The sequence below is a fragment of the Enterococcus sp. DIV0008 genome (assembly GCF_050542615.1).
Taxonomy (GTDB): Bacteria; Bacillota; Bacilli; order Lactobacillales; family Enterococcaceae; genus Enterococcus_D; species Enterococcus_D innesii.
In genome coordinates this window covers 1,998,509-2,113,851 of sequence record NZ_CP172937.1, presented here as the reverse complement: position 1 = coordinate 2,113,851, position 115,343 = coordinate 1,998,509, and the positions used below count along the sequence as shown (strand labels likewise).

111 protein-coding genes, 1 tRNA gene and 3 other annotated features (2 of these 115 running past the window's edge) are annotated in these 115,343 nt (G+C 43.1%); of the genes, 75 read left to right on the top strand and 37 right to left on the bottom strand.

Annotated elements, in window-relative coordinates; translation table 11 throughout:
* On the top strand, window positions 1-1,370 hold the 3' portion of the coding sequence (locus tag IGI84_RS10100) for a DUF4118 domain-containing protein (protein ID WP_430600270.1). Its footprint begins 1,231 nt before the window's first position; 1,370 of the gene's 2,601 nt are visible here — the last part of the coding sequence; the start codon falls outside the window, past its left edge; the stop codon is at window positions 1,368-1,370.
* A gap of 11 nt (window positions 1,371-1,381) precedes the next feature.
* Window positions 1,382-2,083, top strand: coding sequence for a response regulator transcription factor (locus tag IGI84_RS10095; RefSeq protein ID WP_077454585.1), 702 nt, complete (start codon window positions 1,382-1,384; stop codon window positions 2,081-2,083).
* Window positions 2,084-2,379: 296 nt separating this feature from the next.
* On the opposite strand, the gene IGI84_RS10090 is transcribed toward IGI84_RS10095, so the two are convergent.
* Window positions 2,380-2,811, bottom strand: coding sequence for a GNAT family N-acetyltransferase (locus IGI84_RS10090; protein ID WP_430600269.1), 432 nt, complete (start codon window positions 2,809-2,811; stop codon window positions 2,380-2,382).
* A 282-nt stretch (window positions 2,812-3,093) separates the two neighbouring features.
* Here IGI84_RS10090 and IGI84_RS10085 point away from each other — a divergent pair, with 282 nt between their 5' ends.
* Window positions 3,094-4,434 (top strand): peptidoglycan DD-metalloendopeptidase family protein, encoded by a 1,341-nt coding sequence (locus tag IGI84_RS10085; protein ID WP_430600268.1) that lies wholly within the window; start codon window positions 3,094-3,096, stop codon window positions 4,432-4,434.
* A 76-nt stretch (window positions 4,435-4,510) separates the two neighbouring features.
* Here IGI84_RS10085 and IGI84_RS10080 read toward each other — a convergent pair whose 3' ends face one another.
* Entirely contained in the window at window positions 4,511-4,879 is a 369-nt protein-coding gene (locus IGI84_RS10080) for an iron chaperone (RefSeq protein ID WP_430600267.1), read from the bottom strand.
* A 419-nt stretch (window positions 4,880-5,298) separates the two neighbouring features.
* On the opposite strand from IGI84_RS10080, the gene IGI84_RS10075 reads away from it, so the two are divergent.
* The 4 genes from IGI84_RS10075 (at window position 5,299) to IGI84_RS10060 (ending at window position 8,852) form a co-directional block, all read left to right on the top strand.
* Entirely contained in the window at window positions 5,299-5,811 is a 513-nt protein-coding gene (locus tag IGI84_RS10075; RefSeq protein WP_140964991.1) for a hypothetical protein, read from the top strand.
* Window positions 5,795-7,150: a PTS cellobiose transporter subunit IIC gene (gene celB, locus IGI84_RS10070; protein ID WP_081119318.1), complete on the top strand. Its 1,356-nt coding sequence runs from the start codon at window positions 5,795-5,797 to the stop codon at window positions 7,148-7,150. The genes IGI84_RS10075 and celB overlap by 17 nt, the downstream gene beginning before the upstream one ends.
* A gap of 100 nt (window positions 7,151-7,250) precedes the next feature.
* The gene (locus IGI84_RS10065) at window positions 7,251-7,979 is read left to right on the top strand and encodes a GntR family transcriptional regulator (RefSeq protein ID WP_220427059.1); all 729 of its coding nucleotides are present in this window, start codon (window positions 7,251-7,253) and stop codon (window positions 7,977-7,979) included.
* Between the two features lie 159 nt (window positions 7,980-8,138).
* A complete protein-coding gene (locus IGI84_RS10060) occupies window positions 8,139-8,852 on the top strand; it encodes a demethylmenaquinone methyltransferase (RefSeq protein WP_081119316.1) in 714 nt (237 codons plus the stop codon).
* A gap of 97 nt (window positions 8,853-8,949) precedes the next feature.
* Here the strand turns inward: IGI84_RS10060 and IGI84_RS10055 are convergent, their stop codons facing one another.
* The 5 genes from IGI84_RS10055 to IGI84_RS10035 form a co-directional block, all read right to left on the bottom strand.
* Window positions 8,950-10,755: an FtsX-like permease family protein gene (locus IGI84_RS10055; RefSeq protein WP_220427058.1), complete on the bottom strand. Its 1,806-nt coding sequence runs from the start codon at window positions 10,753-10,755 to the stop codon at window positions 8,950-8,952.
* 13 nt (window positions 10,756-10,768) lie between these two features.
* The gene (locus IGI84_RS10050; protein ID WP_200124847.1) at window positions 10,769-11,521 is read right to left on the bottom strand and encodes an ABC transporter ATP-binding protein; all 753 of its coding nucleotides are present in this window, start codon (window positions 11,519-11,521) and stop codon (window positions 10,769-10,771) included.
* A gap of 7 nt (window positions 11,522-11,528) precedes the next feature.
* Window positions 11,529-11,891, bottom strand: a complete 363-nt coding sequence (locus tag IGI84_RS10045; RefSeq protein ID WP_077454576.1) for a YxeA family protein — start codon at window positions 11,889-11,891, stop codon at window positions 11,529-11,531.
* Between the two features lie 167 nt (window positions 11,892-12,058).
* Window positions 12,059-12,409 (bottom strand): hypothetical protein, encoded by a 351-nt coding sequence (locus IGI84_RS10040; protein ID WP_077454575.1) that lies wholly within the window; start codon window positions 12,407-12,409, stop codon window positions 12,059-12,061.
* The gene (locus tag IGI84_RS10035; RefSeq protein ID WP_430600264.1) at window positions 12,402-13,706 is read right to left on the bottom strand and encodes a DUF1576 domain-containing protein; all 1,305 of its coding nucleotides are present in this window, start codon (window positions 13,704-13,706) and stop codon (window positions 12,402-12,404) included. Before IGI84_RS10035 ends, IGI84_RS10040 begins: the two co-directional genes overlap by 8 nt.
* 362 nt (window positions 13,707-14,068) lie before the next feature.
* Between IGI84_RS10035 and IGI84_RS10030 the strand changes: the two genes are divergently transcribed.
* Window positions 14,069-15,862 (top strand): oligopeptide ABC transporter substrate-binding protein, encoded by a 1,794-nt coding sequence (locus IGI84_RS10030; protein WP_081117987.1) that lies wholly within the window; start codon window positions 14,069-14,071, stop codon window positions 15,860-15,862.
* 182 nt (window positions 15,863-16,044) lie between these two features.
* On the opposite strand, the gene IGI84_RS10025 is transcribed toward IGI84_RS10030, so the two are convergent.
* Window positions 16,045-16,908, bottom strand: a complete 864-nt coding sequence (locus IGI84_RS10025; RefSeq protein WP_430600263.1) for a helix-turn-helix domain-containing protein — start codon at window positions 16,906-16,908, stop codon at window positions 16,045-16,047.
* A 1,046-nt stretch (window positions 16,909-17,954) separates the two neighbouring features.
* Here IGI84_RS10025 and IGI84_RS10020 point away from each other — a divergent pair.
* The 3 genes from IGI84_RS10020 (at window position 17,955) to IGI84_RS10010 (ending at window position 22,431) form a co-directional block, all read left to right on the top strand.
* Window positions 17,955-18,797 carry a PRD domain-containing protein gene (locus tag IGI84_RS10020; protein ID WP_430600262.1) on the top strand — a complete coding sequence of 281 codons (843 nt, stop codon included), beginning with the start codon at window positions 17,955-17,957 and terminating at the stop codon, window positions 18,795-18,797.
* A gap of 171 nt (window positions 18,798-18,968) precedes the next feature.
* Complete coding sequence (locus IGI84_RS10015) at window positions 18,969-20,870, top strand: beta-glucoside-specific PTS transporter subunit IIABC (RefSeq protein ID WP_288362165.1); 1,902 nt, start codon at window positions 18,969-18,971, stop codon at window positions 20,868-20,870.
* A 91-nt stretch (window positions 20,871-20,961) separates the two neighbouring features.
* Window positions 20,962-22,431 (top strand): glycoside hydrolase family 1 protein, encoded by a 1,470-nt coding sequence (locus IGI84_RS10010; RefSeq protein ID WP_430600261.1) that lies wholly within the window; start codon window positions 20,962-20,964, stop codon window positions 22,429-22,431.
* Between the two features lie 50 nt (window positions 22,432-22,481).
* On the opposite strand, the gene IGI84_RS10005 is transcribed toward IGI84_RS10010, so the two are convergent.
* The 3 genes from IGI84_RS10005 to IGI84_RS09995 form a co-directional block, all read right to left on the bottom strand.
* Window positions 22,482-22,667: a hypothetical protein gene (locus tag IGI84_RS10005; RefSeq protein ID WP_081117991.1), complete on the bottom strand. Its 186-nt coding sequence runs from the start codon at window positions 22,665-22,667 to the stop codon at window positions 22,482-22,484.
* Window positions 22,668-23,009: 342 nt separating this feature from the next.
* On the bottom strand, window positions 23,010-23,267 hold the full coding sequence (locus tag IGI84_RS10000) for a hypothetical protein (protein WP_077454567.1): 258 nt from the start codon (window positions 23,265-23,267) through the stop codon (window positions 23,010-23,012).
* Window positions 23,268-23,373: 106 nt separating this feature from the next.
* On the bottom strand, window positions 23,374-24,549 hold the full coding sequence (locus tag IGI84_RS09995) for an AraC family transcriptional regulator (protein WP_077454566.1): 1,176 nt from the start codon (window positions 24,547-24,549) through the stop codon (window positions 23,374-23,376).
* A gap of 159 nt (window positions 24,550-24,708) precedes the next feature.
* Between IGI84_RS09995 and IGI84_RS09990 the strand changes: the two genes are divergently transcribed.
* The 7 genes from IGI84_RS09990 to IGI84_RS09960 all read left to right on the top strand — a co-directional run bounded on the left by IGI84_RS09990 (window position 24,709) and on the right by IGI84_RS09960 (window position 34,358).
* Window positions 24,709-26,910, top strand: coding sequence for a glycoside hydrolase family 3 N-terminal domain-containing protein (locus tag IGI84_RS09990; protein WP_077454565.1), 2,202 nt, complete (start codon window positions 24,709-24,711; stop codon window positions 26,908-26,910).
* 19 nt (window positions 26,911-26,929) lie between these two features.
* Window positions 26,930-28,282, top strand: coding sequence for a PTS transporter subunit EIIC (locus tag IGI84_RS09985; protein WP_220427053.1), 1,353 nt, complete (start codon window positions 26,930-26,932; stop codon window positions 28,280-28,282).
* Window positions 28,283-28,291: 9 nt separating this feature from the next.
* Complete coding sequence (locus IGI84_RS09980; protein WP_430600260.1) at window positions 28,292-29,197, top strand: ROK family protein; 906 nt, start codon at window positions 28,292-28,294, stop codon at window positions 29,195-29,197.
* Window positions 29,190-30,545, top strand: a complete 1,356-nt coding sequence (locus IGI84_RS09975; protein ID WP_430600259.1) for a glycoside hydrolase family 1 protein — start codon at window positions 29,190-29,192, stop codon at window positions 30,543-30,545. Before IGI84_RS09980 ends, IGI84_RS09975 begins: the two co-directional genes overlap by 8 nt.
* A gap of 12 nt (window positions 30,546-30,557) precedes the next feature.
* Window positions 30,558-31,535 carry an alpha/beta hydrolase gene (locus tag IGI84_RS09970; RefSeq protein ID WP_220427050.1) on the top strand — a complete coding sequence of 326 codons (978 nt, stop codon included), beginning with the start codon at window positions 30,558-30,560 and terminating at the stop codon, window positions 31,533-31,535.
* Complete coding sequence (locus IGI84_RS09965; RefSeq protein WP_220427049.1) at window positions 31,532-33,232, top strand: DUF4091 domain-containing protein; 1,701 nt, start codon at window positions 31,532-31,534, stop codon at window positions 33,230-33,232. The genes IGI84_RS09970 and IGI84_RS09965 overlap by 4 nt, the downstream gene beginning before the upstream one ends.
* A gap of 238 nt (window positions 33,233-33,470) precedes the next feature.
* The gene (locus tag IGI84_RS09960) at window positions 33,471-34,358 is read left to right on the top strand and encodes an SDR family oxidoreductase (RefSeq protein WP_077454560.1); all 888 of its coding nucleotides are present in this window, start codon (window positions 33,471-33,473) and stop codon (window positions 34,356-34,358) included.
* A gap of 86 nt (window positions 34,359-34,444) precedes the next feature.
* Here the strand turns inward: IGI84_RS09960 and IGI84_RS09955 are convergent, their stop codons facing one another.
* Entirely contained in the window at window positions 34,445-35,953 is a 1,509-nt protein-coding gene (locus tag IGI84_RS09955) for a helix-turn-helix domain-containing protein (RefSeq protein ID WP_430600258.1), read from the bottom strand.
* Window positions 35,954-36,133: 180 nt separating this feature from the next.
* On the opposite strand from IGI84_RS09955, the gene IGI84_RS09950 reads away from it, so the two are divergent.
* The 5 genes from IGI84_RS09950 to IGI84_RS09930 all read left to right on the top strand — a co-directional run bounded on the left by IGI84_RS09950 (window position 36,134) and on the right by IGI84_RS09930 (window position 41,641).
* A complete protein-coding gene (locus tag IGI84_RS09950; RefSeq protein ID WP_220427047.1) occupies window positions 36,134-36,709 on the top strand; it encodes a WxL domain-containing protein in 576 nt (191 codons plus the stop codon).
* A 16-nt stretch (window positions 36,710-36,725) separates the two neighbouring features.
* Window positions 36,726-37,775, top strand: a complete 1,050-nt coding sequence (locus tag IGI84_RS09945) for a DUF916 and DUF3324 domain-containing protein (protein WP_220427046.1) — start codon at window positions 36,726-36,728, stop codon at window positions 37,773-37,775.
* Window positions 37,776-37,793: 18 nt separating this feature from the next.
* Entirely contained in the window at window positions 37,794-39,959 is a 2,166-nt protein-coding gene (locus tag IGI84_RS09940; RefSeq protein WP_220427045.1) for a lectin-like domain-containing protein, read from the top strand.
* A gap of 680 nt (window positions 39,960-40,639) precedes the next feature.
* Window positions 40,640-41,008, top strand: a complete 369-nt coding sequence (locus IGI84_RS09935) for a DUF7006 family protein (protein ID WP_077454484.1) — start codon at window positions 40,640-40,642, stop codon at window positions 41,006-41,008.
* A 270-nt stretch (window positions 41,009-41,278) separates the two neighbouring features.
* Window positions 41,279-41,641 carry a hypothetical protein gene (locus IGI84_RS09930; protein WP_220427044.1) on the top strand — a complete coding sequence of 121 codons (363 nt, stop codon included), beginning with the start codon at window positions 41,279-41,281 and terminating at the stop codon, window positions 41,639-41,641.
* A gap of 50 nt (window positions 41,642-41,691) precedes the next feature.
* Here the strand turns inward: IGI84_RS09930 and IGI84_RS09925 are convergent, their stop codons facing one another.
* Together IGI84_RS09925 and IGI84_RS09920 are read right to left on the bottom strand one after the other, a co-directional pair.
* On the bottom strand, window positions 41,692-42,126 hold the full coding sequence (locus IGI84_RS09925) for a MarR family winged helix-turn-helix transcriptional regulator (protein ID WP_081118006.1): 435 nt from the start codon (window positions 42,124-42,126) through the stop codon (window positions 41,692-41,694).
* Window positions 42,127-42,184: 58 nt separating this feature from the next.
* Window positions 42,185-42,595 (bottom strand): organic hydroperoxide resistance protein, encoded by a 411-nt coding sequence (locus IGI84_RS09920; protein WP_081118133.1) that lies wholly within the window; start codon window positions 42,593-42,595, stop codon window positions 42,185-42,187.
* A 251-nt stretch (window positions 42,596-42,846) separates the two neighbouring features.
* Between IGI84_RS09920 and IGI84_RS09915 the strand changes: the two genes are divergently transcribed.
* Window positions 42,847-43,059 (top strand): hypothetical protein, encoded by a 213-nt coding sequence (locus tag IGI84_RS09915; protein ID WP_005225691.1) that lies wholly within the window; start codon window positions 42,847-42,849, stop codon window positions 43,057-43,059.
* Window positions 43,056-44,015: an SPFH domain-containing protein gene (locus IGI84_RS09910; RefSeq protein WP_010747934.1), complete on the top strand. Its 960-nt coding sequence runs from the start codon at window positions 43,056-43,058 to the stop codon at window positions 44,013-44,015. Before IGI84_RS09915 ends, IGI84_RS09910 begins: the two co-directional genes overlap by 4 nt.
* Before the next feature lie 66 nt (window positions 44,016-44,081).
* Here the strand turns inward: IGI84_RS09910 and mprF are convergent, their stop codons facing one another.
* Together mprF and IGI84_RS09900 are read right to left on the bottom strand one after the other, a co-directional pair.
* Window positions 44,082-46,628, bottom strand: coding sequence for a bifunctional lysylphosphatidylglycerol flippase/synthetase MprF (mprF, locus tag IGI84_RS09905; protein ID WP_195264959.1), 2,547 nt, complete (start codon window positions 46,626-46,628; stop codon window positions 44,082-44,084).
* Window positions 46,629-46,630: 2 nt separating this feature from the next.
* Window positions 46,631-47,356 carry an alpha/beta fold hydrolase gene (locus IGI84_RS09900; RefSeq protein WP_195264961.1) on the bottom strand — a complete coding sequence of 242 codons (726 nt, stop codon included), beginning with the start codon at window positions 47,354-47,356 and terminating at the stop codon, window positions 46,631-46,633.
* Between the two features lie 266 nt (window positions 47,357-47,622).
* Between IGI84_RS09900 and IGI84_RS09895 the strand changes: the two genes are divergently transcribed.
* The 3 genes from IGI84_RS09895 to IGI84_RS09885 all read left to right on the top strand — a co-directional run bounded on the left by IGI84_RS09895 (window position 47,623) and on the right by IGI84_RS09885 (window position 50,024).
* Complete coding sequence (locus IGI84_RS09895) at window positions 47,623-48,648, top strand: NAD(P)/FAD-dependent oxidoreductase (protein ID WP_195264963.1); 1,026 nt, start codon at window positions 47,623-47,625, stop codon at window positions 48,646-48,648.
* Between the two features lie 198 nt (window positions 48,649-48,846).
* Complete coding sequence (locus IGI84_RS09890; protein WP_077454478.1) at window positions 48,847-49,722, top strand: cation diffusion facilitator family transporter; 876 nt, start codon at window positions 48,847-48,849, stop codon at window positions 49,720-49,722.
* 131 nt (window positions 49,723-49,853) lie between these two features.
* Complete coding sequence (locus tag IGI84_RS09885) at window positions 49,854-50,024, top strand: hypothetical protein (RefSeq protein WP_005225698.1); 171 nt, start codon at window positions 49,854-49,856, stop codon at window positions 50,022-50,024.
* A 118-nt stretch (window positions 50,025-50,142) separates the two neighbouring features.
* Here IGI84_RS09885 and IGI84_RS09880 read toward each other — a convergent pair whose 3' ends face one another.
* Window positions 50,143-50,406: a hypothetical protein gene (locus IGI84_RS09880; protein WP_220427042.1), complete on the bottom strand. Its 264-nt coding sequence runs from the start codon at window positions 50,404-50,406 to the stop codon at window positions 50,143-50,145.
* Between the two features lie 171 nt (window positions 50,407-50,577).
* Between IGI84_RS09880 and IGI84_RS09875 the strand changes: the two genes are divergently transcribed.
* The 8 genes from IGI84_RS09875 (at window position 50,578) to IGI84_RS09840 (ending at window position 58,008) form a co-directional block, all read left to right on the top strand.
* Window positions 50,578-51,063 (top strand): GNAT family N-acetyltransferase, encoded by a 486-nt coding sequence (locus tag IGI84_RS09875; RefSeq protein WP_220427041.1) that lies wholly within the window; start codon window positions 50,578-50,580, stop codon window positions 51,061-51,063.
* 304 nt (window positions 51,064-51,367) lie between these two features.
* Window positions 51,368-52,666, top strand: a complete 1,299-nt coding sequence (locus IGI84_RS09870) for a PTS sugar transporter subunit IIC (protein WP_081118013.1) — start codon at window positions 51,368-51,370, stop codon at window positions 52,664-52,666.
* Between the two features lie 27 nt (window positions 52,667-52,693).
* Entirely contained in the window at window positions 52,694-52,945 is a 252-nt protein-coding gene (locus IGI84_RS09865) for a hypothetical protein (protein WP_005235223.1), read from the top strand.
* A 1-nt stretch (window position 52,946) separates the two neighbouring features.
* The gene (locus IGI84_RS09860) at window positions 52,947-54,041 is read left to right on the top strand and encodes a DUF871 domain-containing protein (protein ID WP_430600255.1); all 1,095 of its coding nucleotides are present in this window, start codon (window positions 52,947-52,949) and stop codon (window positions 54,039-54,041) included.
* Window positions 54,042-54,045: 4 nt separating this feature from the next.
* Window positions 54,046-55,158: an amidohydrolase/deacetylase family metallohydrolase gene (locus tag IGI84_RS09855; protein WP_430600253.1), complete on the top strand. Its 1,113-nt coding sequence runs from the start codon at window positions 54,046-54,048 to the stop codon at window positions 55,156-55,158.
* The gene (locus IGI84_RS09850) at window positions 55,142-56,248 is read left to right on the top strand and encodes a DgaE family pyridoxal phosphate-dependent ammonia lyase (RefSeq protein WP_200124813.1); all 1,107 of its coding nucleotides are present in this window, start codon (window positions 55,142-55,144) and stop codon (window positions 56,246-56,248) included. The genes IGI84_RS09855 and IGI84_RS09850 overlap by 17 nt, the downstream gene beginning before the upstream one ends.
* Entirely contained in the window at window positions 56,245-56,994 is a 750-nt protein-coding gene (gene dagF, locus IGI84_RS09845) for a 2-dehydro-3-deoxy-phosphogluconate aldolase (protein WP_220427038.1), read from the top strand. The genes IGI84_RS09850 and dagF overlap by 4 nt, the downstream gene beginning before the upstream one ends.
* Before the next feature lie 9 nt (window positions 56,995-57,003).
* A complete protein-coding gene (locus IGI84_RS09840; protein ID WP_220427037.1) occupies window positions 57,004-58,008 on the top strand; it encodes a sugar kinase in 1,005 nt (334 codons plus the stop codon).
* A gap of 106 nt (window positions 58,009-58,114) precedes the next feature.
* Here IGI84_RS09840 and IGI84_RS09835 read toward each other — a convergent pair whose 3' ends face one another.
* The 8 genes from IGI84_RS09835 to IGI84_RS09800 form a co-directional block, all read right to left on the bottom strand.
* Window positions 58,115-58,693: a TMEM175 family protein gene (locus tag IGI84_RS09835; RefSeq protein WP_170924019.1), complete on the bottom strand. Its 579-nt coding sequence runs from the start codon at window positions 58,691-58,693 to the stop codon at window positions 58,115-58,117.
* 99 nt (window positions 58,694-58,792) lie between these two features.
* Window positions 58,793-59,353: a TetR/AcrR family transcriptional regulator gene (locus IGI84_RS09830; protein WP_220427036.1), complete on the bottom strand. Its 561-nt coding sequence runs from the start codon at window positions 59,351-59,353 to the stop codon at window positions 58,793-58,795.
* Window positions 59,354-59,355: 2 nt separating this feature from the next.
* Window positions 59,356-60,279, bottom strand: a complete 924-nt coding sequence (locus IGI84_RS09825; protein ID WP_077454467.1) for a phytoene/squalene synthase family protein — start codon at window positions 60,277-60,279, stop codon at window positions 59,356-59,358.
* Entirely contained in the window at window positions 60,269-61,756 is a 1,488-nt protein-coding gene (locus IGI84_RS09820; protein ID WP_005235239.1) for a phytoene desaturase family protein, read from the bottom strand. Before IGI84_RS09820 ends, IGI84_RS09825 begins: the two co-directional genes overlap by 11 nt.
* Window positions 61,753-62,469 (bottom strand): ABC transporter ATP-binding protein, encoded by a 717-nt coding sequence (locus tag IGI84_RS09815; RefSeq protein WP_005235241.1) that lies wholly within the window; start codon window positions 62,467-62,469, stop codon window positions 61,753-61,755. Before IGI84_RS09815 ends, IGI84_RS09820 begins: the two co-directional genes overlap by 4 nt.
* 11 nt (window positions 62,470-62,480) lie before the next feature.
* Entirely contained in the window at window positions 62,481-63,545 is a 1,065-nt protein-coding gene (locus IGI84_RS09810) for an ABC transporter permease (RefSeq protein ID WP_005235249.1), read from the bottom strand.
* A gap of 315 nt (window positions 63,546-63,860) precedes the next feature.
* Entirely contained in the window at window positions 63,861-64,520 is a 660-nt protein-coding gene (locus tag IGI84_RS09805) for an HD domain-containing protein (RefSeq protein WP_220427035.1), read from the bottom strand.
* On the bottom strand, window positions 64,510-65,433 hold the full coding sequence (locus IGI84_RS09800) for a dihydrodipicolinate synthase family protein (protein ID WP_220427034.1): 924 nt from the start codon (window positions 65,431-65,433) through the stop codon (window positions 64,510-64,512). Before IGI84_RS09800 ends, IGI84_RS09805 begins: the two co-directional genes overlap by 11 nt.
* Before the next feature lie 335 nt (window positions 65,434-65,768).
* Here IGI84_RS09800 and IGI84_RS09795 point away from each other — a divergent pair, with 335 nt between their 5' ends.
* From IGI84_RS09795 to IGI84_RS09785, 3 genes are read left to right on the top strand one after another with little or no spacing between them, the layout of a single operon-like run.
* Complete coding sequence (locus IGI84_RS09795; protein WP_220427033.1) at window positions 65,769-67,601, top strand: beta-glucoside-specific PTS transporter subunit IIABC; 1,833 nt, start codon at window positions 65,769-65,771, stop codon at window positions 67,599-67,601.
* Between the two features lie 47 nt (window positions 67,602-67,648).
* Window positions 67,649-69,112 carry a glycoside hydrolase family 1 protein gene (locus IGI84_RS09790; RefSeq protein WP_074931723.1) on the top strand — a complete coding sequence of 488 codons (1,464 nt, stop codon included), beginning with the start codon at window positions 67,649-67,651 and terminating at the stop codon, window positions 69,110-69,112.
* 20 nt (window positions 69,113-69,132) lie between these two features.
* Window positions 69,133-69,981: a PRD domain-containing protein gene (locus tag IGI84_RS09785; RefSeq protein ID WP_077454460.1), complete on the top strand. Its 849-nt coding sequence runs from the start codon at window positions 69,133-69,135 to the stop codon at window positions 69,979-69,981.
* 66 nt (window positions 69,982-70,047) lie between these two features.
* Here IGI84_RS09785 and IGI84_RS09780 read toward each other — a convergent pair whose 3' ends face one another.
* A complete protein-coding gene (locus tag IGI84_RS09780; RefSeq protein WP_220427032.1) occupies window positions 70,048-70,413 on the bottom strand; it encodes an HIT family protein in 366 nt (121 codons plus the stop codon).
* 209 nt (window positions 70,414-70,622) lie between these two features.
* Between IGI84_RS09780 and IGI84_RS09775 the strand changes: the two genes are divergently transcribed.
* The 4 genes from IGI84_RS09775 (at window position 70,623) to IGI84_RS09760 (ending at window position 73,500) form a co-directional block, all read left to right on the top strand.
* Window positions 70,623-71,603, top strand: a complete 981-nt coding sequence (locus IGI84_RS09775) for an aldo/keto reductase (protein ID WP_430600252.1) — start codon at window positions 70,623-70,625, stop codon at window positions 71,601-71,603.
* A 74-nt stretch (window positions 71,604-71,677) separates the two neighbouring features.
* Entirely contained in the window at window positions 71,678-72,082 is a 405-nt protein-coding gene (locus tag IGI84_RS09770) for a MerR family transcriptional regulator (RefSeq protein WP_220427030.1), read from the top strand.
* A gap of 67 nt (window positions 72,083-72,149) precedes the next feature.
* Window positions 72,150-72,710: an NAD(P)H-binding protein gene (locus IGI84_RS09765; RefSeq protein WP_220427029.1), complete on the top strand. Its 561-nt coding sequence runs from the start codon at window positions 72,150-72,152 to the stop codon at window positions 72,708-72,710.
* Window positions 72,711-72,876: 166 nt separating this feature from the next.
* Complete coding sequence (locus IGI84_RS09760; protein WP_081118031.1) at window positions 72,877-73,500, top strand: YitT family protein; 624 nt, start codon at window positions 72,877-72,879, stop codon at window positions 73,498-73,500.
* A 46-nt stretch (window positions 73,501-73,546) separates the two neighbouring features.
* Here the strand turns inward: IGI84_RS09760 and IGI84_RS09755 are convergent, their stop codons facing one another.
* The 4 genes from IGI84_RS09755 to IGI84_RS09740 are packed head-to-tail and all read right to left on the bottom strand — an operon-like array spanning window position 73,547 to window position 76,626.
* A complete protein-coding gene (locus IGI84_RS09755; RefSeq protein WP_077454456.1) occupies window positions 73,547-74,311 on the bottom strand; it encodes an ABC transporter permease in 765 nt (254 codons plus the stop codon).
* The gene (locus tag IGI84_RS09750; protein ID WP_096741329.1) at window positions 74,308-75,219 is read right to left on the bottom strand and encodes an ABC transporter ATP-binding protein; all 912 of its coding nucleotides are present in this window, start codon (window positions 75,217-75,219) and stop codon (window positions 74,308-74,310) included. The genes IGI84_RS09755 and IGI84_RS09750 overlap by 4 nt, the downstream gene beginning before the upstream one ends.
* Complete coding sequence (locus IGI84_RS09745) at window positions 75,216-75,443, bottom strand: PLD nuclease N-terminal domain-containing protein (protein WP_430600251.1); 228 nt, start codon at window positions 75,441-75,443, stop codon at window positions 75,216-75,218. Before IGI84_RS09745 ends, IGI84_RS09750 begins: the two co-directional genes overlap by 4 nt.
* Window positions 75,436-76,626: a helix-turn-helix domain-containing protein gene (locus IGI84_RS09740; protein ID WP_220427026.1), complete on the bottom strand. Its 1,191-nt coding sequence runs from the start codon at window positions 76,624-76,626 to the stop codon at window positions 75,436-75,438. Before IGI84_RS09740 ends, IGI84_RS09745 begins: the two co-directional genes overlap by 8 nt.
* Window positions 76,627-76,796: 170 nt before the next feature.
* Here IGI84_RS09740 and IGI84_RS09735 point away from each other — a divergent pair, with 170 nt between their 5' ends.
* A complete protein-coding gene (locus IGI84_RS09735) occupies window positions 76,797-77,948 on the top strand; it encodes a glycerate kinase family protein (RefSeq protein WP_430600250.1) in 1,152 nt (383 codons plus the stop codon).
* 73 nt (window positions 77,949-78,021) lie between these two features.
* On the opposite strand, the gene IGI84_RS09730 is transcribed toward IGI84_RS09735, so the two are convergent.
* On the bottom strand, window positions 78,022-78,360 hold the full coding sequence (locus tag IGI84_RS09730; protein ID WP_220427024.1) for a Rid family hydrolase: 339 nt from the start codon (window positions 78,358-78,360) through the stop codon (window positions 78,022-78,024).
* A gap of 268 nt (window positions 78,361-78,628) precedes the next feature.
* Here IGI84_RS09730 and IGI84_RS09725 point away from each other — a divergent pair, with 268 nt between their 5' ends.
* Entirely contained in the window at window positions 78,629-81,193 is a 2,565-nt protein-coding gene (locus IGI84_RS09725) for an HAD-IC family P-type ATPase (RefSeq protein ID WP_220427023.1), read from the top strand.
* Window positions 81,194-81,209: 16 nt separating this feature from the next.
* Here IGI84_RS09725 and IGI84_RS09720 read toward each other — a convergent pair whose 3' ends face one another.
* Both IGI84_RS09720 and IGI84_RS09715 read right to left on the bottom strand, forming a co-directional pair.
* On the bottom strand, window positions 81,210-82,661 hold the full coding sequence (locus IGI84_RS09720; protein ID WP_140964947.1) for a helix-turn-helix domain-containing protein: 1,452 nt from the start codon (window positions 82,659-82,661) through the stop codon (window positions 81,210-81,212).
* Window positions 82,662-83,054: 393 nt separating this feature from the next.
* Window positions 83,055-83,324, bottom strand: coding sequence for a hypothetical protein (locus IGI84_RS09715; protein ID WP_074931674.1), 270 nt, complete (start codon window positions 83,322-83,324; stop codon window positions 83,055-83,057).
* 269 nt (window positions 83,325-83,593) lie between these two features.
* Window positions 83,594-83,808: a binding site (T-box leader), on the top strand.
* Window positions 83,809-83,874: 66 nt separating this feature from the next.
* Window positions 83,875-84,119 (top strand) — a binding site (T-box leader).
* A gap of 58 nt (window positions 84,120-84,177) precedes the next feature.
* Here IGI84_RS09715 and trpE point away from each other — a divergent pair.
* Genes trpE through trpA form a run of 7 tightly spaced genes read left to right on the top strand, consistent with a single transcriptional unit; the run spans window position 84,178 to window position 90,588 of the window.
* On the top strand, window positions 84,178-85,584 hold the full coding sequence (trpE, locus tag IGI84_RS09710) for an anthranilate synthase component I (protein ID WP_220427022.1): 1,407 nt from the start codon (window positions 84,178-84,180) through the stop codon (window positions 85,582-85,584).
* Window positions 85,565-86,143 carry an aminodeoxychorismate/anthranilate synthase component II gene (locus tag IGI84_RS09705; RefSeq protein ID WP_220427021.1) on the top strand — a complete coding sequence of 193 codons (579 nt, stop codon included), beginning with the start codon at window positions 85,565-85,567 and terminating at the stop codon, window positions 86,141-86,143. Before trpE ends, IGI84_RS09705 begins: the two co-directional genes overlap by 20 nt.
* Window positions 86,144-86,161: 18 nt before the next feature.
* On the top strand, window positions 86,162-87,196 hold the full coding sequence (trpD, locus tag IGI84_RS09700) for an anthranilate phosphoribosyltransferase (protein WP_430600248.1): 1,035 nt from the start codon (window positions 86,162-86,164) through the stop codon (window positions 87,194-87,196).
* A 26-nt stretch (window positions 87,197-87,222) separates the two neighbouring features.
* Window positions 87,223-87,981, top strand: coding sequence for an indole-3-glycerol phosphate synthase TrpC (trpC, locus tag IGI84_RS09695; protein ID WP_220427019.1), 759 nt, complete (start codon window positions 87,223-87,225; stop codon window positions 87,979-87,981).
* Window positions 87,978-88,625 carry a phosphoribosylanthranilate isomerase gene (locus tag IGI84_RS09690; RefSeq protein ID WP_220427018.1) on the top strand — a complete coding sequence of 216 codons (648 nt, stop codon included), beginning with the start codon at window positions 87,978-87,980 and terminating at the stop codon, window positions 88,623-88,625. Before trpC ends, IGI84_RS09690 begins: the two co-directional genes overlap by 4 nt.
* Complete coding sequence (trpB, locus tag IGI84_RS09685; protein WP_081118047.1) at window positions 88,622-89,815, top strand: tryptophan synthase subunit beta; 1,194 nt, start codon at window positions 88,622-88,624, stop codon at window positions 89,813-89,815. The genes IGI84_RS09690 and trpB overlap by 4 nt, the downstream gene beginning before the upstream one ends.
* Complete coding sequence (trpA, locus tag IGI84_RS09680) at window positions 89,812-90,588, top strand: tryptophan synthase subunit alpha (protein WP_220427017.1); 777 nt, start codon at window positions 89,812-89,814, stop codon at window positions 90,586-90,588. Before trpB ends, trpA begins: the two co-directional genes overlap by 4 nt.
* 145 nt (window positions 90,589-90,733) lie before the next feature.
* Here the strand turns inward: trpA and IGI84_RS09675 are convergent, their stop codons facing one another.
* The 3 genes from IGI84_RS09675 to IGI84_RS09665 all read right to left on the bottom strand — a co-directional run bounded on the left by IGI84_RS09675 (window position 90,734) and on the right by IGI84_RS09665 (window position 92,991).
* Window positions 90,734-91,591: a PhzF family phenazine biosynthesis protein gene (locus tag IGI84_RS09675; RefSeq protein WP_081118049.1), complete on the bottom strand. Its 858-nt coding sequence runs from the start codon at window positions 91,589-91,591 to the stop codon at window positions 90,734-90,736.
* 481 nt (window positions 91,592-92,072) lie between these two features.
* A tRNA-Arg gene (locus tag IGI84_RS09670) sits at window positions 92,073-92,146 on the bottom strand.
* A 146-nt stretch (window positions 92,147-92,292) separates the two neighbouring features.
* Window positions 92,293-92,991: an O-methyltransferase gene (locus IGI84_RS09665; protein WP_010747978.1), complete on the bottom strand. Its 699-nt coding sequence runs from the start codon at window positions 92,989-92,991 to the stop codon at window positions 92,293-92,295.
* 574 nt (window positions 92,992-93,565) lie between these two features.
* Here IGI84_RS09665 and IGI84_RS09660 point away from each other — a divergent pair.
* The 4 genes from IGI84_RS09660 to leuD are packed head-to-tail and all read left to right on the top strand — an operon-like array spanning window position 93,566 to window position 98,097.
* Window positions 93,566-95,086 carry a 2-isopropylmalate synthase gene (locus IGI84_RS09660; protein ID WP_220427016.1) on the top strand — a complete coding sequence of 507 codons (1,521 nt, stop codon included), beginning with the start codon at window positions 93,566-93,568 and terminating at the stop codon, window positions 95,084-95,086.
* Complete coding sequence (gene leuB, locus IGI84_RS09655) at window positions 95,083-96,147, top strand: 3-isopropylmalate dehydrogenase (RefSeq protein WP_216681817.1); 1,065 nt, start codon at window positions 95,083-95,085, stop codon at window positions 96,145-96,147. Before IGI84_RS09660 ends, leuB begins: the two co-directional genes overlap by 4 nt.
* Entirely contained in the window at window positions 96,128-97,510 is a 1,383-nt protein-coding gene (gene leuC / locus IGI84_RS09650) for a 3-isopropylmalate dehydratase large subunit (protein ID WP_081118054.1), read from the top strand. Before leuB ends, leuC begins: the two co-directional genes overlap by 20 nt.
* On the top strand, window positions 97,510-98,097 hold the full coding sequence (gene leuD / locus IGI84_RS09645; protein ID WP_220427015.1) for a 3-isopropylmalate dehydratase small subunit: 588 nt from the start codon (window positions 97,510-97,512) through the stop codon (window positions 98,095-98,097). The genes leuC and leuD overlap by 1 nt, the downstream gene beginning before the upstream one ends.
* A gap of 17 nt (window positions 98,098-98,114) precedes the next feature.
* On the opposite strand, the gene IGI84_RS09640 is transcribed toward leuD, so the two are convergent.
* Window positions 98,115-98,768 (bottom strand): uracil-DNA glycosylase, encoded by a 654-nt coding sequence (locus tag IGI84_RS09640; RefSeq protein ID WP_220427014.1) that lies wholly within the window; start codon window positions 98,766-98,768, stop codon window positions 98,115-98,117.
* A 169-nt stretch (window positions 98,769-98,937) separates the two neighbouring features.
* Window positions 98,938-99,008, top strand: a sequence feature (ribosomal protein L21 leader region).
* Between the two features lie 19 nt (window positions 99,009-99,027).
* Between IGI84_RS09640 and rplU the strand changes: the two genes are divergently transcribed.
* The 19 genes from rplU to IGI84_RS09545 form a co-directional block, all read left to right on the top strand.
* Window positions 99,028-99,336: a 50S ribosomal protein L21 gene (gene rplU / locus IGI84_RS09635; RefSeq protein ID WP_005225751.1), complete on the top strand. Its 309-nt coding sequence runs from the start codon at window positions 99,028-99,030 to the stop codon at window positions 99,334-99,336.
* Window positions 99,337-99,362: 26 nt separating this feature from the next.
* The gene (locus tag IGI84_RS09630; RefSeq protein WP_005225752.1) at window positions 99,363-99,707 is read left to right on the top strand and encodes a ribosomal-processing cysteine protease Prp; all 345 of its coding nucleotides are present in this window, start codon (window positions 99,363-99,365) and stop codon (window positions 99,705-99,707) included.
* Between the two features lie 12 nt (window positions 99,708-99,719).
* Entirely contained in the window at window positions 99,720-100,013 is a 294-nt protein-coding gene (gene rpmA / locus IGI84_RS09625) for a 50S ribosomal protein L27 (protein WP_003126181.1), read from the top strand.
* Between the two features lie 109 nt (window positions 100,014-100,122).
* Window positions 100,123-100,587 (top strand): GNAT family N-acetyltransferase, encoded by a 465-nt coding sequence (locus IGI84_RS09620; RefSeq protein ID WP_086292162.1) that lies wholly within the window; start codon window positions 100,123-100,125, stop codon window positions 100,585-100,587.
* Between the two features lie 459 nt (window positions 100,588-101,046).
* Window positions 101,047-101,982, top strand: coding sequence for a phosphate/phosphite/phosphonate ABC transporter substrate-binding protein (phnD, locus tag IGI84_RS09615; protein ID WP_086292163.1), 936 nt, complete (start codon window positions 101,047-101,049; stop codon window positions 101,980-101,982).
* 91 nt (window positions 101,983-102,073) lie between these two features.
* Window positions 102,074-102,862: a phosphonate ABC transporter ATP-binding protein gene (gene phnC / locus IGI84_RS09610; RefSeq protein ID WP_016610305.1), complete on the top strand. Its 789-nt coding sequence runs from the start codon at window positions 102,074-102,076 to the stop codon at window positions 102,860-102,862.
* Window positions 102,859-103,641, top strand: a complete 783-nt coding sequence (phnE, locus tag IGI84_RS09605) for a phosphonate ABC transporter, permease protein PhnE (RefSeq protein ID WP_005235330.1) — start codon at window positions 102,859-102,861, stop codon at window positions 103,639-103,641. The genes phnC and phnE (IGI84_RS09605) overlap by 4 nt, the downstream gene beginning before the upstream one ends.
* Window positions 103,638-104,429, top strand: a complete 792-nt coding sequence (gene phnE, locus IGI84_RS09600; protein WP_142424341.1) for a phosphonate ABC transporter, permease protein PhnE — start codon at window positions 103,638-103,640, stop codon at window positions 104,427-104,429. The genes phnE (IGI84_RS09605) and phnE (IGI84_RS09600) overlap by 4 nt, the downstream gene beginning before the upstream one ends.
* Window positions 104,430-104,573: 144 nt before the next feature.
* Complete coding sequence (locus IGI84_RS09595) at window positions 104,574-105,482, top strand: diacylglycerol/lipid kinase family protein (protein ID WP_142424340.1); 909 nt, start codon at window positions 104,574-104,576, stop codon at window positions 105,480-105,482.
* A 95-nt stretch (window positions 105,483-105,577) separates the two neighbouring features.
* On the top strand, window positions 105,578-106,111 hold the full coding sequence (locus IGI84_RS09590) for an N-acetyltransferase family protein (protein ID WP_430600246.1): 534 nt from the start codon (window positions 105,578-105,580) through the stop codon (window positions 106,109-106,111).
* Window positions 106,112-106,290: 179 nt separating this feature from the next.
* Complete coding sequence (locus IGI84_RS09585) at window positions 106,291-109,113, top strand: sigma-54-dependent transcriptional regulator (protein WP_077454336.1); 2,823 nt, start codon at window positions 106,291-106,293, stop codon at window positions 109,111-109,113.
* A gap of 229 nt (window positions 109,114-109,342) precedes the next feature.
* Window positions 109,343-109,837 (top strand): mannose/fructose/sorbose PTS transporter subunit IIB, encoded by a 495-nt coding sequence (locus IGI84_RS09580; protein ID WP_220427077.1) that lies wholly within the window; start codon window positions 109,343-109,345, stop codon window positions 109,835-109,837.
* Between the two features lie 69 nt (window positions 109,838-109,906).
* On the top strand, window positions 109,907-110,899 hold the full coding sequence (locus IGI84_RS09575; protein ID WP_096741307.1) for a mannose/fructose/sorbose PTS transporter subunit IIA: 993 nt from the start codon (window positions 109,907-109,909) through the stop codon (window positions 110,897-110,899).
* A 30-nt stretch (window positions 110,900-110,929) separates the two neighbouring features.
* Complete coding sequence (locus IGI84_RS09570; protein ID WP_081118064.1) at window positions 110,930-111,733, top strand: PTS mannose/fructose/sorbose transporter subunit IIC; 804 nt, start codon at window positions 110,930-110,932, stop codon at window positions 111,731-111,733.
* A 20-nt stretch (window positions 111,734-111,753) separates the two neighbouring features.
* Window positions 111,754-112,665 (top strand): PTS system mannose/fructose/sorbose family transporter subunit IID, encoded by a 912-nt coding sequence (locus IGI84_RS09565; RefSeq protein WP_005235347.1) that lies wholly within the window; start codon window positions 111,754-111,756, stop codon window positions 112,663-112,665.
* A gap of 117 nt (window positions 112,666-112,782) precedes the next feature.
* Window positions 112,783-113,148 carry a DUF956 family protein gene (locus tag IGI84_RS09560; protein ID WP_005235348.1) on the top strand — a complete coding sequence of 122 codons (366 nt, stop codon included), beginning with the start codon at window positions 112,783-112,785 and terminating at the stop codon, window positions 113,146-113,148.
* Between the two features lie 74 nt (window positions 113,149-113,222).
* Entirely contained in the window at window positions 113,223-113,462 is a 240-nt protein-coding gene (locus IGI84_RS09555) for a GlsB/YeaQ/YmgE family stress response membrane protein (RefSeq protein WP_005225767.1), read from the top strand.
* A 214-nt stretch (window positions 113,463-113,676) separates the two neighbouring features.
* Window positions 113,677-114,741, top strand: coding sequence for a M24 family metallopeptidase (locus IGI84_RS09550; RefSeq protein WP_086292167.1), 1,065 nt, complete (start codon window positions 113,677-113,679; stop codon window positions 114,739-114,741).
* Between the two features lie 209 nt (window positions 114,742-114,950).
* Window positions 114,951-115,343, top strand: the 5' portion of a protein-coding gene (locus IGI84_RS09545; protein ID WP_005225770.1) for an Asp23/Gls24 family envelope stress response protein. Its footprint extends 33 nt past the window's final position; 393 of the gene's 426 nt are visible here — the first part of the coding sequence; the start codon lies at window positions 114,951-114,953; its stop codon lies beyond the right edge, outside the window.

Sequence of the window (115,343 nt, the reverse complement as noted above, 5' to 3'; positions counted from 1 at the left end):
TGGTTTATATCTTTTTTGTTCTCTTAGTGGCACGTTACACGAGTGGCTATCTATGGAGTGCCATGGCATCGATCATTAGTGTCCTTTCTTACAACTGGTTCTTTGTCGAACCTTTGTATTCCTTGACGGTCTATAAAGCAGGCTATCCAATCACATTAGTGATCATGCTGATCGTTGCCTTGATGATCAGTAACTTGATGGTTCGATTGAAGACCCAAGCAGAAAATGCCAAGGAAAAAGAGCATCAAATGGAGATATTGTATGAACTGAACAAACAATACATGGAAACACGGAATGAGCAAGAAATCTATGAAAGTACGACCACCTATTTGGCACGCTTACTCCAGCGAGAAGTGGCGTTATATGACAGAGAAGGTCATTTAAGAAGTCTGCATTCATCAAGAGAAACACTGTCTCAACTGACTGGCAAGGATGAGAAAGCCGTCGCTTTTTGGGTCGTGAAAAATCAAAAAGAAGCCGGTCGCGGTACAGATACGCTGATTGGTGCCAATGGATTTTACTTGCCGATCGTTTTAAACGGTAAACCACTAGGCGCCCTTGGGGTAGAACGCAACGAGGAGCATCAGTTGGCCAATAGTCAGTTGAATTATCTGCGCCTTGTGATCACCCAAATCGCGACCGTGTTGGAGCAAGTCTCATTAGCGAGTGAGAAAGAACAGATCCAATTAGAAAACGAACGGGAAAAAGTCCGCAGCAATCTACTGCGTGCGGTTTCTCATGACTTGCGGACGCCACTGACGACGATTTCCGGTATAGCCGAAACATTGAGTGAAACCGAAGGCGTGATCAAAATGGAAACGAAACAAAAACTGCTAGGGGATATCCAAAGTGAATCCCAGTGGTTGATCCGTATGGTCGAAAACTTACTGTCGGTGACCCGCATCAACTTGACTAATATGGCGGTCAAGCGCAGTGAAGAACCGATTGAAGAAATTATCGAAGCGGTTTTGACGCACCTGAAAAAAGTCTATCCGCAACAAAAAATCATCGTGAAGATGCCCGATCAGCTGATTTTTGTGAAAGTCGATCCCATCTTGATCGAACAAGCCTTGTTTAATTTGATTGAAAATGGGGTTCGCCATGGAACCGCCGATACACCGATTTTCTTGCGAGTTTTTCAGGAGCAAGAAGTAGTCATTGAAATCGAAAACCAAGGGGAGGTCCCCTTAGGGCAATACCAAAAAATCCAGGCGAATTTGACCAATGACACCGAAGTGCCGGTGGATTCCAAAAATGGACTAGGCATAGGATTGAGTATCGTCAAAACCATCATCCATGCCCATGAAGGCAAATTAGCAATCGAAACGAAAGCCGGCAGTACCATCTTTCGTATTTATTTAAAGCAGTAAGGAGGGAGAACATGCACCGACATTTTTTATTGATTGAAGATGATTCGAATATCGTTGATTTTATGGAGGTCGTCTTGCAAAGAGAGCATTACAACTTTACATCAGTCGGCACTGGCATGGAGGCATTGATGCTCTTGCAGGAAGAAACCATCGACTTCATTTTGCTGGATCTGGGCTTACCGGACATTGACGGCATGGAGCTGTTGAAAATCATTCGTAAGCGCATGAACACACCGATCATCGTGATCTCTGCCCGCAAAGATGAACAAGACAAAGTGCAAGCATTAGACCTCGGTGCCGATGATTATGTAACGAAGCCCTTCAGTACCAATGAATTATTTGCCCGTATCCGCACGGCATTACGGCACAAAGAGTCAGCTGCCTTTAGCAGCAGCCCGATTCTCGTAAACAAGGAGTTAACGATCGATTTTGAGAAAAAAATCCTGTACAAGAATCAAAATGAGATCCATTTGACCAAAAACGAATACCGCATCATGGCAGTAATGTTCAAGAATTTAGGCAAAGTCGTCACTTACGATACGCTAACTAGCGAAGTCTGGGGACCTTTTGCAGCGGATGCACAAACCTTGCGAGTCAATATTTCAAATATTCGCAAGAAAATCGAAACCAATACGCTGCAGCCAGAATATTTGATCACTGAAATCGGTGTCGGGTATCGCTTGCGGGAGTATCCAGCAGAACCTTCTGAATAAATTCGTTTCAACTGTAAATAGCCTCTTCCTAAACTTTAGGAGGAGGCTATTTACATGAATCACTTCAATCAGCACAGAGTCTACTGCTTTATGTTATTAGAATAAAAAGGATTGCAGTCGGTGGAAATCTAAGTGGACAAGGGGCTGCATGAAGAGGAAAGCAAGCAATCATGTCACTCATTCAAAATTTGTACATGTGTTCTAAATTTATTATTTGATCGGTAGAATTTTTTTTAAGATGCCAAAGGGTTCGTTAACTGACTGGTAGAAAAAACGGAATAGGAAAAAGAGCAGCATCAACGATGCCACTCCATGGTGTTTTCGATTTCATTGGTATCAGAGTCCAGTTGTTCAGTAACGATGGTAAAGCCATGTTTGAGATAAAACGCAATAGCAGCTGTATTTTTTTGGTAGACATTCAGAGTCAACTTCTCGTGTTCTGCTTGTACTTTTTGTAAAAGCTGCTTGCCAATGCCGTGACTACGATAGTTTTTCAAAACGAAAATACCAGCGATATACTCATCCAACATCCCGATGAAGCCGACGGGCTGATCATCCACCGAATAGGTGTAGATAAGGGCATCGGCAAAGGCTTTTTTCACAAAGTCATAGTTATCTTGCCAATGGGCAGCTGAAATAAAGTCATGGGCATCCAAATTACTTTGCAACCAAATCTGGGCGATGGTTTCTAATTCAGATTCGGTAAATTGGGTCACTTGTTGTATCATGAGAACCTCCGTTTTTTATTCAGTATAGCATAGGTCACCTGTTGTTTGCTGTAAATCGCGGCCCTTTTGTAGGCAGTCGGTCAGGAAACGAGCTATTGATAAGTAACGAAGGTTAAATGACGAAGAAAAGCAATCTTTTTCGTTGAAATATTCTAACAATTTTGTTTCAGCTAGATGTCAATTTCTTTCAGCCAGATGTTATTTCTGTGAAAACAGCCCCAAGAATGAAATCTTTCGGTATGCTAGAGAAAGCGAGAAGACACATCTAGTTAAGGAGAAAAAATGAAAAAGACACTTTTGGTTGCAAGTTCACTTGTTTTGCTGGCGCTGCCTGTCGTGACGGTATCCGCAGACAGCTTTGATCAGAAGATCCAACAGCAAAATGAAAAAATCAATGACATAAAAAATGAATCCACCTCATTAGAATCACTGAAACGATCTACAGAGGCAGAGATTCAATCGATTGAAGGAGAAATCCAAGCAATCCTACAAAAGAAAACGACGACGGAAGAAGAAGTCAATGCCTTGGCACAAGAGATCCAAGTCCTTGAAGAGAAAATCATCAAGCGCACAGAAGTACTGGCGAATCAAGCGCGTGACATTCAAACGTCAGAACCTTCCAATCGTTTGTTCCAAAAAATCGTTGATGCGGAGTCCATCGGAGAAGCTATTCAACGGGCGATCGCTTCAGTAACGATCATGAATGCCAGCAATAGCATTGTCGAACAACAGCAAGAAGATATCGCAACGAGCCAGAAATTGGAAAAAGAGTTGCAGGAACAATTGGTTGCAATCGAAGAGCAGTCAAGCGCATTGCAAGGAAAACAAGCGGAATTAGCTGATGTCAAATTGAATCAAGACGTTGCACTAGCCGACCTTGCCTTGGCGTTGAACACCGAAGAAGAGAAAAAAGACCAATTGGAAGCGGACAAAGCAGAAGCACAACGGCAAAAAGAAGCAGCGTTGAAGCAACTGGCTGAGCAAGAAGCACAAGAAGCACAAGCGCGCAAAGAAGCAGAAGAAGCAGCAAAACGTCAGCAAGCAGCAGAAGACAAGTCAGCTGAAACCGCCGAAAGTCCTGCCGTTCAACAAGCAGCAGTGGCAGCAGCCCAGCCGAAGACGGAAGCCGCAGTGGCGCCAGAAACATCGGTGTCGTCAGAAAAAACTGCAGCTACTCCTGCACCTGTGCAGCAAGCAGCTGAGCCAAAGGAACAAGCAAGCACAGGTGGATGGCAAATGCCAGTCGATTCGGTTCATATTTCGAGTCGTTTTGGGTATCGAACAGATCCAACAGGTGCATCAGGAAATCAACATAATGGCATCGACTTTACTGGGGGGACAGGAACGCCGATCTATGCGATCCAAGCAGGCGAAGTCGTTGAAGCGGGCTATGGTCCGTCAACTGGTAACTATGTGATCATCAAACATGCCAATGGTGTTTACAGCTACTACATGCACTTTAGTACGCTGCCAGCTGTCTCGGTCGGACAAAGCGTCTCAGCTAGACAATATGTTGGCGGTATGGGAACGACTGGGAATTCAACTGGCGTCCATCTACATTTAGGGATGTCAACAAGCTTATGGTCAGGATTCTTTGATCCAGCGCCAGAATTAGGCTTATAAAAGTCAGAAAAACCGCAGAAGCGAACAGGCTTCTGCGGTTTTTTGGTTGCTCTTCTTTTACGAAGTCTAAATTCGCTCAGCGCCAAAAACGGGTCATCTCCGCTTTGTCTTTCAGGTTGAAGGCGATCATGTCCTCAATCAATCCTTGATCGATCGGCTCAGTCCACTTGATGCGAAAAATGTTATCCGTATGGCTGTAGCCAGCGTTTTCGATGGCATCGGCAAACTGTTCAAGACACTTGGTTTCAGGGGAGACAGAAAAATGCGGTTTTGAAACACTGAAACCGATAATAAAGGTCTCATGGGCGGTGAACATCGGCTGATTCCACTTAATGACTGGGACAAGGTCAGGAAATTTCTTGGTAATAGCGGCAAATAAGGCACGCAGTTTTTTTTGCTTTACTGGATCTTCAATGCTGGCTAAGTAAGTTTCTAATACATCCATTGGGAGGATCTCCTTTCGTTTTAAGGAACGAGTATAGGGAATGTCGATTAATAAAAATAACGCATGTTCGAAATCAACTATTTTGTTACTTAGAGTGTACTGTAAAGTTAGCAAGTTGACAAACCTGTTGCCTTGCGTGGGGGATAAAGCCTTCAGAAATAAATGTTTTTTGCAAAAAGTAATGCTAAAAATAACTTTTTTTCTGCTCGAATAAAAGCCAAACATCAGGAACATTCCAGTATTATCCTGCACGGTTCCTTGAGATCGGCTTAACTTTTCAGAAATAACATATGAAAAAGCAGGTTATTTTCAGAGAACACTTTCAAAAAGAAATCGGTTGCATTCAGCAGGAATTCTGCTAGAATATAACTTGTTCGAACAAGTTGTCGAGCGGAAGCAAAACGAAAGGAGAAGGACTTGTGACCAAAAGGAAACCGGTAACCCCAGCAGCCAAGAAAGAATATGCAAACAAAAGTATGCGGTTTAATCGTTTTTTACTTTTTCGTTATATGACTGCGATCTTTTTCTTTGTCAATCTTTATTGGACCCTATTGAGCCTGTCTCAATGGACATGGGCGGGTTTGATTCCCATTGCCTTATTGATCGTTGATGGACTTATACTTATTGAACAAACTCAAAAATATTGGCAGCAATCGAATCGTTTACTGGTGACAAAAATCGGGTATTGGCTCCAATTCGGCGTTAATCTCATTGCAATTTTTGGTATTTTGATCGGACAGCAAGCAACATTGATTCCTTTTATGAATCAATCGGGTAGAGGCATCTTACTTGCCTTGTTTACTGTCGGCATGATGGCGTGCCTGTTCATCCAGCGTAAAGCCTGGTTGATCGAGCATGATCGCGACAAGTATTTCACGTATTTGACTACATTTGAAACACAAGGAGGAACAGTCAATGGATTCAGAAAATAACAAAATGTTTGCCTTCTTGGACCGCTACTTAATGGGTCCAATGGGAAAAATCTCACAGTTACGGATCGTTCGTGGGGTCATGGCAGCCGGGATGGCGTCGATTCCTTTCACTATCGTAGGATCAATGTTCTTGATCGTCAGTGTTTTGCCACAAAGCTTCCCTGCATTAGAAGGTATTTGGAGTGCGTCATTCGATAAGATCCAAAATCTTTACATGTTAGGTAATACCGCAACAATGGGGATTTTAGCACTTTACTTCTGTGTCGTGTTTGGTTACGAGTACACGAAAATCCAAGCGCAAGAAGAAAAAATCGTTCTTAGCCCAGTCAATGGTGCGTTGCTTTCAATGATGGCGTTCTTTATGTGCTTGCCACAACTAGTTTTTGAAGGTGGTATGGCAACACTAGTCAATGTGATTTCTGATGACCAAAAAATCATCGATGGTTGGGAAATGGCTGGCGGGGTGACTCGTTTAGGAACAACTGGGATCTTTACAGCGATCATCATGGCGATCATTGCCGTAAAAATCTACGCATTCTGTGTGAAACGCAATATTGTCATCAAAATGCCTGATACAGTGCCAACAGGAGTATCTTCATCTTTTACAGCATTGATCCCAACGGCACTGACTTCATTAGCTGTAATCGTTATCAATGGTGCATTAGTCGCAATGGGCACAGATATTTTCAAAGTCATTGCGATTCCTTTTAGTTTCGTGACGCAATTGACCAGTACCTGGGTCGGACTACTTGTTATCTACTTCTTCATGCATGCACTTTGGATCGTCGGTATTCATGGGGCAACGATCGTGACCTCATTCTTGACGCCAATCGTATTGTCGAATATGGTGGAAAACCAAAATGGTGCCAACATTGCCTTTGCGGGTGAGTTTAACAATAGTTTTGTTACGATCGGTGGTTCAGGAGCGACATTAGGAATGGTGATCTTTATCGCCTTCTTTGCAAAATCAGCGCAGTTAAGTGCTTTAGGAAAAGCAGCGATCGTGCCGTCCTTCTTCAATATCAATGAACCGATTTTGTTCGGGATGCCAGTGGTATACAACCCGTACACAGCGATTCCATTCTTCTTAGCACCGATGGCTTCAATGTCCGTTGCTTATTTTGGCATCAACCTAGGCTTTGTTAACCCACCGATTGCTCAAGTAGCGTGGCCGACGCCAATTGGCTTATCTGGCTTTATTGGTTCAGGTGGTGACTGGCGTGCCTTTGTTTTAGCAATCATCTGTGCAGTCGTTGCTTTCTTGATTTGGTTCCCATTCATCAAAATGTATGATGGCAAATTATACAAGGACGAACAAGCAAACGCAACGAAGGCATAATCTATCCGTTTTTTGATAAGCCAGCTATGAAAAATAGCTGGCTTTTTTTACGCCGAGGATGATAATAGTAGTAAAGAATCGAATAGAAAGGAGTAGCTAGATGACCAAACTCAGTATTGAAGACTTAGCAGCAGAATTGATCAGAAAGATTGAAGCCGGTGACATTGGAAATGAGCAGGGGAAGATGCCCAGTGAACGAGAGCTTTTGGCGATTTATCCAGTTTCTCGTTATACTTTACGCCAAGCCCTCAATAAATTGAGCAAGATGGGTTGGATCTATCAAATGCAAGGGCGAGGCTCTTATATTCGCTTTCAGAGCAACCAAAAACCCACCGTTGAACAAGGAGATCTTGGCTTCAATGAAGACTTGACGCGAGGTGAGAAAAATATTCGAACAGTCAAAGCCTCAAAACGATTTGTCAAGGCAGCCGATGCGTTGTTTCTCCCTAGTCATAAACAATTTGCGAAAGATCAACACTTTATCGAAGTTCAGCGGTTTCGCACGCTAGATAACAAACCGTATTTAATTGAACGTTCCTATTATATTCCTGAAATAGTAGGGGAGATCTCCGAAACGATGATGGATGGGTCGATGTTCCAAGCTTTGGCAGAAGAAAAACAGCTGACGGTTGCCTTCATCGACAAGTTTATCCAGAGCAAACCATTAACGAAGGAACAAGCTGCCTTCTTTCATTTAGAAGAAGGCATGCCAGCATTGATTGTAAGGGATGATAGTTATTTAAGAAATGGCGAACTATTGGCATTTTCGATGATTCATTATGATTATCGGATGGCAACCCTGTATATGCACAAAAAGATAATACTTTAAGTTATTAACAATGTAAATCGACTAAAAACGATAGCAAGCATGGTCTTTGTTCCCCTCGTTTTTTCGTGCTAGACTAAAATCATCAGCAACTTATAGCAACTGACACCTAAGGGTTGAGAATTTAGCGTCTAAAACGAGGAAAAGAAGGGATGTGCCGTAATGGCAGCAACAGCTAAAGAAACCAAAGTACATGATGTATTTGAATCGATTGCTTCCCGTTATGATCGAATGAACGGTATTATCTCTTTTCAGCTACACAAACGGTGGCGCAAGGATACAATGAAACGAATGGCAGTGCCGCTAGGTGCTGAAATATTAGACCTCTGCTGCGGAACTGGAGACTGGGCATTTGCTTTAAATGAAGCAGTCGGTACGACAGGACAAGTAACAGGTGTTGATTTTAGTGAAGAAATGTTAACGGTTGCCCAAGAAAAAGCACAGAAAAAACAGCAAACGCAAATCCTGTGGCAGACCGGCAATGCGATGGCATTAAGCTTTCCAAACGAGAGTTTTGATTATGTGACCATTGGTTTCGGCTTGCGAAATGTCGCTGATCGTCAACAAGTCTTAGCGGAGATTCACCGGGTCCTGCGCCCAAGCGGGAAAATCGTTTGTTTAGAAACGTCGCAGCCGACGTTGATTGGTTGGCGGCAGTTGTTCACCTTTTATTTTCACTATGTCATGCCCTTTTTTGGCAAACTTTTCGCAAAAAGTTACCAAGAATACTCTTGGCTACAAGAGTCAGCACGGGATTTTCCTGATAAAGAAACGTTAGCAAATGAATTTCAAGCAGCGGGTTTTGGCATACTACAAGTCAAAAGTTATGCAGGGGGAGCAGCAGCGATGCACATGGGGATCAAAACTCAAAACTGAGAACGCTCCTTGATTAAAAAAACACGAGTAAATGAAAGAGACCATCGAACGGATCGATGGTCTCTTTGCGTTGAGCAATTCAGAAAGTTTCTACTAGTTATTTTTTCTTTGGTTCTAACACGATGTTGGTATACAGCCAGATGGTCACCATGTAATAAACGGCATAGAGCGCGATAAAGATGCCAAAAGGTAGCCAGAGGTTATGATATGGATCGATCATCAACGTCGTGAACATTTGGAGACCGAATAAGACATGGATCATGCCTAAAATACCGGGAACTAGGAACAAGACGCCGATTTCTTTACGAATCGATCCTTTCAGCAAGCTAGTTCGTGTACCGATTTTTTTCAACATAGCGTAACGTTGAATGTCACTGTTTGCGCCAGAAAGAATTTTAAACATCAAGCAGCTAGCTAACATCGTTAAGAAGGCGATTCCTAAGAAGAAGCCCATGAACTCAAAGCCGGAAAAAATACCGTTATAAGTATCATAGACAAATACTCGTTGAGTGAAATTCATATCCGGCGTTTCAGAAGAATTTGCTGTTTGATTTTCTTGAGCCAATTCATGCAATGCCTCGTAGTTGGACTGAAAATCTTTGACTTGTATCATGCGTAAACTTGATTCAGGATCACTCAAGCGATCAAAGTCTGCTTGTTCAACAATTTTAATTTCTTTACTACGTTGATCTGGGAGCAAATATTGACGTAACTGATCTTGTTGAGTAGGATCGGTTGCTAATTGTTCACCAGTAACCTTGGTGTAATGAACATCAACACTGAGGTTGTCGTAAACAGAGGTCAATAAGTTCGCATCATCAAATTCTTCTTTTACAAAGTAAATGCTATCACTACTTTCCTTCAACGTATAATTGACATCTGTGGTTGGCTTTAACGCAGTGATCTTTTCATCTGAAACGGCTTGTGCATTGTTTAAATATAAGTCGTAAGGGGCTGCTGTTTTTGCCATGATCGGAATTTGGTTTTTAAAGCCAAGACCTACAGTCAAAGCACCTAAGGCTAAAGCAAAGAGCATTGCCACCATTGAAAGCATCTGAGTATAATCACGAATTCGGAAGCTTAACTGGGAGAGCGTGAAATTGTTTAGTCGTTTTAATGCGATCCCATCCGATTTCTTCAAAAGACCTAAGATCGTGATTATCACTGATCGGAAAACAAGATAGGTACCCAAAACAATCGTTACGAGGGCGATGCCGATGCCAATCAATTGGAATTTTAACAAATCGCTCATCATATAATAGCCAATCGCTAAAGAGCAGATCCCTAACACTGTCTGCAAGAGCAATAAAATAGGCCGTTGTTTTGCCTGAGCAGGCGTGCTTGTTTCACGAAGCAGTGCCAATATGGATTTTTTGGCAATGGCCCGTGCATTGAAAATAGCAGCAATCAGAAAGAGCACGGAGAAGAAAATGACGGTCACTACTAATGCTTGAGGACTAAACGCCGCATAGTGACTGATTTGCAAGTTCAATTGATTCACTAGTAAGGTATTCACGCCACTTGCCAAGCCAATCCCTAACAAAGAACCAACAGCAGTAGCTACGATCCCGACTAAGAAGGTTTCGATAAAAATCATCTGGGCGATTTTACGTCCCTTAGCACCAAGCATCATAAACATTGCATAGTCTTTTTGCCGCATTGCCATCAAAAATGAGTTGGCATACAAAATATAGGCAAAAGTGATGATTCCTAGTAATACAGACCCAAAGCGAAAGACGAAAACCACCATACTAATGATTGAGTTGCTTTTTAAAAAGGCTTCATTGCTGGCCATTGATTCGAACATATAGAAGATGGCTGAGGCCATGACTAAACCAGAAAAGAGGACGATATAATCCTTCAACCGGCCTTTGATTCCGGTAAGTGATAATTTCCAAAGCATGTGTTCTTCCTCCTTATTGTTCCAAGTTTCCTAGAATGACAAGGATCTTGCGGTAAAATTCTTCGCGGCTTTGATCCTCTCGTTTAACTTCTTGATGGATCTTTCCGTCTTTGATAAATAAAATACGTTGGCAATAGCTGGCGGAAAGAGGATCGTGGGTCACCAATAAAATCGATACTTGGTCATTGGTATTCAAATCATCCATCATATTCAATAAATCTTTGGCGCTTTTTGAATCTAAGGCACCTGTGGGTTCGTCGGCAAAAAGAATCGTTGGTTCTGTGATCAAGGCTCGAGCAGCTGCCACCCGTTGTTTTTGCCCACCGGAGATTGCTGCTGGATATTTGTCGAGAATATGGGTGATAGACAAACGTTCTGCAACAAGTTTGATCCGTTGTTGGATCATTTTTGGTTTGACTCCTTGCAATGATAGGGGAACGGCAATGTTTTCTGACGCTGTTAAGTTTTCTAAAAGATTAAAATCTTGGAAGATGAACCCTATCTCGCGGCTGCGAAAATCTGCTAAGGCATCGCCTTTAAGTTTCGTGATATCGTTGTTGTTGATGCGGATCGTACCGTTTGTTGGATGATCCAAGGTTGAGAGGATATTTAGTAGGGTAGATTTTCCTGAACCAGAAGCCCCCATGATTCCGATAAATTCGCCTTTTTCAATATCAAAGCTGATGCCTTTTAAGGCTTCGGTTTGTTTTTCGTTGGCTTTTCCGTAAACTTTGGTCAGTTCATCTGCTTGAATAATTTTTTCCATGATTGAGTTACGCTCCTTTTAATTGAGTTAATGCTTTCGCTGGAATATCTTTTTCTTTGACCTCTTCATAGCTAGTCACGCCTTTTTTCTCATTCCAAGTAAGTTTTAGATAGGCTTCTTTACGCAAAGGACGCTCTTGGAAGCCATTGAAATCAAGGGTTTTGCTTTTCCCATTTTCGTCATATCCAGGCAATTCATAGTGGTATTGGGTAAAGACATTACCGTTGTCATCTTTAGAAGTCGTTTTTTCACCATCTGTCGTGATTTGAACATAATAGCTATCGCCTCCCATGATGACTGATTCAGCAATTTGCAATGCACCGAATCCAACAAGTACGACAACTGCCAGTCCAATCAAAAATTTTTTCATCAATAGGTCACCTCGTTTTTTATTATGATGAAAGTATAACGCTAGTTTTCTGAAAAGTAGTGTGAAAAATCTATCAATAAACTTTCAATTTTGTCACGACGAACGAACAAAAAACGTTTCTGAATTGTGGGGTTCACAAAGCAGAAACGTTTTATGCTAATTGCTCTTCAATTGTATTTTTTGCGAAACAGTTCAACGACTAAGTGTCCCTCATCATACATTATGGCGGCTTCATCGATCATCAAACCCAGTAAATAGTAGTCTTTTTCTTCATGGATCGTTTGGTGACCGCCTAATAATTCAACATAATAGTTTTCTAAAGTACTGTCTCTTGGGGTATTTAGCATTTCGATAAAATGTTCTAAATCAGAGGGCTGTTCTGGGAAAGGACCTTCGACGACTGCTTTGAATCCCTCTGCTTCAAAGGCCATCTCACTTGTTATCTTTTGACAGTCATGGGACAAAAAGTAGGTGACCACTTCATCGACGATTCGTCGTGCCCGTTCTTTTTCAATCATTTTTTCTCCGCCTTCTGATTTGTTGGTATTCATCTAACAATGGTACCATTGCTGCTGCTACAAATCCACTGGAAAAACCATTATTGTATAAGTTCAATCCACCGTGTAAATAGGTGATGTTGGTGACTAGCGCTGCATGGACGATTCCAGCTAAGACACCAGCTATCGGACCATAGTAACCACTGATAGGAGCCAGACTTGTGCCGAAGATCGCTGTTAATAATAAGCTGAACGTCGATATATCAGATGTCAAACCGACTTTGGTTGCTAAAACTACACCGATCATGACAGGTAAACTATTTTTCCAGTGATTCCCAAAGGCACTGAAGCCGATCACGGTCAGCACAGCCCCTAATAGTGGACCAGAAAGTTCACCTTGGAGCAGAAAAATAAAGACTAGCATCAAGAGCCCCATCATTGCCATATTCATCATGGTGACGCCAAGAGAAAAAATCGTGACATAATCAGTCATTAGTTTTCCTGATGTTTTGAAGAGGTCTCTTAAGCCTTTGAGAGATCGGTGGTTTAAAAAATAACCGATAAGAAACAAGGAGAAACAAAGGATGAGCAAGAAAGCCGTCAAGTAATAGTGGTATTCAGTCGTCAATTGTTTGTTTGAATAGACCTCCATGTCGAACAAGCGTAAAAAACTAGTAAAAAACATGGTAATAATTCCAGTGGCAAACCCAATATTGTACAAAGAAAATCCTTGATGGAATTGCAAAAATTGTGCTGCCAGAGGTGGCAATGTTAAGCCAATCGAAACGCCAACCCCATAACCTAGTGCGATTCCTAGAGGCAAAGGTAATCCTAAGCCAAATGCTAAGTAACTAATGACTGGCGAGGCTGCACTGCCAAATAAAGCAACCAGTGAATATTGGGTAGAAGGACGCTGCTGTATGTAAGAATATAAGTAGACACCCAAGGGAATGGGGATCGAGTTAAAGAGGTTTTTTCCGAAAAAAGAAAAGCCGGATATGGTGAAGAAAGCAGCGATCATCGGACCACTAATAATGGTTCCTTGCTTTTTAGCCAATAGGATACTGATCAAGGTCAATAAGCCGCTATTTAAAAAGGCGCTTCCAAGATTGCCGATTGCAAAATAATCTGAAATCAAATTGCTAGGGGCATTCAAAATGGCCAACGATCCTTGCCACAATGCTTGGGGAGGCGAGGCGAATAAGCCAATAAGAATCAAGGCGATGCTATACGCCAAAAGCAAGCGCTGGGTTAAGAGCTGCGAAATGGGTGCGAAAGGTTTCGATTTTGTTTGTAAGAAAATTCGTTTGTCTGACATAATTTCAATGAACGCTCCTTTTTTTCATAGTATCACATCTTTTCTCATCAAAGAAGGGTTTCCTGACAGTTTACGGCAGCCTCATTTTTAAGGAAGATGAGAAGAATAGTTTGAATAGAAGAAAAAATTAAGAATTTTTAGAGAAAAATAATAGCGATTTAGTAAGAATTCTAGCGGTTTTTTCAATATTTTCATTACCTAGTGAAATTATTGACAGAAAGAATTTTGCGAAAATTGTTATAATTTAGTTAATCTCGTTCAGATTTTCTAATAAAAAAGCCATTTTAAGATAAAAAAAACTGTTTGCTTGGTTTTTTTATCAGTGAATCATAAATGAGGGGATTTAAATAAGGAGGAAGAGTATGAAGAAAACGAAGTTTGGCATGATCACTTTATTGGCAGCGCTTGTTTTAGGTGCGTGCGGACAAAGTAATGAAGGTGGAACAGGAGCCACAGATACAGGAGAGTCTTCATCAGACGCGGCAGCATCAGATATCGGCACCTTACCGTTAGCGGTAGTCAATGATGATGAAGTGATTGAAGGTGGCGTTCTAGACGTTGCTGTTGTAATGGACACCCAGTTCCAAGGATTATTCCAATGGGAGTTCTATCAGGATGCCTATGACCGTGACTTTATGTTGCCAAGTCATGAATATCTATTCTTACAAGATGAGGACTTCAAGATTATTGATGGAGGACCTGCAGACTTAGACTTGGATGTCGAAAACAATAAAGCGACGATCACATTACGTGATGAACTAAAATGGTCAGACGGGGTAGATGTCACAGCCGAAGACGTTATTTTCTCTTATGAAGTCATTGGTCATCAAGATTATGATGGCGTTCGTTACGATAATACCTTTACGAATATTGTCGGAATGGAAGAATACCATAGCGGAGAAGCGGATACCATCTCGGGAATTACAGCAGTCAGTGATAAAGTTGTTGAAATTGAATTTAAAGAAATGCATCCTGGTATGCAACAATCTGGTGGAGCAGTCTGGAATTCTGCACTAGCAAAACATACATTTGAAGGTATTGAAGTAGCAGATATGCCTTCTAGTGATCCTGTACGAACGAATCCAGTTGGTTTTGGTCCTTACAAAATGAGTAATATTGTACCTGGTGAAACCGTAGAGTATGTTCCAAATGAACATTATTATGGCGGAACACCAACATTAGAAAAAATTGTGATGCGCAATGTACCATCTGCATCAATCAATGAAGCCCTAAATGCAAAACAATATGATTTAGTTTTGAAAATGCCAACAGATACCTTCGATACGTATCAAGATATGGATGGCTACCAAATGTTAGGTCGTCCAGAACAATCCTATACGTATCTTGGTTTTAATTTAGGAACATGGAATGACGAAACAAATAGTGTTGATTTTGATCCAAACGCAAAAATGGCCAACAAAGCATTGCGTCAAGCAATGGGCTATGCCATCGATAATGATGCGATTGGTGAGCGTTTCTACCATGGCTTGCGTTCAAATGGTACAACATTGATCCCGCCAGTTTATGGTAGTTTGCACGACTCAGAACTGGAAGGCTACCACTTAGATATGGATAAAGCAAATCAACTCTTAGATGATGCTGGCTTTATTGATGTGGATGGCGATGGCTTCCGTGAAGATCCAGATGGCAACAAACTGACCATTAATTTTGCTTCAATGTCGGGTGGAGAAGTGGCGCAACCATTGGCGGACTACTATGTTCAGCAATGGCAAGAAATCGGTTTGGATGTTCAATACTCAACAGGACGTTTGATTGACTTCCAAGCATTTTACGATAAACTGAAAAATGATGATCCAGATATCGATGTTTTCCAAGCTGCTTGGTCTACTGGTTCAGATCCATCACCAACTAGCTTATGGGGACCAAACTCAGCCTTTAACTATACTCGTTACGAGTCTGAACGTAATACAGAGTTGTTAGCTGCTATCGATTCAAATGATTCATTCGATGAAGAAAAACGTAAAGAAGCATTTGACGCATGGCAAGAATATGCATTTGAAGAAGCGTTTGCTATTCCAACCTTGTATCGTAACCAAGTATTGCCGATCTCTGATCGGGTCGCAAACTTCACTTGGGCATATGATCCAGATCATAACCCATGGGCGACTATTGGGGTTACTTCAGAATCTCGTTAGTCGGGAAGCTAAACCATAAGAATAGTCGCAGACTCTGTTTTCTGACAGACGGACCCTTACCAGTACCAGTTAGGCCTACGGGCCTAACTGGTTTTTTGTGTAGAAGTATAGAGTATGCTTGTCTGAAAAAACGTCCCTTAGATGGCAGACAGGTAGTATAGAAAAGCACGAAGCGCTGAAAACTAAATGGAGATGCTCGTCACAGCATAAATCAGATTTTTTAAATCAATGTTATGATTTTGATACCCGGCTTGTTCGATAACGATTAAGCTGTTTCTTAACACTTCTTTGTTTAATTGAAAAGATTGTAAGTACGAATAGATCTCTTGATACAACACTTGATGGATTTTTAAATAAAAATAAAGCGGTGTATTAGGCAAGGGATGAGACAAGAGCAGAAACTTGTTAAGCAAGTAGGAATCCTTATTCTCGCTGGCGAATGCACAGCCGTTTAAGATCACGACACTTAACAGATTTGCATAAAAGGGATCATTGGCATAGCGAAGAATTTTTTTGATTCCATGGTCTAAATAATAGCTGATGGTTTCTTGGTCAAAAATAAATAACAAATTGGAGAACAGATTCAGTTCAAAGCGTCCCCATGTTTCGATATCGAACAAATATTGCTTCACTAATTCAACTTCTTTCGAATACGCTTGCTGATTCTTAAGAAATGATTCTCGATTGAGCAGTAACAGGCCTTGGATATACAAAGAATAATAAAAAAAATTTTGTGTCTCAAAGTAACGTTCTTCTAGGCTCGTCAAGTAATCAAGGGTGAGTGTTCTGTCATAATAACGGGTATAGAAGTCTTGTACGAGCTGTCGTTTTTGATCCGTGGCTTCGCTGTCAAGAAGTAGACTAAACTCATGAACTGTGATATTCATCTTATCTAAATAATCAAACAGGGTTTGTGAAGAGAGGTTTGTTTTACGATTTTCGAAAGAAGAAAGGGTGGTACGAGAGGAAATACCTTCGGCAAGCCTGGCTTGCGAGATTTTGCGATCTGTGCGCAGTTTTTTGATTAAAGAGCCTTGCTGTTTCATGGGGGACCTCCTTAACTGTGACGCATTTCTGAACAATGTGATTTTAATAACATGTTATCAAATATAATAGGGTATAGCAAATAATAAAGGAGGTCGTTTTTCATGGAATTTGAACCATTTGGTCCTTGGGAAATCAACCCATTCAAAAACTAGTACAGGCTTTCATTTAGATACTTGTCATTGAATAATCAGTGACAGATTGATGAATGAAATTTCGTTTAGCTCCTGCTTTTTACGCGGCGAACTGCGAACATTCTAAGCAGGAAAGAGAAGATCTTGAAGAATCGAAAGGTTATTTGCTTGATTCCCCCCCTCAAAGAGACCTTTTCGTTTGTGGAAGTCATGAAACGCATGAATCGTGCAAGGTGGTCAGTCTCATTGAATGTCTGTCATGCACCAGACCTTCCCCAATTTTCTGATTCTTTGTGATTGATCGTCTTTCAAGCATCATACTTCCCGTTATGACCGTAATGCACGAAGATTACGGTTTTTTTGTGATCTTATTGTGCTATACAGTAAACCGTTTATTTCAAGTGAACTAAAAGACCAAAGCTAGACAAGAAGTTCAGTGAGAAAGATAGTGAAAAAAAGTCAAAAACAAAAAAAGAAAAACGTTTGCAAAAAAAGTGTTGACATTTTTTCTCAGAATGAGTACTATTATCTCAACGGAACACGAGAGTGTTCTCATTACTGGATTCGTTACTGTTCGGCAGGCAAGACCAGAGGAAAAAAGTGCGTTGATTACCCAAAATTTTCTTGGGTTGTACACTTTTTTGCTTTGGTCTTCTTTTTTTGCTCAATAATTTCTATTCGCTAAAAAAGAACCGGTTCCAAGGTAAGATCCAGTCATTGATCATCGAAGGAGGGGAGAAGAGGAGCGCCAATGAACTGCCAGCTAGGTTTGAATAATTTTTGCATCATTGTATGGTACAGTTAGTATCCTTATCACTTAGTGGCAATTCAGAGAAAAAAATAAAAGACCTTCTGCATAGAAGACAAGCCATGTATGGTATTGAGCGGGCTATGCTGATCAAGGAGGATCGTTCGTGAAGATTATCAAGAGGATCAACAACAATGTTGTACTTTCAAAAGAAGATGAAGTTGAAGTGATCCTAATGGGAAAAGGGATCGGCTTTCAAACGAAACCGGGTGACCTGATTCCGGCTGAGCGAATCGAAAAAAAATACTACCCAGAAGATGACTTGACAGTGGAACATATGTCGAAAGTCATGACGAAGGCTGACGAAAAACAAATGGCCGTGATTTATGAAATCGTGCGTCTTTTTCGGGAAAGTGTTGGAACCGATTTCAATCCAAATGTTTATTTCACACTGATGGATCATATCTTATTTGCCATCAGTCGTCAAAAGCAAGACATTGTTTTGACCAATCCCATGCACTGGGAAATCAAGAAGATTTACGCCAAAGAATATGCGGTCAGTCTTCAAGCGGTGGAGTTGATCCGCAAAGAGCTGTACCCAGATTTTTCACAAGAAGAAGCTGCTTTTATTACCTTGCATTTCGTCAATGCGCAAATTGAAAAAAGCGCCAATCAAAGTGCCTATGAGCACACCGAGTTGACCAACAATATTTTACGGATCGTTAAGTATAGCATGAACATCGAGTACGATGAGAATTCTTCCTACTTCCAACGGTTTGTGACCCACATTCGCTATTATTTAATTCGACAAAGTCAAGAAAAAGAAGAGCCAGTATTGGCAAATCCGATGATTGCCTTGGCTTTCAGCAGCTATCCGAAAGAAAAAGAAACCGCAGATTCGATCAAAGAATACTTATTTGAACAAAAGGGCTGGCATGTCAACGATATGGAATTGATGTATTTGATTCTGCATATCGGCAACTTAGCCGCTCACTCAAAAATAACTTAAGAATGGAAATGGATTCGTTACAGTTCGGCTGGCAAGACCTGCACTTTCTTACAATACTCGTTGAGGAGACCCGTCTCGTTTTTTTATGGGTGATACTCCTGCTTGTTTATTGTAGAAATGGCCGGTCTTTTTATTTTTATTAAATGATCTATATAAAAAGGAGAAATCAAAATGGCAAAATATACTGAATTAGCACAAGACATTTTGGCCCACGTTGGCGGCAAAGAAAATGTCTCTTCTGTAAAACACTGTGTGACACGCTTGCGGTTCCACTTAAAAGACGAAAGCAAAGCCGATACCGATTACTTACAAAAACGTGACGGTGTTGTAACAGTCGTCAAAGCAGGTGGACAATACCAAGTGGTTATCGGCAATCATGTACCAGACGTCTATGATGAAGTGTTGAAAGTTGGCGGATTAGCCGATGGCGGCAGCCTTGATATTGATGAAGGCGACGAAAAGAAAGGCAGTTTGTTTGATCGCTTTATTGATGTCATCTCAAGTTTGTTCCAACCGTTCCTAGGTCCATTGGCGGCAGCCGGTATCTTAAAAGGAATCACGGCATTACTTGCAGCAACTGGGATGGAAGCAACCAATGGGATCTATGTGGTAATGAATACCCTAGGCGATGGTTTGTTCCAATACTTACCAATGATCTTAGCCGTGACCGCAGCGAAGAAATTCAAGATGAATACCTATACGGCTTTGGCGATCGCAGGGGCGATGGTTTATCCGGGCTTAGCAGAAAGCGTGGCTGAAGCGAGCAAAGTCTTCGGTCTAACCTTGACCTTACCAGCAGGGGGTTACTTTAACAGCGTACTTCCAATTATTTTAGCGATTTTTGTCGCTTCAAAAATTGAGCAGTTTATGCGCAAAGTTACACCTGACGTAGTCAAAATGTTTGTGGTTCCTTTTGTAACGATTTTGATCACTGTGCCGTTGACCTTCTTTGTGGTAGGTCCAGTCGCGAATACAGCATCTAGCTGGATCGGTATTGCTTTCCAAGCGGTTTATGATTTCAGCCCAATCATTTATGGATTTGCTTTAGGGGCATTATGGCAAGTATTGGTAATGTTTGGTCTTCACTGGGGTCTTGTGCCATTGGCGATCATGGATATGGCCCAAAACGGCTCTTCGATTATTTTGACCGCCGCAGTGTTACCATGTTTCACGCAAACGGGTGTGTTAGCAGCGATTTGGTTGAAAACCAAAGAACCAAAAGTCAAACAAGGCGCAATGCCAGCGTTGATCTCATCGATCTTCGGTGTGACTGAACCTGCGATCTACGGGTACACTTTGCCAATGAAAACACCATTTATCGTTTCTTGTTTAGTTTCAGGTTTCGTTGGTATCTACTTGTCAATCTTTAACGTCACTGGTTACGCAATGGGCGGTATGGGCATCTTCTTGTATCCTGCATATATCGATCCAGCAACAGGCAGCTTCCATAGCGTGATCCACTTAGCCATCGGTACAGTTATTGCAATCGTAGCATCATTTATCATCATGATGTTATTGAAAGTACCAACTTTGTATACAACTGTTGATTCACCAGTCGACGGTCAAGCAACACCAGCAGCACCAGCACCAGCAGCAAAAACCGTTTCTGCCAGCGTCAAAGATGAAACAGTCAAAAGTCCAGTAACCGGTCAAGTGGTTGCTTTAGCAGATGTAGAAGACAAAGTCTTTTCTTCAGGTGCTATGGGAAAAGGGATCGCCGTTGAACCAGCGATCGGTGAAATCACAGCTCCAGCAGATGCAGAAGTCAAAATCTTATTTCCAACAAAGCATGCCATTGGTTTAGTGACAGAAGATGGAACAGAACTATTGATCCACATCGGCATGAATACCGTTGAATTAGAAGGCAATCACTTTACTGCCTACATCAACCAAGGGGATAAAGTCAAAGCCGGACAAAAATTGATCTCTTTTGATACAGAGGCGATTCGTGCGGAAGGCTATTCCTTGCTGACACCAGTCATCGTCACGAACTCTAGCGACTACAGTGACATCCAAACGACACATTCAAAAGAAGTAACAGCGAAGGACGATTTGATTGAAGTCGTAAAATAAATAGGTTTAACGGCACGTCGCTGGATCAGTAAGATTGCTTTCTTGCTGATCCACTGTGCCGATCAATGAGAAAAAAGAAAGTAGGCTAATCATGACAGAAAAACAATTTCCAAAAGGATTTTTATGGGGCGGCGCCACTGCAGCCAACCAATTTGAAGGAGCATGGAACGAAGGCGGACGTGGTCCAGCGACATCCGATACAGCGATTGCTGTCAAACCAGAAGACCGCAAAAACATGGCAGAATTTGCTGCACCAATGACCCGGGAAAAAGTCTTGTTTGCCTTAAATGACAAAGAAGGCTTGTATCCAAAACGTTGGGGGTCAGATTTCTACCATCGTTACAAAGAAGATATCGCCTTGTACGCAGAGATGGGCTTCAAAACCTTCCGTCTATCCATCGCTTGGTCAAGAATTTTTCCAAATGGTGACGATGCTCAGCCAAATGAAGAAGGCTTGCAATTTTATGACAATGTGTTTGATGAGTGTGCAAAATACGGGATCGAACCCTTAGTGACCCTCTCTCACTACGAAACACCTATTGGGATCGCGTTAAACTATGGCGGCTGGAAAAATCGTCAAGTAATCGATTTGTTTGTTAAATACGCAGAAACCGTCTTGACCCGTTACAAAGACAAAGTCAAATACTGGTTGACCTTCAATGAAATCAATATCATGGGGATCTCTGGCTATGTTGGCGGTGCCTTATTATCCGAAGATGGCACGCAAAACCTTTCTGACATGTATCAAGCTGTGCATCATCAATTTGTGGCTTCTAGTTTAGCAACAAAATTTGCCCACGAGATCAATCCTGACATCAAAGTAGGAATGATGTTGGCACGAATGCAAGCCTACCCAGCAACACCAAATCCAGCAGATGTGATGGAAGAAATCAAGCGTGATCACGAGAATCTCTTCTTTTCTGATGTCCAAGTTCGTGGGAAATATCCAGCATATACGAAGCGCTTCTTTAAAGAAAATGGCATCGAAGTGAACTTCGAAGACGGCGATTTAGATATTCTTGCGCAATACCCTGTTGACTTCATGTCCTTTTCTTACTACATGAGTTCTATTGCCCGCCACAATCCTGAAGAAGGTGGCGAAGCAACTGCCGGAAACTTTTCTTTAGGCGAATCAAATCCTTACTTGGAAGCCTCTGACTGGGGGTGGCAAATCGATCCAATCGGCTTGCGTGTGACTTTGAATAATTTGTACGACCGCTACCAAGTACCATTGTTTATTGTTGAAAACGGCTTAGGTGCCTTGGATACGGTGGAAGAGGATGGATCGATCCATGACAGCTATCGCATCGATTATTTGAAGGCACATATCGAACAAATGTATGAAGCAATCGAAGATGGTGTGGAATTGATGGGCTATACGCCTTGGGGTTGTACCGACTTAGTTTCGGCTTCAACGTCAGAAATGTCGAAACGTTACGGCTTTGTCTATGTAGATGCGGATGATGAAGGAAACGGTAGCTTTGACCGTTCCCGTAAAGATAGTTTCTACTGGTACAAAGAAGTCATTGCTACCAATGGCGGTAGTTTGTTACCGGATTAAAAAATAAACCAAAGCGGCTCTCACCAAAGAGAGCCGCTTTTTTGTTGTGCTCAGTAAAAAAAGAAGAGAAAGGGGGTTAGCAGCTGCCATGCTAGAAAGATCAATGAAACAGTCAACGCCCATTTTTTCATTTTTAATTTAGGCACAACGGATTCGGGCATCAAATAGACAAGAGAGAATACTGTAAGAAAAAACAACAGGGTCAGTGGTTGGATAATAAAGGTGAGCCAATTCATAGAGCACGCTCCTTTCAAGAGTGTTGGCGTTTTTTGTTATGTGTTTTAAATTACAATTTAATTATATATTTAATCTATCAAGGAGGCAAGCTGCTTATGGGAGTAGTGATCGTTTGAAAGAAGGGGATAGACAAACGATTGGCATGTCATTGAACTTAAGTTCAAAATCTAACAGAGTAACGGAGTATGCTTGAGGATAGAATCAGAGCCCTCAATAAAAAACCCCTTTTCAGGGGATGCTGGTGGTTGGAACTATTGGAAGAAACCGCATATTTGATGGAGCTAGGTGTGCTTAGTTGCTGAATGCACGACCTGTGTAAGTGTGTAGTCAGCAACTACCAGTCAACGTTTTCTAGTTCGTAAGTAAAAAATATAGCCAAGGAGAATAGCGGAAAGCAAAAATCCTAGGAAATAAAAGATTAACAGTGCATCAGCCATCTCATAGGAATACTCTAAGATCTTACAAACAAAGATCACTAAAGAAACCGTGATGGATAAGGAAACCCATGTGAAACGCGGCAACCGTTTCGTTATGATGATCAATCCTAGCGAAAAGAAGACAACAGGCAGCCAAAAAATCAAGCGAGCAATCTGAATCATTTTCTCTCTCCTCATTCATTCTGATTTGAGTAAAAGAATAGCCTACAACATTTGTTATTAAAAATAATAACCCTTGCTGATGAGGCGTAGTGAAGAAAAACGTGTGTTAACTTAAAGCGTGAGCGTAATGTTTTTCTTTAAATTCTTTTGGTGTTTGCCCAGTAACGGCCTTGAAATTACGGATAAAATGGCTTTGATTCGCAAATGCCAACTGGGTGCTGATTTTCTCGTAGGAATAATCGGTGAACAGCAATAGATGTTTGGCTTCACTGATTTTTCGTTCTTGAATGTAATTGTGGATCGTTTTGTTCATTTCTTTTTTGAACTGATTGCATAGATGCGTCTTATGTTTTTCAGTAATGGCAGCGAGGTCATCAATGGTCACTTTTTCATAGAGATGGCTATCAATATAATTAACGATCGTTTTGACCAATAGTGATTTTTTTGCCAATGGATAGCTATGCAAAAGTTCCATAAAACGATAAGTTGCTTCTTTGATATAGCGGAGGCATTCTTCGGCAGAATGAATATAAACTAGTCCTTGAATCAAAGAGTCGGATAAACCAAATGCTTGGTTGACTGGTACGCCTTCATCAATGCTCATGCGGGTCACGACAGCGACAAAGGCTGAGAACTTCAGCTTCAAGCCTTCAAGTTCATAAGGGGAGAGAGAAACACTATAAGTCTCTTTCATTTTGTTAAATACCCAAACTACTTTTTCCGGCTCGTTTCGTTTGATGTAGTCAAGATAGCGCAATTCAAAATGATAGGAATCAAAGGTAGCTTCATGCACACGGCGTTCATAAAGATTGGTTTCCAAGCTAAGATCTGTTTGCATGGATCGGTCGTGGGATTCTGTTTGGTAATGCCAATGGATTTGGTCTTTTTCCAGTGGCCGCTCCACAAACAGCGTATAAAGCAGCTGGATGTATTCTTCAAAGGAGTATGTATCTTCTTTGGAGTAATGCACATTATAGTGGTATTCATGTTCAAGAAACGTGTAAGATGTTTCGGGTGTGCCGATCACGCCACAGGGACCGATGACCATATAACAGGTTCTTCCAGCTAGCTGAAACGCAAAACACCCCAGCATATATTTTCCAAAGTGATAGAGATTGGCAACTGGGCCATTCGTTTCTTCCAAATAGTGTTTGAGGGAATTGTTGGATGTTAAGGTCAGTGAGGGATATAAAGGACTCCCGTCTTGGTCCAAGAGGATCATGGGAATCAAGTATTTGCGATAAAGCAGATCCATTGCGGTGGTCAGCGTTGTTTTATTCATGGAAACACCTCAAAGTTTAGTCGTATTTTTCTTTTAGTATAACGTAATTTTTTTCGTATTCAATAAATATATTGCTATAAATACTAGTTTTTTAGTATATATAAGATTTCTTTCCTTCTATAATTCAGTTAAATAAAACGGTTACAGAAAGGATCAAACATGGATAGTGAAAAATTGAAAGAGTTGTTTCAGCAACTAACTCCTGAAGAAAAAATCGCCCAGACGATTCAACTAAATGGGAGTCTGGTCATCGAAAATGAGGTGATGACTACTGGCCCGATGCAAGATTTGGGGCTTCCCCCCAATTTGAACATTCACGAGATTGGTTCGATTTATAATGTGAACGATTACCAAAAATTGATTCAGTTACAGAGGGAAACGTTAGCACACAGTCGACTTAAGATTCCTATGTTGTTTATGTCCGACGTCATTTATGGTTTTCGGACAATCTTTCCAATTCCGCTTGCCCAAGCAGGTTCCTACGATTTTGATTTGATTGAGCAAGCCGCTGGAATGTCCGCCAAAGAATGTTATCAAAATGGTCTTCATGTTATTTTTTCACCCATGCTGGATCTTGTTCGGGATCCTCGTTGGGGCAGAGTGATGGAGTCGCCAGGAGAGGATGTGTATACGGCAAAGCGTTTTGCCCAAAGTGTCGTGACGGGCTATCAAGGTGATCTCACCCATGGACTGGCAGAAAATCACGTAGCTGCCTGCATCAAACATTTTGCTGGCTATGGTGCACCAGAAGCGGGCAGAGAATACAATACAGTCGATATGTCCAATCAGCGCTTATTCAATGAATACTTGCAACCGTATCAGGCGGCAATCGAAGCTCAAGCATTGCTGGTGATGACGGCCTTCAATGTACTGAATGGTGAGCCCGCAACTGGCAGTCGCTGGCTGAACCGAGAGATTTTACGCGAACGTTTCGGTTTTGATGGGGTACTGGTCTCCGATCATGCAGCCATCAAGGAATTGGTCCCTCATGGGTTTGCCAAAGATGAACGAGAAGCCGCCCAAAAAGGTTTGGAAGCAGGCGTCGATTTTGATATGATGACTTCGGTCTATGCAACTCACTTACCAGAACTGATCAAGCAACCTGAACTTGCGGCTTTATTAGATGAAGCAGTTTGGCGTATTCTGGTATTAAAAAATCAACTAGGACTGTTTGAAAATCCTTATCGAGGGTTGAGAACGCAACACACTGGAGAGGTTTTATCGGATGAAGCCAAAGAGCTAGCCGTTAAGCTAGTAGAAAAAAGCTGTGTGTTGTTAAAAAACGATGGCAGCTTACCTTTGAAAAAAGACCAGACCGTCGCTGTGATCGGTCCTTATGGAGAAAGTCGGTTGACCTTAGGATTTTGGGCATCCGTCAGTGGCAAGCCACAAGACACGATTCCTTTAAAATCCGGGTTGTTGCAACATTTCGCAGCTGAGAACCTGATCTTTGCCCGCGGATACAATTTGTTTGATTCCTATGAGCAATTCGGTCCTTTAAAAGCCGGCATCGAGCAGCTGAATGGACCAATCGAACCAGAAGAACAGCTGCTTGTGGAAGCCGTCAAAGCGGCTGAGGCAGCAGAGGTCATCGTCTTGACCTTTGGAGAACAATTTATGGAGAGCGGCGAAGGTGCATCAAAAGCTCATTTGCAGCTGCCGCTGAAACAAATTCGCTTGATCCAAGCGTTGAAAAAGACTGGTAAGCCTTTGATCGGCGTGCTTTACACTGGCAGGCCTCTCATCTTGACCCAAGTGGAGCCACTGTTTGACAGCCTACTGCTAGTTTGGTATCCGGGAACGATGGGTGGGATCGGAATTGCCAATCTGCTGAGTGGTCAGGCTTCTCCGACGGCAAAACTGTCCATGACCTTTCCTCGCAGTGAAGGGCAGATTCCAATATACAGTGCCCAGCTGCCAACGGGGAGACCTTTGACAGCTAGTGAGCATTCTGATCGCTTTTTGTCAAAATACCGCGATGAATCAAATGAACCCTTATTCGCATTCGGGACAGGTCTCAGTTATGGTACGTTTACTGGTGAATGGCTAGGGAGTGCGGTCCTTAGTGAAACGATCCAACTGGACTATCGCATCAAAAATCAAGCGGAAGTAGCTGGAGAAACCGTCGTTCAGATTTATCTATTGCAGCGCCCTGCATCGATGGTTCGTCCAAGTCGACAATTGATTGCGAGTGACCTCGTCTTATTGGCACCCCAAGAAGACAAAGAGAAAAGATTGTCGTTGCCGATATCAGTACTCGGATTTTATGACAATCAAGGGACAAAACACTTATCTAATGGTACCTATCGATTCGTGATGCGGATCGATCAAAAAGAAACGTTGCTTACCGTAACCATATAAATTAAAGGAGTGAGAGAAAATGGAAAAATTAGAAGCATTTTTAAGTAGCAAACTATTACCAATGTCACAAAAATTGCAGCAAAACAAAGTCTTGGCGGCTTTGATGGAAGGGTTTATTCGAACAAGTCCCATCACTTTAGGGATCGCCTTTATCACAATCGTGGGTAACTTTCCGATTCCCGGTTGGACAGACTATTTGACGAAAATTGGCATCTTTCAACATGTTGAAGCGATCACCAACGGAGCAACTGGCGTCTTTGCATTGTATGTCGTATACAGTTTAGCGTATTCTTACGCAAAACAGTTGGGAAGCAACGAACGCAACTCGGCGATTATTTCATTAGCTAGTTTCATCATGTTGATGCCACAAACGGTGGCAACGACTGTCATGCAAGATGGCCAAGCAGTGGAACAAACGATCGGAGCTTTGAAGCTTGATTTTCTAGGCGGACAAGGATTGTTTATCGGCATGCTGACGGCTTTATTGGTGACACGTTTCTATGCTTTCTTATCAAGAAAAAATATCATGATCAAGCTACCGGATAGTGTTCCCCCAATGGTAACCCAATCCTTAGCACCAGTGTTTGTGGTCACGATTATTTTTGTCGTCGTTTTTGTCATACGCGTCTTGTTTGGGTTTACTTCATCAGGCTCGATTTTCCAATTCTTTATTGATGTAATTAATGCACCGTTAAATTCATTGGTTGCTAGCCCATTATCCATCATCATCATTATGGAAGTATTAGCCGTCTTATGGTTCTTTGGGATCCATAACGCAGTCTTACAAGGGCCGCTCGGGGCGATTAGCATGACCATGGTCGTTTCAAATATTGCCGCCTACCAACAAGGCCAAGCGTTGCCTTATCTGATTCCTTCTGTGATCTACATGGGGATGTATGCTGCCGGCTTCATGGGCTTTGTCACCTTTTTTATGATCCGCAGCAAATCGGCAAAAATGAAACAACTAGGAAAGTTGTCATTTATCCCATCGATCTTTAACATCACGGAACCGATCATGTTTGGGATGCCGATTATTTTGAATCCCTTGTTCTTTATCCCACAGGTATTCACACAACTGATTGCTGGGTTCGTGACCTGGGGATTGGCGACAACGATTTTACCTATTAGCTTGAATCCTACTATGAGCTTGTTGCCGTGGACGACACCGACCTTCATCAAAATGCCGTTTTCAGGAGGGCTCAATTACACGATCTTGATGGTCATCTGTATGCTGATTGGGATTGTTATGTGGTATCCATTCTTAAAAATTGCCGACAAGAAAGAGTATGAATTAGAACTGGCTGCTGAAAAAAAGCAAGCAAGTGAAGCAACAGGAATGACAGAAAAAATCACCGAAGAAGTACAAGCGTAAACAAAGGAAGTGGCACAATTGGTTTATTTAGGAATTGATATCGGCGGGACGCACATCAAAACGGGATGGGTCAAAAACAACGAGGTCAATGAAAGACAGTGTTTTCCCACCCCGACAACACTGAAGGCACTTAATGAAACCATCAAAATGATCCTTCAGACCTATGCTCGTCAAGATTCTTTCACCAAAGTAGCTATCGCAGTTCCTGGTTCCGTCGATGAAACAGGGACGGTCTTCTTTGGCGGCGCCCTGCCGTACCTCGATGGGGTGAACTTACCCGATTTGCTTTGCCAGTTAAGTGAAGAAAAGGTGACAACCATTACGGTCGAAAATGACGCAAAGGTTGCAGTGTTAGGAGAAATGAAAGCTGGAAATCTGCAAGGCATTCAAAATGGTGCGGCGATTATTTTAGGAACGGGTGTTGGTGTCGGAATTTGCCTTGATGGAAAGCTCTATCGTGGAAATCGCGGTCAAGCAGGGGAGGTCAGTTTCATGATCCGTGATCGGCGAATCATGGACAGAAATTCCTTCGTTGGAGTCGGCCTTTCCGCCGTCGGCTTGATTGAGCGTTTGGCTGCTTGTTTGAAGGTAACAGCTGATGGTCCGCTGGTTTTCGAAACGCTTGAAAAAACCAGCGACCCTGAAGCAGAGGCATTGCTTTCGACCTATACCCAAGAAGTCGCCGTCTTATGTTTTGATCTTCAGTGTCTATTGGGACTGGAGAAAATCGTTATCGGTGGCGGGATCAGTCGTCAGCCGCGTGTGATCGATGCCATAACCACCAGCTATCAAGGAATTTTTAAAACGGCACCAATCATTGAAAAAACACTGCAACCAGTTGCGATCCAAGCCGCTTATTTTCAAGCGGATGCCAATTTGATCGGTGCAGTTAAGGAGGAACCTTGGAATGAGTAATTTTCCAGAAGCATTTTTGTGGGGAGCATCCACTAGTGCTTATCAAGTAGAGGGCGCATGGGCAGGAGACGGCAAGAGTCCCTCAGTGCAAGACATCAAAGAGATTCCACAAGGAACCACTGATTTTAAAGTAGCATCAGATCACTATCACCGATATGAAGAAGATGTGAAGTTGTTTAAAGAATTAGGGTTAAAAGCCTATCGTTTTTCCATCTCATGGAGCCGAGTCATGCCCGATGGTAAAGTCAACCCAGCAGGATTGGCGTTTTATCAGAAGTTGATCGACCTTTTACTTGAAAATGAGATCCAACCAATCGTAACAGTCTTTCATTTCGATCTGCCCGTTGCCATTGCCGAAGAAGGTGGTTGGGAAAACCGAGCAACGATCCAAGCATTTGCTGATTATTGCCAAGTGCTGTTCGAGAACTTTGGTCAACAAGTCCCACTATGGCAAACCATCAATGAACAAAATGTGATGGCGCTTGCTGGTTCGGTAATTGGTACGAGTCAAAAATCCATGAAAGAAAAATTTCAAGAAAATCATCATATGCTGGTGGCACAAGCATTGGTTACTCAGCAATTTCATGCAGGCAATTTTAGCGGCAGGATTGGCCCGGCACCGAATATCGCCAGTGTCTATCCTGCATCTGAAAAACCAGCCGATCAGCTGGCAGCTCTTTATATGAGTGCCCTGAGAAATTGGTTGTTCCTAGATGTCGCTGTTTTCGGTACGTACAATCATAACGCATGGCATTTATTAGAGACGATTGGCGCAGCACCCACAGTGACCGAAGCAGATCGAAAGATTTTGGCAGCGGGTACCTGTGACTATATTGCATTGAATTACTACAACACGATGACCGTCAGCAGTTATTTTCAAAAAGAGACAAAACTCGATCAACAGTCTGGTTTTGGAATTCCCGGGTTTTTTCAAGCAGTAGAAAACACTCATTTGCCCATGACTGAATTTGGCTGGCCCATTGATCCTGAAGGCTTTCGCTTTACGTTGAATGAAATTTATTCCCGCTATCGTCTGCCTCTCTTGATCACGGAAAACGGCATCGGTGCCAAAGATGTTTTGACAACCGATGGTAAAATTCACGATGATTATCGCATCGACTATTTGCAACAGCACATTGAACAAATGGCACTCGCGATCGATGATGGTGTCGATGTGATCGGCTATTGTCCGTGGAGTGCCATCGATCTAGTCAGTACTCATGAAGGCATCGCTAAACGTTACGGGTTTATCTATGTCAATCGCACGGATGAGCAGCTGCTGGACTTGGCGCGATACAAGAAAGACAGTTTTTATTGGTATCAAAACGTCATCAATAAAAACGGGTAAGGAGAGTAAGCGGTGTTTATTCAGGAATATCTATTTGATCAAGAAGCACAAGCCGGGTTGACGGTTTATCTGCACGAGGAAAAAGCGGAGTATGATCGGGTGGGGGATCGACCGTTTGTCTTGGTGATCCCTGGCGGCGGCTACTCCTTTTGCAGTGAGCGAGAAGCCGAGCCGATCGCTTTAAATTTTGCCGCCCAAGGCTTTCACGCCGGGGTCTTACGCTATCATGTGGGGGTCCATCGCAGTTTCAGCCATTCCTTAGTGGATGCCGAAAAAGCGATTGCTAAAATCCAAGAACTAACTAGTGAATGGAGAATCGACGCCGAAAAAATCGCTGTGATCGGTTTTTCGGCCGGCGGTCATCTAGCAGCGGCGCTATCGACGATCTCCCCTATGAAACCAGGTTTATGTCTGTTAGGCTATCCAGCGATTTTGTCCTCATTTGCCACAGTCATGCAGATCGACGCGCCTTCATTAAATGAATGTGTCACGAAAGATACGCCGCCCACCTTTTTGTTTTCAACCTATGAAGACAATGTTGTTCCTATCGAAAACTCGCTGGCCTACTTACAAGCCCTAGAAGAGCATGAGGTCCCTTTTGAAAGTCATATTTTCCAAAAAGGACGTCACGGTCTTTCTTTGGCGACCGAACGCTTTGGCAATCGTAAAGAAATGGTTGATCCGCGCTTTGCTCGCTGGCTTGATGAATGCGTCGAATGGCTAGAGTTGAATTGGGCAGAAAAGGTTACTAAACCAGCTTTGCTACCTGATCTTGGCCAGTGGCCGATTCGGGTATTGTTCGACTCAGATGAAAACAAACGCTTGCTGTTGCAGGCTTTTCCATCATGGGCAGACAAAAGTCGTTTAAAAATTGTAAAGAATATCAGCCTGCAGCAGTTATTAGCGATCATGCCGGAAGCATTTGAGCAAGTTTCCTATCAAGCCCTTGTTGCACGGCTGACTGATCCTAGAAAGGAAGAAGAAGCATGAAGGCAATCCTTGTACATGAAAGTTATAAGGCATCAACGGCGTTGCTAACCCGGGAGCCGCAACCCATTACCACGCTATCAGCTGTTCGCAACAGCCACGCTGCTTGTCAGCTGTTGCTACACGATGGCAAACGGAATCATTACATCATCGGGGAAGAATTTTCGATTCCCGATGAAATTGAGATTCCAATGATCCGCATTGAAATCATCAGCGAATTGCCGGTCAAAGCGCAATTCATCGATTATTATGTCGGACAGCATGAACTGGCGTACGCCGATAAATTGCTTGAGCAAACAGCCAAAACCTATCCTGGTGATCGCTATGCACCGCTTTATTTGGAGTGGCAGATCGATGAAACGATCAAACCGCAAGCTTATCCCGTGAAAATCAAGGTCTATCGTACACACTTGACTAGTCAAGAGGAGTGCTTGTTAGAAAAGAGCCTAACGATTGAAGTGGACGCTTTTACTTTTCCAAAAGAATATTTAGAGAGGTTCCACTTGAATATGTGGCAGCAGCCCAGCAATTTGGCTCGCACCTTTGACGTTCCTTTATGGAGTGATGCCCATTTCGACTTGATCAAAGAAATGGCGCAAAGCTTAGCGGCGATCGGACAAAAAGCAATCACGGTGATTGCTGGAGAAATTCCTTGGAAGGGGTGGTTCAACTATATCGTCAAAGACTATCCGGCCAATTTATATGAATACTCGATGGTCAAAGTTAAAAAGACTCAAGCCGGACAGCTGCATTGTGATTTTTCTATCCTTACTCGTTACCTCGAATGTTTTTTTGAAGCGGGTATCTCTGAAGAAATCGATGTATTTGGCTTACTTGGTGTCTGGGAACCGCCGTTTTTCCCACTGGTCGACTTGGACCATCCAGAAAAATTGGTGATTCGCTTTTACGATGAGGAAAAAGGCACCTTCGGCTTTATTCATCAAAAGGCCGAGTTGCAGGAATATTTACGTCAAGTATTTGTTTATTTTAAAGAGAAGAATCTGTGGGAGAAGGTTCGGATCGTTTCTGACGAACCGAAGAAACATCAAATCGACAGTTTCCGAGCTTCTTTGGCTGTCCTAAAAGACATTGATGAGACGATCCAGATCAAAGCAGCGTTTGATAAAGAAGACGTTTTGTTTGAGTTGCTGCCAGTGATCGATCATCCCGTGACTTCCTATTACTGTACCTGCAACCATTACGAAACACTGGCGCAAAGTCATCCGGGTCGGACTCAGTACTATGTTTGCAATTACCCAGACAAACCCAACACTTTTTTGCACAGTCCTTTATTAGAGACGCGAATGCAAGGAATCTTGGCCTATCAGTTTAAAACAGACGGCTTCTTGCGGTGGGCTTACAATTGCTGGCCGCAAAATGCCCGAACCGATATCCGCTACAATACGAGCTCACTACCCATCGGCGATCTATGTTTCATTTATCCCGGCAATCATGGACATTTGTTGTTGTCCTTACGGTATAAACAACTACAGCGGGGAATTGAAGATTTCTATCTCTTGAAGACCGCCCAAGCTACTCAACCGCAGCAAACGGATGCCTTAGTAGCAGACTTTCTTAACGTTACAGATACTAAAAATTGGATGATCGACAGCCACCACAGTCATCCCGATGTTTTTCTACAGACCGCCGAGGAGATGGAGGCGTTTCGTCAGGCACTTCGCGCACTTTTGGTAAAATAGACATTTTTAAATGTCACCATTGATGAGTCATTTCCTAAAAGAATGGATCATCGATGGTGACGTTTTCGATTGTGATCTAGGGCGATTTCCAACTTGAACAAAGCTCCTTTTCCTCTGGGCTTCATTTGTTCTACTGAGCGTTTCGTTTCTCATTCCCTCCATCTTCCTTTACACTTTTAAGTAAGGTCATAAGAAAATATGGCAAATTGAAGTAGAAATAATCAAGGAGGAAACGAGCATGTCAGAAAAAATCAACAATCCGTTAACGAAGTATTATGATGGCAAATTTGAAAAACAGGTGCAAGAAGCACCGGCGATTCAAGGGAAGATGCAGCCAGTACCTGATTGCGGGGAAGAAAGCTACGCTGGTTCAGGCAAATTAACTGGACGCAAAGCATTAGTGACCGGTGGTGATTCTGGTATTGGTCGAGCTGCAGCCATCGCTTTTGCCAAAGAAGGCGCCGATGTGGCAATCAACTACCTTCCTTTTGAAGAAGAAGACGCGCAAGAAGTCAAAGCAGTCATCGAGAAAGCTGGACGCAAAGCAGTCTTGATCCCAGGAGACTTAAAAGATGAGACCTTCGCTCGTCAATTGGTTCATGAAGCAGCCAAAGAATTAGGCGGTTTAGATACGTTAGTTCTAAATGCTGGGATGCAACAAGCGGTGAAGGACATCAAAGAGTTGACTACGCAACAAATTCAAGATACTTTTACAACGAATATCATCTCCATGTATTGGACTGTTCAAGAAGCGTTGGATTACTTACCAGCCGGTGGAAGCATTATCACCACCACTTCGATCCAAAGTGCGGAACCAAGTGCCCATCTGTTAGACTATGCAGCCACGAAAGGTGCCATTACTTCCTTTAGTAAGGGGTTAGCTGCGCAATTAAGTGAAAAAGGTATTCGGGTCAATACCGTTGCGCCTGGTCCAATCTGGACGCCACTTCAAATTTCTGGTGGTCAACCACAATCTGCGATCCCAGAATTTGGTCAAAAAGAATTGATGAAACGTGCCGGTCAACCGGTGGAACTAGCACCCGTTTACGTTTTCTTAGCTTCTGATGAAGCAAGTTATGTAACTGGCCAAGTGTACAGTGTAACTGGTGGTAGCTTCTTCGCTTAAAATTGTCAGGACTAAAAATAGTAGTAAAAAAGCTCGAGCAAAGGTGCTCGGGCTTTTTTTTTGCGGATGTAAATGGAATCGGCAGCTTACTTCTCTTGTTTCGCAAACATCTTTGTCATCATTTGTTGATTGATTTTTGCAAAAATCGCTGCCCACTCTTGTTCATCTTGCAGGTTTGACAGCAAGACTAATTTTTCGGAGAACATCACTTCTTCATAATTATCCGTGATCAATAAATCAGCGGTTTCCATTTGTTTGACGAAAGTCACAGAAGCTTTAGCATAAATCGAACGAATCCTCGTCTCAATCATTTGCTTTGTGCGGTATTGGATCGTCGTTTGAATATAGATCGATACGGTAGGGGGCGTGTTCATCAGTGTTTCCAAATATAAGAGATGAGCCAGATAAGGCAATTGTGTCTGTTTAAAATAGTCTTTATCCAGGTCGGCAAATGGGTAGTTTTCAACGTGGGGCAGTAAAAGTTGGCTGATGGCCTCATAGGTATCGTCATTTGTTGGAGCGTTTTCCGTCAGCATTTCGTGTTCTAGCTGCCAAACTTCCAAGAGATCGATCCCAATAATGATCGATAGGTTGAAGACTAGCAGGCAACTGCTCAAAAGCTTTTCGAATTCGGCTTTTCCCTGTTCAGGAGCAAAGGTAGCGTGCCAATCTTCGATCATAGTAGTGAAAAAACAGACAAGATCCGTTTTAGAGTACTTAATTGCTTGAATTATGGCTTGTGTTTTCTCTTGAGGAACAACCCCTGGTAAAAAGACATGGAGGGAGAAATTCAAGTACAGATACTCTGATCGTCGCGTTTTGTCTGAAACATACTCAGCACTTAAGAAGAGTGAGTCAAGAATATCTGCTGGTAAAAAGCAGTAGAATTCCATCATCTCCAAATACTTATCAGGGATTATTGGCAGATATTTTCTTTTGATACTGCGGCCGACAACGGTTTGCCAAAATGCAGCTAATTTGTTTTTTGTTAGTTGATCAAAAGCCGAAGTTTCAAAATAGGCGGTAAACTTGGCGGTCTCTTTTGGAGAGATACTTGACAAAAGCCACAATTCAGCAGGGGCACTTTGAGTTAAAAAGCTATAAATAAAAATACGGATATCAAGTTCCTTGCCCGCTAATTCAATCCGATTTTGGTGATCTGTTCGGATAACAATCTGAAACTTTTCTAGTAATTGATTGACTTTCTTGATCAAGCGGTACACATGAGACTGACTAATGTGTAAATCAAGGCATAGCTGTGTGAGGGTTGTTTGGTTACGGCCAATCAATGAATGGATAAAGTGATATTGTGTGGAGTTGAGCAAATAATGATACATCAGCTTGGAATAAAAAGGTTGCTCTTCTTCCTCACCACAATCCACAAAATATTGATTGTAATTGTTTTTATTCAAAAGTAACGTTGGTGAAAGTTGCTGCAAATCTTCGTTTAAAAAATAGATGTACTTTTGTAAGCTTTTTAATGGGATCTTTAGGGCTTCTGAGAGTTTAACGAGTGTTACTCCATTCGAATTACACACATACTTGAAAATAGCTAATTTCTTTTCTTCTGCGGGAGAAATAAATTCTCGATACATAAGGCATTCTCCTTTTTGGCGTTTTTTTTACGCTAAATCTGTGAACCGTATGATAACCATGATGGATTATACTTATAGTAGATGAGAATAAGATGAAAAAATACAAACTAAATTATTATTTTTTATCGGTGCTTTTTTCATCCATCGACTACTCATCAAAAAAGGAAGGAAGAGATAAAAATGAAGAAAAAGGCGGGAGTATTAGTTTTAATCGGTATCAGTTTGGCACTATCACCTGTTAGGGCATTTGCGGCGGAAGCGAATCCGACTGCTTCAATGACCAGTCAGGCGACAATAACCATCGAACAAGGAATCTTATCGTTAGATCAAGTGACGAATTTTGATTTTGGTACTACGAGCATCAAAGATATTGCGACAGGCGATCAAGTGCTTACCACTGCAACGAATGAGGCAACGTCAATTACCGATTATCGTGGACCCAATGAAGCAGGCTGGCAGTTGACAGCTCAATTATCAAAAATGACAAATGCTTCAAACAATGAACTTGTAAATGCAAAAGTCACCCTCAATGGGTCAATTGATTCCGGCGATGCCTCCCTCGTCTCAGGAACAGAATTGATGGTAGGGGCAACAGATCCTACGCTGATTGCTAGTGCTAATGGAACGACGGGTCTGGCAACAAATGATTTTGATTTTACAAGTGCAACCTTGACGATTCCAAAACAAAACATCAACAGTGGTGCTTATAGTGGCACGATTACTTGGACATTATCAAATACTTATCAAGCAGAATAACAAAGGAAGGGCGACAATGAAAAAACAAATCAAGTGGTTGGTACTCATCAGCTTTTTTATTAGTCTGTTTTGCTTTATAAAAGTTACCGGTTATGCACAAACGACGCGATTCACAGTAACCCCAGAACTTCCCCAAAATCAACTTAGCGATGTCAGTTACTTTGACTTACTGGTAACGGATGAGACCAAACAGGATTTGACTGTTGCCCTTCATAATACAAGCTCAGACGCATTGACCATAAAAGCAACAGCACTAAATAGTTATACGGCCTCTACTGGGATTATTGCGTACCAAGCAGAACAGACCGCCGAAGAGAACCAAGGAATCTCGTTTAGTCAATTGATTGAGAACCCAAGGCAGACGATTAAACTTGGTCCTGGAGAAAGTCATCAGGTTCATTTTACCCTTTCAATGAAAGGTGAAGAATTTGCAGGAGAAATACTTGGTGTGTTTGCCTTTGAAGAAGAACCGTCAGAGACAACTGAAAGCCAGCAAACAAATCTGCAAGCCAACTATAAAATTCAGCAAGGGATCCGCTTGCGTCAGAATGTGGCAACCATGCCTGATCCCCAATTGTCTTTGATCAATTCTGAGGCGGTGGAAAGAAATGGTTCTGCTGCTCTCAAAAGCAGTATCCGCAATAGTCAGCCCACAGCATTTGGCAAAATATCTGTGAAAACGATCATACGTGAGCAAGACAGCGGCAACAAGGTCGGTGGGTTTTCTGCAGAGGATTTTCAAATAGCTCCGAATTCGGTTTTGGAGCTGTTTAGTGCCTTTGATCAGAACATTCTCGAACCGGGGACCTATATGTTACGGATCGAGTTGAATGCGCCTAAAGGAACGTGGGTATTTGAGGATTCGGTGGTGGTTGATCGCAAGCAAGCCAAGCTTATCAACCGCCAGACAACATTAGGTGCAGCATATCTTCAAAAACAGTACTGGCTCTATGCAGGAGGGATACTTCTCTTCCTGCTTGTCCTACTTCTCTTGTTCATTTTTTATAAGAGACGTAATAAAGCAGAAGTAGATGATGGGCTGGCAGTGAAAGAAGAATCAGAATGAAGAAAGCGGAGGACAGTGATGAAAAAGTTTGGCATTATCCGATGGGGCTATGTGTTCTTTTTTAGCATTTTGCTGCTGTGCGGGAAACAAGAAATCGTCCTTGCTGCGGTATCTGCGCCAGATTTTCCTACGTTAGCGATTGACGATTCTCTGATCACTCCTGTGGGCCAAGCGGGTTCGCCACAAGGAGAACCGGGCTTCAATTATGTTCAGGTCAATGATGGAGCTACCACCAACTCCAGTGGTGGTGTCTGGTTCAATAAGCCGGTTTCTTTTACTCGCTCCTTTCGGTTAGAAATGGCATTTTGTATCGATAATACAGCAACGGACAGCGATGGGATAGCTTTTGTGATGCAAAGCAGTGGCTTAAATGCACTGGCAGAACAAGCAGGACCGACGATTGGAGTCTGGTCAAATACAGGAGGAACAACTCCTTTAAGTACGGGAGCGATCCCACAAAGTTTTGCGATTGAATTCGATACGTTCTATAATAATGCCGGTTTGACTGGGGACGGTATGATGGATCGCGATGTTCCTTCCGGCCATCATATCGCATGGAATTTTCCCGGCTCAAATGACGCATATACCACCGATGGTTGGCTGATTATCGACAAAGTCTTAAATCATCGTGATACGGTATCAGTGAGTGATATTTCCGATGGGGTGTGGCATAGTTTTACAGTAGTTTTTGATCAGCCAACGCAAACGTTGCGTTACACCGTACCAGATTTCGGTGTTGATGTAACAGTACCTGTTGATGACACCTTCAAATCGAATTTGAACCTGACCAATAGTGCACCGGTCTATTTTGGTTTTACAGGTGCAAACGGTGGCTATGTTCAAGAAAAAGCTGTGGCCTTTGTCGATGTTGAAGGACTAGTAGAAATTGATATGCGAACCGGTGTTTTTGAAAAAGACCCGGTCAAACTATTGTTGGATACTGGTACGACACTTGCCCAGCCAGCCACTGTCGACAATAGCAAAACCATTACCTATGCGACCTATCTTTCCTACAAGGACACCAGCGATTTAGCTGATTTAGAATCAGGCATCACGCTTTCCAGCCTTTTCCCGGAGGGCTTGTCTCTCGTACCGGAAGTTGTTTATTTCGGTAAGGCCAGCGAAATTATGGTCAATGGTCTGCCGGAAGGGGGAACCGCCTTACCCTTTGTCATTGAAAATGGGCAGTTAATTACGACATTGCCTGACATGGTCAAAGGAAACGACTACATTGTTCATTTTTCCGTCAATTACACAGAAGCTCCGATCGATGAGAATCTGGATGCCATCATTCCTGTTCAAACGATTTTTAATGGGAATGCCTTTGTCTCTAGTTTGACCTCGGGGGATCCAGAAACCCACTATTATCAAATGACCGGAGACTTTCCGCCGAGCTTGACCACAGGTTTGGTGTCGTTAACAGAAGCAAAAGCAAACCGACAGATCGTGCGACAAAAGCGTAATTGTTATCTACCAATTACGATCGAGGACCAAAACTCGACTCAAGCCAAAGTGTACGCTACGGATTTTTTTACCGAAGAAACAGTTATCACTGAAGATGATTTTTCAGAGGTGGCCCTCATTGAACGAAGTGCAATAACCGAGCCTTTGACGGATACATTGATGTTGGATACCAATGCGTTGGCACCGGATACGACGTATTATCTGGCGGTTTATGTGATCGACACGGAAGGGAATCGATCGGAGACCCGTTTTTATGGCATCGACTTTCGTGGGATCGTGGAATTTCACCAGGCGCCTACCTCAATCAATGGAACTGTAGTCACGGTAAATGAGCTGGCGCGTTCCATCAGAGACGATGGCTATGCTTATCTAGCACTTTCTTATGACGAAGAACCATCTCTTTTATCAATCACGAATACTAGTGAGGGAACTTGGCAATTAAATGGTCAGATGACGGATTTTTTGCAAGAGCAACAACTGCTGGCGGATGAAATCCAATTGGTTCTCTATGATCCGGAGACCAATCAGCTGATGGCTTCCATAACCTCTGAGGAACAAGTGATTTTTCAACAGCAACCAACAGGCGAAGCAAATTTAACGGTTGATCTTAAAGAATACGATTGTTACTTTCGCTTTGTTCCCAAAATGGAGCTAATTTCACCCGGAACTTATACAGGCGCTATCAATTGGCGGTTGGAAAGTACGATCATCGATGAATAGCAACAAAAAAAACGCCATTTGGGCGTTTTTTTTGTTGACTGAAGCGATAAAGTTAGCTTTGGCGGCTTTTCGCAATTTTCAAAACTAATGACAGACCGGCTAATGCGAAGCTGCCGTATTTAACGAATTTTTCCAAGGATTCTAAAGTTTGCTGTTTTTTGTGTTTGCAGTCTGGACAGCTTTTTTCATGGGCACTCAATTTTTTTCCGCATTTACAATGACTCTTCATCTGTGATCCACTCCTCGTTTCGTTTTATTTTGATGCCTTTCTATAATTTAATTATACATGTTGTACAAAATTCTGTCTGAAATTATGCTGTGTCAGTCGTTTGTGAAAATGAGACAAAACCTACATTCATTAGGGAAGCGTAGAAGTGTATAATTACTGAGCCAATGCAGTTGCAGTTCCTGTTGGAGAGGGATTGCTCTAGTAAAAAAAGGAAGGGAATCTGACAATTTTCTCATTTTCGACAACGGCTGATTCGCTTTGCTTATCAGTTTGGCAAAATTTTGCTATTGTGGAGTAAGATTAGGGGTTAGAATAGCAGCTTCTCTTTTTTTTCTAAATTCTATCCTTAATTTGAGAACGAAAATCACCGATAGTATGCTATATATAGGAACAAGGAGCCATCCTTGACGATGTCGAATATGGCATTTGAATGAAAGGATTGATGAAACAAGTGATTTCTTCAATAATTTATACTGACACAAAGGCTTATTTTGATAAAGTGCTGGACCAAGCGCTGTTGGATCTATTAAAAACTGATTATCCCAAAGTTTATGATCATGTCCAAAAACTGATCGCTTCTATGGAGGAAACGATCCAACGAATTGACAGCACGAACTTTTGGCAGTTGATGCCGGAAATTTTAGGCTATGATTCTCGTTTTGTTTTGTTGAACTCTCTGCAATTGTCAGAAGACAAATTGTTGACGGAGCTAGAAATCCTTCAAATGATCGAACGGGATTATCCGAATTTGAATAAAGAATTCTGTGGCTATTCCTTGAAAGAACAAGAGCATGAGAGTTTGATCTTTAGTGTTCAATAACTATTTTTCGTAGGAGTATCAAGTAGAGTAAGAAAACGACTAGGTAAGCTAGTCGTTTTTTTTATCAAGAAAAAGAATAATTAAACACGTTATTTATCATTAAAATAAAAAATATTTTGAAATTATGAATAAAATAGATTATTATTGATATATAATCCTTTTAGTGAAAGAAAAAACAATCGGAAAGAGGATAGCCAGCTGATTGAAAAAGCTGCGATTGTTTTAATTAGAAAATGGAAACTAGCCTAATCGGCGTGGAAAGGAGCAATTATGGATTACTTAAGTTTCTCAAAAAAAGAGTGGGAAGTCTTAGTTTGTTTTTGGGCTGTAGATGAACCATTATGCTGTACAGAATTTAGTGAACGTTTCAACTTGAATCGTAACACATCATTGTCCGTGATTCGCAAATTAGTTAACCAAGGAATTCTAGAAATTGCGAGCATTAAAATGAGTGGATCAGTTTTGGCTCGTCGTTTTCAACCAGCTGTAAGTGAATTAGAGATATTGCAGACCGGTCTAACCGATGATCAAATTTTTGAATTAGTGAAAATCGCCATCAAAAAAATTGAGGACCCAGAACAATTAACTCAGTTACTAAATGTGATCGGTGAATTGAAAACCAAAGCTTCTTAAATAAAACTCGTTTGGATGATAAAAAAACGATCCGCTGTGAAAACAGCGGATCATTTTTCTTGTTCTTGAAATTTTTGAACCATTTTTGTCGTCAATTCATGGAGGACTGACAGTTCTTCCGGTTCAAGGGGCAAGAATTCAGTCACTTTGTAGGGAATCTCTAGCGCTTGCTTATGAAGTGCTTTGCCGGATTCCGTCAGTGTAACCCGCAAGGAACGTTCATCGTCTTGATTTCGATTTCTTGCGAGGTAGCCTTTTGCCTCAAGCTTTTTTAAAACCGGTGTCAGTGTGCCAGAATCGAGACATAATTGCTTCCCCAATGCTTTGACACTGATCGCTTCTTCTTCCCATAACACCAACATCACTAAATATTGGGTATAAGTCAAATTCAACGGATCTAGTAAGTCTTTGTACTGTTTGATAATTTCTTTTGAAGCGGCGTATAGAGGAAAACACAATTGGTTTTCTAACGCTAAGACATTCATGTTTTCACCCCTTTTTCTAACATCCGCCTCTTATCATAGCTGTTTTTTCAACGAAAGTCTACTCGCTAACGGCTTTGACTGTCACTTCAATGTTGCCAGCTGTAGCTTTTGAGTAAGGACATACGGTATGAGCGATCTCAAGCAATTCTTGTGTTTCTTCTGTTGACAAACCTTCGATTTGGCCTTCGATCTCCACTCCCAAGACAAAACTTGATTCACTTTCTGCGTATAAGGTCACTTGTGCGCTAACGGTAGAAGCACCTTCGATCCCTTTGCTGCTTTTCACCAATTCAAGGGCACTATTGAAACAAGCGCTAAAGCCAGCTGCAAAAAGTTGTTCCGGATTCGTTGCATTTTCTACTCGTTTGCCAGGTGCAGTGATATTTAGTTCAAATGAATGATCAGGGCTGTGTACTTCTCCTGAACGGCCACCAGTGTTGATCATCTTTGTTGAATACATTTTTTTCATCATTTCTTCACTCCTGTGTTTTTTTGTATTTTGTACAATTTAATTGTATGCAATTTAATTGAAGAATGCAAGGAATTGGTTTTCAGTTTGTCTTTTTTTTCTAAAAAGGAGGGAATTATAAAAAGTTTACTGTTCTCTTGGGTGAAACGTGCTATTATAGTTAGTAACACTTGTAACAGAATGAACAATTAGTTTGAAACGAAGAATTTACTGCATGCAGGCAAAGAGGGTGGAAAATCATCGTAGACTACATGGAACAACGAGCGGTTGGACGCTATTTTCGATCGCTGACGGATCATTATTCAGGTTATATCCGTCTTTATGGCACCTACACAGAATATCGGGTGATTGCAGGGATTCCTGCTGAAAATGTGATGTTAGAGATTATCGGGGTTGAAAACGGTGTCTTATTGACCCGTGTAAACAATACATTATTTGAAAATGGAAGAGGGTTTTTACAATGATCATTATCCAAATTATTTTAGTTATCTTCGTATTAGTGATTCTGATTTGGCTGATCGCAAGTACTGCTGTGATCGTTCGTCAAGGGGAAGTCAAAGTCGTGGAAAGTTTTGGGAAATATGTTCGAACGTTGGAACCAGGTCTTCATTTTCTTGTTCCGATTTTATATACAGTAAGAGAAAGAGTGTCCTTGAAACAGATTCCTTTGGAGATCGAACCGCAAAGTGCAATTACGAAAGACAACGTGATCGTGCAGATCGATGAAGCAATCAAATACCACGTCACAGATGTGCGTGCCTTTGTTTACGAAAATGAAAACTCCGTTATCTCAATGATTCAAGATGCCCAATCAAACTTACGGGGGATCATTGGGAAAATGGATCTGAATGAGGTTTTAAATGGGACAGAAGAAATCAACGTAGCACTGTTTACTTCAATCAAAGACATCACGGCCGGCTATGGGCTAGCGATCGACCGAATCAACATTGGGGAAATCAAAGTTTCTCAAGAAATCATTGAATCAATGAACAAACTGATCACAGCTTCCAGAGACAAAGAGTCGATGATCACAAGAGCCCAGGGGGAGAAATCTTCTTCTGTCTTGAGTGCGGAAGCCAAAGCTTCTCAGATGACAATCGATGCGCAAGCTCGGGCGGAACAAACCCAAATCGACGCGGAGGCACGGGCAAAACGTGTCCGGATCGATGCCGAGGCAGAAGCGGAACGAATCGCGAAAATCACTGAAGCTGAACGCAAGCGGATTTTAGCCATCAATGAAGCTATCAAAGAAAGTCAACTAGACGAGCGCTCACTATCATATCTAGGTATCGAAGCTTTTAAAGATGTGGTCAATAGCAATACCAATACGGTCATTCTGCCATCAAACATGACGGAACTGGGAAATATTCCAGTCGTCAAACAACTTTGGGAAAACGCACCATCTAAATCAGCAGAATAACTTCTAAGCACAACAATTAAAAAAGCTCAAATGCTCCGAGTACAAATCGGCGCATTTGAGCTTTTTTTATTTCGTTTTGTCTGCCGATTGATTATCGACAATCAACAGGGCAATCATGACATAACCGATCCAACTGTCCCGAGAATATAAGATGTAGCGAGGGGACCAAGAAGCGGCATATTTCTGTTTGTATTCTCGTAGCCCTTCAAAAGAATAGAAGCGAGAACCAAAGGTGTAAACGAGATAGGCGATCCGCTCTTGCAAGAAACTACTGCGGAAAGTACCAACATTGGCTAACGGTGCCATGCCTAAATCGAATTGTTGATACCCATGTTCTTTAAAATAGTCGAATAGCTGAATAAACAAGAAATCCATCGTTCCATTTGGCGCTTTTTCAGGATCGTGGCGCATCAAATCGATGGAGGCCAGACCTGTTTGATACGTGGGCATAAAGGAGGCAAACGCGACGATCTCTTGCTGCTGATTGCGGACGACTGCAATTGGTGCGGTACTTAGATAAGATTCTGAAAAAAATCCAAGGGAGAACCCTTTTTCTTTCCGTCCATCTAGCCAGTTGTCAGAAATTTCTTTAAGGGTTGCAAAGGTTTCGGCTGAAAAGGGTGGAGTGAGCACATCAAAAGTAAAGCCTTCTTTGGTGATCTTGTTGTTCAATGCCCGCTGTCCCTTCATTTTTTTTCCTGAAAGGGTGAAGCTAGGTAGATCCACATAAGCTTTCTCACCGAATTTGATAAAGTCATACCCGAATTCATGCAGCAGCATCACCATTTCTTCACTACTTTCATAAAAGACCGGCAAGTAATTCCACTGATCCATCTCTGTTAAGAAGGTTTCCAGTGCCTGCGGAAAGTCTGCTTGCTTCCCAGAAGGATCCCCCATGACCAAGCATTTATTATTAAAGGTCGTAAACTGAAAAAAGACCGTCGGCTCGCCGATTTCTGGATAAACGTACACTTGCTTGTCTTTTAAATAAACAAGATGGCTGTCGCTATTTCCGCCATAGGTGTTCAAAACATGTTTCACTTTATCAGTGGCGGCACTGACGCCTAGTTGGTGCTTTGGTCCCATCAAGTAGCGGGCAAACAGCAGCATCGCAACGGCGACAAATAAAATCGCAACGAAGCCTTGGAGCCACAATTTTTCAGAGGGGAAAAGCAAAAAGTCCATCGAATGGTGGTGCGTCGGATGTCGATTGAGATGAGGCATATTGTAGACCCCAATAATGACATAGAGGATTGTCAGCGAACCAATCAACAAACCATCAATCGTCAACCATTCCCATGAGAAGACTAGCTGTTTACGGAATAACTCGCTTTTTGAAAAAATCATGATCGCTAATAATAATAGAAGAAACAGCATGGTCGACAAACGGAAACCCGCAAAAATAGCATAGCCGATCGTTGCTGCAATCAACAAAAGTGTCGGCACATACGCGCGACTGACACGGGCAGAGATGCCGCGACCGGCAATCAAAAAGAGATAGCCGAGAAAGATACTCGGGTACTGCATCACGAAATTCAAGCGAATCGGATTGAGATGGGCTAACCATTTGATTTGGTCAAAGGCTTCTGGGATCGTGGCGGAGAGTACCAACATCGTTCCCGTCAGATAAAGCAGCAACACTTCGATCTTATGGAATACTTCCAACAACAAGCTTTTTGGAATTCCAGAAAAGCGCTGGTTGAGGGAGACACCAACATTTTTTGAGAAAAAGATCAAACCGATCAAAAAGGGAATAATATAATAAAACAGGCGGAACAGCAAGAGCCAAGCAATAACACTTTCACGAGGAATTTGCAGTGAACCCATTCCCATGATCATCATTACATCAAACGTTCCAAGTTCCCCAGGAATCATTGATACGATTCCAATCACGGAAGCAGCAATGAAAAGCGGCAACAGTTGAAACACATCGACCGAGATACCCATCAAGAGACCCGTTGTGAAGAAGGCGGCAAAAACACCCAGCCATTCCAATAAGGAAGCGGCGATCAGCTGCAGACGATCACGTCGTTGCAGCCCACCTAAGTAGGCATTTTTTTTGGAAAAACTAAGGGCATAGACGATTGGAAAATAAAGACTGCCGCCTAAAAGCCAGATCCAATACTGTTGTAGATAATCGGTCGTGGGCCCGAAGAGGACGAATGCCAGCGCAGCAAGCGACAAAATCGAAAGACCAGACATTAAGTAGATAAAAATCTTCGAAATTGCTTGGGCAACGTCTTTGCCTTTTTTTCCTTTGCCATAAAATTCCGACCGTAACCCGATACTGATGAAACCGCCAAAGCCGATCAAATTGTTCATGGTATTGATGATCCAGCTGGTTTCTAGTAAATAACGGCGATCAGGTTTGTCCCCTAGTAAGCGATTCAAGACGATATCATATAAGACCATGGGAAAGACACACAGTAAGCCAATGACAGCCATTAAAGCCACTCGCCAAAGGGATAGTTGCGCAAACAATTGTTTTAGTTGATCAATCGAGATCGTCTTGCTTAAGGAAAGCAGCTCGCCGAACACGATCACGGCGACTGCAATTAAGAAGAGTGTTTTAAACAGTGAGCGGTGGTCGCGGAGCCAAGTAAAGATTCTCATAGTTATTCACCGACCTTTTCTAAAAAAGATAATACTTTCGTATTAAATACTTCTGGATTCTTTCGTGCAAAACTATGTCCTTGTCCTTTGACGACGATAAAATTGGACTGAGGAATACTGTTTGCAATATAAAATGAATGGGAGAGCTTGATCGAATCACGTTTGCCAACCAAGATCAATGTCGGCACACTGAGGTGATTCAAATCGGCGGTGGAGAGACCGATTGGACGAAACAACAATCCCAAAATAGGCAGAAAGCCCCGCATGCCTTTGGAGAATGGAGAACAAAGCCAAACGATCAGATATTGCAAAACACTGCCGATTCGAGAAAAGAGCCGTACACCTCGCGGTTCCGTGTTGCCAGAGTTTAAAATCATGCAGCTGACATACTCTGGGTAGAGATGGCAAAAGACCATCGCCAGATTGGCACCATCGCTAAATCCTAGTAAGGCGATTTTCGTTAGCTTTTCTTGCTGAATAATTGCTAAGAGATCTGTTGCCATTTTAAAAAAATCGATTTTCTTCTGCGTATTGGTGGATTTGCCATGTCCTCGACTATCGATTAAATACAGTTGATGTTTTTGACGCAAAGCGTCGACCTGCTTTGAGAAATAGGCACTGCTGCCGCCATTTCCGTGCAGTAAAAAAAGTGGTCGTCCTGAACCGGTTTTCTCGTAATAGAGGACAGACCCGTCCGGTAAGGGCGCGTAACATTTTTCAACTTCCATTTTTTCACCTACTTTCTAAGAGTATACCTTGAAGTCAGGGGCTATCACAAACATATCACTAGATAAAATGAGAAAAAATAACAATCTGCTCATCTTTTTTTTACCATAAGTTCAGGAAAAGGCTTTTTTCTTTACAATGTAAAGAAAAATAATCGGCTAAGTTAATTAATTTGTTTTCAGAAAATTCTTTACAAACCCGGTTACGTTGTCTATAATCGAACTAACTAATTGAGAATGATTTTCATTTACGAAAGAGAGGCTAGCCAATGACCACTATAGCAGATGTTCTGATTATCGGAGGAGGGCCTACGGGGCTCTATGCAAGTTTTTATGCCGGATTACGTGATCTATCGGTCGTATTGTTTGAAGCACAAGCCGAATTAGGCGGGAAGATCAATTTTTATCCTGAAAAAATGGTCTGGGATGTAGGTGCATTGCCGCCAACCAAGGGGAAGAAAGTCAAAGAACACTTGATTGAACAGGCTAAGTTGTTTGATCCAACGATCTATCTGAAAACGAAAATCATCGAATTGACCAAGGAAGACAACCTTTTTTATGCAGTGGATGACCAAGGGAGGACTCATGTTGGACGCACCATTTTAGTTTGTATTGGCGGCGGTGTCGTCTCTCCGCAAAAATTGCCATGTTTCATCCATAATAATGTCGACAACTATATCCACTATCAGTTTCCTGACCAGCAAGCGATCCAAGGCAAACATCTAGTGATCTCTGGCGGCGGCGATGCGGCGGTGGATTATGCGATCGAAGCAGTGTCTTATGGTGCCAAAGTCACGTTGTGCTATCGAGGGGAAAAACTGAAAGCCCATGAAGCACAAGTAAAGAAGATGAAAGCAGAAGGGATTCAAGTGCTGATGAATCACACCATCGATGGGGTGAATCAAGCAGAAACATTCAATATGGTTCTACGACTAAAAAACAGTGCCAACCATGAGACGATCGATTTTTTATGCGATCATCTACTGATCCAACACGGGTATGACCGTGACAGTGGGTTGTTAGATAAAGTTTCCTTTGATCTTGCACGTCATGAAGACTTTTATTTGAACTGTGAGATTCCAACAAAAACTAGCCATCCCGGTGTGTTTGCAGCTGGTGACATCCATTACTTCAAAGGCAAAGTGAATCTTTTGGCAGGCGCCTTTCAAGATGCTGCGCAAGCAGTTAACCAGATCAAACAGTATTTAGAGCCCGCTAGCGTCCCACAGGCGATGGTTTCTTCCCATAATGAGAAATTCAGTGAAAGAAATCGACAGCTGCTGGTGAACGAGTAGCAGCGATTCTTTGTGAAAGAAAAAAAGCAAAAACAGGATTCCCTTGGGAGTCCTGTTTTTTGGTGTCCTCAGAACAGAAATTCGTTTCACTAGAAGTGAATGTTTGCCGCTCCTAAAAAATAAAATCTCTCAAATAAATGATGCAATGGATGAAAATTTCAGCTATTATTTTCAAGTTGACTAATTGGAGGGGATGACATGAATCAAACAAGATATGCAGAATTAAAGCAAGCAGAAAGAGGCGCTATCTTAAGTATCGTTGCCTATATTTTTGTTTCCATCGCCAAACTTGCCATCGGTCGTTTGGCAAATTCTGAAGGATTATGGGCAGATGGATTAAACAATGCGACGGATATCGTGGCATCTATTGCTGTCTTGATCGGTTTGCGACTGGCTCAAAAGCCAGCAGACGAAGACCATAAATATGGACACTGGAAAGCAGAAAATGTGGCGAGTCTCGTAACATCCTTGATTATGCTGGCGGTTGGTCTGCAGGTTTTATGGTCCTCCATTCAAACAATTCTACTCGGTGAAACGCAAAGTCCCGATATGATCGCGGCAGTCGTCGGTATCATTTCAGCTATTTTGATGTATGGCATGTATTACTACAATAAGCGATTATCTGCTCGCGTAAAAAGCTCCGCTTTGCTAGCAGCTGCTAAAGACAACCGCAGCGATGCGTGGACGAGTATTGGAACGGCGATCGCTATTTTTGCCGCCTCATTTGGTATCGGTTGGTTAGACAGTTTGACTGCGATCGTGGTAGCTCTTTTGATTATCAAAACCGCCGTCGATATTTTTCGTGAGAGTGCCTTTTCACTTTCTGATGGGTTTGATGAATCGTTAGTCGTGGAGTATGAAGCGGCAATCGCTGGTTTTTCTGAAGTGAAATCTGTCAAATCGATTCGAGGAAGAATGTATGGCGCCAATGTTTTTCTCGATGTCGTCGTGACGATGGACAAATCTTTGACGGTTGAAAAGAGTCATAATGTGGCAGATGCTATTGAAGATCTCTTAGCTGATCGTTTTCAGGTGTTTGATACTGACATCCACATTGAGCCTGCTACCGAATAAATTTTTTGGAAAAACCTTGATAGGACAAGGATGTAAACCACCCGTTTCCTATTTGTAAACTGAAAAGTTCTTACGGAACCTGCTGATTCATGGCAAACTAGAGGTAACAAAGGAAGAAAGTAGGGAGCCCTATGAATAATAAACAGGTAGTAGAAAATGAATTAGTTATTTCTTTAGATAAAATGGATGAAACAGAAATGATGGCACTTTGCCAACAATATATTGCGGCTATCGATGATAGCCAAGTCCTCTTCGCTTTACTGAAAAAAGTTCAAGCCTCTAAAGCAGCAGTAAGCAAATAAAAAAAACAAACCGGCATCTTACGCATTGATGTTCCTCTCAGCAAAAGCGAAAGGAGCGTTGAACAACAGGAAAAGATGCCGGTTATTTTTAAATTTGTTTGAGTCTTTTTAAAATCTTTTAAAGGACGTTTAATAGTGCGAATAACCCATAGACGATCAAAGAAGCTATTCCTAAAGGAACAATGCGTCGGAATATAATCTCTTTCAAACGCTTGCCTGCTTGTCGCTCTAATTCATAGTTAGGATCATGAGCGTGCGCTTTAAATTGCTGAGGAGAACGAGAGAAGACCAAGCCATTGTTCATCGATAAAACCCAGCCAATCAACGCCATGAAGAGAGAAACAAAAATGATTGCCAGTAAAAGTAGTTGTAAGAGTTGCATCGTGTTGCTACCTCCTTTTCGTAGCCATTTTTTCACTTCTAGTTTACCATCTATTGAGACTTTTAAGGGTCTTTATTCAACGTGCCCTTTCTTTTTTTGCTTCTTCCCTTATAATAGAGATATTTATAAACGAGTTTCTGTTTCTTACAGCAACAGAGAGAAGGGGTTCTTATGGCAATCACACAAAAAATCATTCAATCACCAGAAGACTTCCAAACGTTGGATCGTTTGATCAAAGAAATCTGGCCAGAAGTGTTTACACCTATCATTGGTTCGGATCAAGTCGCGTATATGCTGGCTAATTACCAATCACCAGCAACGATTCAAAAGGAAGTCCAGCAAGGAGCAGTTTATCTTTTACTAATGGAAGGTGACCAAGCAGTAGGATATACAGCGTATGAAGAAACGCCGCAGCAGCTTTATTTAAGTAAATTGTATCTCCATCAATCCACTAGGGGTAAAGGCTATGCCAGCCAAGTCTTTGATTGGTATGAGGAGATCGCCTCAGGCAAAACGTTGCATTTAAACGTTAACAAACAAAACCAGCAAGCAATCGCTGTTTATGAGCATCGCGGCTTTCAACGCGTTTCTGAACGTAGCGTTGCAATTGGTTCGGGATTTGTGATGGATGATTTTATTTATGAGAAGAAAGTCTAATTAAGTAGAAAATTCATTTGATAAACTAAAAAACATTTAATGAATCAAGAATACTATTTTTGATTTTAATATCGTGCCTATTGGAAAACATTGCCAATAGGTTTTTTTGTATCTAGCTAATTCAAAAAATCCTTTATCAACACAAAAAAATAGTTGTATACTGTGTAAATTTACCTTTAGTAAATGTTCTTTTGAGTTATTAAAAATAGTTTCATCTATTCGTAAAAAACATATTTACTCAAAGGAGGCTCTGTGCTATTATCCTTGTATAAACATTATAATGTTATAAACTAAGGAGGCAATTATGAAAGGGTTTGTAGAATTTATTGAACAGAAATTGATGCCGATTGCAAATAAAGTGGGGATGCAACGGCACATGGTAGCGATTCGCAAGGGGATCATCGCTACTTTACCTTTAACGATCGTTGGGTCGTTCTTCACGATCTTACTGAATTTTCCCATCGAATCAGTCGCTGCGGTGATCGAACCGTATCGGGAAGTTTTGGATATTCCATTTCGTTATACAGTCGGATTATTGGCATTATATGCAACGTATGGGATTGCTTCATCGCTAGCCAAAAGCTATAAGCTGGATTCATTGACTGCGGGTATCTTAGCAACGATGTCCTTTCTTGTAACCGCTGCACCACCGTTGCGAGTCTTTGATTCTGTGGAAGGCATCATTGATGCCGGGCGTTATATCAATGTGGCAAACCTAGGTTCCGGCTCTCTGTTTGGTGCGATCGTTACGGCGATCTTGTCCGTTGAAATCTATCGTTTCTTTATCGTAAAAAACATTACTATCAAAATGCCAGATGGTGTGCCGCCAGAAGTGACAAATTCATTTATGGCATTGATTCCCGGTGGAGCGATCTTGATTTTGTTCTGGGTGATCCGTCATATGCTCGGTTTTGATATCAATGGCTTTTTAAGTAACTTATTGATGCCGTTAAAGGACGTGCTAGCGGGTAACAGCTTGTTTGGTGGTTTATTGACTGTCTTCTTGATCTGTTTCTTCTGGGTACTGGGGATTCATGGACCAGCCATCATGGGTCCTGTTATTCGTCCATTTTGGGATATTTCCATCGCTGAAAATATGGAAGCCTTCCAAGCATCTGGCAATGCGCATGAATTGCCTAATATTTTTACAGAACAATTTTTACAATGGTTCGTGTGGATCGGTGGAGCCGGTACGACCTTAGCGTTGGTCGTTTTGTTCTTCTTCTCCAAATCAAAATACTTGAAACAATTGGGCCGTTTGTCCATCTTGCCAGGCCTATTCAATATTAATGAACCAGTGATTTTCGGTGCACCGATCGTAATGAACCCAATCTTAGGCATTCCTTTCTTGGTGGCACCGTTGATTACGACATCGATTTCTTACTTCGCGACCATTACGGGCGTCGTACCGATGATGGCTGCCAGACTTGGGTTTGCCATTCCAGCACCAATCGCCGCCTGGATGAGTACGGACTGGAGTATCGCAGCAGCGATTTTAGTGATCGTCAACTTCTTTATCACACTCGCAATCTACTACCCATTCTTTAAAGTCTTTGAGAGACAGCAGATTGCCCGCGAACAAGAAGAAGAAACTGCCGCTTAAGCAAGACAAAAAAAGTGAGGTGCAAACATGGGGATTTATGCCATTTGTTTATTTTTTGGTTGTCAAATTTGGTTAACAAAATCAGCACAAGGGAAAAAAATTCAAGAAGTGCCGTTTTGGCGGATGCTTTTGTTCGGGATTCTTGGCGTTGCTGCAGCGATCCTACTGAGCCGTCAGTTTCCGTGGGGACCATTTTTGACGATGACGGCGACGATTGTTTGCAGTTCGCTTTTACTGACACGTTTTACTGCTTTTTATGAAGAAATGAGGATGAGATAAGTTGAAAAGACAACTAGGAGTATCGGTGTATCCCGATCACAGTGATTTTGAAACAGACAAAGCCTATCTGCAATTAGCCCATGATTATGGCTTTAGCCGCATTTTTATGAGTATGTTGGATGTGAGTGACGGCAAAGAAAACGTGCAGAAAAAATTTAAAGCGTTGATTGATTTTGCCAAAGGATTAGGCTATGAAACGATTTTAGACGTGGCACCAGCCATCTTTTCTGAACTAGACATCTCCTATGATGACTTGACCTTTTTCCATGAACTAGGAGCCGATGGGATTCGTTTAGATTTAGGCTTTGACGGCAATAAAGAAGCGATGTTGACCTACAATCCCTTTGGTTTAGCTGTTGAATTGAATATGAGCAATGATGTAGCGTATTTAGACAATATTTTGACCTATCAAGCCAACATTCCTTACTTATACGGCTGCCACAATTTCTATCCACAAGAAGGGACTGCCTTGCCTTATGATTTCTTTGAAAAATGTAGTCGTCGCTTCAAGGAAAAAGGCATTCGAACCGCCGCATTTATCTCTTCTCAAACGGGAACGATCGGACCTTGGGATATCAATGATGGCTTACCGACCTTAGAAATGCACCGAAGAATGCCTGTAGAAACTGCCGCAAAGCATTTGTTTGCCACAGGCCTGATCGACGATGTCATTATCGGAAATGCTTATGCTTCTGAAGCAGAATTGGCAGCGCTAGGAGCGATTGATCGCTACCAGACCGCATTTGCGATTGAATTTGTACCTGAAATCAATGAAGTTGAACGCCAAATCGCCCTGGACGAGCAGCATTACCGTCGAGGCGACATCACGGACCGGATGATCCGTTCCACAGAAGTTCGTAAAAAGTATAAGAACCATGACAATCCTGTCCATGACCACGAAGGCGTCTTTCAACGAGGGGACGTTGTGATCGGCAACGATCGTTTTGGCAAGTACAAAAACGAGCTGCAAGTCGTGTTAGAGCCTCACTCAGATCCACGAAAAAATAAAATCGGTTCGATCGTCGAACAAGAGTTAGTTCTGCTGCCATTTATCCATCCTTGGTCGAAATTCACTTTCACAGAGAGGAAGGTGTAGCAAGATGTTTGATTTGATTATTCGTCAAGCTCGCACAATCGATGAAAAAGTATTTGATATTGGGATTCAAGACGGGAAAATCACTGCTTTGGCACCCACATTGCAGGAGCAGGCGAAACAAGAGCTGACCTTAGCAGAAGGGGAGTTCTTGTCAGCCGGTTGGATCGATGACCATGTCCATTGTTTCGAGGAAATGACGCTCTATTATGATTATCCAGACGAGATCGGTGTCAAACAAGGTGTCACGACCGTTATCGATGCGGGGACGACTGGCGCCGAAAATATCCATCGGTTTTATGATTTAGCCAAAGAAGCCAAAACCAATGTCTTTGCTTTAGTCAATATTTCCAAATGGGGGATCGTAGAGCAGGATGAACTTGCGGATCTGTCAAAAGTCAAAAAAGAATTGGTCAAAGAAGCGCTGCAGAAGTTTCCTGACTTTATCGTTGGAATCAAAGCCCGAATGAGCAAAACGGTGATCGGCGAAAATGGCATCACACCGTTGAAATTAGCCAAAGCGATCCAGGCTGAAAATCAACCGCTGCCTCTGATGGTCCATATTGGGTCAGCACCACCGAATTTAGCAGAGATTCTCGCTGAATTGGAAGCAGGCGATGTGGTGACCCATTGCTTTAACGGCAAAGCCAATGGGATTTTGGATCAGACGCACCAAATCATCAAGCCTTTCGTCTTTGCTGCCTATGAAAAAGGCTTGGTCTTCGATATTGGTCATGGGACAGACAGTTTCAATTTTGATGTGGCGGAGACGGCCTTTGCCAATCAGCTGAAGGCTTCTTCCATTAGTACGGATATTTACATCCGCAATCGTACCAATGGACCAGTCTTTGATTTAGCGACGACTATGGAAAAATTAGCGGTCGTAGGGTATGATTGGCGTGAGATCATCGAGAAGGTGACCAGTGCCCCTGCGAAGCAATTTCATTTACAAAACAAAGGCGAGATCGCATTGGGATATGATGCTGATTTTACGATTTTCCGCTTTGAAGCGAGCGAAAAGGAATTGACGGATTCTAACGGCAATCGCCGAATCACGACACAACAGATCGTGCCGCAAAAAGCGGTGATAGGAGGGGAACTTTTTGACACTGAATATTGAAGAATTAGGCTTGAAAGAAGTCATCAATGCTTCTGGCAAAATGACGATTCTAGGTGTCTCGAAAGTCAGCGAAAGCGTACTTGTAGCCCAGCGCTATGGCGGGGAACATTTCTTTGAAATGGCAGATCTAGCAGAAAAAACCGGTGCCTACTTGGCAAAATTGTTGAAAACGGAAGATGCACAGATCGTTTCTTCTGCTTCAGCGGGGATCGCCCAATCAGTGGCGGCACTCATCGGTCAAGGCGACAGCTATCATTTGTACCACCCTTACAGTGAGAAAATCAGTAAACGGGAGATCATTTTGCCCAAAGGCCACAACGTAGATTATGGCACACCAGTGGAAGTGATGGTGGCGCAAGGCGGCGGGAAAGTCGTGGAAGCAGGTTATGCCAATATGTGTACACCCGAGCACATTGAACAGATGATCACGCCCGAAACGGCGGCGATCCTCTACATAAAGAGTCATCACACCGTTCAAAAAAGTATGTTGACAGTAGCAGAAACGGCCCAAGTTGCCAAGGCACACGATCTTCCATTGATCGTTGATGCGGCTGCTGAGGAAGATTTGTTTGCCTATACCCAAGCCGGTGCTGATTTAGTGATCTATTCAGGTGCGAAAGCACTGTCAGGACCAAGTGCTGGCTTAGTGATCGGCAAGCAGCCCTATGTCTCTTGGGTACGCCTGCAATCCAAAGGTATTGGTCGAGCAATGAAAATCGGTAAAGACAATATTCTCGGATTTACCCAAGCCGTGACGGATTATCTAGCGGAGGGAACAGAATCTGGGGCTTCGATGCAAGAGCGTCTGCAACCATTTATTGCGGCAATCAATGAAATCACTGGTTTCGAAGCAAAAATCGTTCAAGACAGCGCTGGCAGAGATATTTATCGGGCCAGTGTCAAAGTGAAAGAACCAAGTGCCAAAGCAGTGATCGACGCGCTAAAAGCAGGAGAACCAGCGATTTATACTCGTGAATACCAAGCCAATAACGGCATTATTGAATTTGATATCCGTGCAGTCAATGAACAAGAAATGGCAGTGATCACCGATCGCTTACAAGAAATTATGTTAGGAGCAACCCAAAAATGAAAACTTCACCCAATTATTTCGCTGACCGTGTCTGTCTAAATGTGTTAGCAAACTCCATCGACAATGCGAAAGCTTGTTACGAAGCAGCAGAGGGCAACATCGTCCTAGGTGTTTTATCAAAAAACTATGATAGTGACGAGGCGGCTATCGCTGACATGAAGAACTATCAAGCGGCAACAAATAATGCCCTTTCTGTAGGGCTTGGTGCTGGCGACCCCAATCAAAGTGAAATGGTCTCCCGAATTTCCGCTGTTCTTCAACCACAGCATGTTAACCAAGTATTCACGGGGGCGGGTACTTCACGAGCTTTGTTAGGACAATCTGGAACGATCGTCAATGCCCTTGTTTCACCAACCGGAAAAGTCGGCTATGTCAATATTGCTACTGGACCATTGAGTTCACAAACCCCAGCTGCAGAAGTCCCAGTCGAAACAGCGATTGCTTTATTAAAAGACATGGGCGCTAGTTCTATCAAGTATTTTCCAATGAAAGGGTTGGCTCATAAAGCAGAATATCAAGCAATAGCAGAGGCTTGTGCTGCGAATGATTTTTATCTGGAACCGACCGGCGGTATCGATTTAGAAAACTTTGAAGAAATCTTGCAGATCGCTGTTGATGCAGGCGTGAAAAAAATCATTCCCCATATTTACAGCTCGATCATCGATGGCGAAACAGGGGACACACGCCCTGAAGATGTACAGACATTAGCAGAAATGACGAAAAAGGTGTTGGCAGCAGCCAAATAGGGGGGATCAATGATGCGGATCGGTGCTTACGGTGAGGTAATGATGCGGTTGACGCCACCAGAATATCGAACACTGGAACAGACCCACTCTTTGCGAATGGATTTTACAGGAACAGGGGTCAATCTGTTAGGCAATTTGGCGCATTTCGGCTTGACCACCTCGATGCTGACACAGGTGCCAGCCAACCGTTTAGGGGATACGGCGAAAGCCAGCTTGCGTTCCTATGGGATTCAAACGGCATTTGTTGGCAAAAAATATAGTCATATCGGCAGTTATTTCGCCGAGATCGGCTACGGCGCTCGTCCGACCTATGTGACGTATCAAAATCGCCATCATAGTTCCTTTGGCGTTTCAGGTCCAGAAGAATATGCCATCGATGGGTTTTTAGAAACGGTGGATCTCATTCATATTTGCGGGATCTCACTTAGTTTGACTGAGAAAACTTGGCAAACAGCTTTGGCTGTGGCAAAACAAGCCCATGCCAAGCAGATTCGCGTCTGCTTTGATTTTAACTTCCGACCAAGCTTGAATGATGAATTGAATCGGGAGGTACTGAAACAGCGGTATGAAACGATCCTGCCTTATTGTGACCTAGTTTTCGGCTCTGTCCGTGACTTGGAGGAGCTGTTGGCTTATCCCTTAGAGGAAACCGAAGGCGCCGAGCTTGCGTTGATCCAATCCTTTATTGACCAGTATCAACTAGAATGGTTCTGCGGGACACGGCGTCTTGCCGTGGAAGACAAGCAGTTTATCAGTGGAAGGATCATTACGGCACAGGATGCCTATGAAACGGCACCGCAGCTGCTGCAAGTCTTGGATCGGATCGGGGCAGGAGATGCCTATGCCGCTGGCGTATTATTAGGCTATGCCGAAAAATGGTCACTCCAACGCACCGCTGATTTTGCAATCACGAATGCAGTTTTGGCTCATACAATGCTGGGAGATGTTCCCTTAACCACCAAAGAACAAGTGGAACAAGTCTTACAGGCACCTGGGAAAGACTTGATTCGCTAGAAAAAACACTTGCGTCCTTCTCTTGATGGATGGCTGCGCAAAAGTAGACCAATCGGCTGCTTTTGCGCAATCATCCATCGCTTTTAGGAGAAGGACGCAAGTGTTTTTATTGTTTTAAAAAGGTTTCTACTTTTTTCTCAGGGATCACCCACAATAATAGCACGAGACTATCCAGCGTGATGATGAATAGGGGATGGATCAGCCAGCCGAGGAGCAATGCCAGCACATTGATAAACAATGTAAAATAGAGTTTCTTATATCCGCGAAACAGTTCTACGATGGCTTGATTGTCAGGATTGGCACGAACCAACATCTTTCCGACTAAGAAATAGCTAAAATCCGTCAATAATATGACAGCCCCGTATAGCAGCTGAGGGGCAAGAGCGACTGGATAACGACTGACCCATGACGTCACGAAAGGAAAGAGGGTCAGTGCCAGGATCAATAAATGATTCGCCCACAAGGTCCAACCGTCGATTTTAGATACTACTTGAAATAGATGATGGTGATTGTTCCAGTAGATCGCTAACATCACAAAGCTGATCAAATAAATAATAAATTGCTGTTCCACTCCTAAAAAAGAAGCAAAGGTATCGCCTTCGGGCTGGTGCAATTCCAGTACTAATAAGGTCATTACGATCGCAATGACCGCATCGGTAAAGGCTTCGATTCGATTTTTTGACATGTACATCCATCCTTTTAAGTTTCTGTTTACTGGATCAGTGTACGCGATTGTCATAAATTCGTCGAATGATTATTCTCGGGACAAAAGCCCACGTTCCACTTATTTCGCCATTGGCCCATTGCCTAATGCACCGAATAAAAACAAATCGATCGCTTCTGGCATTTTTTCTTCTTTTCCCGGTGAGTCCAAATGAGCCGCCATTAGTACTAACAACTGACTGGTGACAAATTCTGGGTCGACATCCGAACGGAGATTGGAATCACTGCGACGAAACAAGTCAAGAAACGGTTCTTTGTAATTTTTCCGCCAAAGCAAGTACAGTTTTTTAGAAGTGTCCTCAGAAACGGTATGCTGAATGTCGTGCATCATCATATAAAAATTGATGCGATGCCGACTTCTTAAAAAAAGAAACATGTTTAAGATTTTTTCAGAGATCGTCAAGGAAGTATCTTCAACGGTCTGATTTAGTTTTCCAGAAACCTCTTGTGCCAAAGAGACCATCACTTCATAATAGATGGCTTCTTTGCCTTTGAAGTGATAATAAAGATTGGGTTGGGTGATGCCGACGGCTTCTGCGATCTGTCTAGTAGAAGTTGCTTGATACCCCTGCTGCATAAACAGGTTTTCTGCGACTCGTAATATTTTTTCCCGCAAGTTCAAAGTCAGCCCTCCCAACGTTCCTGACGAAGCATTTTTTTCGCGGTGAACAAAAGTTGGATTTTCCGTTGTTTCGGTACCGCTGTTTTTTCAGCAAATACTTGATAGTTGTTTTTGCGAATCACAGTCAAGATTTCCCGATAGATCAAAGCAGCTGCTAACAGAGCTTCACGGCAATCTTCATCGATTTGCGGCATCATGACAAAAGATTCTTGATAAAGCGTCTCTGCCAGTTGCGCCTCGTGTTCCCACATCTCGATAAACTGCTGGTTTTGATTGCCAGAGGCTAATGCTTCTCGCGAAAGGTTGAATTGCGCCAAGACCGTTTGCGGCAAATAGATGCGGCCCATCCGCAGATCCTCGCCAATATCACGTAAAATATTGGTGCGCTGCATCGCTTCACCCAATTTGATGGCGGGTTCTTGAATCGCAGCGGCTGCTTGCGAGAGAATCGGCAAGAGCATCAGACCTACACTGCCAGCTACGTAGTAACTATAGTCAGAAAGCTCTTTTTCAGAGGTGGGCTGCTGGAAGTCAAGGTCTTGTTTTTGCCCCACCAATAGATCGAAAAAGGGTTGAAACTGCAGATCAAACTGTTGGAAAGAAAGGGTCAATGCCCGCCAAATGGCTTCATCAGGATCTTCTTCTTTGACGGCTTGCGGCAAGTCGATCGCATCGTCTGATACTTGTTTTTGCATTTCTTCCAAGCGTTTTTTCATGGCTTCGATCAACAAAGGGTCTTGCTTTTCATCGACGGCATCATCGGCACGGCGGCAAAAGGCGTAGACGGCATAGACGGCGCGGGCTTTGTCTTTTGGCAATTGAGAAAAGGCGGTATGAAAGTTTTTTGAATGCTTTTTTATGATGGCCTCACAGTATAAAAAATCGTTGTCGTATTCATCAAAGACGCTTAATGATTTAACGGTCATCTTTTAACAACTCCTCCACAGCTAACTTGGCACTTTGCATCACGATTGGCACACCCGCTCCCGGATGCGTACTGCTGCCGCAGAAGTATAAACCTTCTGCATAATCAAATTTATTATGGGGACGATAGTAATTGCTTTGCGCCAAGGTTGGTTTCAACCCAAATGTCGCACCATTGTAGGCATTGAACCGGTCATTGAACGTATCTGGCGTATACATTTTTTCATACACGATGTGTTCATCGATATCCGTAAAGATCGTTTTTTCTTTTAATAATCCAATGATCTGCTGGCGGTAGCTTTGGATCGTTTCATCCGTCCATTGATCAAATTTAGATAATTCAGGCACTGGGACTAATACATAAAGACCTTCTTGACCATCAGGTGCTAAGGAAGCATCTTTCAGGGTTGGACGATACAAGTAGAAGGAAGGATCTTCTGGCAGTTTGCCAGCTTCGAAAAGATCGTCTACATTGCGTTTGAAATCATTGGCAAAATAAATGCTATGGAGTGCGCTATCTTCATATTTTTTGTCCAGTCCTAAATAAAGCAAGAAACAAGAACAAGAGTAATCCATCGAAGCGATTTTTTGATTGGTGTATTTGCCGCGTTTTGATTCATCAGGAATCAAGCTTTCCATGGCATAAGGAAAATCAGCCGCACAAATCACGGCATCTGCGGTAATCGTTTCTCCATTGACACGAACGCCTTTGGTTTGCTTGTTTTCGATCAATAATTCATCGATCGGGGTATTGTAATGGATCGTACCGCCTAATTCTTGGAACAAACGTGCCATCCCAGTGGCTAGCGTATACATGCCGCCTTTGATGAAATAGACCCCATACATCAACTCGATCATAGGGATGATGGTATAAAGGGACGGCCCTTGGTAAGGGGAGACACCGATATACAAGGTTTGAAACGCCAATGATTTTCGCAGGCGATCATCTTTGACAAATTTAGAAATAGAAGAGTAGGCGTCACTAAACGTCCGCAGCTTTAACCCTGCCCATAAGGATTTGGGATTGTAAAAGTCTCGCCATGTCCGAAACGACTTGGTGATGAAGGACTCTTTGGCGATCACATAGCGTTTGTAGATATCTGCTAAAAAGGCAAAATAGCCTTGAGCATCTTCTTCCGAGATCGCTTCGAGGGTTTTGGTCAATTCTACTAAGTCATTTGAGAAGGTCAGCGGTTCGTCTTGGGCAAAATACAGCTGCAGCATCGGATCGACTTTCTCCATAGGAATATAGTCATTCGGATCAACGCCAGCAAATTCAAACACTTCACGATAAATTTCAGGCATCATCACGATGGTGGGGCCCACATCAAAGGTAAAGCCGTTTTCCTTGATCTGATTCATTTTGCCCCCAGGTTGCCCTTCTTTTTCGTAGAGGGTGACGTCATAGCCAAGTTTTTGCAAACGGACAGCAGCAGCTAATCCTGACACGCCCGCACCGACAACAATAATTTTTTTCATGCTTGCTCCTTCTGCGAATCACTTGATTCGGCTTCTTTTTTCGTGTGTTCTTTTTCTTCTAAAACGCCATCCTTCATGACGAGGACCCGATCACAATAATCTGTTAAACGGGTATCATGGGTCACCATAATGGTGGCTTTTTGTTTTTCTTTGGTTTCTTTCGCTAAGATTTTGACGACTTCGACGGCTTTTTTTGAATCAAGACTCGCCGTTGGCTCATCTGCCAAAATGATGGTGGGATCATGATAGAGCGCTCGGGCAATAGCCACACGCTGCCTTTCACCACCAGATAGTTCATCGGGGTATTTGTTCTGCAGCTTTTCAATCCCTAGTTGTTCAAACAATTCAGTAGCTGATTGCTCTTGGGGTTCTTTGCTGACCTTATCCACCAATTGGAGTTGCTTTTTGACCGTCAAAAAAGGGACAAGGTTGGAAGCTTGTAAAATAAAGCCGATCTTTTTGAAACGAGTTTTTGCCCGTTGCTTTTCTTTTTGTTTACTGAAGGGTTCGTCATTGATAAACACTTCGCCTTCAGAGGGGGCTTGCAGACCACCGGCGATCGTTAGAAAGGTACTTTTCCCAGAGCCAGAAGGACCGATGATGGCGACAAATTCGCCTTTTTCTACCGAAAAGTTGGTTTCTTTCAAGGCTTCAATTGTCGCGTCCCCATCTTTAAATGATTTTTTGACTTGTTTGAATTCAATGGCACTCATGTTTTTTCCTCCTATCCGATTGCTTTCAATGGGTCGATTTTTACAATCGTTCGCACCGAGAAGAAAGCACCTAGCATCGCGATCAGAATCATCATGACACTGATACTAGCAAAGAATAATAGATTGATTTGGAATGGCACTGCCGCAGGTAACACGAGGGCGGTACCGATCGTTGCCAAACCACCGATCAAAACACCCGAGGTTGCCAATAAGAACGTTTGGGCGATCACCGAAAAAGCAATGTAGCGGCTAGAGATCCCTTGAGCTTTCATGACACCAAAAATTTCTGATTTTTGCATCGTTAGCACATAGATAAAAATACCGATAACGATGGCAGCGATCACGATCAAGAACCCGATCATAAAGCCAAAGGTCAGCACTTGTGCGTTGTAACCAGGCAATTCATTAATAAATTTGCTGATATCCGTAGCGACCAAATCATCTGGCACTTCTTTGATTTTGCCACGAGTCACGATCGCGTTGATACGGGCATTTTCAGAATCATCTTCTTTTTCAAAACGAATTTCTTGATAGGCACCGATCGACGTGTAGAGGACCGGAGCGACACTGAAGCGGGCGTTATCTGTAAAACCGACGATTTTTAATTTTTTGTCACTGCCGGCTAATTTGATGGTGTCACCAATGGAAATCCCGTATTCTTCCTCAATACTGCTGTCGGCGACCGCTTCATCATCTGAAGCAAACATCTCGCCATCGGTAATATTTGGTGCTAAAAATTGATCTGGATCAATGCCGAAAAAGGTGACATCGACTTTTTCACCGTTGTCTTCTTTGGTCACAACTCCAGCGGTTTGCGCCAAAACTGCTTTTTCTGGTGCATCGACTTCATCATAAAGACTGCGAGGAAGCATCGACATGTTTAAATTATCATTTGCTTCTTCGGTCAACAAAATTTGATCTGCCTCCCATTTGTCGACCGCCATCCGATTATCTTGAGCCAACCCGTAAGCTAACCCAGTTAAAAAAAAGACCAAATAGGCGATTAAAAACATGACCCCTGTGACTAGGGCGTAACGCAATTTGGAATGGCGTATTTCATTGATTGCCAAAAACATAACGATTCCTCCTACTATTTTATCACTTGATAAAATAAAAATACCATTTTTTTTATTTTCAGCAAACTATCTTGCTTACAAAGAGTAAATTCGGTTAAAAAAAGGAGGTTATGTAGAAGGGGCGTCTGTTGATTGAAGAAAACCAGTTGCTGCTCCCTGATTTCAATAGGCGCGAGGGAGCAGTGAAGGAGAGGGGGGACTATAGTGAAAAAAGAACTAGAATAACAGTAAAAGCCCTCTGATTCAGCGCACACACAAGCGGCGCTTTTTGAAATCAGAGGGTTTATATTTGAAGTCTGGTGTAGGATCAAAGTGTCAATCGTCAGTTTCTTTGCTTGTAGCGATAACTAACGGCACGATTTTTTCAAAGGAGTGGCGGAAGCTTTCAGGTTGTGCTAATTTTTGATAGATGATCGCCAAACCGTCTTGGTTTTTGCGATAATCCAACCAAACCTTCAGCTCACTTTGAGGACCGTATTTCCTTGAAATGTACTGATACGCTTCATGATGCAATTGTTCTAAATCTGTGAGCTGCTTTTTCTCATAAGCAAAAAGCAAGGTTCGCTTGAGGATTCGCTCAAAATCTAAGTCGCGATCGGCTTCGGAAATAATTTTGCCATAAAGCGAGCGAGGCTCATAGGGAAGCGAGGCGCGATGATCTTCTACAGCTTCACCGATCATTGAAATGACTGAAGGAGAGAAAAAGCGTGGCAACACAGCATCTTGTTCAACGATCTTGCGGGAATTGCTTTCGTGGTTTTTGCGGCCATAGAGCAAGCCGATATCATGGTAGGCAGCTACCGTATAGACGATATTCAGGTCAACAGGCAATGTTTCAGCAATCTCAAAACTATTTTGGATCACTTGGTGGACGTGCGCTGGGGCGTGACTGCTATCCAATTGGTTGTATTGCGGGATGATGGAGCTTTCAATATAGTGCTTTAGTTGTGAATCAATCGGTGGATCAATCTTCATGAGTCTGGTTCTCCTGCCTTTCTTGTGTTAGATGAGAGGGAATTGAGCCAGTGCCAAACCGATCACTCGTTTCTAGACCTAGCGGCTGACGACAAAAGCCAAAGGGCTGTCCATCAATGGTGATTTGTTGCTTAAGCCACGGAAGGTAACTGATAGTATTGGTTGGATCGCCGGCAGCTGCTTGTTCCATTTTCTGCCATTCATGCGACGTAGAAATCGTTGCATCACCTTTGAGTAACCCTTGCCAAATCACCTGGATCTCCTTGGGACAAAGGTTGCCTGCCATTGATGACAGCCCGTTAAACCCTAGTGCGACCTTTTCTGCCAAGTCCGCTTCACCACCGGCATAAAAGCGAAAATCGACAGCCGTCTTTGTTTTTAGTTGAGGCACTCGCTCTTTACTGCCAGCTTCCTTTAAGCCGATCACCCGAGGGTCAGCGATTAAGGTCAAGAGACTTTCTGCAGATAAATCAAAGCCCGTGCGGCGGGGATTGTTGTATAAAATAACTGGTTTTTCGCAAGTATGGATCAATCCCTGAGCGTAGAGCACGGCTTCCTTTTGGGTCAGGCAAAGATAAGGGGGGAAGCCTAAAACCACACCATCGATTCGGGGATTTTGGCTGATTGCTTCTGCCAACGCGAGCGTTTCATGAAATACGATGCCAGCTAAACCGAAGAGGACTTTGAAATCGGCTGCCCAGCTGGTTTCTTGCGCTAAGGCATGTAGAAGCTGTTTTTTTTCTGTTAAAGTCAATGAGTGTTGTTCACCGGTGGAGCCGCACACCAAAACCGATTTGATCCCTAGTTTTTGCAGCTGCAAGATATGGGCAATCGTCCTTTTCGTGTCAAGTCTTTCTTCATGATCAAATGCTGTGGGGACGGCAACATGCAGTGAGTGATTCAATGGCGTCATCCGATTCATCCTTTCTTGAGATACGTTTAGCCAGCGATGTTCTTCTTGCTTATAGTGCAAGCCTAGTAAGACAAAACAACTGATTATCCACTAAGTGTAGCAAACTTCTCGTTTCAGCAAAAGGCTTAGCGAATTTTTTTAAAACGGTGGTTGCGTTTTCAAAAAAAGCATGGTATTATGCAAGTAATAAAACAGGCATGTGACTGGTAATGCAGGCAGGACCTATAAAAAACATGGAAGGGATCGTTGGATTCCGTTCAATGTTTTTGTAGGTGCTGCCTGCTTTTTTCTTTGTTTGGCCAACAAAGGAAAACTAATTAAAGGAGAAGAAAATTATGAATGTAAAAGAAACGGCAACTGCCATCGTTGAGTTGATTGGCGGAAAAGAAAATATCGCACATTTGGAACATTGCTCCACCCGCTTGCGCTTTACTTTAAAAGACAATAGCCTCGTCCAAAAAGATGCCTTGGAAAAAGTCGCTGGTGTGATTGGTGTGCGACAAAATGTCCAATGCCAAGTCATCATCGGCAATGATGTCGTCGAAGTGTATGATGAGGTGATGAACGTGTTAGGTCATGAGCTAACAGCGGATGGAGGAAGTGAAGCGAAACAAAAACAATCGTGGGGTGCGGTCCTGCTTGATTTTATTATCTCGATTTTTCAACCGTTGATTCCAGCGGTCGCTGGTGGGGGCGTCTTGAAATCCTTACTATTACTTGCTTCTGTCACTGGATTGATGGACAATACGAGCCAGACGTATCAAATTTTGAATCTGATCGGTGGCGCACCATTGTATTTCTTACCGATTTTAGTGGCGATCACCACGGCAAATAAATTAAAGGTCAACCAATTGGTGGCGGTTTCCGCTGTCGGTGCCTTGATTTTGCCTGAACTAACGACACTATTGACAGATGGCGCAGCGTTCATGGGCTTCGGTTTACAAAATATCGCCTATGCGTCACAAGTATTTCCAGCCATTTTAACGGTTTTATTTTACGCTCAAATTGAAAAGCTGTTTACCCGAATCTCACCAAAACCGATCCGTATCTTCTTTGTTCCGATGATGAGCTTGGTTATTACGGTTCCAATTGCTTTATTGATTTTAGGCCCACTAGGCTTTGAAGTCGGAACGATTTTTTCAGCAGCGATCATTTGGCTGTATGCCCATTTAGGTTGGGTGGCAACGGGAATCTTAGCCGCTGTTTTACCATTGATGGTGGTTACCGGTATGCACAAAGCCATGATTCCCTATGCTGTTTCGTCCATGAGTGAGATGGGGGCAGAGCTGTTATACTTGCCTGCCTCATTGGCACATAACATTGCAGAAGCTGGTGCTTGTTTTGCGGTGAGTGTTCGGACCAAAGACCAAAAACTTCGTTCAACCGCTGTTTCTGCAGGCATCTCCGCCCTTTTTGGCATCACTGAGCCTGCTTTGTATGGGGTGACGATCCTGCATAAACGAGTGCTTTACGGCGTGATGGCTTCTAGCCTAGTTGGTGGAGCGGTGGCTGGGTTGTTTGCCATCAAGGCCTTCGCATTAGTTGGCCCTGGCCTAGCAAGTATCACTATGTTCGTAGATGAAGCCAACCCGATGAATCTTGTGTGGGCTTTGGTCACGTTAGGGGTATCCTTTGCTGTTTCCTTTGTCCTTGTCCTTTTCTTATTCAAAGACAAAGTAGTAGAAAATAAGCCGACTGTTGCCGATCCGAAAGCCGAAGTATTGAGTAAACCAGTAGAAGGCCAAGTGGTAGCCCTCTCTGAAGTCAACGATGAAGTCTTTTCAAGCGGTATGATCGGAGAAGGGTTCGGGATCATCCCGACGTCTGGCGAATTGATCGCACCAGAAGATGGCGAGATCACGATGTTGTTTGAAACCAACCATGCGATCGGGTTAAAAACCCGTAATGGCGCAGAATTGCTCTTTCATATCGGCTTGGATACCGTTCAATTAGAAGGCAAACACTTTACCCCTTATGTAAAAGCGGGGGATCAAGTGAAACAAGGTCAACCCCTGATCCAATTTGATCTAGAGGCTATCAAAGCAGCTGGTTTTGATCCAATCGTGATCTGTGTGGTCACCAATCAAGAAAACTTTACGGTCAAAACGATCGAATCAAGCGATGAGCGCAACGACCAAGGTGTTCTATCGATCGCACCGCTCGTCTAAACAAATCAGCAATGCAACAAAAACAATGTAAAAAGGAGATTGAACAAATGACTAAAACAACTTTTCCAAAGGACTTCTTATGGGGCGGCGCTATCGCCGCAAATCAAGTAGAAGGAGGTTGGAATCTTGGCGGCAAAGGTTTGTCGGTGGCAGATGTAGCGACTTACAAACCGCATGTCGACGTGAAAAACTATGCAGCACACATGAGTGTGACTGTTGATGCCGTCAAAGAAGCAATGGCGGATCAAACGGATACCATTTATCCAAAGCGCCGAGGGATCGATTTCTATCATCGCTATCCAGAAGATTTGGCTTTGTTTGCGGAAATGGGCTTTAAAGTACTGCGCCTGTCGATTGCGTGGACCCGCTTGTTCCCAACCGGGGAAGAAACGACACCTAATCCAGAAGGGATCGCTTTTTACCGCAATGTCTTCCAAGAAATGCAGCGCTTGGGGATCAAACCGATCGTAACGTTGTCTCACTATGAGATGCCGCTAGCGCTGAGCTTGAAGTACAATGGCTGGGTGGAACGCAAAGTGATCGATGACTTTGTCCGCTTTGCGACCGTCTGTTTTGAAGAATTCGGGGAATACGTGGAGTACTGGTTGACCTTTAACGAAATCGACAGTATCCATCGTCATCCCTTTACGACAGCAGGCCTCATTCCTGAGCAATCAGAAGCTGGCAAGGAAGAGCAAGATGTGTATCAAGCCCTTCATCATCAATTTGTGGCCAGTTCATTAGTGACCAAAATCGCCCATGAGATAAATCCTGACAACAAAGTCGGCTGTATGATCACGAAGTTGATGACCTATCCATTGACTTGTGACCCACTGGATGTTGAATTGACCTTAAAGAAAAACTTGGAAAATGATTTCTATGCAGACGTTCAAGTCAAAGGTGCTTATCCGCGAATGATTGAAAAAGATCTGGAAAAGCGCGGCATCAAGATTGAAATGGCACCAGAAGACCGCCAAATCTTAAAAGATCACACCGTTGATTTTCTCTCCTTTAGCTATTATATGTCTATGGCTGAATCAGGTGATCCAAATGCCGAACGGACGCCAGGTAATACAGTTTTAGGAGTAAAAAATCCCAAGCTGCCATCCACTGAATGGGGCTGGCAGATCGATCCTAAAGGCTTGAAAATCTCCTTGCTTTCATTGTATGATCGGTATCAAGTGCCATTGATGATCGTTGAAAATGGCATGGGGGCCATTGACATCCTCGAAGATGGGCATGTGCATGATCCGTATCGGGTCGATTATTTCAAGGCACATTTCAAACAAATGAAGGAAGCCATCGATGAAGGGGTCGATTTGATTGGTTATACTTCATGGGCACCGATCGATCTGGTCAGTGCGGGGACGTCACAAGTGACGAAACGTTATGGCTTCATTTATGTGGATGCCGATGATGAAGGTAATGGCAGTTATGACCGTTTGAAAAAAGATTCCTTCGACTGGTACAAAGAAGTGATCGCCACCAATGGCGCAAGTTTGGCAGAATAAACAGTGAGGAGCGAGAGTGCATGATTTACATCAAGAAAGTCTTAAATTCAAGTGTCGTACTTGTTGATAAGGAAGGCCAAGAAATGATTGCACTTGGGAAAGGGATCGGCTATGGAAAAAAAGTCGGCGACAGCATAGCCGATACCCAGATCGATCAAGTTTTTCTGCCGATCGATGAAAAAAAATCGGGTCAGTTTGCCGATTTGGTGGATGAGATTCCGTTGTACTATTTTGAAATGACCAAAGAAATCGTTCAGCTAGCGCAAAAAATGCTGCCTTATCCGCTAAATTCAACGATTTACCTCACCTTATCGGATCACTTGCACTTTGCTGTGGAACGTCAGCAAAAAGGCTTAAGTGTGACGAATCGGCTCTATTGGGAAATCAAGAATTACTATACGGAGGAATTTCGAGCCGCCGAACAGGCACTACGCTTGTTGAAAGAGCAGTATCAAATTGATCTACCAGAAGAAGAAGCCTCCAATATCGCGTTTCATTTGATCAATGCCCAGTCGAACACCGAGGAAAATCAAGATGGGCTGAAAAAAGCCAAATTGATCGGGTTGATCGTCAATATGGTGCGCTACTCGATCCAGCAAGACGTCAACACCAATTCGATCCATTATAATCGCTTTATTACCCACGTGCGTTTCTTCGTTGACCGGTTCTTTTTGGATGGTCTGCTGCAAGAAGAAGATGAAGGACTATACCGTCAAATGTGGGCTCTTTATCCAAATGCTATGGAAATCGCGACAAAAGTCAAAGCCTATATCGACAAAGAATATCAAACGAAGATCCCTGTCAATGAAATCGTCTATCTAGGCGTTCATATCAATCGGTTGATGAACCATTCAGCGATCAATTCCTAAGCGTCCTTATTTTAACAAACATAAACAAGCCGTTTCCTCCAGTGAAGGGAAACGGCTTGTTGGGGTTTAGTAGGCTTGCATGTTAGGAATCACGCCTCGAACGCCGCCTTTTGGTTCCTCCACGTCGCCTTGGTAGCGTGGGATCAAATGACAATGGCAATGAAAGACCGTCTGTCCGGCAGCCTCCCCGCAATTGAAGCCGATGTTGAAGCCGTCTGGTCGATAGGTTTCCAACAAATAGGCTTTGCCTTCCTGCAACAAAGCCTGCAAGTCTTGTAATTCCTCTTGGGTGAGGGCAAAATAATCCCTTCGATGTTCTTTGGGTATCAATAGCAGGTGTCCAGGGGTGACGGGAAACTTATCAAAGATCGCATAAAAGCGTTCGTTTTCAATGATCGCATGTTTTGAGGCAGTACAAAAAATACAAGTCAAAATCTTTCACTCCTTTTTCTCGGCTAGATAGCGTATCAATACTTATCTTTAGTGTACCAAAAGCTGATTTGAAATGAAACGCACGACAAAAAGCATGTCCTTTTGAGTCAATTGACAGTAAAATAAAAAAAGTTTATAGATTCGCTTGACTTAGAGTGCACTTCAACCTGTATGCTTAGTGTAACTTAAAAAAACAGGAGGACGTACAAATGGACTATGTAAAATTTGGCAATACAGGACTAGATGTGTCACCTTTGTGTTTAGGGACAATGGGATTTGGCGATCCCAACAGCGGATTTCATGAGTGGGTCTTAGAAGAAGACGACAGTCGTGAAGTCATCAAAAAAGCCTTGGATCTGGGCATCAACTTTTTTGATACGGCAAATGTCTATTCTTATGGAGCGAGCGAAGAAATCGTCGGTCGAGCATTGAATGATTTTGCGCCCCGGGATGAGATCGTGGTTGCCACAAAACTATATTCTAAAATGAAGCAGCGACCTAACAGTGGAGGCTTATCCCGAAAAGCGATTTTTTATCAAGTCGAGCAAAGCTTAAAACGCCTGCAAATGGACTACATTGATTTGTATATCATCCATCGTTGGGATTACCACACACCAATTGAAGAAACCATGAAGGCACTACATGATTTGGTGGTTTCTGGAAAAGTACGCTATATTGGTGCATCTGCGATGTACGCTTGGCAATTTGCCAAAGCACAAGCAGTCGCTGAGAAAAATGGCTGGACCAAATTTGTTTCGATGCAAAATCACTTGAACTTGCTTTATCGAGAAGAAGAGCGAGAAATGATGCCCTTGTGTGCCGATCAAAAAATTGCCGTGACGCCGTATAGCCCATTGGCAGCCGGACGTTTAACAAGAGATTGGGGTGCAGAGACCAAGCGCTACTTAACGGATAAAACCGACAATCAAAAGTACGACAAAATGATGGAACAAGACCGGGAGATCGTGGCGCGGGTCGCACAAATTGCTGACAAACACCAAAGCAAACGGGCGCAAATCGCCTTGGCTTGGTTATTGCAAAAAGAACAAGTGGTCGTACCAATTATTGGCGCAACAAAAGAAAGCCACTTATTGGATGCATTACCAGCCCTTGACTTGAAGCTGACAGCCGAAGAGATTGCGTATTTGGAAGAACCTTACTTGCCTCATGCAGTGGTAGGGGCGGTATAACGAGTAACAAAAGGGCTTCTGGCTCGTAGCATACAAAACGATCTAGGAAAAAATGCAAAACAAGGAGTGAAGCCATGAATATCAAAAAAGTCAGTGAACTGAGCGGTGTCTCGGCTGATACCATCCGTTACTATGAAAAAATTGGGCTGATTCCGCCGATCAAACGCAATAAAAACGGTGTTCGTGAATTTGATGATGACGACTTAAAGTGGATCACGTTTGCAAGGCAAATGCGCAATGCTGGATTATCGATTGATGGTCTAAGTCATTACCTGGCTTTATTTGAAGAAGGACGAGAGACGGTTCCTGAACGAAAGCAGCTCCTAGCAGACCAAATATCGGTAATGAGGGAGAAAATCTCTGATATGACGGAAGCTGTCGAGCGCTTAGAATACAAACTTGAACATTATGATGAGCATGTTTTACCGACAGAAGAACGATTGCGTCAACGAAAAGCCAATTTAGTCACTAAGTCTTAATGACTGAATTTGTTGCAATGGAAACCAGAAGCATTCTGCATAACACAATCGAAAAGAAAGGAAGCTTATGAAACAACTTGCGATTTTAGGTGCTGCTGGGACGATTGGGCAGCTGACACGTAAAATAATTTTAGAAAGAACCAATTTATCCCTGGTACTTTATGCTCGTCGTGCAAAGGAGCGTTTGCAATCAGCAAATCCAGAACGTGAGACCATCATAGATGGTGACTTTCTGGACTTGGGTCGACTGGTTCGTGCCCTTCAAGGATGTCAGTATGTTTGTCTGACGGATATTCACGATCCGCGGGCAACGCTACGGGTGATCGAAGCAATGAAATTAGCAGGCGTCAAAAAGTTGATCAGTATTGCACCAGAAAGAAACCTGTGTCAGCCAGAGGAATTAAAGCAATTGGCAACCTCATCTGATCTTTCCCTTTCCCCTAAAACGCATCAGCTGCTTTTGCAGCAAAAAAATCGGTTGATGTCCTATCATTTGATTGCGGGATCAGAATTGATTGTTTCCTTTGTCCATTTGCCGTCAGAGAAGGAACGCATGGCGCAGCGAAATGCCTGGCAAAAAGCGATCGCAGATGAGATTCTGGCGATATTTCATGGTTGTGCTGCATAAGGCCACCTTCTCTGGTGAAAAAAACCAAGAATACTTTCTTGAAGGTCAGAATCAATTTTTTCATGTTTTCATGAAAAAATTGGTTCTTTCTTTTAGTGTTTTTTTGATAGAATAAACAGAAGCTTTTCTACATAAAAATAGGTGCCAGATTGAAAGGAGAACGTTGATGGACTCATTAATCAAAAAAAATCTTGCGTTATTGCTTGGGGTGCTGTGGATTTGCATTGCTTTAAATTTTTTTCTGTTACCTCATAGCATTGCTTCTGCCGGCGTTGGTTCGATTGGTTATCTTATTGAAACTGGATGGTCCATTAATCGGCACATCATTGTCTGGGGCATCAATTTATTGATGTTGGCCCTTGCGTTTTTACTTTTGAAACGAGAGGTCTTTGTCAACACGGTTATCGGTAGCTTGGCATTTCCCGTTCTACTGGCGCTTTTACCCGAAATCATGGTACTGCGCTTTTATTCCATCTCATTGATTTTAGGTAGTTTCTTCTTTAGCTTCGGTATCTTTTCGCTCTATAAAATTGGTGCTTCTAACGGTGGCGTAACGATCCCACCGCTGATTTTGGAAAAATACTATGGCATTCGCAGATCTAGTGGGGTTTTCTTAACTAATTTGATCATCATCTTGCTGAACCTTTTGATCTTTTCTTGGCAAGAAGCGCTTATTTCTGCCTTTTCAATTTACTTGATTGCCTTCTTCATGCGACTCTTCATGCGGCTCGAGCAAAGAATGCAGGCTAAAAAATCTGTTGAAGTCCAAGAGACAGCAAAAGTAGAGTGAAATAGCAGTAACAAAACATCGGTGCAAAAATCTGCACCGATGTTTTTTAATATTTTCTTTTTCTTAGAACAGCTATGGCACCAGTCAAACAAGCGATGATCAAAAAGCAAGTTAACAACAGTGCTGGCAGCAGTTCCCCTAACTTGATTTGGTCGGTTAAGTAGTTAGGAAATTGGCTGGAAAGAGAGTAAGGGTTCCAATTTGTTAATTGACTCCACAGATTGCCTAACATACCCATCAGATAACAGACACCAAGAAACAACAGTCCTTGATAGATACTTTTAGCAAAGCTAGAACCTAGCAGCAGGATGCTGATTGCTAATAAACCGAAGAGCCAATAGCTGACCAAAGCGCTAGGGACTTGAACAGCTCTGTCATCATGGAAATAAATCATCGTATAAAAAGCACTGACACTGGCACTTAGGAGGAAACTCAAAGACCAAAGGATCGATAAATAGCAAGCTTTGGCTAAGATGATCGTGGTTTTCGGTAAGCCTTTCGTGATCAGTTGAATAAAGGTGCCATGACTGATTTCGGCGGAGATCGTATCGGTAAAAAGAATCACAAACACTAGTAACCCGATCGTGCCGATGTTGCTGTAAAACTGAAGCCATGCATCGATCGAAGTCGGATCAGCAATCGTGATCTGAATTGATTCTGGCACCATACTGGCCATCAGATCGGGCATGATTTTCGCTGTAAAGGGAGAAAGCATGCCAATCAGGGCAAACAGGATCAAGCAAATCAACAATTTCTTACTGCGAAGGCCGCCGAGAAATTCTTTCTTTAAGAAAACAAGAAACGTCTTCATTTGATCACCTCCAAATAAATCGCCTCTAACGTTGGTTCGATTCGTTGAAAGGATTCAGGTACTATCTGTTGTTCATTGAGCAATCGCAGCAACTGCTTTCCAACATTCGTGTCAGCAGTTTCGTCGATCAGTAATTGATTGTTCTTTCTTTCTGCCGCAATGCCGTGGAATGCTAACACATTGGCAAATTTCACATGCTCACCTTCGTCGGCAAAGACAATCCCAAAGGCGGTTTTTCGATAACGGTTTTTTAAGGAATCCATCGTTTCAAATGCCCGGATCTGGCCTTTGTGCAAAATCGCAATGTAATCTGACAGCTGCTCGACATCTGCAAGAATATGGGATGAAAAAAGAACCGTTGTTTCTTCTTTGATTTTTGCCAATACATCAAGAAACGCTTTGCGACCTAAAGGGTCTAGTGCGGATGTTGGTTCATCGCAGATCAAGATGGCGGGTCGATTGATCAGAGCTTGGGCTAACCCGAGACGTTGTTTCATACCACGAGAAAAGCCAGCGATTTTTTGTTTCGAAGCTTCTAGACCTACCAATTCTAAGACTTCTGTTACCCGCTGAGGTTGAAAAGGTTCTTGATTGGGCTGGATTTTTCCGCAGAAAGTCAAATATTCTGCAGCTGTCATAAAAGAGTAAAATTGCGGCACGTCTGGCAGATAGCCGATCCAGCGATTGGTCTTTGCTGAGCCAAATTGCACCGGTTCGCCACAAACGGTGATTTCTCCTTCATCAATGGGGAGTAATCCTAAAATCGCCTTCATGGTCGTTGTTTTGCCGGCACCATTTTCTCCGACAAAACCCACAACGCTGCCCTTTGGAACCGAAAAGGTTAGGTCTTGTAGCACTTGTTTGTGCCCAAAACGCTTGGATAAATGATTGATCTCGATCATCTTCATTGTTGGTCCTCTTTTCCGAAAGCAAAATAAAGGATAGGACCAATCAGGCTAATAAAACATGATATTAAAAGCCATAACGTGCGAGAGCCAAATTTAAACTGTTCCTGCTTTAAAATATCCCGAACTGACAGGTCGATTAAGACCAGTTGTAAGATAATTAGGGGAATCAGTATGGGCAAATAATCAGCCATATCGTTTGGAATGTTTAGTTGAACACTATCCATGGGAATCACTCCTTTGGGAATTAGATGCTTGCTCAGCTAGTTTGCTCAAGCGCTGAAATAGTTCTTTAAATGGGGGTTTTTCTTGATACGGTTCAAACAAGGGTGTCAGCTGTGCTAATTCAATAAATTGTTTTTTGACACTACCTGAGTTACGCGGGATCTGACTGCCTAATTCCAATTCACTAATCCACTCATCGATGCTGTTGAAATAATCATCTCCTTTCAAAACGATTTCTTGAGGAGTAGCTTCTAATGTTTTGACATACAGCGTTAATGCTTGCAACAATAAGCTTTCTTTTCCTAAAGCAGCAAACGAAACCATCCCAGCGGCTAGAAAATTCAGTAAAGAAAGGGGATGCAATTCGGCCAGATGGAAGCTCTCGCTGAGTGCCAGTCCATGTGCATAGGTTTTTTCCAGTTGCTCCTCGTCTTGTGTGAGCATTGCTAAATAATTCGTCAGTAAACTCATAAAAATAATCAAGTACTGGTAAATCGCACTTTGAGTAACGATCTCAGCTTGTTGCAACTGATTGTTTTGCTGGAATGCGGCGGCAATCAACGGCTCGCTAGGTAAAAAAGAGAGAGTTTTCGTTCCAAGGATCGCCAAGACTTCTTCTGGCTTGTTTCTCATCAGCAGACAATAAGCATCGATCTGTTTCGCTTGTTGGGCCAGCTCACTGTCTCCTTGATCCATGATCCGCTGGTAAAGGGTTTCTGCTTCCTTCAAATAGGTGTTTTTCTTTGCTTCCATTAGGGCGTTTTCATAAGTTTGTCCTTCTGGGATGCTTTCTACAGGGACATCTGGCAGTAGATCCCAATGATTTAAGTAAAAGGACCCCATTTGTAATAAGAACGGATAACAAGAGTAATACCGTTTGGTAAAACTTTGAGCAAGAGCGAGAACTTCCGTCGATGTTTTTGTTTGGAAAGCGTCTTTTAATAGTTGGTAAATCCGTTGGATTTCTTTAGGGGATAGCTGCGAGTCCAAAATCAATAATTCATCGACGCTACAATCAAAATACGCTGCTAATAAGGGCAGCGAGGTGATATCTGGATAAGACTGTCCCGTTTCCCATTTCGAAACGGATGCTTTGGACACATTCATAAACACTGCTAATTCTTGCTGGGTAATACCTCGTTGTTTTCTTCTCCGAGCGATTTCCTCGCCAATTGGTAAGTCCATAGTGCACCTCCGATAGGTTTGTTTGGTATACTTCTATCATAAGAGGAGAAAGGATGACTTACAATGGATTGCTAGTTAATTTTTGGTTGATTTAATTAACTAAAAGTTGATTATAAGACAAAGTATTCCAATCTTTGGGAAAGAGATGATCGTAAATGAGAGGTAGAAAAATGAAAGTTGCAGCAGCAATCGATTCCTTCAAAGGAAGTGCCACTTCCGCAGAATTAAATCAAGCGGTCTTAAGCGGGTTCTCAGACCAGTGGGAAAAACGCAGTATTCCCATCGCTGACGGGGGAGAAGGATCAATGGCAGCAGTCATTGCTGCGCAGGGAGGAAATTACGAAACGGTTTCAGTGACCACGGCATTAGGCGGTAAGTTGCAAGCTCGTATGTTGATCACAAAAATCAAGGAAGAAAAAATAGCCCTGATTGAATCTGCTGAAGTGATTGGGTTGCAACTCGTGGAACCTAGTGATGAGACCACCCGCAATAGCTCTTCTTTTGGGTTAGGACAAATGGTCTTAGCAGCTTGCAAGCAAGGAGTGAAAAAAATTTACCTGACCCTTGGCGGTAGCGGCACTTCTGATGGGGGCGTAGGCTTTTTACTTGCGTTAGGAGCAACCATTCAAAGAAACGAGCGAATGGAAAACAATCCTTTGCTGCAGGCAGAATCTCTCGAGCTCAATCAGTTGAACCCTTTGCTTGCACAAATTGACCTGTTTGCTTTAGCCGATGTAACGAATCCCTATTTTGGCAATCAGGGATTTGCGCCGGTTTTTGGCCCGCAAAAAGGGGCATCCAAAGAAACGATCCAGCAGTTGGATCAGCAAGCAAAGCGTTTGGCTGAACACATCAAGCAAACCACGGGGATCGATCTGGAAGTTCCTGGTGCTGGTGCGGCAGGAGGGCTTGGTGGTGCTGTTCGTTTGGCAGGTGGTCAATTGGTTCCAGGATTTGCGACGATCGCTTCATTGATTGGATTTGAGGAAAAAATCAAAGGCGCAGATTTGTTGATCACCGGCGAAGGACGCATCGATGGGCAAACCGCTGGGGGAAAAGTACCCTATGGCGTCGCGTTGCTCGCCCACAAACATCAGGTCCCAGTCGTTGCCATCTGCGGCTCTCGAAGCGACGATCTAGGAAAACTGTCGCAACTCTTATCTGCCGTCTTTTGTATCCAGCAAGGTCCGGTTTCGTTGACAGAAGCGATGGAGAAAAAGCGAACCTTAGTGAATGCTCAACAGACTGCTCAAGCGATCGCTGGTTTTGTGGAGCAGTGGCAAAAAAAGATCGAATCAGACGTTTCAGAAGGGACTGAATAAGAAGATAGCACCAAAAAACTTCGTACAAAAGGCAGCAGCCGGTACGAAGCTTTTTTGGTGTTTTTCTCTATGCTTAAGCCATGGTAGCTTGTGCTTCAATCTCTACTTTAAATTCAGGCGCAACCAATCCGGCGACGATGACGAGACTCATGGCTGGTTTATTTTCTGCCAAAATAGCTGTAAACGCCGTACGGACAGCAGCTAAGTAGGCAGCATCCGTTAAAAAGACGGTCATTTTGACCACTGATGACCAAGACAGCTGATTGGCTGATAAATGCTCTTCGATTTTCTTCAAAACGATGGCTGCTTGTTCTTGTGGGTCCTCAGGTGTGGCTCCGTCTTGCGAAGGCGTTTGACCAGAAATGAAAAGAAATGGTCCTTGAGCGATTTTTGTATCGGTATAGATTGCCATTTGTTTGGCTCCTTTCTTCTATCTTGCCTTTTGATGAGTGGGACAGATAGAAATTGATTGGGTGTATCCTAGTTTACTTGATTTCACCTGCAAAAACAATCAACGGAGTTTTTCAGTTGGTTGTGTATAACCACGCGATCAGGCGCCCTTACCTTTTCATAAAAGCACTCATTTTTTTCAGGCTCCGCTGAAATTATCGCCAGAATTTTATGGTTTTAATGTTTTATACTATGTTCAGATCAAATAAATAAACAAGGAGGAAAAAAATATGAATTGGTACAAAAACACAACAGAAGAACTATTACACACGTTGCAAACAACACGGCAGGGCCTTTCCTCCGAAGAACGCAACCAGCGTTTAGCAAAGCAAGGTGAAAATAAAATTACTGAGGCAGTGCAGATCCCCACATGGAAGAAAGTCGGCAAGCACTTTACCGACTTACTGATGTTGGTCTTGATCGTCGCAGCCGTCTTAAAAGGGATTTCTGGTGATTATATCGAAAGCGGCATTATTATGGCGGTCGTCATCATCAATGGATTAGTCGGCTACTGGCAAGAGCGCAAAGCCCAAGAATCACTGGATGGATTGAAGCAGTTCATGGGGCAAGAAGCAACGATTTATGTTCACGGCCGCAAGAAGAAAATTGCTGTTTCTTCCTTAGTAAATGGAGATTTAGTCGTTTTAGGACCAGGAGATGTCGTACCAGCAGATATGCGCTTGATCGAAACCCATGATCTGGTGATTGAGGAGTCGATTTTAACCGGCGAATCTGAGCCTGTTCAAAAAATGACCGAGCCTATTACTCAAGAAAGTACGATTGGCGACCAGCGAAACATGGCGTTTTCTGGTACCCATGTAGAAAGCGGAACTGCCAGCGGGATCGTCGTTGAAACAGGCGACGATACACAAATCGGCCAGATCAATCAAGCAATTCAGTCTGTGAAAGCGCAAGAAACCCCGTTGATCAAAAAAATGAAGCAATTGAATCACCAAATCTTTAAAGGCATTATCGGATTAGTGATTTTCTTGATCTTCTTTACTACCTTCCGCTACGGCTTTGATCTTGATCTCTTGTTCTCATCAGGTATTGCATTAGTTGTAGCAATGATTCCTGAGGGCTTGCCAGCCGTGCTGACCATGATTTTATCGATGGGTGTCAAGGAAATGTCTGAGGAGCAAGCAATCATCAAAACGATGCCATCAGTGGAGACACTAGGTGCCATGACGGTGATTTGTTCAGATAAAACAGGAACCTTGACCAAAAATGAAATGACGGTTGTCGATGTCTTGGTTGAGTCGAACGTGGATAAAGAAATGGTGCTTGATATTATGGCAAATTGTCAAGATTTGAAGCTGGACGAAGAACAAAAGGCTGCGGATCTCGTTGGGAACCCAACCGAAAAAGCCTTGTTGCAATACGCAGAATCAGCGCAGCAACCATTGCGTAAAACAGCCGATAAGATTCCTTTTAGTTCCTCTTACAAGTACATGGCAACCCGTCATCAAAATCAAGAAGAGTCGAATGCCTCGGTAGTTTTTGTCAAAGGTGCGCCCGAAGTATTGCTTGAGAAAAGCCAACTGACTTCAGATCAAAAGCAATGGTGGTTAGATGAAAGTGCAAAATTAGCAGCGAAAGGGCAGCGGCTGATCGGCTTTGCGCATCTGACGCTGTCGGCACAGGAGTCCTTATCCCACGAAGCACTCATCAATTTATCCTTTGTTGGGATCGCTGGCATCATTGATCCTCCGAAAGACAGTGCCATCAAAGCAGTAAAAGAGTGCTTGCAAGCGGGCATCCAAGTTAAAATGATCACAGGAGATCATGGCAAGACCGCTCAAGCCATCGGCAAGCAAATTGGCTTGAAGCACACGAATCACGTGTTGGAAGGGCTAGAAATCGACCTGTTGTCGGAGGAAGAATTGCAGCAAGCAGTCCAAAAGACAGATATCTTTGCTCGAACGACCCCAGAGCATAAATTACGGATCGTTAGTGCTTTGCAGGCGAATGAAGAGATTGTCGGAATGACCGGCGATGGTGTAAACGATGCACCAGCGCTGAAAAAAGCCGACATTGGGATCGCTATGGGAATCAAAGGCAGTGAAGTAACCAAGCAAGCAGCCGATATGGTTTTGGCAGACGATAATTTTCATACGATCGCCAATGCCGTCCGCGTGGGTCGTCGGATCTATGATAATTTGAAGAAAACCATCAACTTCTTCTTACCAACGGCCGTTGCACAAGGATTGATCGTTATTGCGGCACTCTTGTTGAACCGACCACTGCCACTGACACCTGTACAAATTTTATGGGTAAATATGGTGACAACCATCACGCTTTCATACGCACTCGGTTTTGAAAAGGCAAGTGCGGATGTTATGAATCGACCACCACGGCCAATCAAAGAAGGTATCTTATCTTGGTACAGTCTGTTCCGCATCTTCTATGTCTCGTTGTTAATCATGATTCCTTCCTACGTCTTAGCGATTCAGTTTGAAGGAACGGTCCTTCAGCAAAGCATGCTACTGCAAAGTATCGTCTTCGCCCAAGCGGTCTACTTGTTGAACTGTCGTGAGCTGGTAAAGCCGGCGTTGAATCGCCAACTCTTTGCCAATAAAGCACTCTTAGTCTCCCTGGCACTACTGATCGTATTGCAGGCAGCGATTTTCCTAACACCTATCGGACACCAGCTTTTAGGGATCGGTTCTTTGACGCTGATGCAGCAGTTGAGTATTGCAGCCAACGGGGCACTTCTTTTCACAGTCGTCGAAGGTGAGAAATTTATTACAAATAAGTTGCAAGGACGTCAAAAAGCTGCCCCAGTGAAACAATAAAGGCAGCTTGATGATTCTAGTGATAACTTAAATAATAGGTTTGAATGAGCTCAGTCACTTGATTGAGCTCATTTTTGGTTGGTACCATCGATAAATAAAAGACTGGGACAGGAGCATCATCTAATGGAAAATTTGATAAGACAAAATCAACGTCGATTGCCGATAGCCCTTCTAGTTGACCTGGTTCGATGGCTGATAAAAGGATACGAGCTCCGAGAAAGTCATTCAATTCTTGTAAAAGGTAAGCTTTCCATGCCGGCTCCCCTTGAAAGACAAAGTATCCCTTTGCTCGGATAGGGTTGATTTGTAAAATTGCTTGTTGAATCAACAAGGTGGTGGTAGACCACAAAGGGAAACTCGTCTCCCTTTGGCTGCTTGTCTGCTCCTCTAAAAAGTCATGGATCGTTGCTTCGATCGGTAACGAATAGGGCTGATTCAGGCGCTGGATCTCGTGAAATTCTAACCCAAACCATTCTGAGAGTTTGGCAGACTCTTGCGTTTTGATCAAGAGCAGCAACAGATTCTCAATCAGTTGCGTCCCACTAGCGAGAGGTAGCTGCAGCAAGCGGGCTAATTTTTCGACAAAATAGGTTGTTTTTTTATAAATGGCTTGATACGTTTCAAGGGTTGTTTGAATTGTTTCGGACCATTCATTATTGTAGTTCCAACTTTCTAAAAAGCAATAGAAGCTAAAGAAGTGTTCGCTGCGCTCTAAATAAACACCTTCTTTTTGATAGAGCTGACTTAATGGCTGTTGGAAAAGGCCATAAAGGGGATCATCTTCATTAAATTCGAAGGAATCAATGCGGCAATTGGCTTTGATACGGATTGAATTGATAAAAAACCAGCAGGTGCCGAAGATTTGTTCCACATCAATTTGCAGCTTGGCTTTTGCCAAGCGATCCAAGAAATGATAATAGTGGGACTCATGAATCGTATATTCCTCAAAAAAGTAATTGTTATGGGTGTAAGGCAGTAAAAGACGATGGAAGAAGACGCGAATATTGATCTCACTTCCTTCAAAACGAATCACTCGATTTGTGACGCGAATCCGCAAAGAAAAATCCGTCAGACTTTTGTTTAATTTTGAGATATGCCGCCGCAGGGTTTCATAGGAAGTCCCTGTTTGGCTAAGAATCTCTTGGGTACGGAGTTCGCTAGAAAAAAGCAATGCTTTCATTAAAGAAACTCCGATCGATTGAGGAAAAAATGTTTCCCATAGCTGACTCATCAGCAATGGGCCATCATGGGTCAAAGCAAAGCCACTACTGGCAGCTTCGATCTGCCAACCATCAGGTAATTGTTGACGAATATAGGTTATATCAGAAAAAACCGTTCGTTCCGTCGTATTGATTAGTTCTGCCAAATGTTTGGCAGTGATCATTTTGTGATTGGCCAACTGTTCCAAGAGCAAGATTTGGCGCAACAAATCTTTCTCCGTAATGATTTTTTTCATCATCCCATCCATGACAAAAACTTCCTTTCCCACAAGTAATCAAAAGAACCGAGGTCTTATTCAAATAAGTTAGCTGTTGTTCTCTTGATTTTAACTTAAAGTTAAGGACTTGGCTATGCGAAATAATTGATCTGTTGCGGAAAATAAGCAAGCTTATTTAGTGGAAAGGTGTAACGATTTAGAAAATTAGAAGAAAACGAACCGTATAATAGAACAAAAAAACTTCTTTGTGTGAGAAGTATAGTGATTATATCGAAGGAATCGTAAGCTGATTAGCACAAGAAATGGACGAAGATCTGTATCCTCCGTCGACAAATGTTATTATTTGAAATGAAAAGATAAGTAATACTAATAAACAAAATGCTTAATTATCGTTCATAAAATAAATGACTATATCTTTATTAGCTATATATCTATTAGATATTCATATTCTTTAAGTTTACGGTAGAGTGCTTGAGCTTCTTTTGTCAGTTTTACTTTGGAACCAAAACATTTTCTCTTACTAGAAGTTAAAAGTTTTCTATGAAGAGAATGATTGATAATTGTTTCAATTTCGTCTTGTTCTCGTTTAGATAAGCTAATGTTTTTATCGCCGTTTTTTATTGTAGAATAGGTATATTCCAAACAACTCATTTTATATATAAAAGCAGAGAATTCTTTTTTATCTACTATCATATAACCTTCCTTTCTTATTTACTCGTAGAAAGCATACATAAGTTCCTTTCCTAAAGCAAATTGCTTTTTTCATGCATTGGTGAAATGTCCGGGGATTTCTATGGAAAATGAAGAAAATGGCCTTTTTTTCTATGATTTATAGAAATTTTTCATAATTGTTAATAGTGAATAAGATTGATTTTAAGTATAATTTAAAAAATAAAAGAACAAAATGATCTTTTCCTGTTGACAGATCAGCAAAAGCCACGTAATATAACTACCAATAACTCATTAAGACCATACAAAAGAGAAGTATGAGGATGTTCGTCTTGCAGAGAGCTGATGGTGGTGTAAATCAGCAGATGGATGCTTCAGAAATGGACTTTTGTGTCGAAAGGCTGAAATCAGTAGGCTTTTTCCGGGAACTCCCGTTACAGAGAGCGATCGTTGATAGACGATCTAGAGAGAACCAATTGAGGTGGCACCGTGAGTAATCGCCCTCAGGCAGACAAGTTTGTTTGCGTGAGGGCTTTTTTGTTTTTTTGCCCCTCGATCAATGAGAAAAATAGCAACAAAATCAAACTAAGAGAAGTACTTGAATATTTTTGGCTACAGAAAGTCGGCGATGATGAGAGTCCGATACCAAGAAATCAAGGAAATGGCCTTAGCCGATCATTTTTTGAACCCTTTTTTGGCAGTAGGAAAATGCGGGAACTCCCGTTATAGAGGAAGACCGTTGTTAGACGGTTGATAGAGATGAAGTTGTTTATTTGGGCAACTTCAATTGAGGTGGTACCGCGATCATTCGCCCTCAAGCAGACGTTTTTATGGCGTTTGCTTGAGGGCTTTTTGTTTATAAAGAAAGGAGCAGCTTATGTATCGAATGGAACGAATCAACAGCGATTGTTTGACACCTGTCTCAGTGTTTTTACGGATTCAAGGGGCGCATAAATGTTTATTGGAAAGTATTCCCAGAGAAGAAGATACCGGACGCTATTCGATCCTTACCTTTGATCCCGTTCAGAAACTGACCTTTAAGGATGGTGTTTTTCAAGTGGAGGATCTTTTGAAAAAAACGGTCAACAAGTATCCCTGCCAGGACCCTTTAAAAGAAATGGAACGATATGTAGTCAAAAAAGAAATCACCGCTTTACCGGATCTGCCGTTGCAAAGTGGGGCTATCGGGTATGCGGGCTATGATATCGCCGCTTGCTATGAAAACATTGGACAACTGCCCGCAGATGAATTGCAGGTGCCTGATATGGCCTTTTGGCTTTTCGAAACTTTTCTCGTTTTGGACCATCAGACGGAAACTTTAACGATCATTCTTGAAAATTGCTACAGCCAAAGAGGAACCGTCGAGATGGAGCAGGTACTGCAAGCAGTGAAGCAGCAGTTAAGGACACCAGTCGCCGCTGAGACCCGTGTATTGTCAAACGAAAACCTACATTTTATCAGCAATGTCACACAGCAAGCCTATGAAGCGATCGTTCAAGAGGCGAAAGCCCGAATTACGGCGGGAGACATGTTCCAAGTCGTTCCTTCGCAACGTCTGAAAGCGTCATTTAAACAAGAGCCCTTTGACTATTACCGCAAACTGCGAGTGACAAATCCTTCCGCTTACCTCTATTATCTTGATTTCGATCACGGATTCAAAGTAATCGGTAGCTCACCTGAAAGCCTGATTCGCGTTCAAGGCGACGAAATCACCACAAATCCCATCGCTGGTACCCGCAAACGAGGGGCGACCAAAGCGGAAGACGAAGCTTTGGCAAATGAACTGTTGGCAGATGAAAAAGAGCGTGCGGAGCACCAGATGCTGATCGATCTTGGACGCAATGATTTAGGGCGGATCGCTGAACATGGGACGGTTCATGTTCCTTTATACATGGTGATCGAGAAATACCGCTATGTCATGCACATCGTTTCGGTAGTGGCTGCCAAGCGCAGAGCAGGTGTGACGGCAATGGAGGCCTTGAAAGCAACTCTGCCAGCAGGCACGGTCAGCGGGGCACCAAAGATTCGTGCCATGACTCGCATTTATCAATGGGAAGCTGTTCGAAGAGGGGTTTATGCGGGAGCCGTTGGGTATTTTTCTCGTAATGATCAAGCGGATTTTGCCATTGGGATTCGGACATTGGTATTGAAAGACGAGATCGCTTATGTCCAAGCAGGGGCGGGGATCGTTTATGATTCTGATCCCTCATCTGAATATCAAGAGACATTACACAAAGCCAAAGCACTATTGGAGGTGTCAGCCAATGATCTTACTCGTCGATAATTATGATTCCTTTACGTATAACTTAGTCCAGCAATGTCCAGCGGATACGATCGTCTTGCGAAATGACGATCCAGAGCTTTTTATTGTTGCTGAAGAAGCAGATGGCATCATTTTTTCTCCAGGACCAGGACGGCCCGAAGAGGCAGGATTCATGATTCCTTTGATCAAAACTTACCAAGATAGCAAGCCGCTTTTAGGTATCTGCTTAGGGCATCAAGCCATTGGTGAAGCGTTTGGTGCCACAGTGGTCCAAGCACCAACTATTATGCACGGTAAGCAATCGAGCCTTACGTATCAGAAAAAAGGCGTGTTCGAAACCTATCTAGGAGATATGACGGTCATGCGCTATCACTCGCTGGTCATTGAGCCAGCGACACTCCCAGCGGAATTTGAGGTATTGGCTGAAACAGAAGGGATCATCATGGCGATTCAGCATCGCGAAAAACCAATCGTAGGACTCCAATTCCATCCAGAATCAATGGGAACAAACGAGGGGGCATTTTTCATAGAACAGTTTCTTGGACTCGTCTCAGATTATACAGCAAAAAACACAAGATAAAAAAAGGAGGAATAGTAAATGCAAGCAATAAAAAAACAGCCGACGCAACAAATCACTCAGCAATTATTTAATGGCCGTCATTTAAGTTATCAGGAGATGCGCCACTTTGCTCAAGGAATTTTAAGCGGGGTGTTTTCAGAAAGTCAATTGGGGGCAGCATTAGTTGCGATGAAGATCAACGGCATCACAGCTGCCGAATTGACTGCTTTAGCAGAAATTATGTTAGAGCATGCCGTGACCATTCCTTATGAAGGAGGAGACGCCATGGACAATTGCGGTACTGGCGGCGACCACTCCAATAGTTTTAATGTCTCTACAACGGCAGCCTTCGTTTTAGCCGCCGGGGAAATCACGATGGCAAAACACGGCAATCGCAGTATTTCTAGTCGTTCAGGCAGTGCCGATGTCTTAGCCTGCTTGGGGGTATCGATCCAAGCATCGCCAGAAAAAATCGCTGAGCTATTAGCGACAGTTGGCATCGCTTTTCTCTTCGCCCCGTCGTTGCATCCGGGGATGAAAGCAGTGATGAAGATACGGCAAGAATTAGCAACACCAACGATTTTTAACCTACTCGGGCCCTTGATCAATCCTGTGCCATTGACCACTCAACTGATCGGTACCTACGCAGGCGAGAGCTTGGCCGACACCGCTCAGGCGTTAGGCAGTCTTGGTCGACAACGAGCAATGGTGATCCATGGAAGCAATGGGATGGATGAAGCTAATTTGGCAGGTGAAACGGCGATCAGTTTTTATCACGAAGGAAAGGTGACGAATTTTTCTTTGGATCCGCAAGCGTATGGCTTTACGTCAGCACCGATCAAGGCGATCGTTGGCGGGGATGCCGCTCAAAACGCCGCGATCTTAACTGCGGTGTTGAAAAATCAACCTTCCGTTTATCTTGAGACAGTGGTCTTAAATGCAGGCTTAGGCTTTTACGCCAACGGCAAAGCCACCACCCTAGCGGAAGGCTTTGAGATGGCACGAGCGTGTATCGCTTCGGGCGCCGCCTACGACAAACTGCAGATGCTGATTCGTCAGTCAAATAGTCAATAACTACGAAAGTTGTAAGGAGGAGAAACATGGATTTTTTAGAAACGATCATCCAGAAAAAAGTTGAAGAAGTTGCCGCGATGCCACAAGAAACCGAAAAGGTCGTAGCGAAACGCCCATCATTTTATCAGCATGTCAAGGACCAACCACAGAAGATGCACCTTATTGCTGAAATCAAGCGTGCTTCACCCTCCAAAGGAGACATCAACCAAGGGATCGATCCTGTCGCTCAAGCGCAAGCATATGAAGCTGCAGGTGTCAGCGGGATTTCCGTTTTGACCGACCAGCAGTTTTTTAACGGCTCGCTGGCAGATCTTAAAGCAGTCAGTAATGCCGTTTCGGTGCCTATACTATGCAAAGACTTTATTATCGACAAAAAACAATTGATTCGCGCCAAAAATGCGGGTGCCAGTATCGTTTTATTGATCGTGGCTGCGTTGGAGCCAGCCCGTTTCGTCGCGCTGTTTCAAGAAGCAGAAGCACTAGGGTTGGAAGTACTCGTTGAGACTCATAATGCGGCAGAATTTCAACAAGCCCAAGCAGTAGGTGCCAAAATCATCGGCGTCAACAATCGCGACCTAAAAACTTTTGACGTTTCCTTGGATGTAAGTGTTGCTCTAGCGCCTCAGCCATCAGAGGCGATTTACATCAGTGAATCTGGTATTCGAACTGCCGCCGATGTGCTGCAGCTTGCACCGTTTTATCATGGAGTCCTCGTTGGAGAAACGTTGATGAGAAGCAATCGAATTGCTGAAACAGCGGCAGATTTGCAGGTGAGTCGACCATGACCAAAGTGAAAATTTGCGGACTCACCGAACGCTTCCATGTCGAAGCTGCCATCAATGCTGGAGCAGATTACCTTGGCTTTGTTTTTGCCGAAAGCCGCCGGAGAATCGATCCGACACAAGTCCGCAAGATAACGGAGCAAGTACCCCAAAATATAGGAAAAGTCGGAGTTTTCGTTTCTCCAAGTTTTGAAGAAGTGCAAGCAGTAATTCAAGCCGCCCAGCTGACAGCGATTCAGCTCCATGGAAAGGTCCTGCCATCTTTGCAAACAGCCATCCAAAAGGGGGTTTTTGCTCATCAAAAGATCGCAGTGATCCAAGCCTTTGATGGAGAAGCAGATACTTTAGAACAAGATTTCCTAAGCTGCGATGCAAATTTTGGGTTATTGGACGCTCCAGTAAGAGATCACCCTTATGCTGGCGGCAACGGCCAATCCTTTGATTGGCAAAAAGCGGCGAGAAAACCGTTGCCGTTGTCTGAGCGATTTTTTATTGCTGGCGGTTTGCACGCGGAAAATGTAGAAGAGGCGATCCAACTTTTTAGGCCTTATGCTGTCGATGTTTCTTCAGGCGTGGAAACCCATGGCAAGAAAGACAGTCGGAAAATCGAACAATTTATTTACTTAGTAAAGGAGAAGATAAAATGACCCAATACCCCACAGAAGCAGGTTTTTATGGTTCTTTTGGCGGGCAGTTTGTGCCAGAGACATTGATGTATGCAGTCAAGCAATTAGAAACTGTCTACCGTGAAGCACAAGCGGACGCAAGTTTTCAAGCAGAATTACAGGAATATTTGCAAGAGTATGTAGGAAGAGAAACACCTCTTTATCATGCCCAGCGCTTGTCACAACACTTAGGCGGTGCCAAAATTTATCTGAAGCGAGAAGATTTGAATCATACGGGCGCCCATAAAATCAATAATGCGTTAGGGCAAGTGTTATTAGCAAAACGGATGGGAAAAAAGAAAGTGGTAGCGGAGACCGGTGCTGGACAGCATGGCGTCGCCACCGCGACTGCGGCTGCGTTGTTCGGTATGGAATGCACGATTTTTATGGGCGCAGTAGATGTTCAGCGGCAAGCACTAAACGTCTTTCGAATGGAATTGTTGGGAGCAAAAGTGGTTTCAGTCACTTCAGGCAATCAGACATTGAAAGATGCTGTCAATGAAGCGCTGCGCTACTGGGTTACAACCGTTGAGGACACTCATTACGTGATGGGTTCGGTACTCGGTCCGCATCCTTTTCCAGAGATCGTTCGAGATTTTCAAAGTGTGATTGGCAGTGAGACACGGCGGCAACTATTAGAAAAAGAAGGGCAACTGCCAACGACAGTCGTTGCGTGTGTTGGCGGCGGCAGCAATGCAATGGGGATGTTTTACCCTTTTATCAACGATCAGACCGTTCGTTTGATTGGCGTTGAAGCAGCTGGAAAAGGCGTGGATACTACCGAGCATGCGGCGACTTTAACGAAAGGCAGTATCGGTATTTTACATGGTACCAAAATGCATCTGCTACAAGACGATGATGGGCAAGTGATCGAACCCTATTCGATTTCAGCTGGTTTGGATTACCCAGGGGTCGGTCCCGAGCATTCTTATTTGAAGGAAATTGCACGCGCGGAGTATTTCGCGGTCACTGATGAAGAAGCCGTTGACGCCTTTTATCTCTTGTCTCAAATCGAAGGCATTATTCCCGCTTTGGAAAGTGCTCATGCCGTTGCCTATGCTTTAAAGTTAGCGCCAACAATGACAGCAGAAGAACGCTTAGTGATCTGTTTGTCTGGGCGAGGGGACAAAGATGTTCAACAAATCAAAGATCGGAAAGGAGCAGCGAAATGACCAGCAAAACATTGACGATGAAACTAAAGGAGCGCCAAAAACAAGGCAAGCCACTGTTTGTCCCTTATATCATGGCGGGGGCCAACGGACTGGAACGCCTGCCAGCAGAAATCGAACTGTTGACGACACATGGCGCCGCCGCCATTGAAATCGGCGTGCCCTTTTCAGACCCGGTCGCAGATGGACCGATCATTCAAGCAGCTGGAATGCAGGCATTAGCCAATGGCACCACTTTAAAAAAGATCATTGCTGCGCTGCAAACCATCCATTCCGAGGTTCCACTGGTATTGATGGGGTATGCCAACTCATTCTTTCATTATGGCATTGAACAGCTAGCAAATGAATTAAAAACGACGGATGTGAAAGGGGTGATTATTCCAGATTTGCCCTTTGAACATCGATCGCTAGTAACGCCTACGTTTGATGCGGCGGATCTCGCGCTGATCACATTGGTTTCCTTGACCAGTCCGCCAGACAGAATTCAGACACTGATCGAAGAAGCGGAAGGATTCGTTTATGCTGTGACAGTGAACGGTGTCACTGGAGAAGATCGCCAATACAACGAACAGCTGGATCAGCATTTGCAAGCCATTTCGGAAAAAAGTCCGATTCCAGTACTAGCTGGTTTCGGGGTCTCGACCCATGCAGACGTGCAGCGCTTTGCCCAAGTGTGCGATGGGGTAGTGATCGGTTCAAAAATCGTAGCAGCCTTACAAAACGAGCCACTGCCTAAAGTCAGTGAGCTGTTAGCAGAACTTGTTGGTAAGCCATAGAAAATCAATGTGAGGAAAGAACCCGATTTGGGTTCTTTTTTTTGAGAAAACTAGTATTCGAGGTACTGATGGGCTGTTATGGAAAAAAAACGTGATTTGTGAAGAGGAAAAAAGGCTGATGGAAGATCAGTCCAAATTCCCATGATTATGCCAGTGTATCGGTGTCGATGGTGACCGTCTCGCAATAATGCCCTCTGCCCCCAACGTAAACATGTTGGATTTCCTTTTGTGAGTTCGTTGCGAGTTTAACAAAAATTTCAGAAGGTTCACTTAAATTGCTGCCTTGCTCAAAACGATACACTTCTTTTTCGAGAGCACACTTTTGATACAAGAAGCAAGCCAAAGCGGCATTGGAAGTGCCTGTGGCAGATTCTTCATTGATGTCAAACAATGGGGCAAAGTTACGGCAAACGATTCGTTCTTTTTCCATTGCATATAAGTGCATGCCAACTACTTGTTGAAGCGCACTTACTTTTTTTATTTCCTCAAAATCAGGTACAACTTGCTGCAACTGCGCCGTTGTTTTGATTGGAACAAGGATATCCTTTAATCCAGTCGAAACGATTTGAATAGGAATTTGATCATTGATAGCATTGGTATCGAAACAGTCAGCTAATTGTTCTAGTGAAAGCACATCTGAAAACAGCGGTTTGTTCTGTTCCATGAAAATAACACCGTCTTTGATGGTGATCGACAAACGTCCGGCGTTGGTGTCGATGCGATACTGTTGCTTGGAAAGTTTGTTTAGATACGATAATAGGGCAAAGGAAGCGATTGTTGCATGTCCGCATAAGTCAACTTCTTCTTTTGGCGTAAAATAGTCAAATCGGAAATCGGCCTGCGGGGCTTTCGATAAAAAAGCTGTTTCTGAAAAGCCTAACTCTTTTGCGACAGCTAACTTTTGGCGTGGTGTAAGGGGCTGTTCCAGCAAAACGACTCCAGCCTTGTTGCCACCCGTTTGGTTTTTACTAAACCCGCTTGCGATATGTACCGTTATCTCCATAGGACACCTGCTTTCTTTATTCTTGTCAAGCATAGCATAATTTTTGTAGGGGGAGGATGAGAAAGGGATTGGGTAAGCGATTAATCATGAAGAGCCGATGAAATGAAAAAACATGGGTGTTCAAAGAGTGCGGTATTTAAGCATACTATAGCAAAAACGTTTCTTTGAGCATTCCAACCTTTCTCGTCAACGATTATCTTATAGGTACCAGTGAATATTTTAGATATAAAAAAAGCAAATGAGAACGCAGCATCTTTGTTGCTTTCTCATTTACTTAAATCGTTTGGTAAAAAGCGTTGAGGTTATGCTAAAATCATTGCTGCATAAAAAAATGATAACCTTACTGTGAGGCGGAAATAGTTTAACTTTGATTGTAAACTTTCAATATTGCTATGGCAAAAAATCTAAATCAATTTGGCACACATTTGGCACAAGAACAAACAAAAACCGCCAAGAACAAGGGTTCTCGACGGTTAAATAACGTTCCAGGAGGGATTCGAACCCCCGACCGTTCGCTTAGAAGGCGAATGCTCTATCCGGCTGAGCTACTGGAACAAATAATTTTTAGCGAATGCTCACTTCGCCTAAGCTATTGAAATCAATCAGCAACAAATAACATTATAGAAAAAGGGCGCAGCAATGTCAATCGCTTTTCGCCCTTTTCTTATTTTTTTCTTTGGAAAAAGGAAGCGCAGTTGCCCTCAACCTTTCTCAGGTTCCTCAAGTATTACGCTATCGGCTTCTTTCGTAATGAGAATCACGCCATCTCCTAAAGGGACGAGCGTGGAGGTCAACTGAGGATGGTTCATCACGGTATCCAAGAAAAGATTCAATTTGCGATGGATCGCTCGCTGGTTGCGCGGGATTTCTTCGATGGGTTGTAGAATCGTTCCAGCTTGAAACACGTCATCCACCATCAGCACACCGCCTTTGCGCAATAGACGCAGACATTCTGGTAAAAATTCAATGTATTTCGATTTGGCGCTGTCCATGAAGATAAAATCATAAGGGCCACTCAATGTAGGCAGGACGTCTGCCGCTTGTCCTTCTAAGAGCGTGATTTTGTCTTCATTTCCTAAGCGAGCATAGGTTTCTTTGGCTTTGCGGATCATGACGTCAAAGCGATCGATCGTTGTGACATGCCCCTCTTTCACACATTGCGCCATCAAGCTTGAAGAAAAACCGATCGCTGTGCCGATCTCAAGGATTTCTTTTGGCTGGAGCTGTCCCAATAAAAACTGCAAAAAGACCACAGTTTCATGTGGGATGATTGGCACTTCTTTTTCATGAGCGGCTTGCTCGATTTCACCAAGTTCGCCGGGTAATTGTTTTTGTTTTTCACGCATAAACGCCACTAGTTCTGGTTTGACTACTGGACGATGCATCATTTCGTTGCGCATCTTCATCCTCCTCATTTATCGTTGCCCCTTATTATACGAATAACTTACCTTAAGTTCAATCTTTTCGAGTCTTTGGGAATAACAAAAAAACCAGTCATATGACTGGCAGGATAAAGGGGTGAAAAAATATTTTTGGGATATTTCTATCATAACGGTGTTATGTGGAGGTTTGGTTAAAATCCTGTGAAGATCTCGTCAGGTTCTGCTTAAATTTTCATCAAGGAAGAAAATTAACCCATCATCTGGGTGAAAACGAACTTTTTATCGAAATATTCAGAAAATTCAGAGAAAAGTGTTGACAGAGGAACCTGCTGTTTGGTATCTTCATAACAAGATAAAAAAAGTGATAGGTGACGACGATGGATAAACGATTGAAACAAACAGCAGCATTTTTATTATTATCGTAAGGACTCTTTTTCTATGACCCGCCTTTTTAAGGCATCATTTGAAGAGTCCTATTCGCATTGCATGAAGGAAACCCTTTATGGAGTGCTTTTTTTATACCATTTTTTCAATGGTGTTTGAATGATATCGAGCCAATCGTGCACCTACAAAAGCTTAGGAGGAACTAGTGATGAGAAAAATCCAGTTTTTTGATACGACATTGAGAGACGGTGAACAGACCCCAGGCGTCAACTTCAATACGAAAGAAAAGGTTCAATTGGCGTTGCAATTAGAAAAATGGGGGATCGATACGATCGAAGCAGGTTTTCCGATTGCATCAGAAGGAGACTTTCAAGCAGTCCAAGCGATTGCTGGGGCGGTGACGAGGATGACCGTTGCAGGACTTGCCCGCTGTCAGAAAAAAGACATTGATCGTGCCTATGAAGCTCTTCATCAAGCCGTCGATCCCCAGATCCATGTCTTTCTAGCAACCAGTGAGGTGCATCGCCAGTACAAGCTGAATATGACGAAAGCAGAAGTACTCGCTTCCATCAAAGAACATGTGGCTTATGCCCGTGAACGCTTTGAAAAAGTTCAATTCTCGCCAGAAGATGCCACCCGCACCGATAAGGCCTTCTTACTTGAGGCGGTTCAAACAGCGATTGATGCCGGAGCGACGATCATCAATGTGCCCGATACAGTAGGGTTTACCAATCCTACGGAATATGGTGCGCTTTTCGCCTATTTAATCGCCAATATCAAGAGTGAGCAGCCGATCATTTTTTCTTCCCATTGTCATGATGACTTGGGAATGGCGACAGCCAATGCGCTGGCAGCTATCGAAAATGGTGCTGATCGGGTGGAAGGAACGATCAACGGGATCGGCGAGCGAGCGGGCAATACCGCATTAGAAGAAGTGGCCTTGGCGTTGCATATTCGCAATGATTTCTATCAGGCTAGCTCCAACATCAAATTAAATGAAACGAAACGCACCAGCGATTTGGTAGCGCGTTTGTCAGGAATCACGGTACCGAAAAACAAAGCGATTGTCGGCGGCAATGCCTATGCCCATGAATCTGGGATTCATCAAGATGGCGTCTTAAAAAATCCTGAGACCTACGAAATCATTACCCCACAGTTGGTGGGGGTAGAAACCAACTCGTTGCCTTTAGGCAAACTTTCTGGCCGCCATGCCTTCGTCGATAAAATGCAGCAACTGGGGTACCAGTTTGACCAAGAAGAAACCAACGAATTGTTTAAACGTTTCAAAGAGTTAGCAGATAAAAAGAAACAAGTGACCGAACAAGATTTGCTGGCTTTGGTGGCTGATCAAGGCCGCAGTCAAGAAGGCGGCTGTGAGTTGGACGCCGTTCAGCTACAATATGTGTCCAATGGCCATCAAGGAGCGGTGGTTTCTATCATCAAAGATGAGGAAAAACAAGTGGCATCAGCTATCGGTGCCGGCAGTATCCAAGCAATATACAACTCGATCGATCAGATTTTCCAGCAGCAGCCAAAGCTGTTGAATTACGAGATCACTGCCTTGACCAGTGGGGAAGATGCGCAAGCCGAAGTGCACGTGGTCATTGAATGTCAGGATACCAATGAAAAAATCAGCGGGATTGGCTTAGACTTTGATGTCTTGCAGGCATCAGCCAAAGCCTATGTGCAGGCCAGCGCTGCATTGAAGAAACGAGGTGTCCTTGTTTGAAAAAGATCGTTGTTTTAGCAGGAGATGGCATTGGACCAGAAATTATGGACAGTGCCCTTGCGGTATTGAAAGCGGCTTGTCCTGACCATCTCCAGTGCTTTCATTTTGACCAGCGACCATTTGGTGGTGCGGCGCTGGCACTTACTGGAGAGCCATTGCCGCAAGAAACACTACAAGCTTGCCAGCAGGCGGATGCGATCCTCTTAGGAGCCATTGGTGATCCAGCTTGGGAAAACGCACCGATAACACCCGAGAAAGGACTTTTGAATTTGCGTCAAGCGTTAGGGCTATACGCCAATATTCGACCCATCAAAGTAGTTGATGCGGTGATTGCCTTGTCTCCCATTAAAGAAGCGATCCTTCGGGGGACAGATTTTGTCATCGTTCGTGAGTTGACTGGCGGTATCTATTTTGGCGAAAAAGCAGAAAAACCTGAAGAAGCCTACGACATCAATCATTATCATCAAGCAGAGATTCGACGGATTTTGCGTAAAGCCTTTGAGATCGCCCGCACGCGGAAGAAGCGGGTTCTCTCTGTCGATAAAGCAAATGTGTTGGCGACTAGCCGACTTTGGCGCCGATTAGCGGAAGAAATAGCACAAGAATTTCCAGATTGTCAGTTGACTCATCAATATGTTGATTCCGCCGCTATGAAAATCATCCAAAATCCTAAAGACTTTGATGTAATCGTGACAGAAAATCTCTTTGGCGACATTTTAAGTGATGAAGCCTCGGTTTTGCCAGGGTCATTAGGGGTGCTGCCTAGCGCAAGTCATGGCGCAGAAGGGGTTTCTTTATATGAACCGATTCATGGCTCGGCACCGGATATTGCTGGGCAAAATTGCGCCAATCCGGTTTCCATGATTTTGTCTGTCGTCATGATGCTAAGAGAGTCCTTTCAAGAGGAAGAGCTGGCGGATACCATCGAAAGTGCTTGTTACGAGGTAATGAATGCGGGGATCTTGACCCGTGATTTAGGTGGTACGGCAACGACAACTGCCTTTACAGAAGCGGTTATTGCACAGTTAGGAGTGAGCAATTATGGGGAAAACGCTGTTTGATAAACTATGGGATCGGCATGTCATCACAGGAGAAGAAGGGCAGGCGCAGCTGCTTTACGTCGATCTGCATATGATCCATGAGGTGACGACACCGCAAGCCTTTGAAGGGTTACGGCAAGCGGGACGGACAGTCCGTTGTCCCGAAAAAACCTTCGCAACGATGGATCATAATGTGCCTACCAAAGATATTTTTACTATCACCGATCTGGTTGCAAAAAAGCAAATGGATACGTTACGTAAAAACTGTCATGATTTTGGGATCGAATTGTGTGACAATGGCTCTGCCAACCAAGGAATTGTCCATATGGTTGGCCCAGAAGTAGGCTTGACGCAACCAGGAAAAACGATCGTTTGCGGTGATTCCCATACTGCCACCCATGGTGCTTTCGGTGCGATCGCGTTTGGGATCGGTACGAGTGAAGTAGAGCATGTCTTTGCGACACAGACGATTTGGCAGACAAAACCGAAACGCATGGGAGTTGAGATTACCGGTCACCTGCAGCCGGGAGTGTACGCCAAAGATATTATTTTGGCATTGATCGCGACCCATGGCACTGATTTTGGTGGTGGCTATGCCGTAGAATTCTTTGGCGAAACGATCCGTAGCCTGACGATGGAAGAACGCATGACCATTTGCAATATGTCGATCGAAGGTGGGGCGAAAATGGGCTTGATTGCCCCTGATGAAACGACCTTTGCTTATGTGAAGGATCGACGCTTTGCGCCACAAGCGTTTGCCAGTGCGGTGGCTGATTGGCAAAGCCTTTATACCGATGAAGATGCTAACTATGATGCCCTGATCACCCTAGACGCAACAACCTTAGAACCCTATATCACTTGGGGAACCAATCCAGAAATGGGGGTACCAGTCAGCGAAGCGTTTCCTGAAGTACGGGATCACAATGATCAGCAAGCCTATGAATATATGGCGCTGCAACCTGGACAGACAGCTGCTGATATCCCCATTGAATACATTTTTATTGGATCGTGTACCAATGGTCGTTTGTCTGATCTGCAAGAGGCAGCGGCGATTTTGAAAGGTCAGACCATCAAAGAAGGGGTCACTGGTATTATCGTTCCTGGTTCACGCCCTGTTCGTAAAGCAGCGGAAGCTATCGGTTTAGACAAAGTCTTTATTGAGGCTGGTTTTGAATGGCGGGAGCCGGGCTGTTCCATGTGCCTAGGAATGAATCCTGATAAAGTACCAGAAGGCGTCCACTGTGCCTCCACGTCAAACCGGAATTTTGTTGGACGGCAAGGGAAAAACGCTCGGACGCACCTTTGTAGTCCAGCAATGGCGGCAGCAGCTGCGATTCATGGGCGTTTTGTCGATGTACGAGAAGTGGTTGGAGGTGTTGGTTAATGGAAGCTTTTACGCAATTTGAAGGTACGACGCTGCCTTTGATGAATGATAATATCGATACCGATCAAATCCTACCGAAAAATTATTTGAAGCGCGTCGAAAAAACGGGGTTTGGCGAATTTTTATTTGACGATTGGCGCTATTTGTCGCAACGCAAGCCTGATCCAGCATTTATCTTGAATGATCCAGCATATCAGACCGCTCAAGTCCTCGTCACTGGTGATAATTTTGGTTCTGGCTCTTCTCGAGAGCATGCGGCTTGGGCGCTGTTGGATTACGGCTTCAAAGCCGTGATTGCTGGCAGCTTCGGTGATATTTTCTATATGAATGCCACCAAAAATGGGCTGCTGCCGATCGAGCTGCCATTGACTGTTCGCCAAAGGATCGCTTCGCTGCCTGCTTCTGAAAAAATCAGTATCGACTTGCCGAGGCAATGTGTGACTGTTGCCGGGGAGGAGCATTTCTTTGCGATCGATGCTACTTGGAAACACAAATTGATCCACGGTCTCGATGAGATCAGTATCACCTTGCAGGAAGAGGCGAAAATCACCGCCTATGAGCAGACGATTCCAGCGTATTGGCAGTAGGGCTAGGGGACTGGTCGTTATTCGTCGGCTGTTATTTGTGAGAGAATGTTTCTTAACCCTCGCCAATCAGCTTCGATTTGCGGAGTCAATGTTCGATTGTAAAAGATCGCAGCGGGATGATACATCGGCACGATCAAATATTCTTTTTCCGACCATTGATAGCCATCCTTAGTCGGATTGCTTTCTTGTATTTTGGAACGGATCAATTCGCCATGATGGTCTTTGATATAATAGACGTTGCCTAATAATCGCTGCAGTCCGATATTGCCAACAGTTGCAATGACGGGCGGATCTACAACGGACAACTCGTAGTCAAGCAGCGGTGCGTGTAGCAAGACTTCTTTTTTTGTAGGTGTCCGATTGGGATGGACGATCTCATGGGCACCGCTGCGCTTGTTGATCCGTTCTTTGACGGAATATGGGCGGCTGCGAACAGCGCTAGTGATGTAGACATCCTCACGGGTCAAACCGGCTAAAGCCAACGATTTCATCAATTCTTTTCCTGCTTGTCCGCTAAAAGGAATAAAGTTCTCGATTTCGGTTCGACCAGGGGCTTCACCAACGATCATCAGTTTTGGCTGCAGCGGTCCTTGACCGGGAACAAATCCTTCCAATGGATAATTGCGGGACGCCTGTTGAACGGCAATGGCTAATTCTTTGGGGTATTGCATGAAAACTCCTCCAATTCTGTTTCACTTGTGCTCTTTCTTCTATAGTAATAGAAAATAAAAAATGCACAAAAGGAAATGACTAGTAGCAAAAGAATTCTGTCTTTTCCCTAATTAGTGATTGACTTTAGGAAAACATTTTGATAAAGTTAATCTGTTGTAATTGTGGACTCCACAGCTACAACCGCACAGAACAAGTAGTAAGTACGAAAGTCACTTGGGATGGCGAGTCTAAGTATATTATAAGGAGGTGCTGTAGAGCATGTACGCAATTATCAAAACTGGTGGGAAACAAGTAAAAGTTGAAGTGGGTCAAGCAATCTACGTTGAAAAATTAGACGTTGAAGCTGGACAAAAGGTTACTTTTGATGAAGTTATCTTAGTAGGTGGCGAATCAACAAAAGTAGGTGCCCCAATCGTTGCAGGAGCAACTGTTGAAGGGACTGTTGAAAAACACGGCAAACAAAAGAAAGTCGTAACTTTCAAATACAAACCTAAAAAACATTCACACCGTAAACAAGGTCACCGTCAACCTTACACAAAAGTTGTTATTGACGCGATCAACGCTTAATTCTTACGAAAAGCAGGGTAACGAATATGATCAAAGGGACATTCAAACGAAATGACTCTGGTCGGATTGTTTCTTTTGAACTGGCTGGACACGCACAAGCAGGAGAATACGGCAAAGACATCGTCTGTGCTGCAGCATCCGCTTTAGCGATCAGTGCAGTCAATGGGATCGATGCTTTGGCTGGCGTTGCGCCAAAAGTTGAAGCAGATAACGAAAATGGTGGGTACTTATTAGTCACACTGCCTTCTCGTTTGACCCAAGAGCAGTCGAATATCGCACAAATTCTTTTAGAGAATTTGTTGATCGGCTTGCAATCAGTTCAAGAAGAGTACAACGATTATATCCAAATCAAAACTACTAAAGAAAACTAGGAGGTGCATCTCATGTTGATGAAAATGAATTTGCAATTCTTCGCTCACAAAAAAGGTGGGGGTTCTACTTCTAACGGACGTGACTCTCAATCAAAACGTTTAGGTGCGAAACGTGCTGACGGTCAAACCGTTTCAGGCGGATCAATCCTTTATCGCCAACGCGGTACTAAAATTTACCCAGGGGTAAACGTAGGTATCGGTGGAGATGATACATTGTTTGCAAAAGTTGACGGCGTTGTTCGTTTCGAACGTAAAGGCCGCGACAAAAAACAAGTATCTGTTTATCCAGTAGCGCAAGAAGCATAAGAAAACGACATCCAGATTACGTAAAAGTAACCTGGGTGTTTTTTTGTACATCAGTGAAACCGTTTTAACAAATTAGTCAATATTAATGACTTTTAAAAGGAGCGAAGCAATGATTCAATTAAAAGAAATCACGAAGGAAAACTATCGTGCGTGCATGAATTTGAAGACAACGAAGGAGCAAGAAGACTTTGTTGCGCCCAATTGGTACTCAATGTTAGAGGCAATCTATGAGGAACCTCGTCAGGCATTTGCCCTATACAATGGTGAGGAAATGGTCGGCTTTATGCTATTTAGTTTTTACGAGGCGGATGAGGATTATCCAAAAGCTTCGTGGTGGATCGAGCGGTTTATGATCGCAGAAAAATTCCAAAATCAAGGGTTAGGCACTCAGGCGTTTCTTGCTGGGTTAGATTGGTTCAAAACCCATATCCAAGCGCAAGAATTAAGGATCTCCGCTGTGGTTGGCAATGAGATCGCAACGAAGCTTTACGAACGAAACGGCTTTGTTTTGACGGGTGAAATGATTGAGAACGAGCATGTACTCTTGTTGCAGTTGCCAACGGATCAAGGATAACGTACTCTTTCTACAGTAAGAGAATGAATTCAAAAGCAGAGGTTCTTAAGGGAATTCTCTGCTTTTTTTGTGTTGCTTCGGTCAAAAAAGTGTGCGGGCATCTTCTGGTTAGACGTTTCAAGAAATTTTGTGCACTTAGGGCAAGAATTACGAGTATATCCATGCTTTGTTCTTCACAAAGTTCCTTTTGCGATTAACGGAATCTTTACACGTTGATAACATAAACCTTATATTCATTTGATACTCTGAGGAAGTAGAACAAAGGTATCTGAAATTTCGAAAAACGTTGATTATTGAGAATCTGCTCACGAATGATTTCGACTTAAACACGAACGTTATCAAAAAAGAAAACGTTCGTAATTCGAAAAAGATTGTTTTTAATTCGTTGGTTTTTTATAATCAAAAAGGAAAGTTCGGAATTCCGTGAGTTCGATTTTTTAATGAAAAGGAGAGAAAGTGATGAAAGTTTGGAAGAAAACGGCAATGTTTGGTTTAGGTTTGGTGGCAGCAGTTACGCTGGCGGCATGTGGCTCAGGTGGAGCAAGCACTGACTCGGCGGCTGAGGACGCAGGATATGTACCAGAAAAGTTGACCGTTCAATTTGTTCCATCACAAGCAGCAGAAACATTAGAAGCAAAAGCAAAACCACTTGAGCAATTATTAAGCGATGAATTGGGGATTCCAGTCACAGTGAGTGTTTCCACTGACTACAATACAATCGTCGAAGCAATGGCTTCGAAACAAGTAGATGTCGGCTTTTTACCGCCGAATGCCTACGTTTTAGCAAATGAACAAAGCAATGTTAAGGTACTGTTGCAAGCGCAGCGTTATGGCATCAAGCAGCCTGGTGGCGAATCAACAGATGAATTGGTTGATAGCTATCGCTCAATGATCGTCGTAAAAAGCGGCAGTGACATCAAAGAGTTGGAAGATTTAAAAGGCAAAACGATTGCCACGCAAGATGTTACTTCTTCTGCCGGTTATGTTTGGCCAGTAGCAGAAATGAAAAAAGCAGGCATCGACATCAATACGGATGTGACGACTGTTCAAGTCAAAGGCCATGACCAAGCGGTCTTATCTGTCTTGAATGGCGACGTTGACGCGGCCTTCGTTTTTGAAGATGCCCGTAACACGGTCAAAAATGATTACCCTGAAATTATGGATGAGGTAGAGCCAATGTACTTTACCGAACCGATCCCGAACGATACGATCAGTGTTCGCAGCGATATGAGTGAAGAGTGGGACAAAAAAATCCAAGATGCCTTTATCGCGATCGGAAAAGATGAAGAAGGAAAACAAATCATCTCTGATATTTACTCGCACGAAGGATACGTTGTTTCAAAAGACAGCAATTTCGACATTGTAAGAGAGTATGCGGAACAAGTCGGACAATAATAGATGAATAGATCGGGAGGGTACCGGTACTTGAGGTACCCTTTTCGAATGGACAGCAATTTTTATCTAATGGAAAGAAAGTAGGAGAATCATGGCTCTAGAGAACGAAACGATTATTTCATTTCAAAATGTGACCAAGCAATACCCAAATGGGGTGTTGGGGTTGAAGGATTTGAACATCGATATCAAAAAAGGAGAATTTGTCATCGTCGTGGGTTTATCCGGTGCAGGCAAATCAACGATGTTGCGCTCCATCAATCGACTGCACGAGATTACAAGCGGCGAGATTTTAATCGATAACAAGTCGATCACAAAAGCAAAAGGAAGAGAGCTACGCTTGATTCGTCGAGACATTGGCATGATTTTCCAAAGCTTCAATTTGGTGAAACGTTCGAGTGTCTTGCGAAACGTCTTAACGGGGCGAGTGGCTTATCATCCTACGATCAAAATGCTGCTGGGTCTCTTTCCGCAAGCGGACAAGGAGTTGGCTTATCAATCACTGCAGCGGGTCAACCTTGCAGAAAAAGTTTATACTCGAGCCGATGAATTATCTGGTGGTCAGCAGCAACGGGTTTCGATTGCTCGGGCTTTGACGCAAGAGCCAAAAATTATTTTAGCGGATGAACCAGTTGCTTCATTAGATCCGTTAACCACTGAAAAAGTCATGAATGACTTAAAACGGATCAATCAAGATCTGGGTATCACTATCGTAGTCAATTTACATTCTGTCCAATTGGCAAGAGAATACGGCACACGGATCATCGGGTTACGAGATGGGGGCTTGGTTTTTGATGGCCCTGTCAGTGAAGCGACCGATCAGCGATTGAAACAGATTTATGGTAGCGAGATCATGGAAGAGCAGGAAGGGGCAGGACAATGACGACAAATACGTTGCCGAAACGCAGCGGACTATGGAAAAATGTTCTGTGGCTCGTCATTTTTTTAGTGGTATTGTTCGTTAGCGGCTCTATTTCTGGCGTTGATTTGGCACGGTTCTTTAGCAACAGCAGTCAAATGAATGTCATTTTACAAAAGATGGCTCATCCTGATTGGGCATATGCCAAAATCATTGTTGAGCCGATTTTGCAAACGATCCAAATGGCGATCATCGGCACAACCTTTGGTGCACTGGCGGCCTTTCCGTTTTCACTTTTAGCAGCACGAAATATCATGACGAATCATTGGATCAGTGGTTGTTTCCGTTTTGTTTTGAATATCATTCGGACGGTACCTGATTTGATGCTGGCGGCTTTATTTGTCGCCATTGTCGGAATTGGTCCGGTTGCAGGGGTGATCTCCATCTCTGTGTTTTCTTTTGGGATGATCACCAAATTGTTTTATGAATCGATTGAAACGATTGATGAAGGTCCGATCGAAGCGATCACGGCTTCTGGAGGATCGAAGTTTGATATCATCCGCTATGCAGTCGTACCGCAAGTCATGAGTCATTTTCTTAGTTACTTGCTTTATGCCTTTGAGATCAATGTGCGGGCATCGACGATTCTTGGGTATATCGGCGCAGGCGGAATCGGTGTTTTCTTACAACGATCTTTAAGCCAATTTCGATATGACCAGACGTCGATCATCGTCTTAGTGATTTTTGCAGTTGTTTTGGTGATTGATACCATTAGTAATAGATTAAGGGAGCGATTATTATGATGTTGCCAGCAGAACCGAAAAAGAAAAAAATACGGAATTGGCTGATCGCAGTAGTCGTTATCCTCCTTTATATCTGGGCTTTTGCTGGCGTGCCTTTTGCTGGTGTTAAAGAAAATGTCGGTCAAATTGTCGGCTCGATCTTTTATGGCCTGATCCATCCTGATTGGGGCTATGTTTATACCGGTGATGGCGAAGATTTGATCAGTCTGATGATCGAAACCGTCGCGATTGCCTTTGTGGGTACGTTTTTATCCTCACTATTAAGTATTCCTTTTGCCTTTTGGGCGGCGCGCAGCAAAAACAGCCCTCGCTGGTTATCGGGATTTGGGAAAATCGTACTGACGGCGATTCGAACGTTTCCAGAAATCGTCTTAGCCATCATGTTTATTAAAACGGTAGGTCCCGGCTCCTTTGCCGGAGTGCTGGCGGTCAGTGTCCATTCCATTGGGATGTTGGCAAAACTCTATAGCGAAGCGATCGAAAACATGGATCATGGTCCCTCGGAATCCGTCATTAGTGCGGGAGGAAGCCGCTGGGATGTATTAGGCTTTGCGACATTGCCGCAACTGATCCCAGAATTTCTATCTTTTACCTTGTATCGATTTGAACTGGCTGTCCGTTCGGCTTCGATCTTAGGGATCGTAGGGGCAGGCGGGATCGGTACACCGATGATCTTTGCTATCAATGCACGTTCATGGAGCCGCGTGGGGATCATTTTATTGGGGATCGTTGTGACGGTCACGATCATTGATTTTATTTCTGGGCGCTTGCGTAAACGATTGGTTTAATAAAATAAAGTGAGTGCTCGAAAAACACAGTCTAAATAGGCTGTGTTTTTTTGCAGCGGAGGAGTGGAGGTTGTTTAAGACAGTTTTTGTGAAACTTGTTATACTGGATTTATAGAAAATGAACCTAAACAAGGAGGCTGTTTTATGAAAGCATTATTGATCGTCAATCCAAGTTCTGGTGGTGAACAAGCGAAAGAATTTGAGGAAATGGCAGCAGACAAGTTGCGGGAAAGCTTTGCGGAAGTCGTAGTCAAACATACCGAAAAAGAAGGAGATGCCACGCGTTTTGCCTCTGAAGCGGCAGCAGAATTTGACAGTGTCTTCGCAATGGGCGGTGATGGTACCGTCAATGAAGCGGTCAATGGCTTAGCTCCTCATGACAAACGACCAAATTTCGGTTTCTTCCCGCTGGGCACAGTAAATGATTTAGCCAGAGCATTAGCGATTCCACTAGATCCCAAGGAAGCCATCGAATCATTTGCAGTGGATCACACCCGCAAAATCGATATTGGGCAGGTCAATCAAGCTTATTTTACTAATGTGGTGGCGATCGGTATGATTCCAGCAGCGATCAACAATGTGGAAGCTGAAGAAAAAACCAAGCTGGGAAAAATGGCCTATTTTGTTTCTGGTCTACGGGAAGTGCGGAAAAATGAAAGTCATCAGTTTGAAGTGATCGCCGAAAATAATGGCGAAAAAACGACGATCGCTGTGGAAAGTAGTACGATGATCGTTGGGTCATCGAATACGATTGGCGGTTTTGAATCTCTTTTACCTAAAGCGAGTACCGATGACGGCAAATTGCATCTGATCTACTTGAAGGATACGAATCTTTGGGAAACTGTCAAAAGTGTGCCTGAGCTTCTCAAAGGAGTTACGGAATCAAATGATGTTCTTGGTTATCAAACCTTTGATAAAGCTGCGATTCGTTTGACAGATGGAACAACGATCGAAACGAATGTCGATGGCGATCCAGGACCTGAGTTGCCAATCACAGTACAGGTGCTGCCACAACATCTCACCGTGTATTGCGGCGCTGAAAAAGCCCGCTAAATCATCAATAACTAGGAAACGATCCGTTAAAAGCGGATTGTTTTTTTTCTTTAGAAAGAGTATACTGGAAAAAATTTATTGAAAGAAGGGATTCTATGACGATACGTTCTGCTGCGATTGCAGATGCCCAAGCCTTGACAGCAATCTATGCTTATTATGTAGATAATACACCGATTACCTTTGAAACGGAGGTGCCCACGGTTCAAGAATTCGCGGAACGCATCGCCAAGACCTTGAAACGCTACCCGTATCTCGTTGCAGAAGAGGCTGGTAAAATCGTCGGTTATGCCTATGCATCAGCCTATAAAGAACGAGCAGCCTATGATTGGACCGTTGAAGTAACCGTTTATTTAGCCCCAGATGCCAAAGCAAAAGGGCTCGGTACCGCTCTTTACCAAGCGCTTGAGGAAAAATTAAAAGCGCAAAACGTGGTCAATCTGACTGCGTGTATTACAGGAGGCAATCAACAAAGCGAGGCTTTTCATGAGAAACTTGGGTATCGGAAAGTTGCTGATTTTGCGCATGTCGGCTATAAGTTCAATCAATGGCACGATGTGATATGGATGCAAAAAGAACTGCAACGATTTCCAGACCAGGTGCCAGCGTTCATTCCTAATGAAAAAGCCTAACGCATCCTGACTTTTGAATATCTTTTTTTGGCAAAATGCTTTATGCTGAAAGTAACAGGTGGAAATTTTTTCTATTGCTACTAAATGCAAAGCATTTTGTTTTTCTGTGTGGAAAAAAGTTGCTTTTTTATAGAAAAATGAGTAAAGTATTCAAGTGGAAAAACAAGGAGGCGAAGCTGTTGGGCAAGCGAATCGAACGTATCTATCAATATATCCTTGAAAACACGCGGAGCGGCTTAGGGGAGAAAAAGGGGTTGTCTACTTCGGAAGTTGCCGATCACTTAGCCATTCAGCGCAGTAATGCCAGTAAAGATTTAAATCAGCTTGTCAAAGAAGGACGCGTTGAAAAAAGTGATTCACGTCCTGTGCGCTATTGGGCAGCAGGTGTTGACGCAATCAGTTCTGAAAAGTATGTCCCAAGCTATAAAGAAAATCGTCCCCAAAGGGAAAAAGCTTTCCCTCAGCGAGTACAAGGAAAACCTTCTGACCGGGATATTTTTGCGACAATCATTGGTGCCAATGGCAGTATGAAAAACGCCGTTGAGCAAGCCAAAGCAGCGATTTTGTATCCGCCAAAGGGGCTTAACTGCTTGATTACAGGTCCTACAGGTTCTGGGAAAACCTACTTTGCCCATGCGATGTTTCAGTTTGCCAAAAGCAATCAGGTGATTGCCGAGGACAAAGAATTGATTGTCTTTAACTGTGCGGACTATGCGAATAATCCGGAACTTTTGATGAGTCATTTGTTTGGTTATGTGCGAGGCGCATTTACGGGTGCCGATCAAGAGAAAATCGGTATTATCGATCAAGCAGATGAAAGTATGCTATTTCTCGATGAGATCCATCGCTTACCACCAGAAGGTCAGGAAATGATCTTTTACTTTATGGATCATGGAACCTTCAGTCGTCTAGGAGAGACGGGCAAAAACCATCAAGCGAATGTCCGAATCGTTGGAGCGACTACGGAAGACCCCAACTCAACACTCTTAGATACCTTCACCCGGCGGATTCCCATTAACATTCAATTGCCTTTCTTTGAAAAACGACCGGCGTCAGAAAAAGTCGACCTTGTTCGGGTATTAGTTGGGCAAGAGGCGACCCGCATCCAACGGACGATCACCTTGACAGAAGATGTGGTCAAAGCACTGATCGGCAGTGTTAGTTTTGGGAATATCGGGCAATTGAAGTCGAACGTGCAGCTTGTTTGTGCCCGTGGATTTCTAAACCATATGCAGCAGGATGAAATTGAAATCGATTTATTAGATCTTCCAGAAGGGATCCGTTCAGGGTTGATCGTCTTGGGAAATCGTCGCAATGAGCTGGCAGAGCTTTCAAAGATCCTTGAACCGAAAATCAGTGTTCAGCCGAATCAAAACTTAAACAATATCCAATCAGATTCCTATGAATTGCCTTATAATCTTTACGATATTATCGGCGACAAGGCTGCTTTGCTAAAAGCAGATGGGTTGGATCAAGAGGCGATCAATCATTTTATTTCAACAGATATTAATGTTCACTTAAAGTCTTTTTATAAAGATCACGGGTTTTCCTTTAACTCGGTCAATAAACTAAGTGAATTTGTCGACCAGAAAGTGATCAGTGTAACAAATCAAATCTATGAGATGGTTCGGCAACGCTTAAATTACGATTTTCAGCAAAACTTCATCTATGCCATGAGCTTACACATCAGCTCATTTTTGAAAAAAATCCATCTAGGAGAAGAACGACAAACCAATGACAATATTCGTCAGATGGTAGCTGACTATCCGCAAGAGTTTGAAGTCGCCAAAGAAGTCCGCGATTTTATTGGTGATAGTTTCCAAGTGGCGATTCCTGAGAGCGAATCTTATTATTTAGCGGTTCTTCTGGTTTCTCTTAGAACCTCTCATTCCTCTGGGAAAATCGGCGTCGTCGTTGCAGCCCACGGCAACAGCACAGCCAGTAGCATGGTACAAGTGGTTAAACAGTTGCTGGAAGTCGATCAAGTTACCGCGGTGGACATGCCATTAGATATGCCACCGGCTGTGGCGTTGAAAAAAATCGTGGATAGTGTGCGTGCTGTCAATGACGGTAGCGGAGTGATCCTGTTAGTCGACATGGGGTCTTTAGCGACCTTTAATAATGAGATCCAGCGGGAAACAGGCGTGGCTGTGCGGACAGTCGACATGGTGACCACCTCCATCGTCCTTGAGACGGTCCGTAAAGCATCGGTTATTGGAACGGACCTCGATCAACTGTATGATTCGTTACGGAAGTTCCGTGGATATGGAGCGGTCACTGTGGAAGAACCAGTGACACAAAACCACCACCCTAAAGCGATCTTAGCGGTCTGTGCTTCAGGAAAAGGAACGGCGCAGCGTATCAAAGAATTGATCCAAAGTTCATTGTCAAAACGGCAAAACCAAAATGTTGAAGTGGTGACCTTATCGGTGGCGGATCTAAGAACGGATTTGGAACAGATTCAACAGCGTTATCGATTGATTGCTGCAACGGGGATCATCGATCCCCATATAGATGCGCCATTTATTTCGCTGGAACGTTTTATTGACCAAGATGTCGATCTTTTGTTAGATGATATCCTATTAGAGAATGATTTGAGTTTTGAAGATGAAGTTCAGCTGGATGACCAACAGGCGAAAGCAATCTGCGTCCAGTATCTAGAAGAAAACTTTACGTATATCAATCCGAAAAAAGTGGTCGATCCTTTATGGAAGTTCAGCCAGGAGATCATTCGTGATCTTGAATTAGGGCAAGCGCAGCAAGGCTTTTTGATCAACTTTGTCATGCATAGTGCAGGTATGCTGGAACGAATCATTTTGCGGCAGCCGTTGACAGTTGGGGAGAAAGAGCTAGAGGCGATGCGTTCGGACCCACTTTACGCACTGCTTCATGTCCATGTCCAGTCGTTTAGTCGTTTGATGAATATTGAGATTCCTGATGCGGAAGAGTATTACTTGATGGAACTCGTAAAGAACCATCGGGAAAAAGAGCAATACCAATAATCATGAAAAATAATACAGATACACTAAAAAAGATACAGTATTTTTTAGTGTATCTTTTTTAGTGTATTATTCAAATGCTGATTCTTAAGGTTTTTTCAAGAATAGTGTATCGTAAAAACTTGGCACGCTTCTTGCTTCTATATAAGTGGATACAGGAGGTGATTGAAAAAAGAACAGATCCTCAATATGAAAAACGGATCGATGGATGTAGGAGGCTTGCACAATGGGAATGGATATACGTCTTGCCCGAATCGACGATCGGTTGATTCATGGTCAGGTCGCCACAGCTTGGTCGAAAATGACTGGTATCAATCGAATCATCGTGGTCAGTGATGAGGTCGCAAATGACCAATTACGGAAGTTTCTCTTGAAAGAAGCTGCTCCACCAGGAATCAAATCTAATGTGGTGACAGTAGCAAAAATGCTTGAGGTGGCGCATAACACATTATTTAATACGCAAAAAGTCATGTTATTATTTACCAACCCTCAAGATGTCGTGACTCTGGTCAAAGGAGGCATTGACATTCGTTCCGTCAATATCGGCGGCATGAGCTTTTCAACGGGAAAACGGATGATCACTAATTTCGTGTCAGTCAATGATCAAGATCTTGCTTCATTGCTTTACTTGCAAAACCAAGGCATTGAAGTGGAGATACGCAAAGTTCCAGCTGATCGTAAAATCTTTTTGAAGGATATTTTGGAAAAAGAAGGTAGTCACCCTTAATTTTTTCGATGTTGTTTTTTCTTTCGTATTCGTGTCACATTTTTCAATTTTGATATAGGAGGTAAAAAGATGGTAGGAATTATCCTAGCAAGTCATGGAGAATTTGCTAACGGCATTTTGCAATCTGGTTCAATGATCTTCGGCGAACAAGAAAATGTTAAAGCTGTTACATTGATGCCAAGTGAAGGTCCAGATGACATCAAGGCAAAAATGCAAGAAGCAATTGCTACATTTGACGATCAAGAAGAAGTATTATTCTTAGTTGATCTTTGGGGTGGTACTCCTTTCAACCAAGCGAACAGCTTGTTTGAAGATCACAAAGACAAATGGGCAATCGTTGCTGGTATGAATTTACCAATGGTGATCGAAGCCTATGCTTCACGTTTTTCAATGAATACAGCGCATGAAATCGCTGCGCATATCGTTGAAACAGCTAAAGAAGGGGTCAAGGTCAAACCAGAAGAACTTGAACCAGAAGAAGCGGCAGCACCAAAAGCAGTGCAAGACGATCAACCTAAAGGATCACTTCCTCCGGGAACTGTTCTAGGCGATGGCAAAATCAAAATCGTACTTGCACGTGTCGATTCACGTTTGTTGCATGGTCAAGTCGCAACAGCTTGGACAAAATCAGTCAATCCATCTCGGATCATCGTTGTTTCTGACGCGGTGGCAAAAGATGACTTGCGTAAAAAACTGATCGAACAAGCAGCTCCTCCAGGAGTAAAAGCGAACGTCATTCCAGTGGATAAAATGATTGAAGTTTCTAAAGACCCTCGTTTCGGGAATACGAAAGCTTTACTTTTATTTGAAAACCCACAAGATGTGTTGCGTGCAGTTGAAGGCGGCGTTGATATCACTGAAGTGAACGTTGGTTCAATGGCTCACTCTGTTGGGAAAGTTGTTGTAAGTAAAGTATTGTCGATGGGTACGGACGATGTGAAGACATTTGAAGATCTAAAAGAACGCGGCATCAAATTCGATGTGCGTAAAGTACCAAATGACTCTCGAGACAACATGGACGAAATCTTACGCAAAGCCAAAAATGAATTGGCAAATAAATAGAAACGTATTCAACTAAATAGGAGGTCTATCATGACTATTATATCTATGGTATTAGTAGTACTCGTTGCCTTTTTAGCTGGTATGGAAGGAATCTTGGATGAATTCCAATTCCATCAACCGCTAATCGCGTGTACTTTGATCGGTTTAGTGACCGGTAATTTGGAAGCATGTATCATTTTGGGCGGATCATTACAAATGATCGCACTTGGATGGGCAAACATCGGTGCCGCTGTTGCACCTGATGCTGCATTGGCGTCTGTTGCATCTGCAATTATTTTAGTTTTAGGTGGACAAGGAACTGCTGGTGTTGATACAGCGATTGCCGTTGCAATCCCTCTAGCTGTTGCTGGTTTGTTCTTGACAATGATCGTTCGTACATTGGCTGTGCCAATCGTTCACTTTATGGATGCGGCTGCTGAAGAAGGCAACATTCGTAAAATTGAAATGTGGCACGTGATCGCTGTATGTATGCAAGGGGTTCGTATTGCGATTCCTGCAGCTGCATTGTTGGCAATCCCTGCTGCAACTGTTCAAAACTTCTTAGAATCAATGCCTGCATGGTTGACGGATGGTATGGCTATCGGTGGTGGTATGGTTGTTGCCGTTGGTTACGCAATGGTTATCAACATGATGGCAACTCGCGAAGTATGGCCATTCTTTATTATCGGTTTCGTTATCGCAGCTATCTCTGAATTGACATTGATCGCTATCGGTGCCTTGGCAGTAGCAATCGCTTTGATCTACTTGAACCTAACTAAAATGGGCGGATCATCAAATGGAGGCGGCGGCAGTAACACTGGCGACCCTCTAGGCGATATCTTGAATGACTATTAGAATCGAAGGAGGAGAAAAAAATGGCAGAAAAAATTCAATTAAATAAAAAAGATCGTTTAGCCGTAGCATGGCGCTCTACCTTCATTCAAGGTTCATGGAACTATGAACGTATGCAAAATGGTGGTTGGGCATTCTCAATGATTCCAGCAATCAAAAAATTATACAAAACAAAAGAAGACCGTGCCGCTGCTTTGAAGCGTCACTTAGAATTCTTTAATACTCACCCATATATCGCATCACCAATCTTAGGTGTAACACTAGCGTTAGAAGAAGAACGTGCCAATGGCGCGCCTGTCGATGACGTAGCGATCCAAGGGGTAAAAGTTGGGATGATGGGTCCTTTAGCCGGTGTCGGTGACCCTGTGTTCTGGTTTACTGTCCGTCCGATGTTAGGTGCATTAGGTGCTTCTCTTGCTTTAGGCGGAAACATCTTAGGCCCAATCATCTTCTTCGTTGCTTGGAACATCATCCGTTGGGCATTTATGTGGTACACACAAGAATTCGGCTACCGTGCTGGTTCTAAAATCACTGATGACCTTTCAGGTGGTTTGCTACAAGATGTAACAAAAGGTGCTTCTATTTTAGGGATGTTTGTATTAGGGTCACTTGTTCAACGTTGGGTATCGATTTCCTTTGCACCAGTTGTCTCAAGCGTACCGCTTGATGAAGGTGCCTATGTCGACTGGGCAAACTTGCCTTCCGGTTCAGCTGGTTTGCAACAAGCCTTCCAACAAGTAGCTGAAGGCCGTGCATTGACTGATACAAAAGTAACAACATTGCAAAACAACTTGGATCAATTGATTCCTGGTTTAGCTGCACTATTGCTTACTTTGTTATGTATGTGGTTATTGAAGAAAAAAGTTTCTCCAATTGTCATTATTATCGGTCTATTCTTAGTCGGTATCGGTGGACACTTGATCGGATTGTTATAATCTTTTCAATGATAGGTGCTTGGGGAAACCCAAGCATCTTTTTTATTTATTCGCCAAATATGCCGCAAACACGTATAATAGGTAACAATAAGACGATATAGAATGGAGTAAGCGCAAATGGTACAATCCCTTAATACAAAAGTTGATTTGACGATCGATGCTACGTCTTTTTTAGGTATCAATGAATACGGCAAAATCATGATCGGCGATAATGCCTTTGAGTTTTACAATGATCGTGACAAACGCAAGTTTATTCAAATTCCTTGGGAAGACGTCGACTATGTGATCGCTTCGGTCTTGTTCAAAGGACGTTGGATCCCGCGTTATGCGATTCGGACCAAAAAGAATGGGACGTATACCTTCTCATCAAAAGAACCAAAAAAAGTTCTGCGGGCAATTCGGGAATACGTTGACCCAGATCATATGGTCCATTCTCTTGGCTTTTTCGATATCTTGAAACGGGCAATTACCCGTAGAAAATAACAAGAGAGCATATGTTTTTCCAATTGATTCTCAATGTGTTACCCTTTTTATAAGAAAGTTTAGGAGGGGTTATTATGCACTTTTTATGGACATTGATCGTGGGAGCGGTCATCGGGTCGATCGGCGGTGCTATCGCAGGAGAAAAACGCGGTTGCATTTTTGATATCGTCGCAGGACTTGTGGGCGCATCAATCGGACAAGGCTTATTTGGCACTTGGGGACCACAAGTGGCAGGAATGGCAATCGTGCCGGCAATCATTGGCGCAGTCATTTTCGTGGCTGTCGTATCGTTCTTTTTGGGACGGAAAAGATAATTATCAAAGAAGCAATCCATCGACTGGGTTGCTTTTTTTGTACTTTGAAGCTATCTAGAAGAGAATAACGAGAGAGTAAAGTAGAGTCTTTTTAAAATACCATTCTTTTCATTCGTATTGTTTGATTTTTTAGAAAACTTTTCGCTTACTTTCCGCTTTTTCTGGAAGTTTGTTATAATACTATCGTATAGAAAAAGAAAGTAGGGAACGATACATGTTAAGAGTCGAAAAATTACGCGAAGCAATGAGAAAAGATTCGATTGATGGGTTCTTGATCACCAGCCCATACAATTTGCGTTACTTGACAAACTTTACTGGGACAACTGGTTTAGCAGTCATTACGTTAGACAAAGCCTTTTTTGTAACAGATTTTCGTTATACAGAACAAGCAGCTGCTCAAGCCCAAGGATTTGAGATCGTAAAAAATAGCGGGCCGATTTTTGAAGAAGTTGCAACCATCTGCCAGAATGAAGAAATCAATGTCTTAGCATTTGAAGAAAGTTTCGTCAGCTTTGCTGAATACTCCGTCTTAGAAGACTTGATCGAGGAATCATCACTAGCCCCTGTATCGGGGATGATCGAGGCTTTGCGGGAAGTCAAAGATGAGGAAGAGATCGCATTGATCCAACAAGCCTGCCATATCGCCGATCAAGGATTTGAACATATTTTGAAAATGATCCGCCCAGGAATGACCGAAATCGAAGTGGCGAATCAGTTAGATTTCTTTATGCGTTCATTAGGTGCCACAAGTGTATCTTTTGAAACGATCGTGGCTAGTGGTCTGCGTTCAGCAATGCCCCATGGAGTTGCCAGTGAAAAAGTGATTGAACAAGGTGATCTGATCACGTTAGACTTTGGCTGTTACTATCAAGGCTATGTGTCGGATATGACTAGAACCTTTGCAGTAGGCGATCCTGGCGATAAATTGAAGGAAATCTATCAAATCGTACTTGAAGCACAAGAAAAAGTCTTGGCAGCAGCAAAACCTGGAATGACCGGAATTGAACTAGATGCGATCGCTCGGGATCACATTGCTTCCTTTGGCTACGGAGATGCCTTTGGTCATTCAACAGGTCATGGGATTGGTTTAGAGATCCACGAAGGACCAAATGTATCTTTCCGCGCTGATAAAGCATTTGTTGTCGGAAACGTCATTACAGATGAACCAGGAATCTATCTTCCAGGAATTGGCGGCGTTCGTATCGAAGATGATCTTTTGATCACCGAAACGGGCAATAAAGTGTTGACACATTCACCGAAAGAATTGATCATTCTCTGATTCATCGACCTTGTTTTTCAGAAAATTCATTGAGAATAGTGGGTTATTATAGATTCTCAGTGCAGAAAATGATAAACTTAGAGCGAGAAGAAACACTGTGCCATGGATGTTATTGATTGAATCAAGCGTTGGTTTGCTTCAAACGGAAAAAACGAGCGATTTTTTTACAAACAATACGGTACAGCTGTTTAGAATGGAGGCAAAAACGTATGAATGAAGATAAAAACCTTGTATTAAATGCAAGTCCTGAATTAGGCGAGATCGTCATCGCGCCAGAAGTGATCGAGATCATTATTGGGATCGCTGCTTCTAAAGTGGAAGGTGTCTATGGGATGCGAGGAACACTGGCAAACAGTGTCACTGAATTATTAGGTCGCGCAGCTCATGGCAAAGGGGTCTACTTAACGATCGATGAAACAGGGATCAAAGTGGATATCTACTGCTATATTACTTATGGGATGTCAGTGCCTAAAGTGGCAATGGAGATCCAAGAACGGGTCAAACAGCAAGTCTTATTTATGACAGATGTGCAACTGGCTGAAGTAAATGTTCATGTTGTGGCAGTCGTGCCAGAAAAAGTAGATTTACCAGACATCGAAGAA

What these genes read in the sequence shown, in the direction of transcription:
- IGI84_RS09690 (WP_220427018.1), top strand. Translation starts at nt 87,978, where the DNA reads ATGACCAAAGTGAAAATTTGCGGACTCACCGAACGCTTCCATGTCGAA.
- IGI84_RS10025 (WP_430600263.1), bottom strand. Translation starts at nt 16,908, where the DNA reads ATGAAACAGCAAGGCTCTTTAATCAAAAAACTGCGCACAGATCGCAAA.
- IGI84_RS10095 (WP_077454585.1), top strand. Translation starts at nt 1,382, where the DNA reads ATGCACCGACATTTTTTATTGATTGAAGATGATTCGAATATCGTTGAT.
- dagF (WP_220427038.1), top strand. Translation starts at nt 56,245, where the DNA reads ATGAAAACTTCACCCAATTATTTCGCTGACCGTGTCTGTCTAAATGTG.
- rplU (WP_005225751.1), top strand. Translation starts at nt 99,028, where the DNA reads ATGTACGCAATTATCAAAACTGGTGGGAAACAAGTAAAAGTTGAAGTG.
- IGI84_RS09920 (WP_081118133.1), bottom strand. Translation starts at nt 42,595, where the DNA reads ATGAAAAAAATGTATTCAACAAAGATGATCAACACTGGTGGCCGTTCA.
- IGI84_RS10055 (WP_220427058.1), bottom strand. Translation starts at nt 10,755, where the DNA reads ATGCTTTGGAAATTATCACTTACCGGAATCAAAGGCCGGTTGAAGGAT.
- phnE (WP_142424341.1), top strand. Translation starts at nt 103,638, where the DNA reads ATGATGTTGCCAGCAGAACCGAAAAAGAAAAAAATACGGAATTGGCTG.
- IGI84_RS09880 (WP_220427042.1), bottom strand. Translation starts at nt 50,406, where the DNA reads ATGCAACTCTTACAACTACTTTTACTGGCAATCATTTTTGTTTCTCTC.
- IGI84_RS09760 (WP_081118031.1), top strand. Translation starts at nt 72,877, where the DNA reads ATGGACTCATTAATCAAAAAAAATCTTGCGTTATTGCTTGGGGTGCTG.
- IGI84_RS09580 (WP_220427077.1), top strand. Translation starts at nt 109,343, where the DNA reads ATGGATATACGTCTTGCCCGAATCGACGATCGGTTGATTCATGGTCAG.
- IGI84_RS09810 (WP_005235249.1), bottom strand. Translation starts at nt 63,545, where the DNA reads ATGTTTTTGGCAATCAATGAAATACGCCATTCCAAATTGCGTTACGCC.
- IGI84_RS09715 (WP_074931674.1), bottom strand. Translation starts at nt 83,324, where the DNA reads ATGATAGTAGATAAAAAAGAATTCTCTGCTTTTATATATAAAATGAGT.
- IGI84_RS09590 (WP_430600246.1), top strand. Translation starts at nt 105,578, where the DNA reads ATGACGATACGTTCTGCTGCGATTGCAGATGCCCAAGCCTTGACAGCA.
- trpC (WP_220427019.1), top strand. Translation starts at nt 87,223, where the DNA reads ATGGATTTTTTAGAAACGATCATCCAGAAAAAAGTTGAAGAAGTTGCC.
- IGI84_RS09960 (WP_077454560.1), top strand. Translation starts at nt 33,471, where the DNA reads ATGTCAGAAAAAATCAACAATCCGTTAACGAAGTATTATGATGGCAAA.
- celB (WP_081119318.1), top strand. Translation starts at nt 5,795, where the DNA reads ATGGATTCAGAAAATAACAAAATGTTTGCCTTCTTGGACCGCTACTTA.
- IGI84_RS10050 (WP_200124847.1), bottom strand. Translation starts at nt 11,521, where the DNA reads ATGGAAAAAATTATTCAAGCAGATGAACTGACCAAAGTTTACGGAAAA.
- IGI84_RS10045 (WP_077454576.1), bottom strand. Translation starts at nt 11,891, where the DNA reads ATGAAAAAATTTTTGATTGGACTGGCAGTTGTCGTACTTGTTGGATTC.
- IGI84_RS09910 (WP_010747934.1), top strand. Translation starts at nt 43,056, where the DNA reads ATGATCATTATCCAAATTATTTTAGTTATCTTCGTATTAGTGATTCTG.
- IGI84_RS09795 (WP_220427033.1), top strand. Translation starts at nt 65,769, where the DNA reads ATGAATGTAAAAGAAACGGCAACTGCCATCGTTGAGTTGATTGGCGGA.
- IGI84_RS09775 (WP_430600252.1), top strand. Translation starts at nt 70,623, where the DNA reads ATGGACTATGTAAAATTTGGCAATACAGGACTAGATGTGTCACCTTTG.
- IGI84_RS09765 (WP_220427029.1), top strand. Translation starts at nt 72,150, where the DNA reads ATGAAACAACTTGCGATTTTAGGTGCTGCTGGGACGATTGGGCAGCTG.
- IGI84_RS09925 (WP_081118006.1), bottom strand. Translation starts at nt 42,126, where the DNA reads ATGAATGTCTTAGCGTTAGAAAACCAATTGTGTTTTCCTCTATACGCC.
- rpmA (WP_003126181.1), top strand. Translation starts at nt 99,720, where the DNA reads ATGTTGATGAAAATGAATTTGCAATTCTTCGCTCACAAAAAAGGTGGG.
- IGI84_RS09560 (WP_005235348.1), top strand. Translation starts at nt 112,783, where the DNA reads ATGGTACAATCCCTTAATACAAAAGTTGATTTGACGATCGATGCTACG.
- IGI84_RS09820 (WP_005235239.1), bottom strand. Translation starts at nt 61,756, where the DNA reads ATGAAAAAAATTATTGTTGTCGGTGCGGGCGTGTCAGGATTAGCTGCT.
- IGI84_RS09895 (WP_195264963.1), top strand. Translation starts at nt 47,623, where the DNA reads ATGACCACTATAGCAGATGTTCTGATTATCGGAGGAGGGCCTACGGGG.
- IGI84_RS09825 (WP_077454467.1), bottom strand. Translation starts at nt 60,279, where the DNA reads ATGACCGTTAAATCATTAAGCGTCTTTGATGAATACGACAACGATTTT.
- IGI84_RS09550 (WP_086292167.1), top strand. Translation starts at nt 113,677, where the DNA reads ATGTTAAGAGTCGAAAAATTACGCGAAGCAATGAGAAAAGATTCGATT.
- IGI84_RS09990 (WP_077454565.1), top strand. Translation starts at nt 24,709, where the DNA reads ATGGATAGTGAAAAATTGAAAGAGTTGTTTCAGCAACTAACTCCTGAA.
- IGI84_RS09945 (WP_220427046.1), top strand. Translation starts at nt 36,726, where the DNA reads ATGAAAAAACAAATCAAGTGGTTGGTACTCATCAGCTTTTTTATTAGT.
- IGI84_RS09720 (WP_140964947.1), bottom strand. Translation starts at nt 82,661, where the DNA reads ATGGATGGGATGATGAAAAAAATCATTACGGAGAAAGATTTGTTGCGC.
- IGI84_RS10005 (WP_081117991.1), bottom strand. Translation starts at nt 22,667, where the DNA reads ATGAATTGGCTCACCTTTATTATCCAACCACTGACCCTGTTGTTTTTT.
- IGI84_RS09805 (WP_220427035.1), bottom strand. Translation starts at nt 64,520, where the DNA reads ATGAAGATTGATCCACCGATTGATTCACAACTAAAGCACTATATTGAA.
- IGI84_RS09885 (WP_005225698.1), top strand. Translation starts at nt 49,854, where the DNA reads ATGAATAATAAACAGGTAGTAGAAAATGAATTAGTTATTTCTTTAGAT.
- IGI84_RS09555 (WP_005225767.1), top strand. Translation starts at nt 113,223, where the DNA reads ATGCACTTTTTATGGACATTGATCGTGGGAGCGGTCATCGGGTCGATC.
- IGI84_RS10010 (WP_430600261.1), top strand. Translation starts at nt 20,962, where the DNA reads ATGACAGAAAAACAATTTCCAAAAGGATTTTTATGGGGCGGCGCCACT.
- IGI84_RS09770 (WP_220427030.1), top strand. Translation starts at nt 71,678, where the DNA reads ATGAATATCAAAAAAGTCAGTGAACTGAGCGGTGTCTCGGCTGATACC.
- IGI84_RS09800 (WP_220427034.1), bottom strand. Translation starts at nt 65,433, where the DNA reads ATGACGCCATTGAATCACTCACTGCATGTTGCCGTCCCCACAGCATTT.
- IGI84_RS09915 (WP_005225691.1), top strand. Translation starts at nt 42,847, where the DNA reads ATGGAACAACGAGCGGTTGGACGCTATTTTCGATCGCTGACGGATCAT.
- IGI84_RS10090 (WP_430600269.1), bottom strand. Translation starts at nt 2,811, where the DNA reads ATGATACAACAAGTGACCCAATTTACCGAATCTGAATTAGAAACCATC.
- IGI84_RS09995 (WP_077454566.1), bottom strand. Translation starts at nt 24,549, where the DNA reads ATGAATAAAACAACGCTGACCACCGCAATGGATCTGCTTTATCGCAAA.
- trpB (WP_081118047.1), top strand. Translation starts at nt 88,622, where the DNA reads ATGACCCAATACCCCACAGAAGCAGGTTTTTATGGTTCTTTTGGCGGG.
- phnD (WP_086292163.1), top strand. Translation starts at nt 101,047, where the DNA reads ATGAAAGTTTGGAAGAAAACGGCAATGTTTGGTTTAGGTTTGGTGGCA.
- IGI84_RS09755 (WP_077454456.1), bottom strand. Translation starts at nt 74,311, where the DNA reads ATGAAGACGTTTCTTGTTTTCTTAAAGAAAGAATTTCTCGGCGGCCTT.
- IGI84_RS09785 (WP_077454460.1), top strand. Translation starts at nt 69,133, where the DNA reads ATGATTTACATCAAGAAAGTCTTAAATTCAAGTGTCGTACTTGTTGAT.
- IGI84_RS09665 (WP_010747978.1), bottom strand. Translation starts at nt 92,991, where the DNA reads ATGCGCAACGAAATGATGCATCGTCCAGTAGTCAAACCAGAACTAGTG.
- IGI84_RS09660 (WP_220427016.1), top strand. Translation starts at nt 93,566, where the DNA reads ATGAGAAAAATCCAGTTTTTTGATACGACATTGAGAGACGGTGAACAG.
- phnC (WP_016610305.1), top strand. Translation starts at nt 102,074, where the DNA reads ATGGCTCTAGAGAACGAAACGATTATTTCATTTCAAAATGTGACCAAG.
- IGI84_RS09875 (WP_220427041.1), top strand. Translation starts at nt 50,578, where the DNA reads ATGGCAATCACACAAAAAATCATTCAATCACCAGAAGACTTCCAAACG.
- trpA (WP_220427017.1), top strand. Translation starts at nt 89,812, where the DNA reads ATGACCAGCAAAACATTGACGATGAAACTAAAGGAGCGCCAAAAACAA.
- IGI84_RS09740 (WP_220427026.1), bottom strand. Translation starts at nt 76,626, where the DNA reads ATGGACTTACCAATTGGCGAGGAAATCGCTCGGAGAAGAAAACAACGA.
- IGI84_RS10085 (WP_430600268.1), top strand. Translation starts at nt 3,094, where the DNA reads ATGAAAAAGACACTTTTGGTTGCAAGTTCACTTGTTTTGCTGGCGCTG.
- phnE (WP_005235330.1), top strand. Translation starts at nt 102,859, where the DNA reads ATGACGACAAATACGTTGCCGAAACGCAGCGGACTATGGAAAAATGTT.
- IGI84_RS09735 (WP_430600250.1), top strand. Translation starts at nt 76,797, where the DNA reads ATGAAAGTTGCAGCAGCAATCGATTCCTTCAAAGGAAGTGCCACTTCC.
- IGI84_RS10065 (WP_220427059.1), top strand. Translation starts at nt 7,251, where the DNA reads ATGACCAAACTCAGTATTGAAGACTTAGCAGCAGAATTGATCAGAAAG.
- IGI84_RS09570 (WP_081118064.1), top strand. Translation starts at nt 110,930, where the DNA reads ATGACTATTATATCTATGGTATTAGTAGTACTCGTTGCCTTTTTAGCT.
- IGI84_RS10060 (WP_081119316.1), top strand. Translation starts at nt 8,139, where the DNA reads ATGGCAGCAACAGCTAAAGAAACCAAAGTACATGATGTATTTGAATCG.
- IGI84_RS10035 (WP_430600264.1), bottom strand. Translation starts at nt 13,706, where the DNA reads ATGTCAGACAAACGAATTTTCTTACAAACAAAATCGAAACCTTTCGCA.
- IGI84_RS09790 (WP_074931723.1), top strand. Translation starts at nt 67,649, where the DNA reads ATGACTAAAACAACTTTTCCAAAGGACTTCTTATGGGGCGGCGCTATC.
- IGI84_RS09565 (WP_005235347.1), top strand. Translation starts at nt 111,754, where the DNA reads ATGGCAGAAAAAATTCAATTAAATAAAAAAGATCGTTTAGCCGTAGCA.
- IGI84_RS09750 (WP_096741329.1), bottom strand. Translation starts at nt 75,219, where the DNA reads ATGAAGATGATCGAGATCAATCATTTATCCAAGCGTTTTGGGCACAAA.
- trpE (WP_220427022.1), top strand. Translation starts at nt 84,178, where the DNA reads ATGTATCGAATGGAACGAATCAACAGCGATTGTTTGACACCTGTCTCA.
- IGI84_RS09730 (WP_220427024.1), bottom strand. Translation starts at nt 78,360, where the DNA reads ATGGCAATCTATACCGATACAAAAATCGCTCAAGGACCATTTCTTTTC.
- IGI84_RS10080 (WP_430600267.1), bottom strand. Translation starts at nt 4,879, where the DNA reads ATGGATGTATTAGAAACTTACTTAGCCAGCATTGAAGATCCAGTAAAG.
- IGI84_RS09575 (WP_096741307.1), top strand. Translation starts at nt 109,907, where the DNA reads ATGGTAGGAATTATCCTAGCAAGTCATGGAGAATTTGCTAACGGCATT.
- IGI84_RS10030 (WP_081117987.1), top strand. Translation starts at nt 14,069, where the DNA reads ATGAAGAAAACGAAGTTTGGCATGATCACTTTATTGGCAGCGCTTGTT.
- IGI84_RS09640 (WP_220427014.1), bottom strand. Translation starts at nt 98,768, where the DNA reads ATGCAATACCCCAAAGAATTAGCCATTGCCGTTCAACAGGCGTCCCGC.
- IGI84_RS10000 (WP_077454567.1), bottom strand. Translation starts at nt 23,267, where the DNA reads ATGATTCAGATTGCTCGCTTGATTTTTTGGCTGCCTGTTGTCTTCTTT.
- IGI84_RS09965 (WP_220427049.1), top strand. Translation starts at nt 31,532, where the DNA reads ATGAAGGCAATCCTTGTACATGAAAGTTATAAGGCATCAACGGCGTTG.
- trpD (WP_430600248.1), top strand. Translation starts at nt 86,162, where the DNA reads ATGCAAGCAATAAAAAAACAGCCGACGCAACAAATCACTCAGCAATTA.
- IGI84_RS09870 (WP_081118013.1), top strand. Translation starts at nt 51,368, where the DNA reads ATGAAAGGGTTTGTAGAATTTATTGAACAGAAATTGATGCCGATTGCA.
- leuC (WP_081118054.1), top strand. Translation starts at nt 96,128, where the DNA reads ATGGGGAAAACGCTGTTTGATAAACTATGGGATCGGCATGTCATCACA.
- IGI84_RS09855 (WP_430600253.1), top strand. Translation starts at nt 54,046, where the DNA reads ATGTTTGATTTGATTATTCGTCAAGCTCGCACAATCGATGAAAAAGTA.
- IGI84_RS09930 (WP_220427044.1), top strand. Translation starts at nt 41,279, where the DNA reads ATGGATTACTTAAGTTTCTCAAAAAAAGAGTGGGAAGTCTTAGTTTGT.
- IGI84_RS09705 (WP_220427021.1), top strand. Translation starts at nt 85,565, where the DNA reads ATGATCTTACTCGTCGATAATTATGATTCCTTTACGTATAACTTAGTC.
- IGI84_RS09975 (WP_430600259.1), top strand. Translation starts at nt 29,190, where the DNA reads ATGAGTAATTTTCCAGAAGCATTTTTGTGGGGAGCATCCACTAGTGCT.
- IGI84_RS09620 (WP_086292162.1), top strand. Translation starts at nt 100,123, where the DNA reads ATGATTCAATTAAAAGAAATCACGAAGGAAAACTATCGTGCGTGCATG.
- IGI84_RS09745 (WP_430600251.1), bottom strand. Translation starts at nt 75,443, where the DNA reads ATGGATAGTGTTCAACTAAACATTCCAAACGATATGGCTGATTATTTG.
- IGI84_RS09890 (WP_077454478.1), top strand. Translation starts at nt 48,847, where the DNA reads ATGAATCAAACAAGATATGCAGAATTAAAGCAAGCAGAAAGAGGCGCT.
- mprF (WP_195264959.1), bottom strand. Translation starts at nt 46,628, where the DNA reads ATGAGAATCTTTACTTGGCTCCGCGACCACCGCTCACTGTTTAAAACA.
- IGI84_RS10040 (WP_077454575.1), bottom strand. Translation starts at nt 12,409, where the DNA reads ATGATTGAAAAAGAACGGGCACGACGAATCGTCGATGAAGTGGTCACC.
- IGI84_RS09865 (WP_005235223.1), top strand. Translation starts at nt 52,694, where the DNA reads ATGGGGATTTATGCCATTTGTTTATTTTTTGGTTGTCAAATTTGGTTA.
- IGI84_RS09950 (WP_220427047.1), top strand. Translation starts at nt 36,134, where the DNA reads ATGAAGAAAAAGGCGGGAGTATTAGTTTTAATCGGTATCAGTTTGGCA.
- IGI84_RS10015 (WP_288362165.1), top strand. Translation starts at nt 18,969, where the DNA reads ATGGCAAAATATACTGAATTAGCACAAGACATTTTGGCCCACGTTGGC.
- IGI84_RS09595 (WP_142424340.1), top strand. Translation starts at nt 104,574, where the DNA reads ATGAAAGCATTATTGATCGTCAATCCAAGTTCTGGTGGTGAACAAGCG.
- IGI84_RS09675 (WP_081118049.1), bottom strand. Translation starts at nt 91,591, where the DNA reads ATGGAGATAACGGTACATATCGCAAGCGGGTTTAGTAAAAACCAAACG.
- IGI84_RS09985 (WP_220427053.1), top strand. Translation starts at nt 26,930, where the DNA reads ATGGAAAAATTAGAAGCATTTTTAAGTAGCAAACTATTACCAATGTCA.
- IGI84_RS09835 (WP_170924019.1), bottom strand. Translation starts at nt 58,693, where the DNA reads ATGTCAAAAAATCGAATCGAAGCCTTTACCGATGCGGTCATTGCGATC.
- IGI84_RS09940 (WP_220427045.1), top strand. Translation starts at nt 37,794, where the DNA reads ATGAAAAAGTTTGGCATTATCCGATGGGGCTATGTGTTCTTTTTTAGC.
- IGI84_RS09955 (WP_430600258.1), bottom strand. Translation starts at nt 35,953, where the DNA reads ATGTATCGAGAATTTATTTCTCCCGCAGAAGAAAAGAAATTAGCTATT.
- IGI84_RS09900 (WP_195264961.1), bottom strand. Translation starts at nt 47,356, where the DNA reads ATGGAAGTTGAAAAATGTTACGCGCCCTTACCGGACGGGTCTGTCCTC.
- IGI84_RS09725 (WP_220427023.1), top strand. Translation starts at nt 78,629, where the DNA reads ATGAATTGGTACAAAAACACAACAGAAGAACTATTACACACGTTGCAA.
- leuD (WP_220427015.1), top strand. Translation starts at nt 97,510, where the DNA reads ATGGAAGCTTTTACGCAATTTGAAGGTACGACGCTGCCTTTGATGAAT.
- IGI84_RS09840 (WP_220427037.1), top strand. Translation starts at nt 57,004, where the DNA reads ATGATGCGGATCGGTGCTTACGGTGAGGTAATGATGCGGTTGACGCCA.
- IGI84_RS09815 (WP_005235241.1), bottom strand. Translation starts at nt 62,469, where the DNA reads ATGAGTGCCATTGAATTCAAACAAGTCAAAAAATCATTTAAAGATGGG.
- IGI84_RS09630 (WP_005225752.1), top strand. Translation starts at nt 99,363, where the DNA reads ATGATCAAAGGGACATTCAAACGAAATGACTCTGGTCGGATTGTTTCT.